The 115,343-nt window shown below is 71.6% G+C and carries 90 protein-coding genes and 4 pseudogenes (2 of these 94 cut by a window edge); 33 read left to right on the forward strand and 61 right to left on the reverse strand.

All coding sequences use genetic code 11. The annotated features are described in order from the left end of the window. Together CITRI_RS0103880 and CITRI_RS19895 are read left to right on the forward strand one after the other, a co-directional pair. Window positions 1-49: the end of a 3-hydroxyacyl-CoA dehydrogenase NAD-binding domain-containing protein gene (locus tag CITRI_RS0103880; protein WP_010143308.1), read on the forward strand. It extends 2,171 nt beyond the left edge of the window; only the last 49 of its 2,220 coding nucleotides appear in the window; the start codon falls outside the window, past its left edge; the stop codon is at window positions 47-49. Between the two features lie 158 nt (window positions 50-207). Beyond that, a complete protein-coding gene (locus CITRI_RS19895; protein WP_010143309.1) occupies window positions 208-612 on the forward strand; it encodes a ubiquinol-cytochrome c reductase iron-sulfur subunit in 405 nt (134 codons plus the stop codon). A 20-nt stretch (window positions 613-632) separates the two neighbouring features. Here the strand turns inward: CITRI_RS19895 and CITRI_RS16220 are convergent, their stop codons facing one another. The 7 genes from CITRI_RS16220 to CITRI_RS0103920 all read right to left on the reverse strand — a co-directional run bounded on the left by CITRI_RS16220 (window position 633) and on the right by CITRI_RS0103920 (window position 11,533). Then, window positions 633-908, reverse strand: coding sequence for a PLD nuclease N-terminal domain-containing protein (locus CITRI_RS16220; protein ID WP_237708978.1), 276 nt, complete (start codon window positions 906-908; stop codon window positions 633-635). A gap of 14 nt (window positions 909-922) precedes the next feature. Further along, the gene (locus CITRI_RS0103895; RefSeq protein ID WP_010143311.1) at window positions 923-1,897 is read right to left on the reverse strand and encodes an aldo/keto reductase; all 975 of its coding nucleotides are present in this window, start codon (window positions 1,895-1,897) and stop codon (window positions 923-925) included. A gap of 68 nt (window positions 1,898-1,965) precedes the next feature. Continuing rightward, window positions 1,966-2,463, reverse strand: coding sequence for a hypothetical protein (locus tag CITRI_RS0103900; RefSeq protein WP_010143312.1), 498 nt, complete (start codon window positions 2,461-2,463; stop codon window positions 1,966-1,968). After that, the gene (dxs, locus tag CITRI_RS0103905; RefSeq protein ID WP_010143313.1) at window positions 2,460-4,451 is read right to left on the reverse strand and encodes a 1-deoxy-D-xylulose-5-phosphate synthase; all 1,992 of its coding nucleotides are present in this window, start codon (window positions 4,449-4,451) and stop codon (window positions 2,460-2,462) included. Before dxs ends, CITRI_RS0103900 begins: the two co-directional genes overlap by 4 nt. A gap of 540 nt (window positions 4,452-4,991) precedes the next feature. Next, window positions 4,992-7,691, reverse strand: a complete 2,700-nt coding sequence (gene acnA / locus CITRI_RS0103910; RefSeq protein ID WP_010143314.1) for an aconitate hydratase AcnA — start codon at window positions 7,689-7,691, stop codon at window positions 4,992-4,994. A 280-nt stretch (window positions 7,692-7,971) separates the two neighbouring features. Further along, window positions 7,972-9,429: a class I SAM-dependent RNA methyltransferase gene (locus CITRI_RS0103915; RefSeq protein ID WP_010143315.1), complete on the reverse strand. Its 1,458-nt coding sequence runs from the start codon at window positions 9,427-9,429 to the stop codon at window positions 7,972-7,974. 13 nt (window positions 9,430-9,442) lie between these two features. Further along, the gene (locus CITRI_RS0103920; RefSeq protein ID WP_010143316.1) at window positions 9,443-11,533 is read right to left on the reverse strand and encodes an APC family permease; all 2,091 of its coding nucleotides are present in this window, start codon (window positions 11,531-11,533) and stop codon (window positions 9,443-9,445) included. Window positions 11,534-11,629: 96 nt separating this feature from the next. Between CITRI_RS0103920 and CITRI_RS0103925 the strand changes: the two genes are divergently transcribed. Both CITRI_RS0103925 and CITRI_RS0103930 read left to right on the forward strand, forming a co-directional pair. Beyond that, complete coding sequence (locus CITRI_RS0103925) at window positions 11,630-12,340, forward strand: TrkA family potassium uptake protein (protein ID WP_010143317.1); 711 nt, start codon at window positions 11,630-11,632, stop codon at window positions 12,338-12,340. Beyond that, entirely contained in the window at window positions 12,337-13,071 is a 735-nt protein-coding gene (locus CITRI_RS0103930) for a TrkA family potassium uptake protein (protein WP_010143318.1), read from the forward strand. The genes CITRI_RS0103925 and CITRI_RS0103930 overlap by 4 nt, the downstream gene beginning before the upstream one ends. On the opposite strand, the gene CITRI_RS0103935 is transcribed toward CITRI_RS0103930, so the two are convergent. The 4 genes from CITRI_RS0103935 to dut all read right to left on the reverse strand — a co-directional run bounded on the left by CITRI_RS0103935 (window position 13,047) and on the right by dut (window position 15,366). Then, complete coding sequence (locus CITRI_RS0103935) at window positions 13,047-13,796, reverse strand: DUF3159 domain-containing protein (RefSeq protein ID WP_010143319.1); 750 nt, start codon at window positions 13,794-13,796, stop codon at window positions 13,047-13,049. The genes CITRI_RS0103930 and CITRI_RS0103935 overlap by 25 nt on opposite strands. Then, on the reverse strand, window positions 13,789-14,103 hold the full coding sequence (locus tag CITRI_RS16225) for a hypothetical protein (RefSeq protein WP_010143320.1): 315 nt from the start codon (window positions 14,101-14,103) through the stop codon (window positions 13,789-13,791). The genes CITRI_RS0103935 and CITRI_RS16225 overlap by 8 nt, the downstream gene beginning before the upstream one ends. Next, complete coding sequence (locus tag CITRI_RS0103945; protein WP_010143321.1) at window positions 14,100-14,822, reverse strand: DUF3710 domain-containing protein; 723 nt, start codon at window positions 14,820-14,822, stop codon at window positions 14,100-14,102. Before CITRI_RS0103945 ends, CITRI_RS16225 begins: the two co-directional genes overlap by 4 nt. A 127-nt stretch (window positions 14,823-14,949) precedes the next feature. Next, window positions 14,950-15,366, reverse strand: a complete 417-nt coding sequence (gene dut / locus CITRI_RS16230; RefSeq protein WP_050813588.1) for a dUTP diphosphatase — start codon at window positions 15,364-15,366, stop codon at window positions 14,950-14,952. A gap of 128 nt (window positions 15,367-15,494) precedes the next feature. Between dut and CITRI_RS0103955 the strand changes: the two genes are divergently transcribed. Next, a complete protein-coding gene (locus CITRI_RS0103955) occupies window positions 15,495-16,016 on the forward strand; it encodes a DUF3093 domain-containing protein (protein ID WP_010143323.1) in 522 nt (173 codons plus the stop codon). A 104-nt stretch (window positions 16,017-16,120) separates the two neighbouring features. Here the strand turns inward: CITRI_RS0103955 and CITRI_RS0103960 are convergent, their stop codons facing one another. After that, entirely contained in the window at window positions 16,121-16,420 is a 300-nt protein-coding gene (locus CITRI_RS0103960) for a DUF4193 domain-containing protein (protein ID WP_010143324.1), read from the reverse strand. A gap of 377 nt (window positions 16,421-16,797) precedes the next feature. Here CITRI_RS0103960 and sepH point away from each other — a divergent pair, with 377 nt between their 5' ends. After that, the gene (gene sepH / locus CITRI_RS0103965) at window positions 16,798-18,048 is read left to right on the forward strand and encodes a septation protein SepH (protein ID WP_010143326.1); all 1,251 of its coding nucleotides are present in this window, start codon (window positions 16,798-16,800) and stop codon (window positions 18,046-18,048) included. 42 nt (window positions 18,049-18,090) lie between these two features. Here the strand turns inward: sepH and CITRI_RS0103970 are convergent, their stop codons facing one another. The 3 genes from CITRI_RS0103970 to CITRI_RS0103980 form a co-directional block, all read right to left on the reverse strand. Continuing rightward, window positions 18,091-19,257, reverse strand: a complete 1,167-nt coding sequence (locus tag CITRI_RS0103970; protein WP_010143327.1) for an alkaline phosphatase family protein — start codon at window positions 19,255-19,257, stop codon at window positions 18,091-18,093. Further along, window positions 19,254-19,994, reverse strand: a complete 741-nt coding sequence (locus CITRI_RS0103975) for a DUF5998 family protein (RefSeq protein ID WP_010143328.1) — start codon at window positions 19,992-19,994, stop codon at window positions 19,254-19,256. Before CITRI_RS0103975 ends, CITRI_RS0103970 begins: the two co-directional genes overlap by 4 nt. Window positions 19,995-20,112: 118 nt before the next feature. Continuing rightward, a complete protein-coding gene (locus CITRI_RS0103980) occupies window positions 20,113-22,836 on the reverse strand; it encodes a GNAT family N-acetyltransferase (RefSeq protein WP_010143329.1) in 2,724 nt (907 codons plus the stop codon). Window positions 22,837-22,912: 76 nt separating this feature from the next. On the opposite strand from CITRI_RS0103980, the gene CITRI_RS0103985 reads away from it, so the two are divergent. After that, complete coding sequence (locus CITRI_RS0103985; RefSeq protein ID WP_010143330.1) at window positions 22,913-25,588, forward strand: DNA topoisomerase (ATP-hydrolyzing) subunit A; 2,676 nt, start codon at window positions 22,913-22,915, stop codon at window positions 25,586-25,588. A 59-nt stretch (window positions 25,589-25,647) separates the two neighbouring features. Here the strand turns inward: CITRI_RS0103985 and cydC are convergent, their stop codons facing one another. From cydC to CITRI_RS0104000, 3 genes are all read right to left on the reverse strand, one after another. Beyond that, window positions 25,648-29,184 (reverse strand): thiol reductant ABC exporter subunit CydC, encoded by a 3,537-nt coding sequence (cydC, locus tag CITRI_RS16235; RefSeq protein WP_010143331.1) that lies wholly within the window; start codon window positions 29,182-29,184, stop codon window positions 25,648-25,650. A 65-nt stretch (window positions 29,185-29,249) separates the two neighbouring features. Continuing rightward, window positions 29,250-30,269 (reverse strand): cytochrome d ubiquinol oxidase subunit II, encoded by a 1,020-nt coding sequence (cydB, locus tag CITRI_RS0103995; RefSeq protein ID WP_010143332.1) that lies wholly within the window; start codon window positions 30,267-30,269, stop codon window positions 29,250-29,252. Window positions 30,270-30,283: 14 nt separating this feature from the next. After that, complete coding sequence (locus tag CITRI_RS0104000; RefSeq protein WP_010143333.1) at window positions 30,284-31,897, reverse strand: cytochrome ubiquinol oxidase subunit I; 1,614 nt, start codon at window positions 31,895-31,897, stop codon at window positions 30,284-30,286. Between the two features lie 223 nt (window positions 31,898-32,120). On the opposite strand from CITRI_RS0104000, the gene CITRI_RS0104005 reads away from it, so the two are divergent. The 5 genes from CITRI_RS0104005 to CITRI_RS0104025 all read left to right on the forward strand — a co-directional run bounded on the left by CITRI_RS0104005 (window position 32,121) and on the right by CITRI_RS0104025 (window position 38,378). Next, on the forward strand, window positions 32,121-32,459 hold the full coding sequence (locus CITRI_RS0104005) for a BlaI/MecI/CopY family transcriptional regulator (protein WP_010143334.1): 339 nt from the start codon (window positions 32,121-32,123) through the stop codon (window positions 32,457-32,459). A gap of 56 nt (window positions 32,460-32,515) precedes the next feature. Next, window positions 32,516-33,481 carry a M56 family metallopeptidase gene (locus CITRI_RS0104010; RefSeq protein ID WP_010143335.1) on the forward strand — a complete coding sequence of 322 codons (966 nt, stop codon included), beginning with the start codon at window positions 32,516-32,518 and terminating at the stop codon, window positions 33,479-33,481. Between the two features lie 117 nt (window positions 33,482-33,598). Next, window positions 33,599-34,621: a 3-oxoacyl-ACP synthase III gene (locus tag CITRI_RS0104015; protein WP_010143336.1), complete on the forward strand. Its 1,023-nt coding sequence runs from the start codon at window positions 33,599-33,601 to the stop codon at window positions 34,619-34,621. Beyond that, on the forward strand, window positions 34,618-37,395 hold the full coding sequence (locus CITRI_RS0104020; protein ID WP_010143337.1) for an alpha/beta fold hydrolase: 2,778 nt from the start codon (window positions 34,618-34,620) through the stop codon (window positions 37,393-37,395). The genes CITRI_RS0104015 and CITRI_RS0104020 overlap by 4 nt, the downstream gene beginning before the upstream one ends. After that, window positions 37,392-38,378, forward strand: a complete 987-nt coding sequence (locus CITRI_RS0104025) for an NAD-dependent epimerase/dehydratase family protein (protein ID WP_010143339.1) — start codon at window positions 37,392-37,394, stop codon at window positions 38,376-38,378. The genes CITRI_RS0104020 and CITRI_RS0104025 overlap by 4 nt, the downstream gene beginning before the upstream one ends. Window positions 38,379-38,466: 88 nt before the next feature. Here CITRI_RS0104025 and CITRI_RS0104030 read toward each other — a convergent pair whose 3' ends face one another. Next, a complete protein-coding gene (locus CITRI_RS0104030) occupies window positions 38,467-39,240 on the reverse strand; it encodes a class I SAM-dependent methyltransferase (RefSeq protein ID WP_141565939.1) in 774 nt (257 codons plus the stop codon). A gap of 10 nt (window positions 39,241-39,250) precedes the next feature. Further along, on the reverse strand, window positions 39,251-41,371 hold the full coding sequence (locus tag CITRI_RS0104035) for a type IIA DNA topoisomerase subunit B (RefSeq protein WP_010143341.1): 2,121 nt from the start codon (window positions 41,369-41,371) through the stop codon (window positions 39,251-39,253). Window positions 41,372-41,608: 237 nt separating this feature from the next. Between CITRI_RS0104035 and CITRI_RS0104040 the strand changes: the two genes are divergently transcribed. After that, window positions 41,609-41,836 (forward strand): hypothetical protein, encoded by a 228-nt coding sequence (locus CITRI_RS0104040; RefSeq protein ID WP_010143342.1) that lies wholly within the window; start codon window positions 41,609-41,611, stop codon window positions 41,834-41,836. 103 nt (window positions 41,837-41,939) lie between these two features. Here the strand turns inward: CITRI_RS0104040 and CITRI_RS0104045 are convergent, their stop codons facing one another. The 3 genes from CITRI_RS0104045 to CITRI_RS0104055 form a co-directional block, all read right to left on the reverse strand. Further along, the gene (locus CITRI_RS0104045; RefSeq protein ID WP_010143343.1) at window positions 41,940-43,220 is read right to left on the reverse strand and encodes an RNA polymerase sigma factor; all 1,281 of its coding nucleotides are present in this window, start codon (window positions 43,218-43,220) and stop codon (window positions 41,940-41,942) included. A 326-nt stretch (window positions 43,221-43,546) separates the two neighbouring features. Beyond that, window positions 43,547-44,752 (reverse strand): DUF4192 family protein, encoded by a 1,206-nt coding sequence (locus CITRI_RS0104050; protein ID WP_010143344.1) that lies wholly within the window; start codon window positions 44,750-44,752, stop codon window positions 43,547-43,549. A 103-nt stretch (window positions 44,753-44,855) separates the two neighbouring features. Then, window positions 44,856-45,878, reverse strand: coding sequence for a PAC2 family protein (locus CITRI_RS0104055; protein ID WP_010143345.1), 1,023 nt, complete (start codon window positions 45,876-45,878; stop codon window positions 44,856-44,858). 160 nt (window positions 45,879-46,038) lie between these two features. Here CITRI_RS0104055 and CITRI_RS16240 point away from each other — a divergent pair. The 4 genes and pseudogenes from CITRI_RS16240 to CITRI_RS0104075 all read left to right on the forward strand — a co-directional run bounded on the left by CITRI_RS16240 (window position 46,039) and on the right by CITRI_RS0104075 (window position 51,389). Continuing rightward, window positions 46,039-47,579, forward strand: a pseudogene (locus CITRI_RS16240) (leucyl aminopeptidase). Window positions 47,580-47,729: 150 nt separating this feature from the next. Continuing rightward, a complete protein-coding gene (lpdA, locus tag CITRI_RS0104065; protein ID WP_010143350.1) occupies window positions 47,730-49,109 on the forward strand; it encodes a dihydrolipoyl dehydrogenase in 1,380 nt (459 codons plus the stop codon). 100 nt (window positions 49,110-49,209) lie between these two features. Then, a pseudogene (sucB, locus tag CITRI_RS16245) lies at window positions 49,210-51,023 on the forward strand (2-oxoglutarate dehydrogenase, E2 component, dihydrolipoamide succinyltransferase). A 3-nt stretch (window positions 51,024-51,026) separates the two neighbouring features. Further along, on the forward strand, window positions 51,027-51,389 hold the full coding sequence (locus CITRI_RS0104075) for a hypothetical protein (RefSeq protein ID WP_010143353.1): 363 nt from the start codon (window positions 51,027-51,029) through the stop codon (window positions 51,387-51,389). 97 nt (window positions 51,390-51,486) lie between these two features. Here the strand turns inward: CITRI_RS0104075 and CITRI_RS18315 are convergent, their stop codons facing one another. Continuing rightward, entirely contained in the window at window positions 51,487-53,007 is a 1,521-nt protein-coding gene (locus CITRI_RS18315) for a serine/threonine-protein kinase (RefSeq protein WP_010143354.1), read from the reverse strand. A 147-nt stretch (window positions 53,008-53,154) separates the two neighbouring features. Between CITRI_RS18315 and lipB the strand changes: the two genes are divergently transcribed. The 3 genes from lipB to CITRI_RS0104095 are packed head-to-tail and all read left to right on the forward strand — an operon-like array spanning window position 53,155 to window position 55,734. Beyond that, window positions 53,155-53,898, forward strand: a complete 744-nt coding sequence (gene lipB, locus CITRI_RS0104085; RefSeq protein ID WP_010143355.1) for a lipoyl(octanoyl) transferase LipB — start codon at window positions 53,155-53,157, stop codon at window positions 53,896-53,898. Next, window positions 53,895-54,899, forward strand: a complete 1,005-nt coding sequence (gene lipA / locus CITRI_RS0104090; protein ID WP_010143357.1) for a lipoyl synthase — start codon at window positions 53,895-53,897, stop codon at window positions 54,897-54,899. Before lipB ends, lipA begins: the two co-directional genes overlap by 4 nt. Before the next feature lie 13 nt (window positions 54,900-54,912). Next, window positions 54,913-55,734, forward strand: a complete 822-nt coding sequence (locus tag CITRI_RS0104095) for a DUF4191 domain-containing protein (protein WP_010143358.1) — start codon at window positions 54,913-54,915, stop codon at window positions 55,732-55,734. Window positions 55,735-55,859: 125 nt separating this feature from the next. On the opposite strand, the gene CITRI_RS0104100 is transcribed toward CITRI_RS0104095, so the two are convergent. Next, window positions 55,860-56,417, reverse strand: a complete 558-nt coding sequence (locus tag CITRI_RS0104100) for an RDD family protein (RefSeq protein ID WP_010143359.1) — start codon at window positions 56,415-56,417, stop codon at window positions 55,860-55,862. A 174-nt stretch (window positions 56,418-56,591) separates the two neighbouring features. Between CITRI_RS0104100 and glnA the strand changes: the two genes are divergently transcribed. Together glnA and CITRI_RS0104110 are read left to right on the forward strand one after the other, a co-directional pair. Then, on the forward strand, window positions 56,592-58,016 hold the full coding sequence (gene glnA / locus CITRI_RS0104105; protein ID WP_010143360.1) for a type I glutamate--ammonia ligase: 1,425 nt from the start codon (window positions 56,592-56,594) through the stop codon (window positions 58,014-58,016). Window positions 58,017-58,106: 90 nt separating this feature from the next. Continuing rightward, window positions 58,107-59,093 (forward strand): LLM class flavin-dependent oxidoreductase, encoded by a 987-nt coding sequence (locus CITRI_RS0104110; RefSeq protein ID WP_010143361.1) that lies wholly within the window; start codon window positions 58,107-58,109, stop codon window positions 59,091-59,093. Window positions 59,094-59,119: 26 nt separating this feature from the next. On the opposite strand, the gene CITRI_RS0104115 is transcribed toward CITRI_RS0104110, so the two are convergent. Both CITRI_RS0104115 and CITRI_RS0104120 read right to left on the reverse strand, forming a co-directional pair. After that, entirely contained in the window at window positions 59,120-62,269 is a 3,150-nt protein-coding gene (locus CITRI_RS0104115; RefSeq protein WP_010143362.1) for a bifunctional [glutamine synthetase] adenylyltransferase/[glutamine synthetase]-adenylyl-L-tyrosine phosphorylase, read from the reverse strand. Window positions 62,270-62,275: 6 nt separating this feature from the next. After that, complete coding sequence (locus CITRI_RS0104120; protein ID WP_010143363.1) at window positions 62,276-63,616, reverse strand: glutamine synthetase family protein; 1,341 nt, start codon at window positions 63,614-63,616, stop codon at window positions 62,276-62,278. Window positions 63,617-63,737: 121 nt separating this feature from the next. On the opposite strand from CITRI_RS0104120, the gene panB reads away from it, so the two are divergent. Next, on the forward strand, window positions 63,738-64,580 hold the full coding sequence (panB, locus tag CITRI_RS0104125) for a 3-methyl-2-oxobutanoate hydroxymethyltransferase (RefSeq protein WP_010143364.1): 843 nt from the start codon (window positions 63,738-63,740) through the stop codon (window positions 64,578-64,580). Between the two features lie 87 nt (window positions 64,581-64,667). On the opposite strand, the gene CITRI_RS0104130 is transcribed toward panB, so the two are convergent. Continuing rightward, window positions 64,668-64,871 carry a hypothetical protein gene (locus CITRI_RS0104130; protein ID WP_010143366.1) on the reverse strand — a complete coding sequence of 68 codons (204 nt, stop codon included), beginning with the start codon at window positions 64,869-64,871 and terminating at the stop codon, window positions 64,668-64,670. A gap of 77 nt (window positions 64,872-64,948) precedes the next feature. Here CITRI_RS0104130 and map point away from each other — a divergent pair, with 77 nt between their 5' ends. Together map and ppgK are read left to right on the forward strand one after the other, a co-directional pair. Continuing rightward, entirely contained in the window at window positions 64,949-65,905 is a 957-nt protein-coding gene (gene map, locus CITRI_RS0104135) for a type I methionyl aminopeptidase (RefSeq protein ID WP_029139031.1), read from the forward strand. A gap of 46 nt (window positions 65,906-65,951) precedes the next feature. Then, window positions 65,952-66,737 (forward strand): annotated as a pseudogene (ppgK, locus tag CITRI_RS16255) (polyphosphate--glucose phosphotransferase); the annotation flags it as partial. 544 nt (window positions 66,738-67,281) lie between these two features. Here ppgK and nrdR read toward each other — a convergent pair. From nrdR to dinB, 24 genes and pseudogenes are all read right to left on the reverse strand, one after another. Continuing rightward, window positions 67,282-67,776: a transcriptional regulator NrdR gene (gene nrdR / locus CITRI_RS0104145; RefSeq protein WP_029139032.1), complete on the reverse strand. Its 495-nt coding sequence runs from the start codon at window positions 67,774-67,776 to the stop codon at window positions 67,282-67,284. A gap of 177 nt (window positions 67,777-67,953) precedes the next feature. Then, the gene (gene dnaE, locus CITRI_RS0104150) at window positions 67,954-71,547 is read right to left on the reverse strand and encodes a DNA polymerase III subunit alpha (protein WP_010143370.1); all 3,594 of its coding nucleotides are present in this window, start codon (window positions 71,545-71,547) and stop codon (window positions 67,954-67,956) included. 63 nt (window positions 71,548-71,610) lie between these two features. Continuing rightward, a pseudogene (locus CITRI_RS0104155) lies at window positions 71,611-72,559 on the reverse strand (RluA family pseudouridine synthase). A gap of 16 nt (window positions 72,560-72,575) precedes the next feature. Then, entirely contained in the window at window positions 72,576-73,154 is a 579-nt protein-coding gene (gene lspA, locus CITRI_RS0104160; protein ID WP_010143373.1) for a signal peptidase II, read from the reverse strand. Between the two features lie 152 nt (window positions 73,155-73,306). After that, window positions 73,307-74,107 carry a DivIVA domain-containing protein gene (locus CITRI_RS0104165; protein WP_040385571.1) on the reverse strand — a complete coding sequence of 267 codons (801 nt, stop codon included), beginning with the start codon at window positions 74,105-74,107 and terminating at the stop codon, window positions 73,307-73,309. Between the two features lie 168 nt (window positions 74,108-74,275). Continuing rightward, window positions 74,276-74,578, reverse strand: a complete 303-nt coding sequence (locus CITRI_RS0104170) for a YggT family protein (RefSeq protein WP_010143375.1) — start codon at window positions 74,576-74,578, stop codon at window positions 74,276-74,278. 54 nt (window positions 74,579-74,632) lie between these two features. Then, window positions 74,633-75,214, reverse strand: a complete 582-nt coding sequence (locus tag CITRI_RS0104175; protein ID WP_010143376.1) for a cell division protein SepF — start codon at window positions 75,212-75,214, stop codon at window positions 74,633-74,635. Window positions 75,215-75,294: 80 nt separating this feature from the next. Continuing rightward, window positions 75,295-76,119 carry a YggS family pyridoxal phosphate-dependent enzyme gene (locus CITRI_RS0104180; protein WP_237708979.1) on the reverse strand — a complete coding sequence of 275 codons (825 nt, stop codon included), beginning with the start codon at window positions 76,117-76,119 and terminating at the stop codon, window positions 75,295-75,297. Continuing rightward, the gene (locus CITRI_RS0104185; protein WP_010143378.1) at window positions 76,116-76,895 is read right to left on the reverse strand and encodes a polyphenol oxidase family protein; all 780 of its coding nucleotides are present in this window, start codon (window positions 76,893-76,895) and stop codon (window positions 76,116-76,118) included. The genes CITRI_RS0104180 and CITRI_RS0104185 overlap by 4 nt, the downstream gene beginning before the upstream one ends. Continuing rightward, window positions 76,892-78,091, reverse strand: a complete 1,200-nt coding sequence (gene ftsZ / locus CITRI_RS0104190; RefSeq protein ID WP_010143379.1) for a cell division protein FtsZ — start codon at window positions 78,089-78,091, stop codon at window positions 76,892-76,894. Before ftsZ ends, CITRI_RS0104185 begins: the two co-directional genes overlap by 4 nt. A 227-nt stretch (window positions 78,092-78,318) precedes the next feature. Then, window positions 78,319-79,125 carry a cell division protein FtsQ/DivIB gene (locus CITRI_RS16260; RefSeq protein ID WP_010143380.1) on the reverse strand — a complete coding sequence of 269 codons (807 nt, stop codon included), beginning with the start codon at window positions 79,123-79,125 and terminating at the stop codon, window positions 78,319-78,321. Next, window positions 79,112-80,635, reverse strand: a complete 1,524-nt coding sequence (murC, locus tag CITRI_RS0104200) for a UDP-N-acetylmuramate--L-alanine ligase (RefSeq protein WP_010143381.1) — start codon at window positions 80,633-80,635, stop codon at window positions 79,112-79,114. The genes CITRI_RS16260 and murC overlap by 14 nt, the downstream gene beginning before the upstream one ends. Beyond that, window positions 80,632-81,753 (reverse strand): undecaprenyldiphospho-muramoylpentapeptide beta-N-acetylglucosaminyltransferase, encoded by a 1,122-nt coding sequence (gene murG, locus CITRI_RS0104205; RefSeq protein ID WP_010143382.1) that lies wholly within the window; start codon window positions 81,751-81,753, stop codon window positions 80,632-80,634. The genes murC and murG overlap by 4 nt, the downstream gene beginning before the upstream one ends. Further along, the gene (ftsW, locus tag CITRI_RS0104210) at window positions 81,753-83,147 is read right to left on the reverse strand and encodes a putative lipid II flippase FtsW (RefSeq protein ID WP_237708980.1); all 1,395 of its coding nucleotides are present in this window, start codon (window positions 83,145-83,147) and stop codon (window positions 81,753-81,755) included. The genes murG and ftsW overlap by 1 nt, the downstream gene beginning before the upstream one ends. 11 nt (window positions 83,148-83,158) lie before the next feature. Continuing rightward, complete coding sequence (gene murD, locus CITRI_RS0104215; protein ID WP_010143385.1) at window positions 83,159-84,691, reverse strand: UDP-N-acetylmuramoyl-L-alanine--D-glutamate ligase; 1,533 nt, start codon at window positions 84,689-84,691, stop codon at window positions 83,159-83,161. Further along, window positions 84,688-85,791: a phospho-N-acetylmuramoyl-pentapeptide-transferase gene (mraY, locus tag CITRI_RS0104220; protein WP_010143387.1), complete on the reverse strand. Its 1,104-nt coding sequence runs from the start codon at window positions 85,789-85,791 to the stop codon at window positions 84,688-84,690. The genes murD and mraY overlap by 4 nt, the downstream gene beginning before the upstream one ends. Beyond that, the gene (gene murF, locus CITRI_RS0104225) at window positions 85,788-87,302 is read right to left on the reverse strand and encodes a UDP-N-acetylmuramoyl-tripeptide--D-alanyl-D-alanine ligase (RefSeq protein WP_010143388.1); all 1,515 of its coding nucleotides are present in this window, start codon (window positions 87,300-87,302) and stop codon (window positions 85,788-85,790) included. The genes mraY and murF overlap by 4 nt, the downstream gene beginning before the upstream one ends. Continuing rightward, complete coding sequence (locus tag CITRI_RS0104230) at window positions 87,299-89,032, reverse strand: Mur ligase family protein (protein WP_010143389.1); 1,734 nt, start codon at window positions 89,030-89,032, stop codon at window positions 87,299-87,301. Before CITRI_RS0104230 ends, murF begins: the two co-directional genes overlap by 4 nt. A gap of 7 nt (window positions 89,033-89,039) precedes the next feature. Next, window positions 89,040-90,833 (reverse strand): penicillin-binding protein 2, encoded by a 1,794-nt coding sequence (locus CITRI_RS0104235; protein WP_010143390.1) that lies wholly within the window; start codon window positions 90,831-90,833, stop codon window positions 89,040-89,042. Window positions 90,834-90,935: 102 nt separating this feature from the next. Further along, entirely contained in the window at window positions 90,936-91,766 is an 831-nt protein-coding gene (locus tag CITRI_RS16265; protein ID WP_010143391.1) for a hypothetical protein, read from the reverse strand. After that, entirely contained in the window at window positions 91,763-92,713 is a 951-nt protein-coding gene (rsmH, locus tag CITRI_RS0104245; RefSeq protein WP_010143392.1) for a 16S rRNA (cytosine(1402)-N(4))-methyltransferase RsmH, read from the reverse strand. Before rsmH ends, CITRI_RS16265 begins: the two co-directional genes overlap by 4 nt. A 344-nt stretch (window positions 92,714-93,057) precedes the next feature. Continuing rightward, window positions 93,058-93,489, reverse strand: coding sequence for a division/cell wall cluster transcriptional repressor MraZ (mraZ, locus tag CITRI_RS0104250; RefSeq protein WP_010143394.1), 432 nt, complete (start codon window positions 93,487-93,489; stop codon window positions 93,058-93,060). Between the two features lie 400 nt (window positions 93,490-93,889). Beyond that, window positions 93,890-94,258, reverse strand: a complete 369-nt coding sequence (locus CITRI_RS0104255) for a DUF3040 domain-containing protein (RefSeq protein WP_010143395.1) — start codon at window positions 94,256-94,258, stop codon at window positions 93,890-93,892. 112 nt (window positions 94,259-94,370) lie between these two features. After that, entirely contained in the window at window positions 94,371-95,627 is a 1,257-nt protein-coding gene (gene dinB / locus CITRI_RS0104260; RefSeq protein ID WP_010143396.1) for a DNA polymerase IV, read from the reverse strand. A gap of 42 nt (window positions 95,628-95,669) precedes the next feature. On the opposite strand from dinB, the gene CITRI_RS0104265 reads away from it, so the two are divergent. After that, complete coding sequence (locus tag CITRI_RS0104265) at window positions 95,670-96,779, forward strand: polyprenyl synthetase family protein (RefSeq protein WP_237708981.1); 1,110 nt, start codon at window positions 95,670-95,672, stop codon at window positions 96,777-96,779. Between the two features lie 9 nt (window positions 96,780-96,788). Here CITRI_RS0104265 and CITRI_RS0104270 read toward each other — a convergent pair whose 3' ends face one another. Next, the gene (locus CITRI_RS0104270) at window positions 96,789-97,178 is read right to left on the reverse strand and encodes an Rv2175c family DNA-binding protein (RefSeq protein WP_010143398.1); all 390 of its coding nucleotides are present in this window, start codon (window positions 97,176-97,178) and stop codon (window positions 96,789-96,791) included. Window positions 97,179-97,427: 249 nt separating this feature from the next. On the opposite strand from CITRI_RS0104270, the gene CITRI_RS0104275 reads away from it, so the two are divergent. Genes CITRI_RS0104275 through CITRI_RS16275 form a run of 3 tightly spaced genes read left to right on the forward strand, consistent with a single transcriptional unit; the run spans window position 97,428 to window position 100,712 of the window. Beyond that, a complete protein-coding gene (locus CITRI_RS0104275) occupies window positions 97,428-98,531 on the forward strand; it encodes a LysM peptidoglycan-binding domain-containing protein (protein ID WP_010143399.1) in 1,104 nt (367 codons plus the stop codon). A gap of 46 nt (window positions 98,532-98,577) precedes the next feature. Beyond that, entirely contained in the window at window positions 98,578-100,059 is a 1,482-nt protein-coding gene (locus CITRI_RS20575) for a protein kinase (protein ID WP_369732103.1), read from the forward strand. Then, on the forward strand, window positions 100,026-100,712 hold the full coding sequence (locus tag CITRI_RS16275; protein ID WP_010143401.1) for a PASTA domain-containing protein: 687 nt from the start codon (window positions 100,026-100,028) through the stop codon (window positions 100,710-100,712). The genes CITRI_RS20575 and CITRI_RS16275 overlap by 34 nt, the downstream gene beginning before the upstream one ends. A gap of 76 nt (window positions 100,713-100,788) precedes the next feature. Here CITRI_RS16275 and CITRI_RS0104285 read toward each other — a convergent pair whose 3' ends face one another. Together CITRI_RS0104285 and CITRI_RS0104290 are read right to left on the reverse strand one after the other, a co-directional pair. After that, the gene (locus tag CITRI_RS0104285; protein WP_010143402.1) at window positions 100,789-102,192 is read right to left on the reverse strand and encodes a class II 3-deoxy-7-phosphoheptulonate synthase; all 1,404 of its coding nucleotides are present in this window, start codon (window positions 102,190-102,192) and stop codon (window positions 100,789-100,791) included. Between the two features lie 99 nt (window positions 102,193-102,291). After that, the gene (locus tag CITRI_RS0104290) at window positions 102,292-102,990 is read right to left on the reverse strand and encodes a 1-acyl-sn-glycerol-3-phosphate acyltransferase (RefSeq protein ID WP_010143403.1); all 699 of its coding nucleotides are present in this window, start codon (window positions 102,988-102,990) and stop codon (window positions 102,292-102,294) included. Window positions 102,991-103,073: 83 nt separating this feature from the next. Here CITRI_RS0104290 and CITRI_RS0104295 point away from each other — a divergent pair, with 83 nt between their 5' ends. Together CITRI_RS0104295 and CITRI_RS16280 are read left to right on the forward strand one after the other, a co-directional pair. Continuing rightward, on the forward strand, window positions 103,074-103,865 hold the full coding sequence (locus CITRI_RS0104295; protein ID WP_010143404.1) for a carboxylesterase: 792 nt from the start codon (window positions 103,074-103,076) through the stop codon (window positions 103,863-103,865). Between the two features lie 228 nt (window positions 103,866-104,093). Further along, window positions 104,094-104,354 (forward strand): hypothetical protein, encoded by a 261-nt coding sequence (locus tag CITRI_RS16280; RefSeq protein ID WP_141565942.1) that lies wholly within the window; start codon window positions 104,094-104,096, stop codon window positions 104,352-104,354. A gap of 13 nt (window positions 104,355-104,367) precedes the next feature. On the opposite strand, the gene CITRI_RS16285 is transcribed toward CITRI_RS16280, so the two are convergent. Further along, window positions 104,368-105,444: an ROK family protein gene (locus tag CITRI_RS16285; RefSeq protein ID WP_083843293.1), complete on the reverse strand. Its 1,077-nt coding sequence runs from the start codon at window positions 105,442-105,444 to the stop codon at window positions 104,368-104,370. 212 nt (window positions 105,445-105,656) lie between these two features. Between CITRI_RS16285 and CITRI_RS0104310 the strand changes: the two genes are divergently transcribed. Next, complete coding sequence (locus CITRI_RS0104310; protein WP_010143407.1) at window positions 105,657-107,480, forward strand: long-chain fatty acid--CoA ligase; 1,824 nt, start codon at window positions 105,657-105,659, stop codon at window positions 107,478-107,480. On the opposite strand, the gene CITRI_RS0104315 is transcribed toward CITRI_RS0104310, so the two are convergent. Then, a complete protein-coding gene (locus CITRI_RS0104315) occupies window positions 107,477-108,898 on the reverse strand; it encodes a mycothione reductase (RefSeq protein WP_010143408.1) in 1,422 nt (473 codons plus the stop codon). The genes CITRI_RS0104310 and CITRI_RS0104315 overlap by 4 nt on opposite strands. 35 nt (window positions 108,899-108,933) lie before the next feature. Continuing rightward, window positions 108,934-112,380 carry a pyruvate carboxylase gene (locus CITRI_RS0104320; protein WP_029139036.1) on the reverse strand — a complete coding sequence of 1,149 codons (3,447 nt, stop codon included), beginning with the start codon at window positions 112,378-112,380 and terminating at the stop codon, window positions 108,934-108,936. A 237-nt stretch (window positions 112,381-112,617) separates the two neighbouring features. Here CITRI_RS0104320 and CITRI_RS16290 point away from each other — a divergent pair, with 237 nt between their 5' ends. Beyond that, window positions 112,618-113,472, forward strand: coding sequence for a ParA family protein (locus CITRI_RS16290; RefSeq protein WP_010143411.1), 855 nt, complete (start codon window positions 112,618-112,620; stop codon window positions 113,470-113,472). A 103-nt stretch (window positions 113,473-113,575) separates the two neighbouring features. On the opposite strand, the gene CITRI_RS0104330 is transcribed toward CITRI_RS16290, so the two are convergent. The 3 genes from CITRI_RS0104330 to CITRI_RS0104340 all read right to left on the reverse strand — a co-directional run. Next, a complete protein-coding gene (locus CITRI_RS0104330) occupies window positions 113,576-114,175 on the reverse strand; it encodes a MerR family transcriptional regulator (RefSeq protein ID WP_010143412.1) in 600 nt (199 codons plus the stop codon). Window positions 114,176-114,426: 251 nt separating this feature from the next. Then, window positions 114,427-114,984, reverse strand: coding sequence for a bifunctional nuclease family protein (locus CITRI_RS0104335; RefSeq protein ID WP_010143413.1), 558 nt, complete (start codon window positions 114,982-114,984; stop codon window positions 114,427-114,429). Between the two features lie 7 nt (window positions 114,985-114,991). After that, window positions 114,992-115,343, reverse strand: partial view of a MerR family transcriptional regulator gene (locus tag CITRI_RS0104340; RefSeq protein WP_010143414.1) — the 3' portion only. It continues 335 nt past the right edge of the window; 352 of the gene's 687 nt are visible here — the last part of the coding sequence; its start codon lies off the right edge, out of view — the gene reads right to left on this strand; its stop codon occupies window positions 114,992-114,994.

Consider the following 115,343-nt stretch of genomic DNA (forward strand, 5'->3'; position numbering starts at 1 on the left):
CCACGTGGGCGCCTCACAGCGCGTGAACGGCGCCAGGTTCCACGGCTGAGCCGGCGCGGGCGGATAATGGGGGGATGACGACTGCCGCCCAGCCAGGCCCCGGTTCCCCTCCCCCGTTCCTCCGGAACGGCGCCCGCCCCCGACGCCGGTCCGGGCCCCGGGTGCGGGTGCGGCACCTCCCGCAGGGCCTTCCTGGAACGCGGCGCGGTGCTCGGGGCGGCGGGCCTGGCCACGGCGGGGCTGGCCGGGTGCACGGACCAGATCCGCAACCGGGCCGATGCCCCCTCCCACCACGTGGGCGGCACCCCGACCCAGACGCTGCCCGCGGACCGGCTGCCCGTGGGGACGTCCGCCTCGGTCGAGGTGGAGGGACGCACCCTGTTGCTGCGGCGTGAGGCGGAGGACGTCGTCCACGCCTTCTCGGCGGTCTGCACACACCAGGGCTGCACGGTCGCCCCGGCCACGGAGTCAGGTCAGGACGTCTTCGCCTGCCCGTGCCACGGCTCCCACTTCGCCGTGGACACCGGCGTGCCCTCCGGCGGGCCGGCGCAGAAGCCGCTGACCGAGTTCACCGCCGCCGTGGACGGCGACTGGGTGATGGTGACGCTCTAGATCATGCCCGTCCCGCGCGGCTACCGCCCGGCTCCGGGCCGGCGCGGGGGGTTGACGATCACCTCGCGGCGGTTCGGGTCCCAGTGCGGCTGCTCCGCCTTGCGCTGGGGGTAGTAGGAGAACCGCCACCAGAGCCAGACCGCCGGGCCGATGACCGGCAGCAGGAACATCGCGAAGGCCCACGGGATCCGCCGGGCCGGGTCCAGGGGCGATCGCGACAAGGACACCAGGGCGGTGACGAGCACCGCCACCACGGCGATGGCCACGATCCACATCAGGACCTCGAGCGCGCTCACGGAGAGAGAGTCCACTAGAACAGCGCGACCTTCGGCACCGCCGGGAAGATCTCGTCCAGTTCGGCCCGTTCCCTTTGCGTCGGCACCCAGCGCACCGCCTCGGCGTTCTGCCGCACCTGTTCCGGACGGGTAGCGCCGGCGATCACCGAGGCGACCGGCTCCTGTGCGGCCAGCCAGGAGAAGGCCAGGTCCACCTCGTGCAGCCCGCGCTCCCGCGCGAAGTCCCCGAAACGCCGCAATTGCTCCAGGTCCGCGTCCCGGACCATGTGCGTGCGGGTGTGGGACAGCCGCGAGCCCTCCGGGGCCGACCCGGCCGAGTACTTGCCGGTCAGCATCCCGTTGGCCAGCGGGAAGTACGGCAGCACGCCCAGGCCGTAGGCGCGGGCCGCCGGCATCACCTCGAGCTCCGCCCGGCGGTCCAGCAGGTTGTAGTGGTTCTGGGCGGAGATGAACCGCTCGGTGCCCAGCTGCCGGGCCACGAACTCCGCCTCGGCGATCTGCCAGCCGGCCCGGTTCGAGTGCCCGATGTACCGCACCTTCCCAGAACGGACCAGGTCGTCCAGGGCGGACAGCGTCTCCTCGATGGGCGTGGCATCATCCGGGGTGTGGAACTGGTACAGGTCGATCCAGTCCGTGCCGAGGCGTCGCAGGGACGCCTCCACCGCCTGCACGATGTAGCGCCGGGAGCCCCGCGCCCCGAGGTCCGGGCCGTTGGCCCCGCCGGCGTCCATGCCGAACTTCGTGGCCAGCACCACGTCCTCGCGGCGGGCACCCAGGGCGGCGCCGAGCCGTTCCTCGCTCAGGCCGGCGGTGGCACCGTAGGTGTCCGCCACGTCGAACAGGGTCACCCCGGCGTCCAGGGCGGCGTGCACGACGGCGTCGGTGCCCTCCTGCTTCAGCGTGGCGGTGCCGGGACGGCCGAGGTTGTTGCAGCCGAGGCCGACCACGGAGACGGTCAGCCCGGAACGTCCGAGGCGGCGGTACTGCATGGGTGGGCGGGTCCTTCCGGAGAGGGCGACATGGGGCGGCGCGGACCGGGCGGTCCAGGCCGGGAGGTTCAGGCGGAGGTCGTCACGCGCGAGGCCTGCACGCCCGCCAGCTTCGCCGCGGCCGGGATCTCGGCTGCGGCCTTGCGCCGGTGCGGGGTGGTCACCTCGAAGACGACCTGCCCCGACTCGAGCCGCTCGCCGACGACCTCGCCCAGTCCGCGCCAGGCCAGCTGGTTCGTGATCTCGCCGCGGAGCCGCACCACGAGGCCGCGCTCGACCTGCGTCGGCTCGAACCCCTTGAGCCGGTAGGCGACCTGCAACCGGTCCATCTCCTCGGCGGGCACCTCGGCGAAGCCGTCCTCGGCGCACTGCGCCGCGAAACTGGCGAGCAGCTCCTCACCGGCCACGTCGTCCGCGACCTTCTCGGCCGACGTCGTGCCGGTGGTGCCCACCCGGCCGTGGTGGACCACCACCTCACCGCTGCCGGGCGCGAACCAGGCCTCGCGGTAGTCCAGCCGGGGCTGGCCGTCGGACTCGCTGCGCCGGTAGGTGCGGACGATGCTCAAGACTGCTCCTTCGTCGTCGGGATCGGGCCGGTGTCCTGGCCGGTGAGCGGCCGGGCGAACGGCACCTTGGTGCCGAGGACCTGGGCCACGGTGTCCTGGGCGACCTGGCGGGCCGTCAGGCCCGTGCGCTCGAGCACCTGCTCCCGGCTGCCGTGCGCCAGGAACTCCACGGGCAGGCCGACCTCGTTCAGGGCGGTGTCCACGCCGTGGGCGCGCATCTCCTGCCGGATGCGGGAGCCGACGCCGCCGGCCCGCACCCCGTCCTCGAGGCAGACGACGATCCGGTGTTCCGCGGCCATCTCGATGACCGAGCGGCGCACGGGCAGGACCCACCGCGGGTCGATGACGGTGGCGGAGATGCCCTGGTCGGCCAGCCGCGCGGCCACGTCCAGGCCCAGTTCGGCCAAGGCGCCGACGGCGATGATCAGCACGTCGCGCTCGGCGCCGGGCTCCTCGGAGGCCGCGCCGAGGCGCAGCAGCACGTCCACGCCGTCGTCCAGGCGTTCCAGGGCGGCGATCTCCGGGCCGACCGAGCCCTTCGAGAACCGCACCACGGTCGGGGCGTCCCCCACGGCCACGGCCTCGCGCAGTTCCTCGCGGAGCCGTTCGGCGTCCCGGGGCGCGGCGATCCGCAGCGAGGGCACGGACTGCAGCAGCGCCAGGTCCCACATGCCGTGGTGGCTGGGGCCGTCCGGGCCGGTGACCCCGGCGCGGTCCAGGACGAACGTCACGCCGGCGCGGTGCAGGCCGACGTCCATCAGGACCTGGTCGTAGGCGCGGTTGAGGAACGTGGCGTAGACGGCCACCACCGGGTGCAGCCCGCCGAACGCCATGCCGGCCGCCGAGGTGACCGCGTGCTGCTCGGCGATGCCGACGTCGTAGACGCGCTCGGGGTGCTTCTCGGCCATCCGGCCCAGGCCGACGGGGATCTTCATGGCAGCGGTGATGGCCACGATGTCCGGGCGCTCGTCGGCGATCGCCACGATCTCGTCGCCGAAGACCGAGGTCCAGGACGGTCCGGAGCTCGAGGCCACCGGCTCGCCGGTCTCCGGGTCGATCCTGCCGATCGCGTGGAACTGGTCGTCCACGTGCGCGACCGCGGGGGCGTAACCGTGGCCCTTCTCCGTCATGGCGTGGACGATGACCGGGCCCGCGTAGTTCCGGGCGTCGGTCAGGGCCTCCTCGAGCTGCTCCTGGTCATGCCCGTTGATGGGGCCGATGTACTTCATCCCGAGGTCCTCGAACAGTCCCTGCGGGGCCCACCAGTCCTTGATGCCCTTCTTCGTGGCGTGCAGGGAGCGGTAGACGAAGCGCCCGGCGGCACCGGAGGTCTGCAACCGGCCCTTCCAGAAGTCCAGGGTGTCCTCGTAGGTGCGGTGGGTGCGCAGCTTGTCCAGGAACGCCCGGCGCAGGGCCGAGAGCTGGTTCGCCAGGCCGCCGACGGTCGGTGCATAGGACCGGCCGTTGTCATTGACGACGATCACGACGCGGCGGTCGCGGTCCGCGGCGATGTTGTTGATGGCCTCCCAGGCCATGCCCCCGGTCAGCGCGCCGTCGCCGATCACGGCGACCACGTAGCGGTCACCCTCGCCGCGCAGTGCCCAGGCGCGGGAGATGCCGTCCGCCCAGGACAGCGAGGACGATGCGTGGGAGGACTCCACGACGTCGTGCACCGACTCGCCCCGGTCGCCGTAACCGGACAGCCCGCCCTGCTGGCGCAGCGTGGAGAAGTCCTGCCGCCCGGTGACGAGCTTGTGCACGTAGGACTGGTGCCCGGTGTCGAAGATCACCGCGTCCCGCGGGGAGTCGAACATCCGGTGGATCGCGAGGGTCAGCTCGACCACGCCCAGATTGGGGCCGAGGTGACCGCCGGTGCGGGAGACGTTGGCGATCAGGAACGTCCGGACCTCCTCCGCCAGCCTCCGGACCTGGCTGGGCGTGAGCCGGCTGAGGTCCTGGGGTGAACGGATCGTTTCGAGAAGGCCCACGGGCTGGCGGTCCTTTCGGCCGGGGACGGGATGACGCGGAGGAACCCCTCCCACGAGGCCGGGGAGCCGGGGAAGGCCCGGGACCCAGCGCCCCGGGGGAAGTACGCCTCAGCTGCTTCCCTCATCGTACTATGCGCACGCGGGCCCGATCAGGCCGTCGGCGCGGACGGTGTCGGACCCCGACGGGGACGGGTTTCGCGACGGGCCGTTCCGGCACGTCGCGCCTCGTCCCGCCTCGTCGTGCGGGTCGTCCTCGCCGCGGCCTCCGCGGACCTGAGGGTCTCCCGCGTCTCGGCCGTGGGGCCGATGACCGGGCGCAGCCAGTGCGCCTCCGGGTGGGCGTCCACCAGCAGAGCCTTGACCAGCAGGGTGGGCGGGATCGCGAGGATCGCGTCGACCGGACCGGTCAGCGCGGCCCATGGACATCCGGTCCGTCGCCCGGGATGTGCCCGGACGACGAAGGACCGGGACCCGCTGGGGGTCCCGGTCCTCTCGCTCTCGGCGGGCCGGCGTCGGGGCCGGCCTCACCTCAGGGCGATGTCACTTGCCGGCGATCTGGCGCAACACGTACTGCAGGATGCCGCCGTTGCGGAAGTAGTCCGCCTCACCGGGGGTGTCGATGCGCACGGTGGCGTCGAACTCGGTGACCTTGCCGTCCTCGGCCGTCGCGGTGACCTTGACGGTCTTCGGGGTGGTGCCCTCGTTCAGGGCCGTGATCCCGGTGATCGAGAAGGTCTCGGTGCCGACGAGCCCGAGGGTGTCCGCGTTCTGGCCCTCGGGGAACTGCAGCGGCAGCACGCCCATGCCGATGAGGTTCGAGCGGTGGATGCGCTCGAAGGACTCGGTGATGACGGCCTTGACGCCCAGCAGCGCGGTACCCTTGGCGGCCCAGTCACGCGAGGAGCCGGAGCCGTACTCCTTGCCGGCCAGAACCACCAGCGGGGTGCCGGCGGCCTGGTAGTTCTGGGCGGCGTCGTAGACGTAGGCCTGCGGGGCGCCGTCCTGGGTGAAGTCGCGGGTGAAGCCGCCCTCCACGCCGTCCAGGAGCTGGTTCTTGATGCGGATGTTCGCGAAGGTGCCGCGGATCATCACCTCGTGGTTGCCACGGCGGGAACCGTAGGAGTTGAAGTCCTTGCGCTCCACGCCGTTGGCCAGCAGGTACTGGCCCGCCGGGGTGTCCGACTTGAAGGAACCGGCCGGGGAGATGTGGTCGGTGGTCACCGAGTCGCCCAGCTTGAGCAGCACGCGGGCGCCCTCGATGTCCGAGACCGGCTCCGGGCTGGCCTTCATGCCCTCGAAGTACGGGGGCTTGCGGACGTAGGTGGAGTTCGGGTCCCAGGCGAAGGTGTCGCCCTCGGGGGTCTCCAGGGCCTGCCAGCGCTCGTCACCGTCGAAGATGGTCCCGTACTGGTGGGTGAACATCTCGGTGTCGATCGAGGCGTCGATGATCTGCTGGACCTCGGTCGGGTCCGGCCAGATGTCCTTGAGGTAGACGTCGTTGCCCTCGGAGTCCTGGCCCAGCGGGTCGTTCTCGAAGTCGAAGTCCATGGTGCCCGCCAGGGCGTACGCGACCACCAGCGGCGGGGAGGCCAGGTAGTTCATCTTCACGTCCGGGTTGATGCGGCCCTCGAAGTTGCGGTTGCCCGAGAGCACCGAGGTCACGGACAGGTCCTGGTCCTGGATGGCCTGAGAGATCTCCGGCTCCAGCGGGCCGGAGTTGCCGATGCAGGTGGTGCAGCCGTAGCCGACGATGTGGAAGCCCAGGGCCTCCAGCGACGGGATCAGGCCGGACTTCTCGTAGTAGTCGGTGACGACGCGCGACCCCGGGGCCACGGAGGTCTTGACCCACGGCTTGGAGGTCAGGCCCTTCTCGACGGCGTTGCGCGCCAGCACGGCGGCGGCCATCATCACCGAGGGGTTCGAGGTGTTGGTGCAGGAGGTGATCGAGGCGATCGACACCGCGCCGTGGTCCAGCTCGAACTGACGGCCGTCCTGCATGGAGACCGGCACGGTCTTGGACGGACGGCCCGCACCGGCCTCGTCCTCGGAGGCGTAGTTGTGGATGTCCTTGCGGAACTGGTCCTTGGCGTCGGTCAGCTCGATGCGGTCCTGCGGACGCTTCGGGCCGGAGATCGACGGCACCACGGTGCCCAGGTCCAGTTCGAGGTACTCGGAGTACTGGACCTCCTTCGACGGATCGTGCCAGAGGCCCTGTTCCTTGGTGTAGGCCTCGACCAGGGCGATGTTCTCCTCGGAGCGGCCGGTCAGGCGCAGGTAGTCCAGGGTGACCTGGTCGATCGGGAACATGGCGGCGGTGGAGCCGAACTCCGGGGACATGTTGCCGATGGTGGCGCGGTTGGCCAGCGGCACGGAGCCGACGCCCTCGCCGTAGAACTCGACGAACTTGCCCACCACGCCGTGCTGGCGCAGCATCTCGGTGATGGTGAGGACCACGTCGGTGGCGGTGGCGCCGGCGGGGATGGAGCCGGTCAGCTTGAAGCCCACGACGCGCGGGATCAGCATGGACACCGGCTGGCCGAGCATGGCGGCCTCGGCCTCGATGCCGCCCACGCCCCAGCCCAGCACGCCCAGGCCGTTGACCATGGTGGTGTGGGAGTCGGTGCCGACGCAGGAGTCCGGGTAGGCACGCAGCACGCCGTCGACCTCGCGGGTCATCACGGTGCGGGAGAGGTTCTCGATGTTGACCTGGTGGACGATGCCCATGCCCGGGGGGACGACCTTGAAGTCGTCGAACGCGGTCTGGCCCCAGCGCAGGAACTGGTAGCGCTCACCGTTGCGCTGGTACTCGATCTCCATGTTCCGCTCGACGGCGTGGTCGTTGCCGAAGGAGTCGATCTGCACGGAGTGGTCGATGACGAGCTCGGCCGGGGCGAGCGGGTTCACGCGCGTCGGGTCGCCGCCGAGGTCCTTGATGGCCTCGCGCATGGTCGCCAGGTCCACCACGCAGGGGACGCCGGTGAAGTCCTGCATGATGACGCGGGCCGGGGTGAACTGGATCTCGGTGTCCGGCTGGGCGTTCGGATCCCACGAGGCCAGGGCCTTGACCGACTCGGCGGTGACGTTGGCACCGTCCTCGGTGCGGAGCAGGTTCTCCAGCAGGACCTTCAGGGAGTAGGGCAGCTTCTCGGCACCCTCCACCTTGTTGAGCCGGAAAATCTCGTACTCGGCTCCATTGACGTCCAGGACGCCCTTGGAGCCGAAGCTGTCAACAGTAGTCACGGAGGACTCCTCTTCCCGCCCTGCGTCAGGGCGATTGGCCGGTCTTGAGTGCCATTGCCGCGCCTACCGGGTCTCCCGGCACCGCGTACGGGCGATGCCGGGCCGGTGGCGACGGCCAGGTGCCCGTCCTGGGCCGGCGGTCTGTCGACGCCGTCACAGGGGGCTCGCCGACCATCCTATCCCCAAGGGCGGCCCGTCATCCGTCCATTCACCGGCGGTGACACGGCTTTCTTGACGGTCCGTCAGGGATTCCTGACACGGTGGACGGACGGTCCGCGCCTCAGTGGCGGACCAGCAGCGCGACCGACTCCATGTGGTGCGTGTCCGGGTAGAGGTCGTAGACGTCCGCCGCCTCCACGGACCAGCCGGCCTGGTTCAGCAGGCCCAGGTCCCGGGCGAACGAGGCCGGGTCGCACGAGACGTACACGATGCGCTTCGGGTCCAGTCGGTGGATGCGCTCCACGGCCGTCTTGCCGGCCCCGGCGCGGGGCGGGTCGAGCACCACGGTGTCCACGTGCCGCGAGCCCAGGCCGCACTCGCTCACCGGCGCCGCCGGATTCCTCAGCCAGCCGCCCAGGATCCGGTCGGTCAGTCCGTTGAGCACGGCGGCCTGTTCGACCCCGTGCAGGTTCCGCCGGGCGTCGCGGCTGGCTCCCGGGGAGGCCTCCACGGACAGCACCAGGCCCTGCGTCCCGACGGCGTCGGCCAGGTACGCGGTGAACAGGCCGGCCCCGGCGTACAGGTCGGCGATGACCTGTCCGGGCTGCGGGTCGGCCGCCTCCAGGACGGCGTCCACCAGCATCTGGGGAGCCGCCCGGTGGACCTGCCAGAAGCCGTCCCCGGTGATCCGGTAGGTCTTCCTCCCGCCGATCCGGGACTCCACCACCTCCTGCGTCCAGGTGCGTCCCCGCAACCGGTGCAGCGTGGGCCGGTCCCCGGGCCGTTCCGGCGGGCCCATCAGGACCACGGAGGTCCCCTCGGGCAGCCGTGCCGTCTGGCGGTGCATCCGGCCGCCGAGCTGGGCGATGTCCGCCCCCTCGACCGGCGTCAGCACCACGAGCGAGGGCTGGCCGTCCGCGGGGGTGGCGACCTCCACGCGCTCGATGCCCGTGAGGTCCAGTTCCCACAGCTTCAGGGCGTCCAGTCCCGGCACGCCCAGCGGCATGTTCCGCACCGGGACCAGGACGGTGGAGCGGTGGGCGTGCATGGCGAGCCGGCCGGTGGGGGTCACGGCGAAGGAATTGCGGGTGCGCCAGTGCAGTCCCGAGGGGTCGTCCCCCGGGGCACCGGTGACGTGGACGTCGAGCTGGATGCCCGCGATCCTGGCCACCGTGTCCCGGAAGACCTGTGCCTTGAGCCGGCGCTGGTGCGGCAGCACGATGTGCCCGAATTCGGCCCCGCCCACCGGCAGCCGCCCGGCGGCATGGGCCCGCAGCGAGTCCGCGAGCTTCCACTGGTGGGTGCGCCGGAATTCCGAGCCCTGCAGGACCTCGACGGCGTCTGCGCGCCAGAACCGGGCGCCCTCCCCCGCCTCGGTGACGAGGGCCCGGACCACCTCTCCGGGAATCGCGTGGCGGACGAAGACCACCCGGCCGTCGTACCGGGCCACGCAGTGGCCGCCGTGCGCCATGGGGCCGGCCTCGAGTTCGAGCAGCTGGGGCACGTCATAGGCTCCGGAATCGTCGTCCACGGGCCGTAGGGCTCCGTCGAACCTGCTGGTGTCCCGGGTACTGGTCATCCTCGACGTCCTCTCAGCGGTCGTGGGCACCCGCGTCGAGGGGGCCGGTCTCGCCGACCCTCGACGCACTGTCCTTCACCGAAGACTCTACTGGGCCGGGTCCAGTCCCCGGCGGGATCGCCCCGGATTCAGGTAGCGGTCGCGTATCCTCACCCGGCCCCTGCCTGCGGGACAGCTGCCAGGGGACGGAGGCGACCATCACCCCGGGCTCCCGGTGCAGCCGCTCCTTGATGCGCTGTGTGGTGCGGTTGTGCAGCAGGGACTGCCAGCCGCGGGCCACGACGTACTCGGGGATGTAGACCACCACCAGGTCCCTCGGGGAACTGCGGCGCAGCGTGCGGAGGTGGCGGATCAGCGGCTCGGCCATCTCCCGGTACGGGGAGGCCAGCACGGTGACCGGGACGGGCAGCTGCAGCCGGTCCCACTCGGCCAGCAGCCTACGGGTGGCGGCCTTGTCCAGGTCCACCACCACGGCCTCGAGGCTGGACGGCCGCGACGCGCGGGCGTAGGCGAGGGCGCGCAGCGTGGGGCGCTGCACGCTCATCACCAGCACCAGGGCGTGCACGCGGGAGGGCAGGGCGCGGGCGTCCTCCGCGGGCGTGAGGTCCAGTTCGGCGGCGACGGCGTCGTAGTGGGCCCGGATGCGGGCCATCACCGAGACCATGACGGCGATGGCCAGCAGGGCCACCCAGGCACCGTAGGTGAACCGGGTGACCAGGACCACCACGGCGACCAGTGCCGTCACGGCGAGACCGACCAGGTTCACCGCCCGCCGGAGCCGGACCGTCTGGCGGGGCCGGCCGCCCGGGGTGTGGGCGAGCTGGCGGGTCCAGTGCCGCACCATTCCCAGCTGGCTGACGGTGAAGGACAGGAAGACGCCGATCACGTACAGCTGTACCAGCAGGGCCGTCTGGGCCCGGAAGGCCACCACCAGGACCAGCGCGGCCAGGGTGAGCAGGACGATCCCGTTGGTGTAGCCGAGCCGGTCCCCTCGGGTGAGCAGCTGGCGGGGCAGGTAGGCGTCCCGGGCGAGCCGGGAGGTCAGCTCCGGGAAGGACTTGAACGCCGAGTGCCCGGCGAGCAGCAGCAGCACGGCGACCAGCAGCACCAGGGCCCCGGACAGGAGTCCGCCCTGCCCGAACACCGCGTTGGCGAGCTGGGCGAGCACCGGGTTCTGGACGTAGTCGGCCGGGACCTCTCCCCCGCCGGCGGTGCGCAGGGTGGCGGGATCCAGGACGAAGACCACGTCCGTGCGGTCGGCCAGGTACATCACCCCGAGGGTGGAGGCACCGGCGAGCAGGCCCATGGCCAGCATGACGAACCGCGCGGTCCGGATCCGCGGTTGTGCCATGGCGTCCACGTTGGCGGCGGGGACCTCCACGCCGGTGGCGAGCGCGGAGCCGGACGAGAAGGCGCGCACCGCCAGCACCGCCACGGCCAGTCCGCCCAGCCCCTGGGCGAACGCCGGGTCCGGGACGGGTTCCACGTCCGCGGAACGGGCCGCGCCGAGGGTGCCGGTGAGGTCCTGGACGAGTCCGCTCACCAGCATCCCGAACAGCAGGGCCAGGAACAGGTAGACCAGCACGGCGGGGAGCAGCCGGCCCCGGCCGGCACCTCGGATGTTGGCCAGGGCCAGGAGCACGACGCCGGCCACGGCCACCCACAGCTCGGCGCCGGTCAGCACCGGGAACACGGCCGCCAGATAGTGCGCCATGGCCGCGACCGAGACGGCCACCGTGAACACCAGGTCCATCATCATGGCCGCCCCGACCGTGACCCCGGCCCAGGGGCCGAGGTTGGCGCGGGTGATGGCGTAGTCCCCGCCCCGTGGATACGCGCTGATGGACACGCGGTAGGACAGCACGATCAGCAGCATCACGGCCACCACCACCAGGCCGATGTCCGGGCCCATGGCCAGGGCCGCCGTGCCGCCCAGGGCGAGGGTCAGCAGGATCTCGTCCGGGGCGTAGGCCACGGAGGACAGGGCGTTGGCGGAGAACACCGGCAGGGCCACGGCACGCCCCAGGGGCCGGCTGCGCTGCCGCGCGGTGTCGTAGGGCCGGCCGACCAGCAGTCGGCGGACCGGCTCGAGGATCCTGGGCACGGCTCAACGGTACCTCCGGTCACCCCGGGGTGAGGCCGCGTGGCACACTGGACTCGCCGTCGCTCGGGCGGCGTCCTGACGCGAGAGGGAGGCCGGATGGCCCACTACGTGATCATGGGGTGTGGCCGCGTGGGGTCCTCCCTGGCCCTGACCCTGGAGCGGGCGGGCCACTCGGTGGCCGTCGTGGACCAGGACGAGCACGCCTTCCGTCGTCTCGGGCGTCACTTCGGCGGACAGCGGGTGACCGGCGTGGGCTTCGACCGGGACGCCCTGACCCGGGCCCGGGTGCAGGACGCCTACGCCTTCGCGGCCGTGTCCTCGGGGGACAACTCGAACATCATCGCCGCCCGGGTGGCCCGGGAGACCTTCGGCGTGGAGCACGTGGTCGCCCGGATCTATGATCCCGGCCGGGCCGAGATCTACCAGCGGCTGGGCATCCCCACCGTTGCCGCCGTGCGCTGGTCCACCGACCAGGTGCTGCGGCGCATCCTGCCGGACACCGACCTGGCCGGTGACTTCCGTGATTCCTCCGGGCGCATCGTCATGGCCGAGGTCCATGTCTCCCCGGACTGGATCGGCCGGCCCCTGACGGAGCTGGAGTCGAGGGCGCGGGTCCGGATCGCGTTCGTCACGCGCTTCGGGGAGGGCATCGTCCCGGGGCCCGAGACCCTCTACCAGCAGGGTGACATCCTGCACGCCGTGATGGACGTCGCGGGACAGGACGAGGCCGAACGGGTCCTGGCCGCGGGGCCGGGCCTCGAGGCAGGTCCGGACGTCCAGGACGACCCGGACGGGGACCGGTCATGAAGGTGGTGATCGCCGGTGCCGGCGCCGTCGGGTCGTCCATCGGCCGCGAGCTGCTGGCGAACGGGCACGAGGTGCTCCTGGTGGACCAGAAGCCGGAGGTGGTGACCCGCTCGGGCCTGCGCGGGGTGAAGTGGCTGATGGGTGACGCCTGCGAACTGGCCGTACTGAAGGAGGCCCACCTGGAGACGGCGGACGTCCTGGTGGCCGCCACCGGTGACGACAAGTCGAACCTCGTGGTGTCCCTGCTGGCCAAGTCGGAGTTCGGCGTCGGCCGGACCGTGGCACGGGTGAACAATCCCAAGAACGACTGGCTCTTCGACGAGTCCTGGGGCGTCGACGTCGCGGTGTCCACGCCCCGCATCATGACCGCGCTGGTCGAGGAGGCCGTGGAGACCGGGGACCTGGTGCGGTTGCTGACCCTGCGCTCAGGCCGTACCACGCTGGTGGAGTTCACCGTCCCGGCCGGTCACTGGATGCAGGGACGCCGACTGGGTTCGGTCTCCTGGCCCGCGGACGTCTCCGTGGTGACGATCATCCGGGACACCCGGCCCATCACCCCGAGCGACGACGACGTGATGGAGGTGGCCGACGAGCTGTTCTTCCTCGCCACCGAGGAGTCGGAGTCCCGGCTGCGGGACCTGCTGGTCCCCGAACAGGAGCGCCAGGCCCGGGCCGCCCGGCGTCCCCGCCGCGGGGCCGCCCGCGATCAGGCCGGTGCCGAGGGTCCCTGACCCGGGTGCTCCAGCCGGTCCTCGTCGGCCGGTGAGCGGCCGGCCGGGGCGGAGACCAGCCAGCCCAGCCACAGGGCCAGCGCATACAGGGGCAGGCCCATCACCAGCCGGGCAGTGCCGAGCGCCGTCAGCAGCTCGGCCGCGTACAGGGGCACCTGCACGATCAGTCGCAGGGCCAGGGCGGTGGCCAGGAACCAGGTCGCCAGGGCGTAGCGCCGACGGCGTCGTGGGTCCTTCTGCCAGGCCACGCCCTCGCCGCGGATGATGCCGAAGACCAACCCGAGCAGCGGCCAGCGCACGAGCACGGACACCGTCAGCACCAGGATGTAGACGGCGTTGGTGAGGAAGCCCCAGAGGTAGTAGTCCCGGGCCTCGCCCGTGTTCAGGGCCACCACCACGCACAGGGCGACGGCCGCGAGGCCGGCCAGTGCCTGCATCGGGCTCTGGCGCTGTGCGAGCCTGGCGACGCTGAAGACCGCGGCGACGGCCACGGCAGCGATGCCGGCACCCCAGAGGTGCTGGGTGGTGATGAAGGCCACCAGGAACACCGCCGAGGGAACCACGGACTCCAACAGCCCCCGCCATCCGCCGATGGTCGCCAGGACGTCCAGGGAGCCGTCCTCGGTGGTGGAGGCCATCGAGCCGACCCGGCGCAGCGCGGCGTCCGTCGGGTCCGCCGGCCGGCCGTCCTCCTCAGGGGTGTCCGGATGTCGGGGGTCAGTCATGGTGCGCACCTGCCAGCAATTCGTAGCGCGGGTTGAAGACGGTGGGCACGCCGTCATGGTCTGCCCGGAAGCCCTCGACATGCAGCCACCGGCCGGGCTCTATCCCGGGGACGGACCGCTGCCCGATCCAGACGAGCCGGATCCGTTCACCGGACCCGGACACCTGTCCGGGTCCGGCGGGCTCGGTCACGAGGTCGGCGGCGAAACGGGCCGGGGCGCCGCGGCCGGGACGCCGGACGTTGTCGACCATGCCGTCGCGGCGCACCAGGGCGCCATGGGACGGCCCGGTTCCGGTGCCACCGATCAACGGACCTCCGTGATCTCCGGGCCGCGTTCCGGCGGCCGCTGGGCCGGGGCCGGCTGACCCCCGGCGTCCGGCTGCGCGCGCCGGACCGGCCGGAGGTTCTCCGGCGGCGTCAGGGGCAGCAGTTCCCGCGGCGGGTGCGGATCGTCCCCCCGCTGCACCACGAGCCGGGAGAACACCTCGTCGATGGGGCCGGCCGCGTCCTCCTTGAAGGCGGCCTCTCCACCGATCACGCCGCGCAGGAACCAGCGGGGACCATCGACGCCGACGAACCGGGCGACGCGCCATCCCGGACTGCCGTCGGGCATCGCCGCCGGGATCCGGGCCAGCACCTCGGTACCGAACGGCCCCTGCCGCTCACCCACCTGGGCGTTCTCCGTGGCCGTGACCGAGTGGACGATCTCGGCGCGGATCTCGTCCCAGATCCCGCCGGAGCGGGGCGCCGCGAAGGCCTGGGCCTGCAGGGAGGACTGGCCGAGGGTGAGGGTGGCGCCGATGATCCGCTTCGTGGACTCCTCGACGTCCAGGCGGACCTTCAGGTCCTTCACGACGGGCACGCGCAGCGACCCGAGATCGATGTACCCGTCCAGCGCGGGCCGCTCGGAGACGTCGAAGGGGCCGCTCGGGGAGGAATCGCCCGGCTCCCGGTCCCGGTCGTCCTGGATCCCCTCCGGGAGGGTCACCGTCTCGATCTTGACGTTCCGGTTCCGGCCGAAGATCATCGCCCTGCCTGCCTCTCTTCCGTCACGCGTCTCTCATGGCCCGGCGCCCAGCGGGCAAGCCCGTGGACGCGGCCTGTCCAGCTTAGGTCAGTCGCAGTGGACCGGCGAACGGTCCTGCCCGGCGGTCTCAGAAGCCGCCGGTGGAGCCGAACCCGGCCGCGCCCCGGTGGGAGGCGGGAAGTTCATCGACCGCCACGAACTGGGCCTGGGCTACGCGCTGGATGACGAGCTGCGCGATCCGGTCTCCGCGGCGCAGCCGGATCGTCTCCGCACGGTCCGTGTTGAGCAGGGGCACCTTGATCTCTCCGCGGTAGCCCGCGTCGATGGTCCCCGGGGAGTTGACCAGGCTGAGGCCGTGGCGGGCCGCGAGCCCGGACCGCGGATGGACCAGGCCCACGAAGCCCTCCGGCAGCGCCAGCGCGACCCCGGTCGGCACGAGGGCGCGGGCGCCCGGGGCCAGCTCCACGTCCTGCGTGGTGCGCAGGTCCGCCCCGGCGTCCCCGGGCATCGCGTAGGAGGGGGGCTCGATGCCGTCGTCGAGCATCGTCAGGGCCACCACCGGACGGTCGAGGGCAGGCGGGTGCGTGGTCTCGGCTGGCTGATTCACGGGCGCCACTGTACCGGACCGGGAAGTTTACGGGTCCGCACCCCAAACGTGGGATTCTTGGAGGCATGCACGAATCCTCTTCCGCATCCCCTGCCGACTCCGGCGCGCGCGCCGCCGACTCCTCCGTCCTCTACGAGGAGCGACTGCGCCCGTCCGTGTGGATCTGGCTCATTGCGGCGATGATCTCCGCGCTGTCGATCCTGGTGTTCGTCCCGATCGGGCTGGAGATCGGCCTGGCGGCCGCCGTCGCCGTCTTCATCGTCATCGCCATCCTGCTGCGGGCGTCGACCCCGCGGATCGTGGTGACCGGCACGACCCTGCAGGTCGGCCGGGCGGGGATCGAGCGAGCCTACGTCGGTGAGGTCACCGGTTACCGCGGGGACGACGCGACCCACCAGCGGGGTCCGGCCCTGCACGGGCTGGCGTTCATGTGCATCCGCGGCTGGATCGACCCCGTCGTGCGCATCCAGATCACGGACGAGAGGGACCGGACCCCCTACTGGCTGACGAGCACCCGGAATCCGGAGCGCCTCGTGGCCGTCCTGGGCGGGACCATGGCGCGGGACGCGGACGACGCATCACGCTGACGGCCGGTGGCCGCGGACAACTCAGGCCGGCCAGGAGGACCTGGCCGGCCTGTCGCGTGCCTCGAGGGTGCCGCGGCGCGCCGCGGCGGGGTGGACGGGGCCGCTCAGCCCTCGCAGTCGGTGCAGTAGAGCATGCCGTTCTTCTCCTTGGCGACCTGGGACCGGTGGCGGACCAGGAAGCAGGAGGCACAGGTGAACTCATCGGCCTGGGCGGGCAGCACCCGGACCATCAGCTCCTCGCCGGACAGGTCGGCACCGGGCAGCTCGAAGCCCTCGGCGGCCTCGGCCTCGTCCTCGTCGACCACCGCGGACTGGGTGTCCGTGCGGCGGTTCTTCAGTTCCTCGATCGAGCTCTCGGACAGCTCGTCCTCGTTCTTGCGTGGCGCGTCGTAATCGGTGGCCATGATGGGGTGTGTTCACGCTCCGCTGATGTGGCCGGCGGGGCCGACCGTGGATGGGATGTTGCGATGGTGACGCCGGGACCACTGGGAACCGGCCGGAAGACCGGTCTGACCGGCCACGTGACACCGGCCCGCGGGGCCCTGGTCGACCCCTTGACGGTCTGCACGTCGGTGAGATTGTTCCCTACGGCGGGGCCAAATCAAAATCGCCGTGGGCGTACAGTGGTGATCTGGACGGATGGATCCACGCCACACCGGTGGCACCGTCGTGCGCGGCCACCGGAATCGTGGCAAAGTCGGGGAGGGACCGTCCCATCCGCCCGTCGCGTCGGTTGCCGGGGGCGTCCCGGACCGACCCAAGCCGATCGTGGAGGACGAACATGCAGGAGCTCCGTCTCGTTGGTGTCCAGGAGGACGGCGGGCACCTGTTGCTGAGCAACGAGGACGGCGAGGAGTTCTCCCTCCCGGTGACCGACGCCCTGCGTGCCGCGGTCACCCGTCCGATCCACCGTCCCTCCGCCCAGGCCGCCGACGCCGCCGAGGGTGTGGTGACGCCCCGGGACATCCAGGCCCGTATCCGCGCCGGGGCCACCGCCGAGCAGGTGGCCTCCGAGTCCGGGGTGGACCTGGAGCGGGTGCGCAAGTACGAGGGGCCGGTCCTGGCCGAGCGCGACTGGATCGCCCAGCAGGCCCGTCAGGTGGAGGTCGCCGCACCGCAGCCCGGACACGACCTCTACCGGGGCACCTTCGGCGAGGAACCCGCCCTGCTCGGCGACATGGTGCGCCACCGGCTGGCCGTGCTGGGCATGGACGCCGGCACGGCCCACTGGGACGCCTGGCGGAGGGGTGACGGCACCTGGACCGTCAGCCTGGATTTCTCCACCGAGGGCGCCGACTCCGCGATCGGCGACCAGCCTCCGGCCCTGTGGACCTTCCGTCCCAGCAGCCGGCACCTCGACAACCGCAACCGCTGGGCCCAGGTGCTCTCGGAACTGGACCCGCTGGACGGTGCCTTCGGCGCCCGCCGGCTCTCCGCCGTCGGGGACCGCCCCTTCAACGTGGAGGAGGACGAGGCCGGCCCCGTGCCCGCCCCGGCCCCCGCGCCCCACGGACCGCGTCCCGCCGTCGACCAGGACTCGCAGGACGAGCTGCTGGACGTGTTGCGGGCACGCCGCGGCCAGCGCCTGGGCGTGGACGAGGAGGGTGACGACGAGCTCGCCCTGATGCTGACCCGGGACGAGCAGCCCCACCAGGGGACGCAGCGGCCCCGCCTCACCGTGGCCACCGCCCCCGGTGACGCCGGTCGGGACCCGGGTTCCGACGAGGCCGCCGTGGACGGCTGGGTCGAGGTCTGGGACGACGACGAGGAGGATCCGCGCTTCGGCTCCCGGGGCGGGGACGCGACCGGGCGGGACGAGGACGCGGACGGCGGCCAGGACGACGGGCCGGCCGAGGAGCATCCCGACCAGACGGCCATCGAGCTCGGCGACGAGGAGCCGGAGAAGCCCGCAGCCCCGGTGGCCACGCCGGCCCCCGAGGCCAAGCCCGGGAAGTCGGCCAGGCCCGTCAAGGCGCGCCGGCCGTCGGTGCCCAGCTGGGACGAGATCGTCTTCGGACGCAAGAACGACTGACGGCTCGGCCGGCGCAGGGGCCGGCCTGGGCAACCGGCCGGTCTAGCGCAGGGGCCGGTGCAGCATCAACAGCGGCACCTCACGCTCGGCGCGGGTGGGCGAGCCGTGGTGCCCCACCATCTCGAAGGCCGCCGGGGCCGCGCGGCGTCCGTCGTACAGGGCCACCGGTCCGTGCGCGGCGACGAGCAACTCCCCGATGCGCGGCGTGACCCGGTCCTCGGTGACGCCGAACCAGCCGGCCTGCAGGGCCTGGTCGCGGGTCAGGATCCAGGCGTGCTCGCCGAAGGCGGCCTGCCAGGCGGACGTGGTCCGTTCCCGCACGGCCGGGCCGGCGTCGGGAGCGAAGTGCAGCTGGACGAAACGGGGCTCACCGGCGGTGTGCTCGACGCCGTCGACCAGGGCGGGCATCGCGGAGTAGTCGATCCGCCCGGGCTCCGGGACGTCCACCATGCCGTGGTCCCCCGTCAGCACGAGGACGGTGTCCTTCGGCACGGCCTGGCTGAGCCGGCGGGCCGCGGCGTCGATCTCCTCGAGCGCGTAGAGCCACTTCTCGGACCCGGTCCCGTGCTGGTGCCCGGCCTTGTCGAGCTCGTTCAGGTACAGGTACAGCAGCACCGGCCCCTTCGCCCCGTGCAGCTGCTCGCGGGCGTGCTGGAACCGGGCGTGCAGCGTGGTCCCGCCGACGAAGCGGGACCCCCGCAGCGACGCCCTGGTCAGGGCGGAGCCCTCGAAGGCCGGCAGGGACACGGTGACCGGTTCCACCCCGGTGCCGGCGAGCCGTTCGAAGACCGTGGCCTGAGGCTGCCAGCGCAGCGGATCGGTCTGCGGGTCCCAGCCGCCGAGCTGGTTGATGACGGTGTTCCGGTCGGGGTCGAGCACGTCGTAGCCGACCAGGCCGTGCCGTCCCGGTTCCAGCCCCGTGCCCAGGCTGGACAGGGAGGCCGCGGTGGTGGTGGGGAACGCCGACTGCAGGGTGGTGGAGTCCCGTTCCAGGACGGACCGCAGGTACGGCGCATGGCCGCCGTAGCGCTTCAGCAGGGCCTTCCCGAGCCCGTCGACCATGACGACGGCGACCCGGCGGGTCCGCGGCAACTGCAGCGCGTTGGTGAACCCGGGGGCGCCCAGGGCCGCGGCAGCCGAGGTCAGGACGCCGGCCAGCGACCGGCCGGCGTAGGGGGGTCCGGACGGGATCGGTGGAGTGGACGTCACCGCCCGGTCCGCTCCCGGTCCGGGTCGACGGTGGCGCGCCGCAGCTCGCGGTAGAAGGCCAGGGCGGCGTCGACGGCGCGCTGGCCCTCGGCCTCGGCGGCCACCCGCAGCACCAGGTCCTCGCGCGCAGAGGTGCCGGTGTACCCGTGGTCGGCGTCGCAGTTGGGGTCCGCACAGGCCGCCGGGGCGAGGTCGATCCGCTGTCCCCCGGCCCAGGTCACGGAGAGGGTGACCTCGGCCACCGGGTCCCCGCGGCGGAAGTCCTGGGGCTGGGGGTGGACCGTGGTGGCCACCACCGAGTCGATGCGCCGCAGCGGGACCACCTCGGTGGACACCTGGGCCATGACCTGCTCGCCGGCGTCGTCCAGGGCGTGGTCGTCCAGGTGCAGGGCCGCCATGATGTCCCCGGCCAGGGCGAGCACTGTGATGTGCCGGTGGATCTCGTCGTAGTCGAAGTGCGTGTCCACGTGCACCAGGTGGCTGGTGACGGCGCGCCCGTCCAGCACGGAGTCCAGGACGTCCGCCACCAGCTCCGGGTAGAAGCCGGCGCGCTCGAGATCGGCCCCGAGGCTGGAGGGCCCGCCGCCCGCACCCGCCGCCGGCGCGACCGGGCGGTGGACCGGGCCCGGCGCGTCCTGCGGCTCCGGGGGATTCGCACCGGAGTTGTCCGCGGCGCCCGAGGAATGGTGCCCGGACGGGTGCTGGCCGGAGCCGGGGTTCCTGCGCAGTGGAGTCATGCCGTCCATGCTATCGGCCCCGCCCGGTGCCGGCGGTGTCCCACAACCGGCGCCCGGTGCCCGGTCTCCGGTGCCGCCTGTCCGGTGGCGGCCTCCGGCGCCGGACACCGCGTCCGGTTCAGCCGCGCATGGCCCGGCGCGCGGAGTCCGTGCGCTGGGCCGCGTTGGCCACGTCCACCTCGGCGGAGAGCACCGTGATCCCGCGGTCCGAGGCCAGCACCGGGTTGAACCGGACCCGGGCGACCTGCGGGTGGTCGTCCTTCAGGGCCGCGATGCGCGCCAGCAGGTCCTGCAGGGCGGTCGCGTCGACCTCGGGCAGGCCCCCGTAGCCGAAGAGCTTGGCCGCGGCCCGTGGTGCGCGGATCATCCGCTCCAGGTCCTGGTCGGTCAGCGGGGGCACGAGATGGACCCAGTCGTCCAGCAGGTCCACGGCGTCCCCGGCGATGCCGAAGGACACCACCGGGCCCAGCAGCGGGTCCTCCAGGGCGGTGATGATGCAGGCCTGCCCCGAGGGCGCCATGGACTGCACCTCCAGGCTGGGGCTGCCGTAGGGCTCGAGGATGCCGCGCATCTGGGCCACGTTGCGCCGCAGGGAGGCGGCATCCACGATGTTGAGCCGGACCCCGCTCAGGTCCAGCCGGTGGCGCAGGTAGGAGTCGACGGCCTTGACCGCCACCGGCCAGCCCAAACGGTCGGCGGCCGCCACGGCCTCGTCCTCGGTGGTGAACCGCTCCGAGGCGAGGACCTCGATGCCGTAACAGCCCAGCAGTTCCCGCGACTCCTCCGGGGAGAGCCGGACGAGGTCCGTCCCGGTGGCCCGCGCAGTCCAGCCGTCGAGCAGGGTCTCGGCCCGGTTCCGGTCCACGCCCTGTGGCTCCACCGCCACCCCCTCCTCGGCCTGGCGCCAGTCGCGGTAGTGCACCAGTCGGGACAGCACCCGGGCGGCCTGCTCCGGGGAGGAGAACACCGGCAGCCCGCGCTGCAGTCCGCCGTCCTCGGTCGCGGGGGCGGACCGGCGCAGGGTGGCCGACTGGTAGTCGGGGTCCAGCACCCCGGTGAAGGAGGCCAGGACGGGGACGCCGGATCCCCGGGCCGCCTCCTCGACCACGGACGCCAACCGGTCCGCGTCGCCGGACTGCTGGTGCATCCCCGCCTGGGTGACCACGAGCAGGGCGTCCACGGTGTCGCCGTCCACGGCCGCGCGGACAGCCGCGCCCAGGGCCTGTTCGGCATCCTCCACCAGGTGCTCGGCGTCCATTCCGGGCACGTCCATGGTCGCGGCCACGGTCAGCCCGTGGCGCTCGGCGGCGTCGGTCACCACGCGGTTCAGGGCGAGCGAGTTGCCGAGCACCCCGACCCGGTTGCCGGCCGGCAGGGGCTGGCAGGCCACGGTCTGCATGAGGTCCATGAGGTCGTCGTGGTTGTCCACCTGGATGACGCCGGTCTGTTCCAGCATCGAGTCCACGGCCCCGGCCGGGGCCTGGGTGGTCCGGGTCTCGTGGCCGGGGGGCAGCCGCCGCCCCATCACGTCCGAGCGCGCCACCACCACCGGCTTGCTCCGGGACAGGCGCCGGGTGATCCGGGAGAACTTGCGCGGATTGCCGAAGGACTCCAGATAGACCCCGACGGCGGCCGTGGCCGGATCGTCCTCGAAGTACTGCATCGCGTCGTTGCCGGAGACGTCGGCCCGGTTGCCGGCGGAGACCATGGAGGACAGGCCGATGCCGCGACGGTGGGCCGCGGCGAACAGGGTGGCCCCGATCGCGGCCGACTGGGAGAACAGCCCCACGGAACCCCGCGCCGGCAGGAACGGCGAGACCGAGGCGTTGAGCGAGACGGCCGGGGAGGTGTTCACGATCCCGGCGGAGGCGGGCCCGATCACCCGCATGCCGTTGGCCCGGGCATGTCGCACCAGCTCGCGCTGCCGGACCAGGCCGTCGCGGCCGGCGTCGGCGTACCCGGCGGTGACCACCAGCAGCCCCTTGACGCCGTGCCGGGCACAGTCCCGGACCACCCCGGGGATCTCGTCCACGGGCACCGCCAGCACCGCCAGGTCGACAGGGCCGGGCACCTCGGCCAGGGTGGACCGTGAGATCATCCCGGCCAGTTCCAGGGCCTCACGGTTGATGCCGTAGACGGGGCCGGGATATCCGCCCTCGATGATGTTCTGCAGCAGGGAGAAGCCCACCGATCCCTGCTGCCTGCTCGCGCCGATCACGGCCACGGACTCCGGGGCCAGCAGCTCGGCCAGTGATCGCGCCTCGGCGCGGTGCTCGCGCGACTCCATGACCGCCCGGACCTTGGCCGTGGGGTCGATCGAGAACTCGACCGCCACCACGCCGTCGTCGAACCGGCGGGAGACCTCGAACCCCGAGTCCTGGAACACGGAGAGCATCTTCCGGTTCTCCGGCAGGACCTCGGCGGTGAACCGGCGGATGCCGTTCTCCCTCGCCGCGACGGCGAGGTGCTCCATGAGGATCGACCCGATGCCCTTGCCCTGGGACGCGTCCGAGATGTTGAACGCGACCTCGGCCTCGAGCGGGTCGTCCAGCCGGTCGTAGCGGCCGATGCCCAGGATCTCCTCGCCCCGCAGCACCACCAGGCCGACCCGGTCCCGGTAGTCCACGTGGGTGAACCGCTCCAGTTCCTTCTTGGACAGGGTGGACTTGAAGGTGAAGAAGCGCAGGTAGATCGAACTCTGCGACTGGCCCTCGTGCATGCGCAGCAGGCCGGAGGCGTCATCCGGGGTGACCGGCCTCAGATGGGCCGTGGTGCCGTCCCGCAGGACGACATCCGCTTCCCAGTGGGACGGATATTCGGGAGTTCTCGACGTCTCGCCCATAGGATCACAGTAGACAATTCCCGTCCCGCACGCTGTGCCGCGACGACCATCCCCCACAAGGACACCCGCAGACCCCATGGCCCGAACCCCCAAGAAGACCTCTGCCCCGGCCTCCGAGGCCATCCCCCTCGAGCAGGAGAACATCGTCGACATCGACGTCTCCGCGGAGATGGAGACCTCGTTCCTGGAGTACGCGTACTCGGTGATCTACTCCCGGGCGCTGCCGGACGCCCGGGACGGGATGAAGCCGGTGCAGCGCCGCATCCTGTACATGATGAGCCAGATGGGCCTGCGCCCGGACCGCGGCCACGTGAAGTCGGCCCGCGTGGTGGGCGAGGTGATGGGCAAGCTGCACCCGCACGGCGACTCGGCCATCTACGACGCCATGGTGCGCCTGGCCCAGCCGTTCTCGCTGCGCCTGCCGCTGGTGGACGGCCACGGGAACTTCGGCTCGCTCGACGACGGCCCGGCCGCCCCGCGCTACACCGAGGCCCGGATGGCCCCGGCCGCCCTGGCGATGACCGCCTCGCTCGACGAGGACGTCGTGGACTTCGTCCCGAACTACGACAACCAGTTCCTCCAGCCGGCGGTGTTGCCGGCCGCCTTCCCCAACCTGCTGGTCAACGGCGCCTCCGGGATCGCGGTGGGGATGGCCACCAACATGGCCCCGCACAACCTCCGGGAGGTGGTGGCCGCCGCCCAGCACCTGATCGCCCACCCGGAGGCCACCCTCGAAGAGCTGATGCGGCACGTGCCCGGCCCCGACCTGCCCTCGGGCGGCCGGATCGTGGGGCTCGACGGCATCCGGGACGCGTACGCCTCCGGCCGCGGCTCGTTCAAGATGCGGGCGAAGGTCTCCGTCGAGCAGGTGACGCCGCGCAAGACCGGACTGGTCGTCACCGAGCTGCCCTACGGGGTCGGCCCGGAGAAGGTGATCGAGAAGATCAAGGACGCGGTCAACGCCAAGAAGCTCACCGGCATCTCGGACGTCCTGGACCTCACCGACCGCCGGAACGGCCTCAAGCTCGTCATCGAGCTGAAGTCCGGGTTCAATCCCCAGGGCGTGCTGGCCCAGCTGTACAAGGCCACGCCGCTGGAGGAGTCCTTCGGCATCAACAACGTGGCCCTGGTCGAGGGCCAGCCTCGCACCCTGGGCCTGCGGGAGCTGCTGCAGGTCTACGTGGAGCACCGCCTGGACGTGGTGCGCCGGAGGACGACCCACCGCCTGGGCAAGAAGAAGGACCGCCTGCACCTGGTCGAGGGCCTGCTGCTGGCCCTCGTGGACATCGACGAGGTCATCCAGATCATCCGCTCCTCGGATGACACCGCGGCCGCGCGCACCCGGCTCATGGGTGTCTTCGACCTCACCGAGATCCAGGCCAACCACATCCTGGAACTGCGGCTGCGGCAACTGACGAAGTACTCCAGGATCGAGCTGGAGGCCGAGCAGGACGAGCTGCGCGCGGCGATCGAGGAACTCGAGGCCATCCTCGCCTCGGACGAGCGGTTGCGCGCGCTGGTCTCCGCAGAGCTGCAGGACGTCGCCGACGAGTTCGGTGACGACCGCCGGACCGTCCTGCTGGAGTCCGAGAACATCGCCGCCCCCTCCCCCACCGCCGGGGCCCTGCGCGCGGGCACCGCCCAGACGGCGCTGCCCGGCAGTCCCGGTTCCGACCCGCTGATGGTGGCCGACACCCCCTGCCTCGTGGTGCTCACCACCGCCGGCCAGCTGGCCCGCACGGTGGACGACACGCCGCTGGTCCCGGGGGGCCGCCGTCAGCGCCACGATGCCTACCGCTCGGTCGTGGCGACGTCGGCCCGCGGTGAGATCGGAGCCCTCACCTCCAGCGGCCGGATCCAGCGCGTGCAGGTGGTGGACATCCCGTCGCTGCCGGATGCCTCTCCCACCCCGAACCTGACCGCAGGGGTCAAGGTCAAGGACTTCCTGACCCTGCAGCGCGGGGAGTCGCTCGTGGCCCTGGTGCCCCTGGACACCGTGCTGGCCCTGGGCACGAGCCAGGGCGTGGTGAAGCGGGTGAACCCCGACTGGCCGCTGAACCGGGACGACTTCGAGGCGATCACGCTCAAGGACGGTGACGAGGTGGTCGGGGCCGGGCCGGCACCCGGCGACGACGACCAGTTGGTCTTCATCACCCGCACCGGCCAGCTGCTGCGCTACGCGGCCTCGCTGGTCCGCCCGCAGGGGCGCACCGCCGGGGGGATGGCCGGCATCAAGGTCGCCGCGGGCGACGCCGTGATCGCGTTCTCCGCCGTCCCGGCCGCCGCGGCGGCCGACGATGCCGCGGAGCCCGGGCGGGCCCTCGTCGTGACCGTCACGAAGGGTGAGCAGACCCTGCCCGGCACCGTCGCCGGGTCGGTCAAGCGCACCCCGCTGGCCGAGTATCCGGCCAAGGGCAGGGCCACGGGCGGCGTGCGCGCACACCGGTTGCTCAAGGGCGAGACGGAACTGGCGCTGGCCTGGGCCGGGGCCGGACCCGCCGTGGCGGCCACCGCCACGGGCGTCGCGCGCGCCCTGCCGGCCGAGTACGGTTCCCGCGACGGCTCCGGACTGGCCATGGACCAGGTGATCGAGGCGGTCGGTGCCGGGGCCTCCCCGGAGCCTGCAGGGACGGCGGCGGGGACGGCGACCGGGGCGGAGCCCAGTGCCACGGGCGCCGTCCGCCCGGTCGTCCAGCCCCGCGAGGACGCCCTGCCCTTCGCCGATGACTCAGGGGTCACCACCGGGGACTGAGGGTCGAGGGCCCCGGCCAGGGCCGTCGGGGTCCCGGCCCCGGGTGGCGCGGCACCGGGTCACCCGAGGCGCACCGCCGCCGTCCCCGCCGCCGCGAAGCGGGCGTCGTGGGTGACCATCACGGTGGTCTTCCCCCGCAGGGCGTGGCGCAGGTCCCCCACCAGCTCCGCGGCCTCGTCGGCGCCCAGGTGTGCGGTCGGCTCGTCCAGCAGCACGACGTCGGCCCGGGCCAGCAGCGCGCGGGCCACGGCGACCCGCTGGCGCTGGCCTCCCGAGAGGTGGTGCCCGGACGGGCCCAGCCTGGTCCGCAGGCCGGCCGGGGCGGAACGGAGCCAGTCACCCAGTCCGACGAGGTCCAGGACCCGCTCGAGCTCGGCGTCGTCGGGCCGGTCGGCGGGGTCCCGCGCCAGGGCGAGGTTGGCGGCCAGGGTGGAGTCGAAGAGGTAGGCCTCCTGCGGGCACCAGGCCACGGCTCCCAGGGCCTGCTCGGTGCCCCGCTGCGTGGCCCGCGGCGCGGTGGCCACGTCCAGCACGTAGCGGCCCTCCCGGGGCGGGAGGAACCCGAGCAGCACGGCCAGCAGGGTCGACTTCCCGGACCCGGACGGGCCGGTCACCACCACGAAGTCACCGCGGCGGGCGCGCAGGTCCAGTCCACGGAACACGTCCGTGCCGCTGCCGGGGTACCGCACGGTGAGGCCGGACAGCTGGATGCCCTCGACGCCGTCCCCGTCCCGCGCACCGGCCGCCTCGCGGAACTCCACGCCCGCACCGGGGCCCGTCATCGCCTCCTCCTCGAGCAGCGACGCGGTCTTGGCGAGCTGACGGCGCAGGATGGCGCTCTCCTGGCACGCGGTGCTGTACAGGCCCAACGGCTCCGCCAGGGCCAGCATCAGGAACACCACCATGGCGGTCACCGGGGCCGTCACCCCCTGGGTGAAGCACAGGACCATCGCCTGGACGGCGGCCCAGCCGGAGAGCAGGACGACGAGCCCCTGCCCCAGGCCGGCCGCCACCGCGTTGCGCCTCAGGGGCCGGTCGGCGGAGAGGTCGGCGGCGGCGAACCGGTCCGCTGCCAGTCCGGCGGCCCCGTTGCCGGCCAGGTCGGCCGCCGCCGTGAACAGGGCGGAGGTGCGACGCAGCAGACCCGTCCGGTGATCGGCCAGGACCCGGGTGGTGTGCCGGTCCGCCAGGCCCACCACGACCGGGACCACGACGAAGCCCACCAGCCCGGCGACGGCGGCCGGCCACCAGGCGGCGGGGGCCATGAGCACCACGATGACGAGGGTGATGAGCCAGCTGAGGATGGCCGCGGGGATCGGCACGACGACCCTCGGGACGGCGTCGCGCAGTTCGTCGACGTCCGCCACCAGCACGGACAGGGTGCCGCCCGAACGGGTCAGCCTCCCCCACTGGCCCGCATGGGAGCCGAGGGCGTCCCAGAGCCGCAGCCGCAGGCGGTTGGCCCAGCCCAGGACCGCGTCGTGGGTGTCGAGCCGCTCGAGGTAGCGGAACAGCGCTCGGCCGATCCCGAAGAACCGGACCATGACGATCACCGAGAGCAGGTAGAGCACGGGAGGCTGGTAGGCGGCCTGCACGATCAGCCAGCCGGACAGTCCCGACAGCAGGGCGGCGGCCAGCGTGGCGGCGGCTGCCCACAGCACCCCGCCGATGAACCTCCGCTCGGTCAGCGGCAGGATCGCCAGCCAGCGACGCCACCGCTGCCACCGGTCGCGCAACCGCTCCCGGATCCCGGCGGCCGGCGTGCGGACGGGACCGTGGGCACCCCGGCCGCGACCGCCGGTCACCGGGTCCCCGTCCGCGGCGAGGAGACGGCCGGCGGCGATCGCGGTGGCGGCGGTGGGAGTCGCGTCGGCAGGAGAGACGGTGGAAGTGGGGCGGGCGGCAGTGGCGGGCACGGACCGGGCCCGGTCCGCGCCGAGGACGGTGTCCGCCCGGGCATGCAGTTCCCGGTCGTGGGAGGCGATGAGCACCAGCGGCCGGGCCCCGTGGACGCTGTGCCCGCCGGGCAGCCGGCCTGCGGCCAGATCGGTGATCGCCTCGCGGATCCGGGCGGCATGCACGGGGTCCAGGTGGGCGGTCGGCTCGTCCAGCACCACGAGCCAGGCCCGGTCCGCGCGGGAGGCCATGAGGCGGACCAGGACCCGCGCCATCCCCAGCCGCCGCCGCTCCCCCGGGCTCAATTCGTCCGGGTGTCGCCGCACGTGGCCGGGCAGTCCACAGGCGGCCAGCGCGTCGAGGATGCCGGTCTCCCCCAGCTCCCCCGCGGCCTGCGCATAGAGGGCCAGTTCCTCGCCGACGGTGGGCTCACTGAACTGCGGGTGCTGGCCGAGCCAGGCCACCGGCCGCCCCCGCAGTCCCTCGGTCACGCCGGTGGCGCGGGCCTCCCCGGAACGCAGCACGCCGGCCAGGGCGGTGAGCACCGTGGTCTTGCCGGTGCCGCTCGGGCCACCCAGCACGGTGGTGGTCCCGGGGGCGAGGTCGAGGTCGAGGCCGTCGACGACGGCCGGGAACGTCCCGCCGTCGGGATCCCGGTAGGCCAGGGCGAGCCCACGGACCCGCACGCGGTCCCCGTCGTCGGCCGCACCGCCGGCCTCCCGGTCCGCCAGGGAGGCCGGCACCGGCCGGTCCCCCTCGGCCCGGGCGCGACGCAACGCCTCCACCCCGTCCTCCGAGGCGTGGTGGGCGGAGCCGATGTCCCGGAACGGCAGGTACACCTCCGGGGCGAGGATCAGCACCAGCAGGCCCGTGTAGAGGTCCAGCTGCCCGTAGACGAGCCGCACCCCGATGAACACCGCGATCAGCGCCACGGACAGGGTGCTGATCAGCTCGAGGGCGAAGCCGGACATGAACGCGGTCCTCAGGGTGGTCATCGTGGTGGACCGGTACCGCTCGGCCACCCCGGCCAGCGCCCGGCGCTGGGTGCCGGCGCGGCGCAGGCCCACCAGGACGGGCAACCCACGGGCCAGCTCGAGCAGGTGGTGGGAGAGCCGGTCGAGCCCCTCGGCGGCCTGCTGGACCCGGTCCTCGGTATACCGGCCGATCAGGACCATGAACAGCGGGATCAGCGGGATGGTGAGGACGAGTACCAGGGCGGACACCCAGTCGTGGGCGAGGATCCACACGCCGAGCACGAGGGGCGTCACCGCGGCCGTGAGCAGCGCCGGCAGGTACTGCGTGAAGTACTTGTCCAGGCCGTCCAGGCCGGTGGCGGCCAGCACGGAGTCCTCCCCGGCCCGCTCGGCTTCCGCCCCGGCGGCCGCCAGGCGGTGCCGGACGAGTCCGTGGCGCAGCTCCTCCTTGGCGCCCAGTGCGGCACGGCGGGAGAAGACCTGCTGGCCCCAGGTCGCCAGGGCCCGCGCGAGCACGCCCGCCAGGCCCAGGGCCACCGTGACCGCGAAGGAGCCGGTCCCGGCGGCCACGGTGAGCCCGTGGGCGGCCGGGTCGAAGGACGCCGGGTCCGGGCGGAACAGCAGTCCTGCGAGGTTGCCGCTCTGCGGGGCGGGCAGCAGCTCGGCCAGGTGGGCGATCCCGCGGGCCAGCCCGACGGCCAGCAGGATCCAGCCGGCGGCCTTCACGCCGGCGAGCAGCGCCAGGACGGCGAGCGCGCGCCGCCCGGACCTCGAGATGGGCAGTTCTGGTGTCAGACCGGCGTCACCACGTGCGACTCGGGGATGTGCGTCTCGTGCAGCCGGCGCCGGAACACCCAGTAGACGAAGGCCGAGTAGGCCAGCACGATCGGCACCATCACGACGGCGACCCAGGACATGACGGTGAGCGTGTAGTCCGAGGAGGAGGCGTTGAAGGCCGTGAGGTGGTGGGCCGGGTCGATCGTGGAGGGCAGCACCACCGGGAACACCGCCAGGAAGACCGATGCGGCGCCGGCCGCCATCGAGCCCGCCAGGCCGGTGAAGGCCCAGCCCTCACGCCGGACGCGGGCCGCGAGCCAGGCGACCGTCCCGGCGAACAGGGCGGCGGCGAGCAGGACCCAGGGCAGGGCGTCCGGCTGGCGCAGGGCCACCAGCACGCCCCAGGCCGCCGAGGGCAGCAGGTACAGGGGCAGGTACCGGCTCAGGTGGTGGTGCGCGGCGGCGCGCGGGCCGCCCTCGGTCTTCAGGCCGAGGTAGGCCCAGCCCATGGCGAGGGCGAACCCGACGGCGGCCAGTCCACCGGTGACGCCCTCCCAGGACAGCCAGGCGAAGGGTCCGCCGACCCGGTCGCCGTTGGCGTCCAGGGGCATCCCGGTGGTCGTCACGGCCAGCATGAGCCCGATGCTGAAGGCGGCGACGGCCGACCCGCCGGCCATGCACCAGTCCCAGGCGGTGCGGGCCCTGGCGGTACGGGACTTGCCCCGGTACTCGATGGACACCGCCCGCAGGATCAGCGCCAGCAGGGTGAGCGTCAGGGGCAGGTAGAGCCCGGCGAACAGCGAGGCGTACCAGTGGGGGAAGGCGGCGAACATGGCACCGGCCGCGGTGATCAGCCACACCTCGTTGCCGTCCCAGACGGGGCCGATGGTGTTGAGCATGACGCGTCGCTGGCTCTCGTTGCGCGCCCACCCCTTCATGAGCATGCCGACGCCGAGGTCGAAGCCGTCCAGGACCAGGTACCCGGTCCACAGCACGGCGATCAGGACGAACCAGAAGGCGGGGAGGAAATCCATGGGCTGTCTACCTCTCAGTACGCGAAGGCCAGGACGTCGTCGGCATGGCGGGTGCCGTCACCGGACGGGCCGCCCGGGCCTGCCGGGCCGTCGTGGTCGTCGTGCTCGTCCGCGGTCAGCTCGGGCATCCCGGCCGGCACCCCGCCCCGGACGTAGCGGGTGAGCAGGATGACCTCGACCACCATGAGCACGGCGTAGACGAGGCTCAGCACGATGAGCGAGAACAGCACCTCCCCGGCGGAGACCCCCGGCGAGACCGCGGCCGCGGTGTACATCCAGACCTGGTCGATGCCCGTGGGGTCGGGGTTGGGCACCACGACGAAGGGTTGGCGGCCCATCTCGGTGAAGATCCATCCGGCGGCGTTGGCGCCGAAGGGGGCCAGGATCCCGACCACGGCCAGGCGCATCAGCGGCCTGCTCAGCGGCACGGTGCCCTTGCGCGTGACCCACAGGGCGAGGGCCGCGGCCAGGGCGGCCAGTCCGCCGAAGGTGATCATGATCCGGAAGCCCCAGTAGGTGACCTCCATGACCGGCAGGTAGTCGATCTCCATCCCGGCGCGCTCGCCGTAGATCGGGTCGTCCGGCAGGTGGGTGCCGTACTGCTCCTGGTACTGCGGGATCAGCGTGTTGACGCCCGGCACGTCGGTGGTGAAGTCGTTGTGGGCCAGGAAGGACAGCAGGCCGGGGATCTCGAAGACGCCGACGATGTCGTCGCAACTGGTCGCGCCCTCGCTGCGCAGGTCGGCGACGGAGAGCACGGAGAAGCCGGTGCCGTCGTGGCAGGCGGCCTCGGCGGCGGCCATCTTCATCGGTTGCTGCTGGATCATCAGCTGGGCCTGGGCGTGACCGGTGAACGCGGTGCCCAGGAAGCCGACGATCGCGATCCAGGCCCCCCAGCGCAGCGAGCCCCACCAGACCCGGTAGTCGGTCTCGTCCCGGGCGCGGGAGCCGGTGCTGCCCACGACGACCGTGCCGTCGGGCTGCACGGTGTCGATGCCCTGCTCGCGGCGCTTCCACAGGTGGAACCAGGCGATGCCCAGCAGGAAGGCGCCCGCCACGGAGACGGCGCCGAAGATCGTGTGCGGGAAGTGCACCAGCAGGGTGTTGTTGGTCAGCACCGCCCAGATGTCGTTCATCACGGGGCGGCCGTCCACCATCTCGACACCGACCGGGTGCTGCATCCAGGAGTTCGCCGCGAGGATGAAGTAGGCGGAGAACACGGACCCGATGACGGCGGCCCAGATGGCCGAGAGGTGGATCCTCGCCGGCAGGCGCTTCCACCCGAAGATCCACAGGCCCAGGAACACGGACTCCAGGAAGAAGGCCACGAGGGCCTCCATGGCCAGCGGCGCGCCGAAGACGTCGCCCACGAACCGGGAGTACTCGGACCAGGCCATGCCGAACTGGAACTCCTGGACGATGCCGGTGGCCACGCCCATGATGAAGTTGATCAGGAAGAGCTTGCCCCAGAACTTCGTCATCCGCAGGTACTGCTCCCGGCCCGTGCGGTGCCACACGGTCTGCAGGGTGGCCACCACCAGCCCGAGGCCGATCGTGAGCGGGACCATCATGAAGTGGTAGACGGTTGTGATGCCGAATTGCCAGCGGGCGATGTCCAGGGGATCCACGTGGGCGCCTTTCCCGGCCGCCTCGGCGGGGACGCCGTGGCACAGCCGGATACCGAAGTCTTCTACAGCCTGTAGAAATCGAGGATAGCCTTCTTTTCTACGTGCTGTAGAATATGTCCTGTCCGGACGTGACCAGGCGGTGTGGACCGCCCTCCCGTTCCGGCACCGCGCGCCGCCGAGGCCCGCGGGAGCGAGGAACCGATGACGAGACGAGGAGACCGCAGTGGCCCTGGGTGACCTGGAACGGTCCGTGATGGACCTGCTGTGGGACCACCCCGGCCCCCATACGGCCAACGAGGTCCGCGACACGCTGGCCGGGGACCTGGCCGTGACCACGGTGCTCACCGTGCTGTCCCGCCTGGAGAAGAAGGGGCTGGTCCAACGCGACGGCGGGCGCCGCCCCCACCGGTACGGCGCCGTGTCCTCCCGCGAGGACCACACCGTCGGCCTGCTCAACGAGGTCCTCGGCTCCGTGCCCGACCGCCAGGCCGTGCTGGCCCGCTTCCTGGGCGGCATCGGCCCGGACGAGGCCGCTGCCGTCCGCCGACTCCTCGGGGACTGACCGGTCCACGGCACGCGCCCACCCCGACGGGGCACGGTGCGCCCTAGACTTCCCTCGTGTCCGTCCTGCTGCTCGCTGCGCTGGCCGTGGCCCTGGCCTGGCCGGTCCCGGTCCTGCTCGACCGCGCCCGCTGGGTCCGGCGCGCGCCGGGGACCGCCATGGTGTTGTGGCAGGCCGTGGCCCTGGCCGGCGGACTGTCCCTGATCGGCACGCCCCTGGCCTGGGGGCTGGGTCCCTTCGGTGACCACCTCGGTGAGTCCCTGCCTGCCTTCGTGGCCGCCCTGTCCGACGGGACCTGGGTCGACCGGCTCGCGGAGGACGTCTGGATGCCGGCCCGCATCGCGGCCGTGACCGGTGCCGTGCTGCTGGCGGGCCACCTCGTGCTGACCCTGGCGGTCACGACCTGGCGGACCGTCACGCAGCGGCGCCGCCACCGCCAGATGGTCGAACTGCTCGCCACGCCTCCCGCCGAACGCGCGGTGGAGCAGGCCCACACCCGAGTGCTCCCCCACGACGTCCCCCTGGCGTACTGCCTGCCCGGACTGAACGGATCGCTGACCGTGCTCTCCCAGGGGCTGATCGACCAGCTCTCCGAGCGCGAGGTGAACGCAGTCGTCGCCCATGAGCGGGCCCACCTGCGCCAACGCCACGACCTGTTGCGGCTCGCCTTCGAGTCCTGGCACCGCGCCGTGGCGTGGCTGCCGACCACGGCGACGGCCCGGCGCGCGGTGGCGCAGCTGACCGAGATGCTCGCCGACGACGCGGCACTGAGGTCCCATGACCGCACCGACCTGGTGCGCGCCATCGTCCTGACCGGGGAGGCGGAGGGCATCGCCCGCGGGACGGCCGGCACCGATGCCGGCCGGACGGTGCCGAACGTGCAGGAGGACGGCTCGGTGCCGCTGACCCTGCGGTTCTACCGCCTGCTCGCCCCCGTGCCGCCCCTGTCCGTGACGGTCCGGCTGGCCGTCATCGTCGCGGCCCTGGGACTGATGGCCCTTCCCGTGGTGCTGCTGGCGTAGAAACGGACGGCCTCTCCCGCCGCACCCCATCCCGTGGTTCGATAAGCTGGGACGTCGGCGGCCCTCGCCGCCGATGACCCAGCAGCCCACCGACCCCCCGAACGGACCAGGCCCATAGTGCAAGGCAACGCGATCTTCCGTCACTCCAACGCTTCCCTCCTGTCCGTGACGGAAGTGCTGGCACCTGTCACGGTGACGAGCGATCAGATCGATGACGAGCTGGCCGGCGTGCTCAAGCGCCTGCGCCTGCCGCGCGGACTGCTGCAGCGGGTGGCCGGGGTGGAGGCCCGCCGCAACTGGGAACACCCGGGCCACTTCCAGGACGGCGCCGCCGAGGCCGGCAGGCGCGCCCTGGCCGCGGCCGGAGTGCGTCCGGACCAGGTGGGGCTGATGGTGAACACCTCGGTGACCCGGGAGACGCTCGAGCCCTCCGTGGCGGTGCGCATCCACCACGAGATGGGCCTGCCGACCTCGGCCACCAACTTCGACATCACCAACGCGTGCCTGGGCTTCGTGAACGGCCTGGTGCTGGCCGCCTCCCTGATCGACGCCGGTCAGATCGACTACGCCGTCGTCGTCGCCGGTGAGGACTCCGGCAAGGTCCAGCAGGCCACCCTGGAGAACCTCAAGGACGCTGCGGTGGACCGGGGCAGCTTCATGGAGCAATTCGCCTCGCTGACCCTGGGCTCCGGCGCCTCCGCCGCCGTCGTGGGCCGGACCGACCTGCACCCCGAGGGCCATCGCATCCTGCGCGGCATCACCCGCGCCGGCACCGATCACCACGACCTCTGCGTGGGGGACCACAAGGGGATGTTCACCGACTCGACCGCCCTGCTGCGGGACGGCCTCGAACTGGTCATGGACGCCTGGAACGAGGTCCCGGCCGACTGGGGCTGGTCGGACATGGACCGCTACGTCACCCACCAGGTCTCGCGCCTGCACACCGACTCCATCACCGAGGCCGCCGGCCTGGACCCGGACCGGTTCCCGGTGACGTTCCCCGAGCTGGGCAACGTGGGCCCGGCCTCCCTGCCGATCACCCTCGCCCGCGAGGCCGGCTCCCTCTCCCCGGGGGACCGGGTGCTGTGCATGGGAGTGGGGTCCGGGCTCAACACGGCCATGCTGGAGATCAGCTGGTGAGGGTCCCCGCCTCCCCCGCCGCCCTGCCCGACACCCACGCCCCCGCGGTCCCCACCGGTCTTCCCGGATGGGACCCGGCCTGGAGCCGCTTGGTCACCGTGCGGACCTTCGACGGCGACCGGACCCTGCACGTCCTGGATACCGGTGACGTCCTCGCCGAGGCCGGGCTGGTGCCGGACGGGATCATCCTGGCGGTCCACGGCAATCCCACCTGGTCCTACCTGTGGCGTTCCCTGGCCGCGGCGACCCTCGACGCCGCCCGGTCCGGGGACGGACCGGTATGGCGCGTCGTGGCCCCGGACCAGCTGGACATGGGCTTCTCCGAGCGCCTCGCCCACGGCCGGCTCCCGCGGCCCTCCGCGGCCGGGACGGCGCCGCTCGGCGACGACGCCGGCTACCGGACCCTGGGCGGGCGGATCGCCGACCTCGACGCCCTCGTCACCACCCTCGGACTGGACGCCGCGGCCCGGTCCGGACAGTCGCTGCTCACCCTCGGCCACGACTGGGGCGGTGTGGTCTCCCTGGGCTGGGCGGGCCGCAACCAGGACCTGGTGGACGGTGCCATGACGCTGAACACCGCCGTGCACCGGGACCCCGCCGAACCCATCCCCGCTCCCCTGCGGGCGGCACTGGCCGGGCCCCTGCTGCCCGGGTCCACCGTGACCACCGACGCGTTCCTGAAGGTCACCACCTCCCTCGGGAACCCGCCCCTGGACTCCGGCGTCCGGGCCGCCTACCACCTGCCCTACCGTTCCGCCGACCGACGCGGCGGCATCGGCGGGTTCGTCGCGGACATCCCCGTGGGCCCCGCGCACGGTTCGCACGAGGAACTGCAGCGCGTCTCCCGCGACCTGGCCGCCTTCCAGAAACCGGCCCTCATCCTCTGGGGCCCGAAGGACCCGGTCTTCCTCGACCGTTACCTCGCCGACCTGCTCGAGCGGCTCCCGCAGGCCGACCTGCACCGCTTCGAGGCCGCCGGCCACCTGCTCGCCGAGGACGTCGACATCGCCGGTCCCATCCTGCGCTGGGCCCGGGGCGTGCTGGATCCCTCCGCCGCAGCGGCCCCGGTGGAGCAGGACCGGGACTACCGCCCATTGTGGTCCTTCCTCGACGCCTGGCGCGAGGAACCGGCCACGGCGCTGGTGGACATGGCCGGTGCCGCCCGGCCCCCCGTGAGCTGGAGCCGGCTGGCCGCCGTCGTCGACGCCATGGCCGTGGGCCTCGTGCGCCTGGGCGTGAGGCCGGGAGACCGGGTCTCGATGATGGTCACCCCCGGTCTCGACCTCACCGCGGCGCTCTACGCGTGCCTGCGCATCGGTGCCGTCGTGGTCGTGGCCGACGCCGGCCTGGGCGTCCCGGGCATGACCCGCGCCGTCCGGGCGGCCCGGCCGGACTGGATCATCGGGATGACGCCCGGGCTCACCGTGGCCCGGGCGCAGGGCTGGCCGGGTCGACGGATCTCGGTGTCGACCCTGCCCGCCCTGGTGGCCGCGGCGCTGGGCGTCGAGGACAGCCTGTACCGGCTGGCCGCCGCGCACGCTGGACGGCGCTACGCCGACGGTGACGCCGGGCCGGTCCACGAGCCTGCCGCGGACGACCCGGCCGCGGTCCTCTACACCTCCGGGTCCACGGGACCGGCCAAGGGCGTGGTGTACACCCACGGGCGGCTGTCCGCCCTGTCCGGACTGTTGCGCGACGTGTTCGACGTCCGCCCGGGCTCCAGCCTGCTGGCCGGGTTCGCGCCCTTCGCCCTGCTGGGACCGGCCATCGGGGCCACCTCCATCACCCCGGACATGTCGGTGACCCGGCCGGCCACGCTCACCGCCACGGCAGTGGCCGAGGCCGCGGCAGCCGGCCAGGCGACGATCCTGTTCGCCTCGCCGGCGGCCCTGCGCAACGTGGTCGCCACGGCGGACCGGCTCAGCCCGGACCAGCGGTCGGTGCTGGGCCGTATCGACCTGGTGCTGTCCGCCGGCGCCCCGGTGCACCCGCGCCTGGTCGCGCAGGTCGCCCGGATCTTCCCGGCGGCCGAGATCCACTCGCCGTATGGCATGACCGAGGCCCTGCTGCTCACCGACATCGACCGGCCCACCATCGAGCAGCTGGCCGCTACGACCGGGGACGGAACGCAGGACGGCGTGTGCGTGGGCCGCCCGGTGGGTCCGGTGCGCATCGCCATCGCCCCGTTGAGGGACGACGGTTCCGCCGCGGACGACCTGGTCGAGGGGCCGGCCGCGGCCGGACGGATCGGTGAGGTCGTCGTCTCGGCACCGCACCAGAAGGCCGGCTATGACCGGTTGTGGCTCACCGATGCCCTCAGCCGGCGGGACACCCGTGACGGCCTGCAGTGGCACCGCACCCAGGACGTGGGGCACCTCGACACCGAGGGGCGGCTCTGGATCGAGGGACGGCTCCAGCACGTGGTCACCACGCCGGCCGGACCGGTGGCCCCCGGCGGGCCCGAGGCCCGGATCGACGCCCTCGATACCGTGCTCCGCTCCGCCGTCGTCGGCGTCGGCCCGCGCGGGACCCAGGCCGTGGTGGCCGTCGTGGAGGTCGCCGGGATCCCGGACAGGGGCCGGGTCCGGCCGGGACTGGCTCCCACGGCCCTGGCAGCGGCGGTGCGCGGGGCTGCCCTGCCCGTACCCGTGGCAGCCGTCCTGGTCACCGACCGCGTCCCCGTGGACATCCGTCACAACTCCAAGATCGACCGCAGCCGCCTGGCCCGCTGGGCGGAGGGCGTGCTGGCCGGCGGACGGGTCGGCACCCCGTGAACCGCCGCGTGCTGGTGACCGGGGCCTCCGGCCTGCTCGGCGCCGGGGTGGCCCGGCGGCTGGTGGCGGACGGGGACGACGTCGTGACCCTGCAGCGCCGCCCCTCCGGGGTGGCGGGCGCGCGTGACGTCGCCGGGTCGATCACCGACCCCGGGGCCGTCGCCGACGCCGTGGCCGGCCGGGACACCGTCGTCCACGTCGCCGCCAAGGTGTCGGTCTCCGGCCCCGCCGCCCAGTACGAGGCCGTCAACGTCGCCGGGACACGCACGGTGCTCGAGGCCGCCCGCGCCTGCGGCGTGGAGCGCGTCGTGCACATCTCCTCGCCCTCGGTCGCCCACGCGGGCACGTCCATCGTCGGGGAGGGTGCCGGCCCCGCCGACCCGGAGCACGCCCGGGGACACTACGCCCGGACCAAGGCCGCGGGCGAACTGCTGGCCCTGGCGGCCGACGCGCCGGACTTCCGCGTGCTCGTGCTGCGCCCGCACCTGATGTGGGGACCGGGCGACACCCAGCTGACCGAGCGGATCGTGCAACGGTCCCGCGCCGGACGGATGCCGTTGCTGGGCCCCTCGGCCGCCCTGGTCGACACGCTGTACACGGACAACGCCGTAGACGCCGTGGTGGCCGCCGTGGACGCGGTGGACCACGTCCACGGCGAACCGCTCGTGGTCACGAACGGCGAGCCGCGTCCCGTCGGCGAGCTGATCCGCGGAATGGCCGTCGCCGGGGGCGCCCCCGAGCCGCGGCTGCGCCTGCCCGCCGGCCTGGCGCGGGCGGCTGGATCCGTCATCGAACTGCTCTGGGACGCCGGTGGACTCGGCGCCGACGGCGACGAACCCCCACTGACCGCGTTCCTCGCCGAGCAGCTCTCCACCGCCCACTGGTTCGACCAGCGGCGCACCCGCCAGGCACTGGGCTGGGCGCCCGCCGTCTCCGTCGACGAGGGACTGCGCCGGCTGGCCGCACACTACCGGGCGGACTGAACCGGGCACGACGTGAGGATCCGCACCGGGTCAGAGGTGGCTGGTCGGAGCCGGCGGTGGGGAGCCGAGTGTCACGACCCCCTCCCGGTCAGCGCCGGACGGCGCTCAGGTGGCATTCCGGGTAGGGGTGGCCCTCGTCGGGGCAGACGATGACCCGCCAGGTCTCGGCGAATCCGACCGCGTCGAGGGCCCTGGCCAGCGCCGAGGGGTTCCACCGCCAGGCCGGAGCCACCACGTGGTCGAACTCCTGGGCGTCCAGGTCCGGTTCGAGCAGGCACTGGAAGACCACCAGGACCCGGCACCCGGGCTCGGTGTTCGCGGACCAGGACGCCAGCACCGCGGGGATCTGCTCGGGCGGGACGTGGATCAGGCTGAAGCGCGCCACGATCCCGGCGATGGGCCCGGCCGCTCGCACCTGCGAGGACTCGGCCGGGAAGTGGGCGTCCCCCGGGATCCAGGTCCGGCTCGGATAGCGCTTGCGGGCGATCTCCAGCATCCGCTCGGACGGGTCCACGCCGATCGTCCGGAAGCCCCGGAAAGCCAGTTCCACCGTGACGTGTCCGGTGCCGCAGCCGAGGTCGAGGATGGTCCCGCCACGGGGCAGCGCATCGGCGAACGCATCCAGCGAGTGCCGGTCCAGGGGCCGCTCCCACGGTCCCGGGAACCTCCGGTCGTAGAGTTCGGCCAGGGCGTCATAACCCGGCTGGCCCGTCGGGAGGTCACCGGCGTCCAGGCCCGATCCCGGAACGGCGCCGCCTCCCGCCGTCACACCGGCCGGCCGCTCCGGTTCCGGACCGGTGACCGGGCCCCAGTGGGTCACGTCCCCCGGCTCCATCCGCTGATCATCCCCCTCCTCGCTCATCAGACCATGATCACGCGTCGATGCGTTCGCGGTCGAGGTCGTCCGCGCCGGAGATGATGAAGTCCTTGCGGGGGGCCACGTTGGATCCCATGAGCAGGTCGAACACGTGCTCGGCCTGCTGCAGGGCCTCCTCGGCCTCCGGGATGGTCACTCGCCGGAGCATGCGCTGGCGCGGGTCCATGGTGGTGTCCGCCAGCTGGTCCGCGTCCATCTCGCCGAGCCCCTTGTACCGCTGGATGGGTTCCTTGTAGTTCTTCCCGGCCTTCTGCAGGTCCGCCAGCAGCCGGTGCAGCTCGTTCTCCGAGTACGTGTAGACCACCTCGTTGGCCTTCGACCCGGAGTGGATCACCTCGACGCGGTGCAGCGGCGGCACCGCGGCGTAGACCCGGCCCTCCTCCACCATCGGGCGCATGTACCGGAAGAACAGGGTCAGCAATAGGGTGCGAATGTGGGCGCCGTCCACGTCGGCGTCGGTCATGAGGATGACCTTGCCGTACCGGGCCGCCGAGAGGTCGAAGCTGCGTCCCGCGCCGCCGCCGACCACCTGGATCAGGGCCGCGCACTCGGCGTTGGAGAGCATGTCCCCCACGGAGGCCTTCTGCACGTTGAGGATCTTCCCCCGGATGGGGAACAACGCCTGGAAGTCCGAGGAGCGGGCCAGCTTGGCCGTGCCGAGGGCCGAGTCGCCCTCCACGATGAACAGCTCCGAGGACCGCACGTCCGTGGTGCGGCAGTCCGCCAGCTTGGCGGGCATGGAGGAGGTCTCCAGCGCGTTCTTGCGCCGCTGGTTCTCCTTGTGGGTGCGGGCCGAGACGCGGGACTTCATCTCCGCCACGACCTTCTCCAGGAGCACGGCGACCTGGTTCTTCTCGTGCTTCTTCGACGAGCGCAGGATCGCGCCGAGCTGTTGCTCGACCACCTTGGCCACGATCGGGCGCACCGCGGGCGTGCCCAGGACCTCCTTGGTCTGGCCCTCGAACTGCGGCTCGGCCAACCGGACCGTCAGCACGGCGGTGAGCCCGGCCAGCACGTCGTCCTTCTCCAGCTTGTCGTTGCCCGCCTTCAGCTTGCGCGCGTTGGCCTCCACGACCTTCCGGAAGGTCTTCAGCAGGGCCTGGTCGAACCCGGACTGATGGGTGCCGCCCTTCGGGGTGGCGATGATGTTGACGAACGAGCGGAAGGTCGTGTCGTAGCCCACGTCCCAGCGCAGGGCGATGTCCACCTCGCACTCGCGTTCCACGTCCTGCATGGTCGACCGGCCGTCCGCGCCCAGGACCGGGACCCGCTCGGAGAAGGTCCCGGATCCCTGCAGCCTCCAGACGTCGGTGACCGGGCTGGCCGAGGAGAGGTGCTCGACGAATTCGGAGATGCCGCCGTCGTAGTGGAAGACCTCCTCGACCGGACCGGACTCACCCGCGGTCCCGGCCAGGCGCCGCTCGTCGCGCAGGGTGATCTTCAGTCCCGGGACCAGGTAGGCGGTCTGGCGGGCGCGCTGCTGCAGGTCCTCGTAGGAGAAGGTGGCATCCGGCGTGAAGATCTGCTCATCCGCCCAGTAGCGGACGCGGGTCCCCGTCTGACCGCGCTTGGCCTTGCCGACGACCTCCATGGGCGACTGGTCTGCCGAGGGCGTGAACGGAGCGTCCGGACGGTGCACCGAACCGGGGTCCTGGAACTGTCCCGGCTCACCGCGGCGGAAGGACAGCTGGTGGACCTTGCCGCCGCGGAACACCTGGACGTCCAGCCGTGAGGACAGGGCGTTGACCACGGAGGCGCCCACGCCGTGCAGGCCGCCGGACGCCGAATAGGAGCCGCCGCCGAACTTGCCGCCCGCGTGCAGCTTGGTGAAGACCACCTCGACCCCAGACAGCCCGGTCCTCGGTTCGATGTCCACCGGGATGCCGCGCCCGTTGTCCTCGACCTCGACGGCGCCCCCGGCGTGGAGGGTGATGGAGATCGACTGGCCGAACCCGGCCAGGGCCTCGTCCACGGAGTTGTCGATGATCTCCCACAGGCAGTGCATCAGGCCGCGCGAGTCGGTGGAGCCGATGTACATGCCGGGCCGCTTGCGCACCGCCTCGAGGCCTTCCAGCACGGACAGGTGCCGGGCGTTGTACTCACTGCTGCGGGACATGGGTTTCCTTCACGGTCGATGATCGTCTTTCAGGGTATCGGCATGGCGCCCCGCAGCGTCGGAACCGGGCCGCGCAGGAACGGCGCTCGGTACGCAATCAGCGAAACCGGGCCCGAATAGGGCCCGTCGACGAACAAAAACAGGGCAGAGGTGGTTCCATAGGTGTACTCGATACCGAATCCCCTCGGTCCGCAGGACCGCACCAGGGGTGCAGGGGCAGCAGATGAGGAGGCCATCATGACCACCACGACCGCTACGACGATGGACCCGCCAGTGCTCACCGGCGCAGACCGTTGCGACCGTTGCGGAGCCCAGGCCTACGTCCGCGCAGTCCTGCAGAGCGGCGAACTGCTGTTCTGCGGCCACCACGCCCGTGCCGTGGAGGACACCCTCCGTCCCCAGACCACCCTCTGGCAGGACGAGACCAGCAAGCTCTTCGAGAAGGAGCCGGTGAGCGTGGACTGATCCCGCGCCCCTCCCCCTCTCCCGGACCTGACAGCATGAGGGCCCGCCACCGGACGGTGGCGGGCCCTCATGCTGTCCCCACCCTTCCGGACGGGGCCGCTGATCAGTCCAGGTAGTCGCGCAGGACCTGGGACCGGGACGGGTGACGCAGCTTGGACATGGTCTTCGACTCGATCTGCCGGATCCGCTCGCGGGTCACCCCGTAGACCTTGCCGATCTCGTCCAGGGTCTTCGGCTGGCCGTCGGTGAGGCCGTACCGCATGGCCACCACGCCGGCCTCACGCTCCGCGAGGGTGTCGAGTACCGAGTGCAGCTGTTCCTGCAGCAGCGTGAAGCTCACGGCGTCGGCGGGCACGACCGCCTCGGAGTCCTCGATGAGGTCGCCGAACTCCGAGTCGCCGTCCTCACCGAGCGGGGTGTGCAGGGAGATGGGCTCGCGGCCGTACTTCTGGACCTCGACCACCTTCTCCGGGGTCATGTCCAGTTCCTTGGCCAGCTCCTCCGGAGTGGGCTCGCGGCCGAGGTCCTGGAGCATCTGGCGCTGGACGCGGGCCAGCTTGTTGATGACCTCCACCATGTGCACCGGGATGCGGATGGTCCGGGCCTGGTCGGCCATGGCGCGGGTGATGGCCTGGCGGATCCACCAGGTGGCGTACGTGGAGAACTTGAAGCCCTTGGTGTAGTCGAACTTCTCCACCGCGCGGATCAGGCCGAGGTTGCCCTCCTGGATGAGGTCCAGGAAGAGCATGCCGCGTCCGGTGTAGCGCTTGGCGAGGGAGACGACGAGCCGCAGGTTCGCCTCCAGCAGGTGGTTCTTGGCACGACGGCCGTCGGCGATGACGAGTTCCATGTCACGGCGCAGGCGAGCGTCCTTGACCGGGTTCTCCTTCATCTTGTGCTCGGCGTAGAGCCCGGCCTCGATCCGCAGGGCGAGGTCGACCTCCTGCTCGGCGTTGAGCAGCGCCACCTTGCCGATCTGCTTGAGGTAGTCCTTGACCGGGTCAGCGGTGGCACCGGCCGAGACGACCTGCTGCACCGGGGAGTCGTCGTCCGAGTCGGACACCACGAAACCACCGGCGGTGGCCTCCTCCGCCTCCTCCTCGACAGCCTCCGGGGCGTCCTTCGGCTCCTCCTCCGGCTCGGCCTCGGGGGCGGGCGTGGCGGCCGAGGCCTTGGCGTTCGTCTTGGCGGCCGCCGACTTCGCGGCGCCCCGGGCTGCGCCCTTGGCCGCCGTGGACTTGGTGACGGTCGACTTGGTGGCCCGCGACGTGGCGGTGGACTTCCGAGTGGGCGTGCCGGCCAGCACCGCGCCCTGGTCCTCGGCGCCGGCGTCACCGACGGACGCGTTGGCCTGGGTCTCGGTCTTCTTGGAAGAAGTAGTCACTCATTACCTTTCGTACGGGCGTCCCTGGGGGCCCCTGACGGTCAACACCACTATGACCCTGTCAAGTCCGCGTCGATGGAATCCGGACAGACCGGGACCTCGCGTCCCGGAGCCGGACCCGCGCGCAGAAGCAGGGTCGTGATGTGGTCAACGCCCTGCGGTCCGGTTTTGTTCCCGCCGCTCCCGGTTTTCCCGAACGGCTGCTGGGGCCGTGACGGTCTCCGGACAGGGAGGGGATGAAGCGCGCCGCAGGAGGCCCGACGATTATGCCATGCGCCGGCTCCCACCACGGATCCGCCGGCGGCGGCCCCGGTACGGGCCTTCGTTCAGGACCGGCCCCGTCGCGTGGCCGACCAGGCGGTGGACCTCCGTCTCGCCCAGCCTGAGAGGATCCCGCGGTCGATGACCTCACCGAGGACCTGCGCCAACCGATAGTCCGGGTCCGAGCGCCGGCACTCCTCGATGATGCGCCCGGCCACGGAGCCGCGACCCCGGGCCCATTCCACCCAGGCGACCAGGCAGCGCGCCGCTGCCGCCGGTTCCCCGGCGGCCTCGGACAGCAGCTGTTCGCACGCCGCGCGGAGCCGGGCGATCCGGTCCCAGTCCGGAGCCCGGCGGGAGGCGGCCATCAGCACCGAGGAGTACAGCACCCCGTCGACCTCGCGCGGACTGGCCCCCAGGATCTCGGCCACCTCGTGCGGCACGGCGTGCAGCCACACCGCGCCCGAGACCGCCCGCGGCAGCGTGAAGCTCGCCGCTGCCACCAGCGTGTCCCGCAGGTTCACGTCCGCGAGCCCCCCGAGCAGTCCGGCCCGGGCGACCGGGTCGTCCGGGAGTCCTGCCCCGGACAGGACCTGCTCCCAGTCCCGCAGCCACCCGGCGTGGCCCCCGGAGGGGTCCGTCGCCCCGCAGATCCGCCGGACGGCCTCCTCGAGTGCGGGGCTCATGCTGTCCGCGGGAACCGGCAGTCCACCGTTCGGTGGCTCGTCCTCGACGACGGAGCCCTCCATGATGAACGCGGCGTTCAGGGCGCTGGTCTCGGTGCGGGCCACCGCGGACCCGTGGGCCGTGCACGCGGCCCGGTCGGGACAGTCCAGGTGCCACAGCCTGCCGTGCGCCACCAACCACGCCTCCTGCACGGGCAGCCCGACCGCGGCCAGTTCGATCTCCAGCGCCGCGGCGAGGACCCCCGCGGAGTCATCGTCGGGTCCCGGTCGTCCCGTGGGGTCGCGGAACAGGAACACCAGGCTGCCGTCGGCCCGTTCGTCGGCCGTGAGATGGCCGGCCACCTGGCGTGCGTACCCGGCGAGGGCATTCCCGTCGTCGGTGAGCCGCGGCTCCCAGTCACAGCGCAGGACGGCTCCGAGGTCACGGCCCGCCAGGGCGATGGCCGTGATGCTGTTGCGGGGGACGAACCCCAGGGTGTGCTGGATGTAACTGACCAGGTCGACCGGTTCGACGGCCTTGAGCCTCAGGGGCGTGGACGGTGGCGGATCGGAGGGGAGCCGGTCTGCGGGGAGGTCTGTCTGCATGCCTCCACGCTTCCGTGGCCGCCCGGGACGCGGAAGCGCCCGGCATCCCATCCGTGGAGGGCCGGGCGCGTCCGGTCGGCTGTGCAGTGCCCGCCGGGATGGTTCAGCTCGCGTCGGCCGGACCGGCGCCGTCGTCCTCGCCGGGGAGGTCACCGGGCTGACCCGCCGGCCCGGATTCCGTGTCCTCGTCCCGCGCGTGCCGGGGCTGGCTCTGGAGGTACTCCTCGACGGCGGCACCGAGCTCCTCCGCATCCGGGACCTGTTCGTCCGGTCCCACCAGCAGGGATCGTCCCGTCCCGGAGGAGTGCTGGTCGAAGTTGCGTTCCAGCCCCTGGACCATGGCCGTGATCTCGCCGGAGGACCCGGTCTGGCGGTCGAGCTCCCGGTCCACCTCGCGACCGCGCTCGCGCAGTTCGTCGGTGGGCAGCATCAGCCCGAGGGCGGCGCCCACGTACTCGAGGGCCGCGACGGCGGCCTGAGGGTAGGCGGCATCGGCGAGGTAGTGCGGGACGTGCAGGGTGTACCCGGTGGTACCCCGGCGCTTCTCGTCCAGCCGCACCTCGAGCAGCTGGGCCACGCCGGAGAGCATCCGCGCCTGCGGGCTCCAGGTGGACAGGCCGGCCACGAGCTCGTCCTGGTTGCCGTGGGTGGTCACGCCCAGCGGGCGGGTGTGGGGCACCGGCATGGGCACGGCGTCCACGAGCGCCACCAGCTTCACGTCGAGCTTGTCCACCAGGAACAGCACGGAGGCCACGAAGCGTTCCCACTGGTAGTCGGGCTCGGGTCCGGAGAGCAACAGGAAGGGCCGGCCCAGGGCGTCGGAGACCAGGTGCAGTTCGAGCCGGGGCGAGCGGTAGTCCAGGAACCGGTCCCCGTCGAAGCTGATCTGCGGCCTGCGGGCCCGGTAGTCGATCAGCTGGTCTGCGTCGAAGCTGGCCAGCAGCTTGTGGTCGAGGGAGTCCAGCAGGGTGTGGCGGACCTGCTCGGAGAGGTGCCCGGCATCCAGGTGGCCGCCGAAGACCGCCAGCATGCCCAGTCCTCGCAGAGCCGAGGCACCGTCGAATCCCCCGGCCAGCAGGTCGCGGCCCGCGGCCTCCAGGGTGAACAGCTGGGTGGGGTCCTGCATGGTCAGTCCTTTCGGCAACAGGGTCGCGTGCGACCGGGTACACGTGCAATGTCCAACGCGCGGCGGGCGCCGGGTATTCCGTGGCTAGGATCGACACGGTGGGACGCGGCCTCCCGGTCCCGTCCCCTCGCCCCTTCACCCAACGACGGAGAACGCGCACGTGATCAACGACTTCAGTCCAGTATTGACCGCCATCGGGCCGGACCTCGACAAGTGCACGGCCTCGGCTCTGGTCGTGGGCATCGCCTCCGGCGACGATGGGCCGGTCCTGCTGCCCAGCCCGCTGCCCGACGCCGGCGCCCGCGCCCTGGCCGACTCGCTCGAGGCCCTGGGCGTGACCGGCGCAGCCGACGAGGTGCTGCGCATCCCCGGACTGGATCCGCTGCCGTTCCCCTCCTGGTGCTGACAGGCGTCGGGAAGATCACCGGCGAGCCGGGAGCCGGCGTGTCCGACGAGGCCCTGCGGCGCGCCGCCGGTGCCGCCGTGCGCCAGCTGGCGGGCACCTCCTCGGTGGCGCTGGGACTGCCCGCGGACACCGAGGAGCACCTGGCCGCGGTGGCCGAGGGGGCGGCACTGGCCGCGTACTCGTTCACGGCCTTCCGCTCCGCCGCCGGCCGGGAGAAGGCCAAGGAACCGGTGGCCGAGGCCGCCGTCGTGACCTCCCTGAAGCCGCGGCAGTGCGGACCCGTGCTCGAGCGCGCCGCCGTCGTCGCACGTGCGGTCCGCGCCACGCGGGACCTGGTCAACACCCCGCCGTCCCACCTGTTCCCCGCCTCGTTCGCCGAGGAGGTCACGGACGCGGTGCGCAAGCTGCCCGTGAAGGTCACCGTCTGGGACGAGAAGAAGCTGGCCAAGGACGGCTTCGGCGGACTCCTGAACGTCGGCATGGGTTCCTCCCGGCCCCCGCGGCTGGTGAAGCTCGACTACTCCCCCGCCCGGGCGTCCGCCCACGTCGCGCTGGTCGGCAAGGGCATCACCTTCGACTCCGGCGGGCTCTCCCTCAAGCCCCCGACGTCGATGACCACCATGAAGTCGGACATGGCCGGTGCCGCGACCGTCGCCGCGGTGGTGCGGGCGGCCGCCGAGCTGCAGCTTCCCGTGCGGGTCACCGGCTGGCTGTGCATGGCCGAGAACCTCCCCTCGGCCACGGCCCAGCGCCCCTCGGACGTCATCACCATCTACGGGGGCAAGACGGTCGAGGTCATGAACACGGACGCCGAGGGGCGCCTCGTGCTGGCCGACGGACTGGTCGCCGCCACCGACGAGACCCCGGACGCCGTCATCGACGTGGCCACGCTCACGGGCGCCCAGATGATCGCCCTGGGCACGCGGACGACCGGCGTGATGGGCACCGAGGACCTGCGGGACGAACTGGTGCGGTCGGCCGGTGCCGCCGGCGAGTCCGCCTGGGCGATGCCGATCCCGGACAACCAGCGCGCGTCCCTGGACTCGGCGGTCGCCGACATCTCCAACGTGGGAGACCGCTTCGGCGGCATGCTCACCGCGGCCGCGTTCCTGCGTGACTTCGTCGACGCCGGCCGCGAACCGGACGCCGTCAAGGCCGCTCCCACCCCGTGGGCGCACCTGGACATCGCCGGCCCGTCGTTCAACGAGTCGGGCGCCTTCGGGTACACCCCGAAGGAGGCGACCGGCGTGATGGTCCGCACTCTCGTCCGGTTCCTGCAGGACCGCATGTCCTGATGCGTGTCGGACGCGACCGGTTGAGTAGATCGACCGGTCACGTCCGGCTAAGGTGAAACCCGAGGCACCCCCGTGACGATCCGGTCACGGACCGTCCACCAACCCCAGGGCAACCGGAGACCCCGCTGCCCGATCGTGAGGAGCTCCATCGTGGCCGACAAGGCAACCGCCAAGGAATTCGACGTTCTCATCCTCGGCGGTGGCTCCGCCGGGTACGCCGCCGCACTGCGGTCCGTGCAGTACGGGCTGACGGTCGGACTCATCGAGAAGGCCAAGCTGGGCGGCACCTGCCTCCACTGGGGCTGCATTCCCACCAAGGCGTACCTGCACGCCGCCGAGCTCGCCGACGAGGCCCGGACCAGCTCCAAGTACGGCATCAACACCACCCTGGACTCCATCGACATGGCGGGGGTGCGCAAGTACAAGGACGGCATCGTCGCCGGCAAGTTCAAGGGCCTGACCGGGCTGCTCAAGATGAAGAAGGTCAACGTCATCGAGGGCGAGGGCAAGCTCGTCTCCCAGAACGAGATCGAGGTCGACGGCACCCGCTACTCGGGCAAGAACATCGTCCTGGCCTCGGGCTCCGAGGCCAAGACCTTCGGCCTGCCGATCGGCGGGAAGATCATGACCTCCACCGAGGCCCTGGAACTGGACTACACCCCGAAGTCGGCCATCATCCTGGGCGGCGGCGTCATCGGCTCCGAGTTCGCCTCCGCCTGGAACTCCTTCGGCGTGGACGTCACGATCATCGAGGGCCTGGAGAGCCTGGTCCCCAACGAGGACCCGGCCATCATCAAGGTGCTGACGCGTGAGTTCAAGAAGAAGGGCATCAAGACCAGCCTGGGCACCTTCTTCGAGAAGGTCGAGGAGACCGGCGACGGCGTCAAGGTCACCTTGGCGGACGGCAAGGAATTCACCGCAGAGGTCTGCCTGGTGGCCGTGGGCCGCGGTCCCGTCACCGCGGGACTGGGCTACGAGGAGCAGGGCATCACCCTGGACCGCGGCTTCGTCATCACCAACGAGCGTCTGCACACCGGTGTCGGCAACGTCTACGCCATCGGGGACATCGTGCCGGGCCTGCAGCTGGCGCACCGCGGTTACCAGCAGGGCCATTTCGTCGCCGAGGAGATCGCCGGGAACAACCCGCTGATCGTCGAGGACATCAACATTCCCAAGGTCACCTTCACCGATCCCGAGATCATGTCCGTGGGTTACACCGAACCCAAGGCCAAGGAGAAGTTCGGCGAGGGCAACGTGGAGGCCGTGGAGTACAACCTGGCCGGCAACGGCAAGTCCTCCATCCTCGGCACCGGCGGCGTCATCAAGATGGTCCGCCAGAAGAACGGCCCGATCGTGGGCGTCCACGGCATCGGCAAGCGCATCGGCGAGCAGATCGGTGAGTCCCAGCTCATCGTGAACTGGGAGGCCTACCCGGAGGACGTGGCCGCGTTCGTCCACGCCCACCCGACACAGAACGAGGCCCTGGGCGAGGCCGCGATGGCCCTGAACGGCCACCCGTTGCACGGCTGAGACCACCAGAACGTACACCGGCCCGCACCGTGGAGTCGGGCCGTCAACAACCGTCAGGCCGGCAGGCAGCCGGCACGCACTTGAGGAGAAACGGGACGACATGTCTGAAACCGTGAACCTGCCGGCCCTGGGTGAATCCGTCACCGAGGGCACCGTCACCCGCTGGCTGAAGGAGGTCGGCGACGAGGTCGCCGTCGACGAGCCCTTGGTGGAGGTGTCCACCGACAAGGTGGACACCGAGATCCCCTCCCCCGTGGCCGGGATCCTGGAGGAGATCCTCGTCCAGGAGGACGAGACCGTCGAGGTCAACGCCCCGCTGGCCCGGATCGGTGACGGCTCCGGCGGCGGTTCCTCCGATGCCGGCTCCGACGCCGGTGCCGAGGAGCAGCCGCAGGCCGAGGAGACGACCGAGGAGGCCGCGGGACCGGACACCGACGAGGCCGGGGACACCGACACCTCCGGCCAGGAGCTGTCCTCCGAGCAGGTCGCCGCCGAGGACGCCGAGGAGCGCGGCAGCGGTGAGGCCACCGAGGTCACCCTGCCCGCACTGGGTGAGTCCGTGACCGAGGGCACCGTCACCCGCTGGCTCAAGGAGGTCGGCGACGACGTCGAGGTCGACGAGCCGCTGCTCGAGGTCTCCACGGACAAGGTCGACACCGAGATCCCCTCGCCCGTGGCCGGCAAGCTGCTGGAGATCAAGGTCCAGGAGGACGAGACCGTCGAGGTCGGTGCCCTGCTGGCGCTCGTGGGTTCCGGTTCCGCGGGCGGTTCCGCTCCGGCTGCCGCCCCCGCCCAGGAGGATCAGGCACCGCAGGCCGAGGAGGAGCCCGCCCAGGAGGAGCCCGCCCAGGAGGCGGACGCCCAGCAGGCCCCCCATGCTGAGGAGAAGCCTGCGGAGCAGCCCGCACCGAAGGCCGAGGAGAAGGCCGAGGACAAGCCGGCCCAGGACAAGCCCGCCGCCCAGGCCTCCGCGCCCGGGGAAGGGTACGTCACCCCGCTGGTGCGCCGCCTGGCCCAGCAGAACGACGTGGACCTGTCCGCGGTCGTCGGTACCGGCGTCGGTGGCCGGATCCGCAAGCAGGACGTGCTCGTGGCCGCCGAGGCCGCCAAGGCCTCCCAGGCAGGTGGCCGCCCGCAGGCGCCGTCCGCCGCCCCGGCGGCGAAGGCCGCCGCCAGCACCGTGGACCCGTCCAAGCGCGGTTCCACGGAGAAGGCCCCCCGCATCCGGCAGACCATCGCCCGGCGCATGCGCGAGTCCCTGGACGTGTCCGCCCAGCTCACGCAGGTGCATGAGATCGACATGACCCGGATCGTGGCGCTGCGCAACCGGGCCAAGGGCAGCTTCCAGCAGAAGAACGGCGTGAAGCTGACCTTCCTGCCGTTCATCACCCAGGCGGTGGCGGAGGCGCTGAAGCAGCACCCGAAGCTCAACGCCGAGTACAACGCGGAGACCTCGGAGATCACCTACCACGACTCCGAGGACATCGCGATCGCCGTGGACACCGACAAGGGCCTGTTCGTCCCGGTGATCTCGGATGCCGGTGCACTGAACCTCTCCGGCCTGGCCGGCAAGATCGCCGACCTGGCCGATCGCACCCGGAGCAACAAGATCTCACCCGACGAGTTGTCCGGCGGCACGTTCTCCATCACCAACTTCGGTTCCGTGGGGCGCTGTTCGACACCCCGATCATCAACCAGCCGAACGTGGCCATCCTGGGCGTGGGCACCATCGTGAAGCGTCCCATGGTCATCACCGACCAGGACGGCAACGATGTCATCGCCATCCGCCACATGATGTACCTGTCCCTGACCTACGACCACCGCCTGGTGGACGGCGCGGACGCCGGACGGTTCCTGCAGACGGTCAAGGCACGCCTTGAGGAGGGCGAGTTCGCCCACGAGCTGGGGCTGTAGGGGGTGGAGGTCCTCACCGCGATCTTCGTCGCCATCCACATCGTCTCCGCGGCGGCCATCGTCGGCGGCTGGCTGGCCCACTTCAAGAACCCGACCATCACGACGTCGCAGTGGTGGGGTTCACTGGGCATGATCGTCTCCGGCCTGGTGTTGTTCGGGTTCGCCGAGATGGGTGACGGTCCCGTCAACCGGATCAAGCTCACCGTGAAGCTGGTCATCGGCCTGGCCGTGTTCGTCACCGCCCTGCTGGGCCGCCGTAAGGAGAACAGGGGCGAGCCGGTGCCCACCGGTCTGGCCCATGCCGTGGGTGGCCTCGGCCTGATCAACATCCTCGTGGCCGTGCTGTGGCAGGACTACTCCGCCTGACCACCCGTCGTGCATTCGCTGCGTGCCTCGCAGCGGACACACCACCTCGACCAGGGCGCCTGTCCGGGATCTCCCGGGCGGGCGCCCTCGTCGTTGGTCACCGCTTCGGGTCCCGTCCCTCGACGATCCGTTCGACGCGCCAGCCGGGGCCCGTCCGGACCAGTTCGGCCGTGAACCGTTCCTCGGTGGAGCGCGTCACCTCGTCGACCGTCCGCCCCGCGGTCGTCACCGTCCGGTAGGGACTGATCGTCAGCGTCAGGGGTACCCGGGCCTCGTCGGGGCCTGCGCGCTCGACCCGCCCGGAGACGGTCGTTCGCAGCGCCAGGTCCTCATACCGCAGGCCGCGGCTGTCCAATTCGTCGAGCAGCCTCAAGTCCGCCTCGTAGGCCGGCGAGTCCGGCAGGCTGTAGGCGCGGACGTCCTCCCGGTCCAGCGAGGCCAGGGCCCGCGCCCGGGCCGGTCCCAGGGCGCGCGCCGCCTCCGCCACGTCGCTCGTGCCCCGGCCGCCCGGAGGGCCCGTCGTGCCGGAGGGTCCGGGGGTCGAGGGGCCGGGGGTCGAAGGGCCGGGGCTCGAGGGGGACGGCGTCCCCTGTCGGCCGGTCGTCGCGGGATCGCTGGCCGCTGCCACGGCTGGGTCAGGCGTCGGGGCGGACACCGGGGGGTCTGTCCCGGTCCCGGCCACGCCGGTGGCCAGGACACCGCCGGCCACCGCCAGCGCCGCACCGGCGCCCGCGGCCCACAGGACCGGCCCGCGCCGCCTCCGGCGGGCGGGCTCGGTGCGACGGCGGGTGGGCAGCTCCATGGCCACGTCCGGGCTGGCCGACGGGTACAGGTCCACCGGTTCGGGGGTGGCCCAGCGATAGCAGGCCAGGGCGAAACGTTCGGCGCTTGGCCTGGCACCCGGGTCCTCGGCCAGCCCCGCTTCCAGGAGCGAGACGACCTCGTCCGGGATGTCCGGGACCACCAGCGGCAGCGGGGCGCGGGACGAGGTACGGGCCGGGGCCCGTCCGGTCAGGGCGTACCATCCGACGGCCGCCAGCGAGTAGACGTCCGCGGCCGGATCGAGCCCGCCGTGCCCGTCGTCGGGACCGTCCGCGATCTCCGGGGCGCAGAAACCCGGCGTGCCGGTCCGGACGGAAGCCCCGCCCAGCAACCGGGACGACCCGAGGTCCGAGACCGCCGGACGCCCCTGGACGCTGAAGAGGATGTTCCCCGGCGAGAGGTCACCGTGGACCACGCCGAGTCCGTGCAGGGCCTGCAGTGCCTGCGCCACGGGCACCAGGACGGTCACCACCTGGCCCACCGGCAACGGGCCCGCGGCCCGGACCAGGGAACCCAGGGAACCGCCGGCGTGGTACTCGCTCAGCAGTCCCCGTCCCCGGTCGGTGGACACGACTCCCAGCGGTCGCACCACGTGCTCGTGCCTCAGCTCACCCAGCGCCCGCATCTCGACGTCGAGCGAGGCCGCGGGCAACCCGGCCGATCGGTCCGGGAGCTTCAGGGCGGCCTGCCCGCCCCGACCGTCCTCCACCAGCCAGACCGTCGAGCTGCCTCCCCGGCCCAGTTCACGCCGCACCTGCCATCCCGGCACCGTGGGGGTGTCCCCTGGTGTGCCCATGCTGTCCGGTCCCCTTCCCGTTCCGTCCGCCCCGCCGTCCGGTGCGCTCCCGTGCACTCCCGTGTGCCGTCCTTCCATCGTGCCTCGTTACTCCGCATGGCGTGGCGGGTTATCCACAGGTCCGGGGGGCGAGGCTAGAGTGGACGCATGTCCGCGTCGACCTACCCGCCGTTCCGCGTCCTGGGCCTGTCCCCGGACACCGTTGACTACCAACGGGCGTGGGACCTGCAACAGTCGTTGCACGCCGACGTCGTGGACGGTTCCTCGGCCGGCGCCGTGCTGCTGCTGGAACACACCGCGGTCTACACCGCCGGCAAGCGCACCGAGCCCGCGGACCTGCCCGATGACGGCTCGGCCGTGGTCCACGTGGACCGCGGCGGCAAGCTGACCTGGCACGGCCCCGGCCAACTGGTCTGCTACCCCGTGGTCCGGCTCGCCGACCGCGCCGCCGTCCGGGAGTACGTCTGGTTCCTGGAGGAGGTCATCGTCCGGACGCTGGCCGGTTACGGCCTGACCGGTGAACGGGTCGACGGACGGTCCGGGGTCTGGATCCGGGGCGGGACCGACGCCGAGGGCAGGCCCCTGCCCGATCGCAAGATCGCGGCCATCGGTCTGCGGGTCAACCACGGGGTCTCCATGCACGGGTTCGCCCTGAACTGCGACAACGACCTGGCCCCCTACGACCACATCATCGCCTGCGGCATCACCGACGCGGGCTCCACCACCATCGCGGCCGAGACCGGACAGGACGTGTCCCCCGCCGACGTCTTGACCGCCGTGATGGAGCACTTCACCGCCTTGGCCCCGGAGCACCTCGCCCCCGTGTCCTCGGCCCTCCTCGCCGAGGGCGAGGGAATCGACTCCCCCCTGCTGGAAGGAACATCCAAGTGAGCGCATCCCCCGACGGCCGCCGACTGCTGCGCGTCGAGGCCCGGAACTCCGAGGTCCCCGTGGAACGCAAGCCCGACTGGATCAAGGCGAAGGTCGAGATCGGGCCGGAGTTCATCCAGCTGAAGAACAAGGTCAAGTCCTCCGGCCTGCACACCGTGTGTGAGGAGGCCGGCTGCCCGAACATCTTCGAGTGCTGGGAGGACCGGGAGGCCACCTTCCTGATCGGTGGTGACGTCTGCACCCGCCGCTGTGACTTCTGCGACATCGCCACCGGCCGCCCCAACCCGCTGGACCTGGACGAGCCCCGCCGGGTGGCGGAGAACATCCGCGAGATGAACCTGCGCTACACCACGGTCACCGGCGTGGCCCGGGACGACCAGAAGGACGGTGCGGCCTGGCTCTACGCCGAGACGATCCGGAAGATCCACGAACTGAACCCGAACACGGGCGTGGAGATCCTGCCCCCGGACTTCGGGGCCGACCCGGACCTCGTCCAGGTCGTCTTCGACGCCCGACCCGAGGTCTTCGCCCACAACCTGGAGACGGTGCCGCGGATCTTCAAGCGCATCCGACCGGCGTTCACCTATGAGAAGTCCCTGCGCGTGCTGACCATGGCCAAGGCCGACGGGCTCCTCACCAAGTCCAACCTCATCCTGGGCATGGGTGAGGAGGACCACGAGATCGACCAGGCGCTGCTGGACCTGCACGAGGCCGGTTGCGACATCATCACGATCACCCAGTACGTGCGTCCCTCGAAGCTGCACCACCCGATCGACCGCTGGGTCAAGCCGCAGGAATTCGTGCACTGGTCCGACCGGGCCGAGGAGATCGGCTTCGCGGGCGTCATGGCCGGTCCCCTGGTCCGGTCCTCCTACCGGGCCGGCCGGCTGTACGCCTCCGCCATGCGCAAGCTCGGACGGCCCATGCCCGAGCACCTCGCCCACATCGAGGACAACGGCAGCACGCGGCAGGAGGCCGCAACGCTCCTCGCCGGCCGGTAGACTTAGCGCCACTATGGCCAAGAGCACAGATTCCGCAGCATCCTCGACCTCGACCCGTGACGCCCTGAAGGCGGTCAAGGCCGCCCAGCGTGAGCGCCGCCTCCAGGAGCGCGCCAGCGCCAAGGCGAACAAGGCCGAGAACAGGGCCCGGAAGAAGGCCACCAAGAAGCCCGGCGTCTTCAAGCAGATGGGCGAGGTCTTCTCCATGACCCGCGCCCACGACCCCAAGGTCGTGCTGTGGATGTCGCTGGCCTTCGTCGGTGCCCTCGTCATCGGCCTCATCGTCGGCCTGCTCCTGAACAACTGGATCACGTGGCTGCTCATCGCCATCCCGTTCGGACTGCTGGCCGCCGTCATCATCATGAACCGGATGGCCGAGCGCGCCGCCTTCGCCCGCATCGACGGCCGCCCCGGTGCCGCCGGCGCGGCCCTGTCCACCCTGCGCCGCGGCTGGATCATCCCCGAACAGCCCGTCGCGGTGAGCCCCAAGACCCAGGACGCGGTCTTCCGCGCGGTGGGCCGTCCCGGTGTCGTGCTCATCACCGAGGGTCCGACCAATCGCGTCCGTCCCCTGGTGGAGAAGGAACGGCGCAACATGCAGCGCTTCCTGCCCAACGTGCCCATCCAGGTCCTCGTGACCGGACACGGTGAGGGTCAGGTCGAACTCCAGGACCTGGCCAAGACCCTCAAGCGCATGAAGAAGACCCTGACCAAGCAGGAGGTCCAGGCCGTGGACAAGCGCCTGGCGGCGCTGGGGTCCGCGAAGATGCCGATCCCGAAGGGCATCGATCCCTACCGCGCCCGGCCGGACCGCAAGTCGATGCGCGGCCGATAGGCCTCCTGCACCGGAAGAACGGACCCCGGGCCGCGAGCCTCCTGGGACCCGCACGTCCGGGTCCCAGGGAGCCTCGTCCCCCGGTCACCTCACCCCGGACCCTCATCCCCGGGTCCTGGGGAACCTCACATCCGGATTTGGACCGTTCCGGCGGCCCGGTCGTGCAGTCCGCGGCCGTCACCGTCGATCACCAGCGGCGGGACGATCAGGCAGAGCAGCACCGTGCGCAGCAGGGCCTTGGGCAGGCCGGTCATGGCCCCGCCGACGCGGACGACCTGGATCCGGACCAGTCGCTTGCCGATCGTGGTGCCCAGGAGGCCGAGGCCCAGCACCTGCAGGACGACGAACAGGCCCAGCGTCACGAGGCTGTGCCCCTGGAACCACACGGCGGACACCACGGCGGGGATGAACCAGTCGATGACCAGGGCCAGCACCCGCCGGCCCCATCTGGCCATCGCCGTCGGTCCCTCCTCGGCCAGTCCGAGGCGTTCCCCGGGCCACGTGCCCAGCTGTCCGGGCCGTTCGGTCCCCCCGACCCACCCGGCCATGTCCCGCCGGGTGATGAGGCGCTCGTCGGCGGGCTCCGCAGCGGGTCGCGGACGGTCGTCGCGGGGCTTCCCGGACGGCCCCGTCGAGGAGGCGCCTGCACCGGCGGAGGACCTGTTCTTCTTGGATCGAGCCACCGTCCCACTCTACCGAGTCGGCCCGTCCGCGTCCGCCTGCCACCGCGGGGACGGCCACCGCGGACCCAGGCCGCGGCGTGCCGTGTTACACGCCCGAAACACGACCGTCACCGATGATTCACGGCATGCCGATAGGGTGAACCCATTCGCAACGATCCACCGAGGAGCGCCCGCATGTTCACTTCCGTCCAGGAAGCCCTGCAGTTCATCCAGGAAGAGGACATCGTCTTCGTCGATGTCCGCTTCACCGACCTGCCCGGGGTCCAGCAGCACTTCAACCTGCCGGCCAAGGCCGTGGACGAGGACTTCTTCACCGATGGCCAGCTCTTCGACGGCTCGTCCATCCGTGGCTTCCAGGGCATCGCCGAGTCCGACATGCAGCTGATCCCGGACGTGGCCACCGCCTACGTCGACCCCTTCCGGGTCGAGAAGACCCTGGTGATGAACTTCTCCATCGTCAACCCGCGGACGGGTGAGCCGTACCACCGCGACCCGCGCGGTGTCGCCCAGCGCGCCGAGGAGTACCTGGCCTCCACCGGCATCGCCGACACGGCGAACTTCGCCTCCGAGGCCGAGTTCTTCATCTTCGAGGACGTCCGGTACCAGTCCACGCCCAACCACAGCTTCTACTCGGTCGATTCCGACGAGGCCTGGTGGAACTCCGGTCGCGCCGAGGAGGGCGGCAACCTCTCGCACAAGACCGGTGTCAAGGGCGGTTACTTCCCCGTCTCGCCGGTCGACAAGCAGGCCGACCTGCGCGATGCGATCTGCGTGGCCCTGGACGAGGTGGGCCTGGAGGTCGAGCGGTCCCACCACGAGGTCGGTGCGGCCGGCCAGGCGGAGATCAACTACCGGTTCAACACGCTGACCCACGCGGCCGATGACCTGCAGAAGTTCAAGTACGTCGTGAAGAACACCGCGGACGCCTTCGGCAAGACCGCGACCTTCATGCCGAAGCCCGTGTTCGGTGACAACGGTTCGGGCATGCACTGCCACCAGTCGCTGTGGAACGCCGGCGAGCCGCTGTTCTACGACGAGAAGGGCTATGCCAACCTCTCCGACACCGCCCGCTGGTACATCGGCGGCCTGTTGAAGCACGCCTCTGCCATCCTGGCGTTCACCAACCCGACGGTGAACTCCTACCGGCGCCTGGTGAAGGGCTTCGAGGCCCCGATCAACATGGTCTACTCCCAGGGCAACCGCTCGGCGGCCATCCGCATCCCGATCACGGGCTCCAACCCGAAGGCCAAGCGCCTCGAGTTCCGCGCCCCGGATCCGTCCAGCAACCCGTACCTGGCCTTCGCCGCCCAGCTGATGGCCGGCCTGGACGGCATCCGCAACCGGATCGAGCCGGCCGAGCCGATCGACAAGGACCTCTACGAGCTGCCCGCCGAGGAGGCCGCGACCATCCAGAAGGCACCTGCCTCGCTGGAGGAGGCCCTGCGCGCGCTCGAGGAGGACCACGAGTTCCTCCTGGCCGGTGACGTCTTCACCGAGGACCTCATCGAGGCCTGGATCTCCTACAAGCGTGAGCACGAGATCCTGCCGCTGTCGATCCGCCCGAACCCCTACGAGTTCGAGCTGTACTACGGCGTCTGATCCTCGACCGCATCCAGCCGACGCCGGGGGGAATAGATTCCCCCCGGCGTCGGCTGTGCCTGAGCGACGTCCCCTCGTGAAAGGCCCCTCGTGAGCTACCCCTTGTCGATCCTCGACCTGTCCACCGTCCTGCCGGACCAGTCCGTCGCCGAGGCGGTGGCGGCCACCGTGGACCTGGCGCGGGCGGCCGAGGAGCAGGGGTTCGCCCGGATCTGGTTCGCCGAGCACCACAACTTCCCGTCCATCGCCTCCTCGGCCACCTCGGTGCTGATCGCCCACGTCGCCGCGAACACCTCGAGCATCCGCCTGGGCGCCGGCGGCATCATGCTCCCCAACCACTCGCCGCTGGTGATCGCCGAGCAGTTCGGCACCCTGGCCGAGATCCACCCGGGCCGGATCGATCTGGGACTCGGGCGGGCCCCGGGCACGGACCAGCGGACCATGATGGCCCTGCGGCGCGAGCCCTCGGCGGCCGACACGTTCCCCCGGGACATCAAGGAACTCCAGGGATACCTCAAGGGCGAGTCCATGATCCCCGGAGTGGACGCCTATCCGGGCAAGGGGACCGACGTCCCGCTGTTCGTGCTCGGCTCCTCCCAGTACGGGGCACAGCTCGCGGCCGCCCTGGGGCTCGGGTACGCTTTCGCCTCGCACTTCGCCCCGCAGATGCTCGAGCACGCCGCCCGCATCTACCGGGAGTCGTTCGAGCCGTCCGAGGACTACCCGGAACCGCACTTCATCGCCGCGCTGAACGTCATCGCCGCCGACACCGCCGAGGAGGCGCAGCGGCAGTTCGAGCTCTCCCAGCGGTTCCGCATCCGGCAGATGCTCGGCCGGGGGCGGGACCTCACCGAGCAGGAGGTCACCCAGCTGATGCACTCCCCCGCCGCGGAACAGGTGCTGTCGATGACCAAGTACACGGCCGTCGGCACCGTCGAGACCGTCCGGGACTACCTGGACCGGTTCAGGGAGCGCGTCCAGGCGGACGAGCTGATCATCACCAACGCGGCATCGGACCTCGAGGCCCGGCACCGGACCCTCCAGCTGCTCGGGGAGGGCGTCATGGTCCGCGGCTGACCCGCCGGGCGGGACGCCGCCCCGGTTCAGGCCCCGTAGAAGTGCTTCTCGAACACCTGGCGGGCGTGCCGGGTGCACCGGAGGTAGTCCTCCTCCAGTCCGGCGGCATTGCCGGGCTCGTAACCGCACCACCGCGCGATGGCCTCCAGGTCCTGGCGCTTGGCCGGCAGCACGTCCGAGTTCTTGCCGGACCACACCACGATGCCGGAGCGGATCCTCGAGGCCAGCTGCCACGCACGGTGCAGCACCTGACCGTCCTCCGCCGGCAACAGGCCCTCCGTCACCAGCGCCTCCAGCGCGGACATCGTCTCGGTCGTCCGCAATGACGCGCGGGTGTCCGCGTGCTGCAGCTGGAGGGTCTGGACGAGCCACTCGACGTCGGACAGCCCGCCCCGGCCCAGCTTGAGGTGCCGGGCGGGGTCCGCGCCCCGTGGCAGCCGCTCGGACTCCACCCGGGCCTTGATCCGGCGGATCTCCCGGATGGCCGAGGGGCCGGGATCCCCGGCATAGCGCACGGAGTCCGCCCAGGCGGTGAAGTCCCGGGCGAGCTCGGGATCGCCGGCGACCGCCCGCGCCCGCAGCAGGGCCTGGACCTCCCAGGTGTCCGCCCAGCGCCGGTAGTACTCCTGGTAGGACTCCAGGGACCGCGCCAGCGGCCCCTTCTTGCCCTCGGGGCGCAGGTCGGCGTCCACGATCAGTGGCCGCTCCGCCAGGACCGGCGGCCGGCACGGCTTGGTCAGCAGCGAGCTCACCTGCTTCGCCAGCTCCACGGCCTGCCGCTGCGCCGCGTCGGGGTCGGCACCGGGCCGGGGGCGATGGACGAACATCACGTCCAGGTCCGAGCCGTAACCGATCTCCCGGCCGCCCTGGCGGCCCATGGCCACCAGGAGCAGGTCGGTGAGTTCCCCGGCCTCGTCCTGGCGGGCCTCGGGGTGGCCGAACATCGTGTTCTCGGCCACGTGCAGGGCGCCGAGGACGGCGGCCCGGTCCGCGTCGGAGAGGGCATGCCCGACGGCGTCTTGGTCCAGCAGTCCCGATGCGTCGGCGATCGCGGTGCGCAGGATCTCGCGCTGCCTGATCAACCGGATCTGCCGCATCGCCTCGTCACCGTCCGGATGGCGGGCCATCTTGGCCCGGATCTCCTGCCACTGCGCCTCGAACGGCATCGGCTGCAGTTCACGGTCCCGGCCCAGCCAGGCCGCGGCCTCCGGCAGGTGCTCGAGCATGTCGCTGATGTACGAGGAGGAGGACAGCACATGGCACAACCGCTCCGCCGCCGCGGAGGAGTCCCGGAGCATCCCCAGGAACCAGGGTGAGGAGCCGAGGGACTCGGACAGCCTCCGGAAGGCGAGCAGGCCGCCGTCGGGGTCCGGTCCGTTCGCCAGCCAGCCGAGCATGACCGGCAACAGCTGCCGCTGCAGGGACGCGCGTCGGGAGACGCCCGTGGTGAGGGCCTCGATATGGCGCAGGGCACCCGCCGGGTCTAGGTACCCCAGGGCCGAGAGCCGCTCGCCCACCGCCACCGGGGTGAGGCGGACCTCCTCGGCGGACAGTGCCGCCGTGGTGGACAGCAGCGGACGGTAGAAGATCTTCTCGTGCAGGGCCCGCACGTCCTTGCGGGTCCGTTTCCACACCGCCGTGAGGGCATCGGCGTCGGACGGGCCCGGTTCCCCCGGGCCCCGGGAGGAGCGGGCCAGCACCCACCGGGCACGGGGGCGGTCCGGCATCAGGTGGGTGCGGCGCAGGTGCACCAACTGGATCCGGTGCTCCAGCAGGCGCAGGAACCGGTAGGCCGCCGCGAAGGACTGGGCGTCCTTGCGGCCGATGTAGGAGCGCCGTTCCAGGGCGCGGATGGCGCTCTGGGTGTTGCGGACCCGCACTGACTCCTCGGTCTTGCCATGGACCAGCTGCAGCAGCTGGACCGTGAACTCGACGTCCCGGAGCCCGCCGGAGCCCAGCTTGATCTCACGGTCCCGGTCCTGGTGCGCGATGTTGTCCAGCACGCGGCGGCGCATGCCCTGGACGGAGGACACGAAGCCCTCCCGCTCAGAGCTCGTCCACACCAGGGGCCAGATCGCGTCGATGTACTCCTGGCCCAGCTCGGGCAGTCCGGCGATCGGCCGGGCCTTGAGCAGGGCCTGGAACTCCCAGGTGTGCGCCCAGCGGCGGTAGTACTCTGCGTGGGAGTCGACCGTGCGGGACAGGGCCCCGTCCTTGCCCTCCGGACGCAGGTTGGCGTCCACCTCCCACAGTCCCGGCTCGGGCGCCGCTGCGGTCACGTACCGGGAGATCCCGGCGGCCAGGGCGGTGGCGATGGTCGCCGACCGGTGCCCGTCGGCCAGGGTCGAGGAGTGGACGAAGATCACGTCCACGTCCGAGATGTAGTTCAGCTCCCGGGCCCCGCACTTGCCCATGCCGATGACCGCCAGGCTGACGCCGCGCGCGTCATCGCCATACTGCTCGACGGCGTCCGCGCGGGACACCGCCAGCCCCGCCTCGATCGCGGCGCCGGCCAGGTCGGACAGCCACGCCGAGACCTTCGGCTGGATGCCCTGGGGATCCGGGTCGGTCAGGTCCTGCAGCGCGAGGGCCGTCAGCTGCCGGCGGTACGCGATGCGCAGCGCGGCGGCGGCCTCCTTGCCCCGCAGCCCGGCCACCGGCTCGGGGACCGAGGGATCCGCCTCCACGGACGCCAGCAGCAGGTCCCGGAGCGGGGAGGACTCGGCGTCCAGCCCCTCCGGGCCGAGCACGGGGGCCGTGGCCGCGGCCTGCGTGGGATCGGTGAGCAGGTCCACGTGGTCCGGCCGCCGGATCAGGAACTCCCCCAGCGCTTCCGAGGAGCCCAGCAGTCGCGCCAGGGCGAGGGACCGGTCGGGGTCGTCCAGCACGCCTGCCGCCCCCGGGGCCCGGTCCAGGAGACGGACCAGGAGGATCAGGGCCTGGTCGGGGTCCGGGGCGTCGGCCAGGATCCCGAGCAGCGTCTCGTGGTCGACCCGGTCGAGCTCGCTCGAGGCCAGCAGCGTGCGAGCGCGGTCGAGGTCGGTGAACCCGGTCCCGATGAGCACGCCCCGGCTGAATCCGCCGGCCTCGGCCGGGGAACCGGCCGGGACCGGTATGCCGCTGCGGTTCGCGCCGCGGGCGGCAGGGGCGCTGCTTCCGGGGGTGGAGGGTCGCATCGGGCTCTACAGGATGCCGAGGTACCGCTGCAGTTCGTAGGGGGTGACCTTGATCCGGTACTCGTCCCATTCCTGGCGCTTGTTGCGCAGGTAGTTCTCGAACACCTGCTCCCCCAGCACCCCGGCGACGAACTCGGACTCCTCCATGATCCGCAGGGCATCGTGCAGGGTGCCCGGCAGCGGGTCGTGGCCCAGGGCACGGCGTTCCATGGCGGTCAGGGCGTTGACGTCCTCCGCCGCCGCCTCCGGGAGCTCGTACTCCTCCTCGATCCCCTTCAGCCCGGCCGCCAGCAGGACGGCATAGGTGAGGTACGGGTTGGCGGAGGCGTCGATGCCGCGGTACTCCACGCGGGCGGACCCGGCCTTGTCCGGCTTGTACAGGGGCACCCGGACCAGGGCGGAGCGGTTGTTGTGGCCCCAGGAGACGTAGGCGGGCGCCTCGCCGCCGCCCCAGAGTCGCTTGTAGGAGTTGACGAACTGGTGGGTGATCGCCGTGATCTCCACGCTGTGGTGCAGCAGTCCGGCGATGAACCGGCGTGCGGTGGTGGACAGGTGGAACTCCGCGCCGGGCTCGAAGAAGGCGTTGGAGTCACCCTCGAAGAGGGAGAAGTGGGTGTGCATCCCGGAGCCGGCGTGGTCGCCGAAGGGCTTGGGCATGAACGTGGCGTAGTTGCCCTGCAGCTGGGCGACCTCCTTGATGACCGTGCGGAACGTCATGATGTTGTCCGCCGTCTGCAGCGCGTCCGCGTACCTCAGGTCGATCTCGTTCTGGCCCGGGCCGGACTCGTGGTGGCTGAACTCCACGGAGATCCCGATGGCCTCCAGCATGTTCACCGCGTGGCGGCGGAAGTCCGTGGCCACCCCGCCGGGCTCGTGGTCGAAGTACCCGGCCTGGTCCACCGGGACCGGCTGGCCGTCCGGCCCCGGTTCCTTCGAGGCCAACAGGTAGAACTCGATCTCCGGGTGCGTGTAGAAGGTGAAGCCCATGTCCGCGGCCCGGGACAGCTGGCGGCGCAGCACGTTCCGGGGATCCGCCGCGGACGGCTCGCCGTCCGGGGTGAGCACGTCGCAGAACATCCGCGACGTCGGCTCCTCCTCACCCCGCCAGGGCAGGATCTGGAAGGTCGAGGGATCCGGCTGCAGCAGCATGTCGGACTCGAAGATCCGGGTGTAGCCGTCGATGGAGGACCCGTCGAAGCCCAGCCCCTCGGCGAAGGCCCCCTCCACCTCGGCGGGTGCCAGGGCCACGGACTTCAGCGTCCCGGTCACGTCGGTGAACCACAGGCGCACGAACCGCACGTCCCGGTCCTCGATGGTCCTGAGTACAAACTCCTGTTGGCGATCCATCGTTCGTGGCTGCCTCCTGTCGGATCGGGACGTTGGCTCCACTGTAGCGGTGGGAGCACTCCCGTGCGTGGTCACGCCGGACATGCCCCGAGGTCAGCACCGGCGACACTAGACTGCGGTCATGGCTGAGAACGAGACCGCACCGTACGCCGCCAAGACCCCGGCCCGGTACCGTACCGCGCACCTGCAGCAGGCCAAGGACGAGGGCCGCCGGTTCGCCATGCTCACCGCCTACGACTTCCAGATGGCCCAGGTGTTCGACGAGGCCGGCCTCGAGACGATCCTGGTGGGCGATTCGGCGGCCAACAACGTGATGGGCCACGCCACGACGCTGCCGATCACCCTGGAGGAGATGATCGTCTTCGCCGGTTCCGTGGTGCGCGGCACCACTCATGCGATGGTCATCTGCGACCTGCCGTTCGGCTCGTACGAGGTCTCCCCCGAACAGGCCACCGCCAGTGCCATCCGGCTCGTCAAGGAGGCCGGGGTGCACGCCGTGAAGATGGAGGGCGGGATCCGGTACGCGGACCACGTGGCCATGATGACCGATGCCGGCGTGCCGGTCATGGCCCACATCGGCTTCACGCCGCAGTCGGAGAACGTCCTGGGCGGGTACCGCGTCCAGGGCCGCGGCGAGGGCGCCGCCGAGTCCATGATCCGCGAGGCCACGGTGCTCCAGGACGCCGGGGCCTTCGCGGTCCTGATGGAGATGGTGCCCTCCGACGTGGCCCGCCAGGTGGACGAGGCCCTGCGCGTGCCCACCATCGGGATCGGTGCGGGTGCCGGGACCACGGGACAGGTGCTGGTCTGGCAGGACATGCTGGGCCTGCGGGCCGGGAGGATGCCCCGGTTCGTCAAGCAGTACGCGGACCTTCGCTCGGTCGTCGGCGAGGCCGCGGCCGCCTACCGCCGGGACGTGCTGGAGGGCACCTTCCCGGCCGCGGAGCACGGCTTCGAGTCCTGAGGTTCCGGTGCCTCCCGGGCGCCGTCCTGCGCGCCCCGGCAGGGGCGGGCCACCGGCCCACGGGGCGCGGGCCGGTGGACCGCGGACTCAGTCCCGGTCGTTGGAGGGATTGTTGTCCCAGTTGGAGTCCTCGGCCTCGCGTTCGTCCCAGCGCTCGTTGTTGGCCTGCACCTGCGCGATCGCGCCCTCGGCCTCCTCGCGGGTGGTGTAGGGGCCCAGCAGCTTCGACCAGTCCGACTGGGGGCCCTCCTCGACGGTCTTGGTGACGACGTTGTACCAGTATTCGCTCATGGCACCAGCCTAGGGTCGGTCCCGGCGATCCGGCCCCGGCGGGACGGCGATAGGATCGAAACATGTCCGAAGGCTCCATGACGTCCACCCGAACCGCCACCGTCCCCGCCGGGACCGCAGCCAGCCACAACGGCCCGGCCCCCGCCGGGCCGCCTGCCGGCCAGCCCGGCTCCCTGGCGCCCGTGGGAACCCTGGCCCCGGGCGTCGTCGCCCCGTCGCTGCCCGTGCCCGCCTCCATCGACCGCCCGGAGTACGTGGGGAAGGCCACCGCGGACGAGGGCAAGGGGTCGGACGTCTACGACGCCGAGGGCATCGAGAGGATCCGAGCCGCGGGACGACTGGCCGCCCGGGCCATGCAGGAGACGGCGAAGCACATCGCCCCGGGGGTGACCACGGCCGAACTGGACAGGGTGGCCCACGAGTACCTCATCGGCCACGGAGCCTACCCGTCCTGCCTGGGCTACAAGGGATTCCCCAAGTCCATCTGCACCTCGCTCAACGAGGTCATCTGCCACGGCATCCCGGACGACACGGTCCTGGAGGACGGGGACATCGTCAACCTCGACATCACCGCCTACCTGGACGGCCACCACGGCGACCACAACATGACCTTCACCGTCGGCACCGTGGACGAGGAGTCCGCCCTGCTGGTCGAGCGCACGCACGAGGCGATGATGCGGGGCATCAAGGCCGTGAAGCCGGGCCGGGAGATCAACGTCATCGGCCGCGCCATCGAGTCCTACGCCAGGCGCTTCGGCTACGGCGTGGTGCGGGACTTCATCGGCCACGGCGTCGGCCGGGAGTTCCACTCCGGCCTGGTCATCCCCCACTACGACGCCGCCCCGGCGCACAACCGGCTCATGGTCCCCGGCATGGTGTTCACCATCGAGCCGATGATCACCCTCGGCTCCATCGCGTGGGACCAGTGGGACGACGGCTGGACCGTGGTCACCCGGGACCGCAGGCGCACCGCCCAGTTCGAGCACACGCTGGTCGTCACCGACGACGGCGCGGACATCCTGACCCTGCCCTGACCACGTCCCCCGTCGACACCCGGCCGAGACCCCTAGGAGCACTTCCATGGCGCAGCAGAGAACTGATCCTGCCACCGGGGCACACACCGCCCTCGGGATCGATGTCGGCGGTACCGGCATGAAGGGCGGGATCGTCCAGCTCGGCGATGGCCCGGACACCGGCCGGCTGGTCGGCAAGCGGTACCGGATCCCCACGCCGAAACCGGCCGTCCCGGAAACGGTCGCCGGGGTCCTGGCCGAGATCGCGGCCGAGCTGGACTCCCGGCCCGAGGCCCCGCCGTCGACCCTGATGGCCGGCGTGTGCTTCCCCGCCGCCATCCAGAACGGGATCTGCCGCACGGCGACGAACATCGACCGGTCCTGGATCGGCACCGACGTGGACGCGCTGTTCTCCGAGCACCTCAAGCGCCCGGTGGCCACCCTGAACGACGCCGACGCCGCCGGCCTGGCCGAGGTCCGGTTCGGTGCGGGCCGGGGGGTGCCGGGGACGGTCCTCGTCCTCACCCTCGGCACCGGCATCGGGGGCGGACTGTTCAGGGACGGCGAACTGGTGCCGAACCTGGAACCGGGCACCATCGAGCTCGACGGGGCGATCGCCGAGCAGCGGGCCTCGGCGGCCGCCCGCGAGCGGGACGGACTGGACTGGCCGGAGTACGCCGAGCGGCTCCAGCGCTACTTCTCCTACGTGGAGGGCATCTTCTACCCGGACCTGATCATCGTCGGCGGCGGCATCTCCAAGCGCCCCCAGGACTACCTCCCGCTGTTGCGCCTGCGCACCCCGATCGTGCCGGCCGCACTGCAGAACAATGCCGGGATCGTGGGAGCCGCGCTGTGGGCCACCGACGTGATGGCCCAGTCCCCCGCCCGGGCGTCCGTGCTGCAGACCGCCCGGAGGGCGGCCGACCAGGAGATCGCACGCCGGGTGGAGGCCGACCAGGCCGGCACCGGACGGACCGCGGCGACGGGCACGGGCATGACCGGAGAGGCCCGCCAGGCGGCGGAGCGCGCGGCCGCGGCCAAGACGGTCACGAGCGGGACGGCGGGCAAGGCCGGGAAGACCGCCCAGGGAGTCACGGCGGACAAGCCGGGCAAGCAGGGGAAGGCGTCCACGGCCGCCCAGGACAAGGCGGCCCGGTTGCGGAAGAAGGCCGACAAGGCGGCGAAGCGGGCCGCCAAGGCCGAGCGCAAGGCGGCCAAGGAGGCCCAGGCCGTCCACAAGGCCATGGAGAAGGCGATCCGCCGCTCCAGCCGGTAGCCTGCGGACTCGCTGCCTGCGTCACGACCGCCCCGCGGGGCCGTGGTGGCCGATGGTGGCTCCGGCTTCCCCTCCGGAACCACCATCGGCAGTCTGATGGGCCCGTCACGGGCTCCCGCGCTCAGCGGGTGAACAGCCGCGGCTGCAGGGCCCTGACCGTCTCGGGCCTGTTCCCCGCCTCGCGCAGCTCCTCCACGGCGCGGGCGAAGTCGTCGAGCGAGTCGAAGTCCTGGTAGACCGATGCGAAGCGCAGGTACGCCACCTGGTCCAGCCGGCGCAAGGGGTCGAGGATCGCGAGCCCCACCTCGTGGGCGTCCACCTCGGCGTTGCCGGTGGCGCGGATGGTCTCCTCCACCTCCTGGGCGAGCATGGCCAGGTCGTCGTTGGTCACCGGCCGCCCCTGACAGGCCTTGCGGACGCCGTTGATGACCTTGGAGCGGTCGAACGGCTCCGCCACCCCGGAACGCTTGACCACGGTCAGCGCCGTGGTCTCCATGGTGGTGAACCGCTTGCCGCAGGACTGGCACTGCCGTCGCCGGCGGATGGCGGATCCGTCGTCGAGGGACCGGGAGTCCACCACCCGGGAATCCTCATGACGACAGAAGGGACAGTGCATGGACTCCCCTTCTGCAGTCGGCGGGCCCGCCGTGGGCCGTTCGGGTGAACGCCCTCATCATAACCCCACATATGGCGTCACCACAATCAGCACATCACCACATGTAGTGTTCCGGGCGGCGGGTCGGGTGGAGACCGGACCGGGGCCGGCAGGCCGGCCCCTCCAGCCGGTCCGGGCTCACTCCAGACAGGCGGGGCCGAGCAGCACCTTGAGGTCACCGAACAGGGCAGGGTTGGGACTGACCCGGAAGTCCGGTCCGAGCTGCATGATCTCCATGGTCCGGTTCCCCGCCAGCCTGAGCCGCACCTCCGTGGTCCCGGGGTGGGTCCTCAGCACGTCCCCCAGCGCGGAGACCACGGTCTCGTTGGCCTTGAAGGCCGGCATGGTGATGGACACCGGTCCCGAATGACCACCGGACAGGTCCGGGATGGTCAGTTCCTGGGCGCTGAGGGTGATCGACCCGTCATCGCGCCGCTGGACCCGGCCCTTGATCGCGACCACCAGGTCCTCGGCCAGCATGGTGGCGATCGGGGCGTAGGCCTGGCCGAAGAACATGACCTCCATCGAGGCACCCAGGTCCTCCACCTCGCATCGGGCGTAGGCGTTGCCGGAGCTCTTGGCGATCCGCCGCTGCAGCGAGGTGATGAGCCCGGCGATGGTGACCTGCGCGCCGTCCGATGGGCCGTCGTCGGAGATGATGTGCGAGATGGACGTGTCCGCGTGCTGGGCCAGGACACCGTCCAGCCCCTGCAGGGGATGGTCCGAGACGTAGAGGCCGAGCATCTCCCGCTCGAAGGTGAGCTTGTCCTTCTTGTCCCACTCGGGCATGTCGGGGACCTCCAGCCCCAGCCCGGCGTCGGCCGCCTCTCCACCCTCGGCCTCGAGGATGGAGAAGAAGTCGAACTGGTTGTTCGCCTCCTGGCGCTTCTGGGCCACGGTGGCGTCTACGGCCTCCTCGTGGATGGCCAGCAGCGCCCGGCGCGAGTGCCCGAGGGAGTCGAAGGCGCCGGCCTTGATCATCGACTCGATGGTGCGCTTGTTGCAGACCACCGCGGGCACCTTCTTGAAGAAGTCCGGGAACGAGCCGAAGTCCCCCTTCTCCTCGCGGGCGCCCACCATGGCGGTGACCACGTTCGAGCCCACGTTGCGCACGGCGCCCATGCCGAAGCGGATGTCCTTGCCGACCGGGGTGAAGTAGAGGGAGGACTCGTTGACGTCCGGGGGCAAAACCGTGATGCCCATGCGGCGGCACTCGTTGAGGTACATGGCCATCTTGTCCTTGTCGTCGCCGACGGAGGTCAGTAGCGCGGCCATGTACTCGGCCGGGTAGTGCGCCTTGAGGTAGGCCGTCCAGTAGGACACCAGTCCGTACGCCGCGGAGTGCGCCTTGTTGAAGGCGTAGTCCGAGAACGGCAGCAGGATGTCCCACAGCGCCTTGATGGCCGCCTCGGAGTACCCGTGGTCGACCATGCCCTGGTGGAAGCCGACGTACTGCTTGTCCAGCTCGGACTTCTTCTTCTTGCCCATGGCGCGGCGGAGGATGTCCGCCTGTCCGAGGCTGAAGCCGGCGACCTTCTGCGCGATGGCCATGACCTGCTCCTGATACACGATCAGGCCATAGGTGGTGTCGAGGATCTCCTTGAGGGGCTCCTCGAGCTCGGGATGGATCGGGGTGATCTCCTGCTGGCCGTTCTTGCGCAACGCGTAGTTCGTGTGCGAGTTGGCGCCCATGGGCCCCGGCCGGTACAGGGCGATGGTCGCCGAGATGTCCTCGAAGTTGTCCGGCTTCATCATCTTCAGCAGCGAGCGCATCGGCCCGCCGTCGAGCTGGAACACGCCCAGGGTGTCCCCCCGGGCGAGCAGCTCGTAGGACGCCCGGTCGTCGAACGCGAGGGACTCCAGGTCCAGGTCGAATCCCTGATTGGCCGTGATGTTCTCGAGGGCGTCGGAGATGATCGTCAGGTTCCGCAGGCCCAGGAAGTCCATCTTGATCAGTCCGAGCCCCTCGGCGGTGGGGTAGTCGAACTGCGTGATGACCTGGCCGTCCTGCATGCGGCGCATGATCGGGATGACGTCGATGATCGGCTCCGAAGACATGATCACGCCCGCGGCGTGCACACCCCACTGGCGCTTCAGCCCCTCGACGCCCTTGGCGGTCTCGAACACCTTCGCGGCGTCCGGGTCCGTGGCGACCAGCTCCCGGAACTCCCCCGCCTCCGAGTACCTCTTGGCGTCCTTGTCCTCGATGTCCTTGAGCGGGATGTCCTTGGCCATCACCGCCGGCGGCAGCGCCTTCGTCAGCGTCTCGCCCATGGAGAACGGGAAGCCCATCACGCGCGCGGAGTCCTTGAGCGCCTGCTTGGTCTTGATGGTGCCGTAGGTGACGATCATGGCCACGCGCTCGTCACCGTACTTCTCCGTGACGTAGTCGATCACCTCGGAGCGGCGGCGATCATCGAAGTCGACGTCGAAGTCCGGCATGGACACGCGGTCCGGGTTGAGGAAGCGCTCGAAGATCAGGCCGTGCTCGAGCGGGTCGAGCTCGGTGATCTTCAGGGCGTAGGCGACCATGGAGCCGGCCCCGGACCCACGGCCGGGCCCGACGCGGATGCCGTGGTCCTTGGCCCAGTTGATGAAGTCGGCGACCACGAGGAAGTACCCCGGGAAGCCCATGGAGATGATGACGTCGAGCTCGTAGTCCGCCTGCTTGCGCACGTGGTCCGGTACCCCGTTGGGGTAGCGGTACTTCAGCCCCGTGGCGACCTCCTTGGTCAGCCAGCTGGTCTCGTCCTCCCCCGGAGGGCAGGGGAACTTGGGCATGTAGTTGGCGGAGGTGTCGAAGGAGACCTCGCACTGCTCGGCGATGAGCAGGGTGTTGTCACAGGCCTCGGGGAACTCCGAGAACAGGTCCCGCATCTGCCGCGGGGACTTCAGGTAGAACTCCGTGCCGGTGAAGGCGAACCGGGAGCCGCCCTGGTCGTAGGTGGGTTCCAGCAGCGTGGACCCCGACTGGATGGCCAGCAGCGCCTCGTGCGGCTTGGCGTCGTGCTCATGCGTGTAGTGCAGGTCGTTGGTGGCGACCAGGGGCAGGTCCAGGTCCTTGGCCAGCCGGAGCAGGTCCGGGACCACCCGCTTCTCCAGGTCGAGACCGTGCTGCATCAGCTCGCAGTAGAAGTTGCCCTTGCCGAAGATGTCACGGAACTCCGCCGCGGCCTCCACCGCCTCCTTGTACTGGCCCAGCCGCAACCGGGTCTGGACCTCACCGGACGGGCATCCCGTGGTCCCGATCAACCCGGAGGAGTACGTGGAGAGCAGCTCCCGGTCGATCCGGGGCCACTTGGCGTACACGGAGTCCAGGGAGGCGATCGAGCCCGCCCGGAACAGGTTGTGCATGCCGGTGTTGTCCTTGGCCAGCAGGGTCATGTGCGTGATCGCACCACCGCCGGAGACGTCGTCCCCGCGCTGGTGCTGCTCGCCCCAGCGGACCTTCGTCTTGTCCGTGCGGTGCTGCTGGCCCGGCGTCAGGTAGGCCTCGAGGCCGATGATCGGCCTGATGCCCGCGTCCGTCGCCTTCTTCCAGAAGTCGAAGGCACCGAACAGGTACCCGTGGTCGGTGATGGCGATCGAGTCCATGCCGAGGCGCTCGGTCTCGACGAAGAGCTCGCTGAGCTTGGCTGCCCCGTCGAGCATCGAGTACTCGGTGTGGGTGTGCAGGTGCGCGAATCCGCCGTCCCGCGAGGCCTGTCCCGTTGCCGATGTGGTCGCCGTCATTGTCCGCACTTCCCTACTGCCCTGCTGCGCTGCCGTACAACTGATTCGTGGTGCCGTACCACCCTAGTGGCCCCGGAGGACATCCAGGGCGTAGGCCAGGTCATGCGGGTACGGGCTCTCGTACTCGACCCATTCCCCCGTCACCGGGTGGGAGAAGCCCAGCCGGCGGGCGTGCAGCCACTGCCGGGTCAGCCCGAGCTCGGCGGCGAGCTTCGGGTCCGCCCCGTAGGTCAGGTCCCCGGCACAGGGATGGCGCAGCGCGGCGAAGTGGACGCGGATCTGGTGGGTCCGGCCCGTCTCGAGCTGCACCTCGACCAGGGTCGCCCGGCCGAAGGCCTCCAGGGTCCGGTAGTGCGTCACCGAGTCCCGTCCTCCGTCGAGGACCGCGAACTTCCAGTCGTGACCGGGGTGACGGCCGATCGGCGCGTCGATGGTGCCGTTCAGGGGGTCCGGCAGTCCCTGCACCACGGCGTGGTAGGTCTTCTTCGGAGTCCGGTCACGGAACGCGTCCTTCAGGGCGGTGTAGGCCCGCTCGGACTTGGCCACCACCATGACACCGGAGGTGCCCACGTCCAGCCGGTGCACGATGCCCTGCCGCTCCGGTGCCCCCGACGTCGAGATCCGGTACCCGGCACCCGCCAGGCCGCCGACGACGGTCGGCCCGACCCAGCCCGGCGACGGGTGGGCGGCCACGCCCACGGGCTTGTCCACGACGACATAGTCCGGGTCGTCAGCCAGGATGGTCAGGTCCTCCACGATCTCCACCTTCACCTCGAGCGGGTCGGTCTCCTCGGGCACGTCCACCACGAGTTCGGTTCCCGCGACGGCCTTCGCCGACTTCTGCACGGTCTGCGCGCCGGACGCCGCGCCGGTGCGGCGCTGCGTCACCCGTCCGTCGGCACACCAGGCGCCGGCCTTGGTGCGGGACACCCCCGAGCGCGCCGGCCAGGACCGCGTCCACCCGCCGGCCGACGTCGGCCGGGCCGGGGACGACGACGGCCGGGCCGGGCAGGGGCCCGGGTGCGGTGTCAGTCACGGTCCTCCCCCGGGGCCGCGGGGCGAGGGGCCTGGGCGGGCTCCCGCGTCCCGTCGAGCCGGCGGCCGGTGAACATCAGCAGCACGATGCCGATCATCGAGCAGACGATCAGCGAGTCGGCGATGTTGAAGATGGCGAAGTTGGGCAGGGCGATGAAGTCCACCACGTGGCCGACCCCGAAGGCCGGGGGCCGCAGCAGGCGGTCGGTGAGGTTGCCGAGCACTCCGCCGAGCAGGCCGCCCAGGGCCAGGGCCCAGGCGGTCGAGCGGACCCGGAACAGCAGCACCACCACGAAAACCGCTACCGCGGCCTGGATGATCGTGAAGACCCAGGTGTGGTCCTCACCGATCGAGAAGGCCGCCCCGGGGTTCCGGATGAAGTGCCAGCGCAGCAGCGGGGGCAGGACGTCGATGACCTGCCCCTCGGCCATGGTCGTCTCCACCCAGCGCTTGGTCAGCTGGTCCAGGACGTAGCCCACGGCCAGGACCAGCACGGCGATCCAGCCGCGGCGACGCCTCGGGGTTCGTTCCGCGTCCGGATGCGCCGGGACGGTCGGTTCGGTGTCGGTCACGCGGTGGGGTCTCTCGGATCGGCGGGAACGGGGGAACAACGGGGGGCGCGACGGACAGAGACACGGGGCCGGCCACGGTCCTCCCGTGGCCGGCCCCGGATCCGGTCTGGATCTGCCGGCGTGACCGGTGGGCCGTCAGGACGGCCCACCGGTCAGCTGGTGGCGGTGACCTCGTCCTGGATCGGGCCCTGGCTCTGCAGGTCGCGCAGCTGACCCTCGATGTAGGCCTTCAGCCGCGCACGGTAGTCGCGCTCGAAGCCCTTGAGCTGCTCGACCTTGCGCTCGAGCACGGACTTCTTCTCCTCCAGCTCGGCCAGCGTCTTCCGGGACTTCTCCTGGGCGTCGTTGACCAGGCCGTCGGCCTCGGACTGGGCGTCGGCGATGATCTGCTCGCGCTTGGCCTCACCCTCGGCGACGAAGTCATCGTGCAGCTTCTGGGCCATGGCGAGCACGCCGGCGGCCGAGGTGGCGACGGCCTCGCGGCCGGTGACCGCGGCGGGCGCGGCCGGCACGGCGGTGGCCGGCGTGTCCGCGGTCGCCGCCGGAGTGACGGCGGGCGCCGCCTCGATGACCTCGTCCGAGTCCTTGGCCGCGGGCACGGAGGCGGCCGGCTTCTGGCTGGCGCCGCTGTCCTCGGTGGAGGCAGCCTCGGCGACAGGCGTGGACGAACCGCCTGCGGAGGTCTTCTGGACGGAGGTGTCCTGGACGGAGGTGCCCGTGGCGACGGTCCCCTCGTCCTCGGCGGAGACCGGGGCGGGAACGGTGGACCCGGAGGCACCACCGGACTGGAGCTCGGCGACCTTGCGACGCAGTTCGTCGTTCTCCTGGTTCAGACGGCGCAGCTCGACGACGATCTCGTCCAGGAAGTCATCGACCTCGTCCTGGTCGTATCCCTCGCGGAACTTGGTCGGCTGGAACCGCTTGTTCACAACGTCTTCCGGCGTCAGTGCCATGTGGTCACCCCAATACTTGTCAGGTCTGCCCGCGGAGGGGCAATGGTCGTCCCGTGGCGCCACGCCACGGCTTCTCCGCGCACGAGGGCCACACTGCAGTTCAGGCTACCACCGGTGTCCCGGCCCCGACTTCGGCGCCCGCCGGCCACGGCGCAGGTCCGGCGGGGGTCAGGCGAACGATCCCACGGCCAGGGCCCCGACCACGGACTTGAGCAGCACGACGACCACGAACAGCACGAGGAAGGCGATGTCCAGCCCGATCCCGCCCAGGTTCAGCGGGGGGATCTTGGACCGCAGCCACCGCAGCGTCGGATCCGTCACGGTGTAGACGGCCGAGGCGATCACGAGGATGAAGCCCTGCGGGCGCCAGGCCCGGGCGAAGGACTGGACCACGTCGAAGACGATCCGGACCAGCAGCAGGAACTGGAAGATCGCCAGGACGAGGTAGAGGAAGGAGAAGATGAGGGTCACGGCAGCCTATTCCACACCATGTCGGGTCCGGGAGGGGTCACTCCCCGACGGGTGTCAGCTCTGGTTGAAGAAGTGGGCCTGGTCCTCGGTGCCGGACGAATCCTCCCCGAGGACCTGGACGTGGGCCGGCGTCAGCAGGAACACCTTGTTGGTGACGCGCTCGATGGAGCCGTGCAGCCCGAACACGAGGCCGGCGGAGAAGTCCACCAGCCGCTTGGCGTCGGCCTCGCCCATGTCCGTCACGTTCATGATGACCGGGATGCCGCCACGGAACGACTCCCCGATGACCTTGGCGTCGTTGTAGGAGCGGGGGTGCACGGTGGTGATCTGACGCACGGCAGGGGCATCCTCGCGGGAGTGGGCGGCACGCTTGATCGGGGTCACCGGCGCGCGGTACTCCCGCTCCGCCACCGGGGCCGCGGCCACCCTGCTCGGCTGGGGGCGCTCCGGGCGGCTGTCCTCCTCCCAGTCCTCGGCGGCGTCGGCACGATCGTCATGATCCGAGCGGTCGGAGACCTCGCTCCGGTCGGCACGCTCGTGCCGACGGGACTCCGTGGCCCGCTGCTCTTCCTCGTACTGCTCGTCGCCATCGGCGAGCCCGAGGTAGATCATGGTCTTCTTCAGTGCACCAGCCATCGAAAATCCTCACCGTGTGGAAGCCGCCCGGCCTGCTGCCGGCCCTGCGGAGATCTGCCGTCCTGCGGACACTATCGAGGTTAACCCACGGGCGCACGGGGCCCGAGGACATCGGTTCCCACCCGAAGGTGTGTCGCTCCCGCGGAGACGGCCTGCTCCAGGTCCTGGCTCATTCCCGCGGAGATCCACGTGGCATCGGGGTGCGTGCCGGTCAGTGCGGCGGAGAGTTCCGCGAGCCGGGCAAAGGCCGGGGTGGGGTCCAGGCCCAGGGGGGCCACCGCCATCACCCCGCGCAGCCTCAGGCCGTCGGCCGCCGCGATCCGGTCGGCCAGGGCCCCCACCGCGGCCGGGTCGACACCGCCACGGGCGCCGATGCCGGCCGGACGGTCCTGTTCGGGCCGCGGGTCCAGGTCGACCTGGACCAGGCAGTCCAGCGGATCCCGTTCCTGTAGTCCGGAGTCCGCGCGCCTGGCCTGTTCACGCCCCATCGCCGCCGAGAGGGCGTCCACGAGTGACTCCCTGTCGACCGAGTGCACCGCGGAGGCATAGCGCACCACGTACTTGGCCTTGTTGGACTGCAGCTGGCCGATGAAGTGCCACCGCACCGGGGCCTGCACCCCGGTCAGCCGCTCCGTCTCGGCCGCCTTGGCGCGGGCCTCCTGGTCCCGGTTCTCGCCAACGTCCCGCACGCCGAGTGCGGCCAGCCGGGCCACGTCCTCGGCCGGATGGAACTTGGTCACGACGATCAGCGTGGGGGCGTCGGAGCGTCCCGCGGAGCGCGTGGCCTCCTCGACCCGCTGGCGCACGGCGGCGAGACGGTCCGCAAGCTCCCGTCCGCGGGCGTCATCGGCCGGGCCGGGACCCGGCCCCAGCTCCGCCCCGCTCATGTGCTCCGCGCCGCTCATGCCACACCCTCCCCGGTGCGCCAGACGACCCCGGCGAACCGGCCCTCACCGGGTGCGCGGCGGTGGGAGAACAGCCGCCCGTCCTCGAAGGTGCACCGGTCATCGCGGTGCACCGTCACGCCGAGCCGCTCCAGGACGGCAACCGCACCCGCCGGCAGGTCCAGCGCGGGCGTTCCCCAGGAGGTGGTCGAGTCCGTGGCCGGGATCCTCGAGGCGCCGTCACGGCGCATGTCCTCGGGGACCTCATAGCACCGGCCGCAGATGCCCGGCCCCACCCAGGCCTCTATCTCACCGGGCGCACCCCCGGCGCCGGAACCCCGCAACCGGTCCACGGTGGCCTCCAGCACGCCGTCGAGCAGTCCGCGGCGTCCGGCGTGGGCGACCGCGGTCGGCCCCGTCAGGTCCACGCCGCCCGGGGGGCGGGAGGCGAAGACGACGGGCAGGCAGTCTGCCACCATGACGGCCAGCGGGTCCCGCCCCGTCGGACTGACCAGGGCGTCGGCCTCCTCGGCGGGGCCGCTGCGTGCACCCCATCCGTTCCCGGTTGCCTCGACGACGCGCGCGGAGTGCACCTGGGTGAGGTACTCGGTGCGCCCCGGCGCCACGCCCATCTCCCGCTCCAGCCGGGTCCTGGCCTCGGACACGGGACGGCCGGGGTCCTGCGCCGTCGTCCCACCGGAGACATGGAACGCGAGGTTGCCGGTGTCGACCCCGGTGAAGCCGATGTGCAGACCGGGAGACGGCGAGACGCGGAACACGAACGGCCCCCCGGTCACTTCAGGAAGTCGGGAACGTCCAGGTCGTCACGGCTGCCGCCGGACAGGTCGGGCTCCACGACGGTGGGCAGGTCTTGCTGGGCTGCCGGTTCGGCGCGGTAGCCGGACGGCTCCGCGGCAGGCTGGGCCGGCACGGGGACCGCCACCGGGGCGGCCGGGAGTGACTGGCTGGGCACCGGTTGCGGGGCGGCCTGCTGGCCCTGCGGACGGGTCCCGGTGCCGTAGGCCCCCGCCGGCGCGGAGGTGGCGTCGACCCGGTCGAAGCCCGCGGCGATGACGGTGATGCGCGCCTCGTCGCCGAGGGCGTCGTCGATGACGGCACCGAAGATGATGTTGGCCTCCGGGTGCGCCACCTCCTGGACGAGGCGGGCCGCCTCGTTGATCTCGAACAGGCCGAGGTCGGAACCGCCCTGGATGGACAGCAGCACACCGTGGGCGCCGTCGATGGAGGCCTCCAGCAGCGGCGACGCGATGGCCAGCTCGGCGGCCTTGACGGCCCGGTCCTCGCCCTGGGCGGAACCGATGCCCATGAGTGCCGATCCTGCCCCCTGCATGACGGACTTGACGTCGGCGAAGTCGAGGTTGATCAGGCCCGGGGTGGTGATCAGGTCGGTGATGCCCTGGACGCCGGAGAGCAGCACCTGGTCGGCGGACTTGAAGGCGTCCAGGACCGAGACGTTGCGGTCGGAGATGGACAGCAGCCGGTCGTTCGGGATCACGATCAGGGTGTCGACCTCGTCGCGCAGGGCATCGATGCCGGACTCGGCGCTGGTGGCCCGGCGTCGGCCCTCGAAGGTGAACGGGCGGGTCACGACGCCGATGGTCAGGGCGCCCAGCGAGCGGGCGATGCGGGCGACGACCGGGGCGCCACCGGTACCGGTGCCGCCGCCCTCGCCGGCGGTGACGAAGACCATGTCGGCCCCGCGCAGGACCTCCTCGATCTCCTCGGCGTGGTCCTCGGCGGCCTGGCGGCCCACCTCCGGGTTCGCCCCGGCACCCAGTCCGCGGGTCAGCTCCCGCCCGACGTCCAGCTTGACGTCGGCGTCACTCATCAGCAGCGCCTGGGCATCGGTGTTGATGGCGATGAACTCCACGCCGCGGAGTCCCACGTCGATCATGCGGTTCACGGCATTGACGCCGGCGCCGCCGATGCCGACGACCTTGATGACGGCCAGGTAGTTCTGGGGTGCTGCCACGGTGTTTGTCCCTTGTTCGGTGTCTGTCTGTCTGCTGTCCGGCCTGCGCCCCGGACGCCCATCGGACGCCGCAACGCCCTCCGGGTGGCTTAACGTTCAGGTTGAAGGTTATTGTTATGTCAACCTGTGTTCTAGGTGAAACGTTATGGTGCCGACGCGGATCGCGCAAAGACCCGCTCCCGCGTGTCGCCCTCGCGCGCCCCGAGGAGCCCTCCGGCACGGTCCGCTCATCGCGTCACCGGGTATTCCGGGATCGAGACGTCGAACTCCTCGACCGGGTCCGCCTCGTCCTGCGGGACCTTCAGCAGGGCCCCCAGGACCTGCGCCTTCCGGTCCCCCTGCTCGGCATTGCCCCAGAGCACGGTGCGCCCGTCCTCGAGCGTCAGGGTCACGGAGTCCACCGTCTGCGCCGAGGCGGAGTCCATCCGGTTGCGGATGGGATCCGGCAACGAGCCCAGGACGGTCGTGATCGCGTCGAAGACCTCGGGATCGGACAGGTCGGCGGCATCGGAGACACTGGGCAACCGATACCGTTCGGCCTCCTCCGCTCCCAGGGTGGCGACGGCCTGGCCCTGGGCCGAGTACAGCACCCGTTGATCCCCCTGGGGCACCTGGGCGACCGGCTGGTGCTCCACGACCTCCACGACAAGGGACGCGGGCGGTTCCGCCCGGACCCTGACCTCCTCGACGGCGGGCTCTCCCGCCAGCCGCTCGGCGACGGTCCGCTGGCCCACCTGCGGCAGGGGCACTCCGTGCAGGGGCTGCACCAGCGCCTCGGCCCGTTCGCGCGGCAGCAGGTCGGCGCCCGTGACCGTGATGGTGCGGATGGCCAGCAGGGGGGAGAAGTACAGGACTGCCCCGAGCACGACCAGCAGCACCAGGCCCGCCGCGCCGACCGCGCGCCACAGCCGGACCCGCCGGCGCCGGGCCTGCTCGGGCGTCTCCGGGAAGGCCAGGACGTTGTCGTCGTCCGCGGTCATCACGTCGGTCGCCGTGGAGGCCTCCGGGCCGGCGTCCGTCCTATCGCCCGCCATCGAGGGTTTCCTCGTCGCGATCCGCCAGCGCCGCCAGGATCGCCCCGCCCTGGGCCGTGACGTCCCCGGCACCCATGGTCAGGATGACGTCGCCTGGACGGGCCGCGGCGACCAGGCCGGCCACGCCGGCACCGGTGTCCTCCGGGACCTCACCGGAACCGGGCAGGAGGGTGGACAGATGCCGGGTGATCAGGGTCGAGTCGACCCCGGCGATCGGTTCCTCCCGGGCCGGGTAGACAGGCAGGACCCGCACGCCGTCGGCGGCCGAGAGCGCCTGCGCGAAGCCGTCCGCGAAGTCCCGGGTGCGCGAGAACAGGTGGGGCTGGAAGAGCACGTGGACCCGGTGCCCGCCGGCCACCGAGCGCCCGGCGGCGATGGCCGCCGCCACCTCGGTGGGGTGGTGCGCGTAGTCGTCGAAGACGCGGACGCCGGCACGCTCGCCGCGGAACTCGAACCGACGCGCGGTGCCGCGGAAGGCCTCCAGCCCGCGGGCCGCGTCCTCGGCCTCCAGGCCGGCGTGGTGGGCGGCGAGCAGGACCGCAGCGGCGTTCAGCGCGTTGTGACGACCCGGAACGGCCAGTTCCACCTGCGTGGAGCGCCCGCCGGCCCAGCGGAAGGTGACGCGCTGCCCGGTGCCCCCGGCCGTGCCGGCCAGCTCGCTGTCCGCCAGGACGAGGTCGTCGCCCCGTCCGGGCTCCGAACCGTAGGTGACGACCCGGGGCGCCGGCCGGCCGGCCGCCGCCTCGGCGCGGATCCACTGGGCCAGGGCCAGGGCCCCGGGGTCGTCGGCACAGGCCACCAGCACACCGTCCGGGGGCAGCAGCAGCGCGAAGTCGCGGAAGACCTGCACCACGGCGTCGGCGGAGCCGTAGAAGTCGAGGTGGTCGGCCTCCACGTTCGTCACGATCGCGATCTGCGGCCGGTAGTTCAGCAGCGTGCCGTCGGACTCGTCGGCCTCGGCGATGAACCACTCCCCCGCGCCGGCCCGTGCGTTGGTCCCCAGGCCGGCGACGGCGGCGCCGACGGCGAAGGTCGGATCGGCGCCGGCGCGGGTGAACGTCATCGCCGCCATCGAGGACGTGGTGGTCTTGCCGTGCGTGCCGGCGACCGCGAGCACCCGGTGGCCGGCCATCGCAGCGGCCAGCCCCTGGGAGCGATGCAGGACGGGCACGCCCCGGGCGATCGCGGCGTCGTACTCGGGATTGCCCGGGCCGGCGATCGACGAGGCCACGACCGTGTCCACGCCGGCGCCACCCGCCCGCTGGGCCACCCGGTCGAGGTTCCGCGCGTCGTAGCCGACGAACACCGCGGCGCCGGCGGCCTCGAGCTCGTGCATCACCGGCAGGTCCTTGGCGTCGGTCCCGGAGATCGGCACCCCCTGTTGTTGCATGATCCGGGCGATCCCGGACACGCCGACACCGCCCAGGCCCAGGAAGTGCACCCGGCCCAGGGCGGCCAGCGACGGCGCCATGGGCCGCACCGGGGTGGTCTCGTCGGTCGGTCGGTTCATCGGGATCCTCCTGCGGCGTTCAGGACCAGGCGCGCCATGGCCTGGTCGGCATCCCGGATCCCCAGCGAGGCGGAGGCGGCGGACATCCGCTCCAGCCGCCCGGCGTCCAGGGCCAGGGGAATGAGTTCTCGGCGGACCCAGTCCGCGGTGAAGGACTCGTCCTTCACCAGGACGGCTCCCTCCGCCGTCACCAGCCCACGGGCGTTGAGGGCCTGCTCACCGTTGCCGATCGGCAGCGGGACGAACACGGCGGGCAACCCCACGGCCGCCAGCTCGCAGACGGTGCCGGCACCCGAGCGGGCGACGATGAGGTCGGCCGCGGCGTAGGCCTGCTCCATGCCCTCCAGGTACTCGACCTGGTGGTACCCGGGCGAGGCGACCGGGTCGCCGTCGGGCCCCAGGACCTGTTTGCCCCGGCCGGTCAGGTGCAGGACCTGCAGTCCCGCGCCGGCGAGGTCCGGGAGGGCCGCCGCGATCGTCCGGTTGACGTTGAGGGCGCCCGAGGACCCGCCGGTGACCACCACCGTGGTGGCGGAGGGGTCCAGCCCCAGGGCCCGCCGGGCCGGCTCACGGGCCGTGTCCCGGTCGAGGGTGGAGATCTCCCGGCGCATCGGCATACCCACGTGCAGGGCGCGCGGCAGCACCGTCTCGGGGAAGGCGGTGGCCACGGCCGCGGCCCGGCGGGCACCGACGCGGTTGGCCAGCCCGGCGCGGACGTTGGCCTCGTGGATGACCACGGGCACCCGGCGCCGGGCGGCGGCCAGGTACACGGGGGTGGAGACATAACCGCCCACCCCGACCACGACGTCGGCCCGGCGCCGGTCGAGGATGTCACCCGCCTGCGCCACGGCCCGCCGGAAGCGGGAGGGCAGCCGGACCAGGTCCATGGTGGGGCGGCGGGGCATCGGGACCCGGTCGATGGTGTCCAGCGCGTACCCGGCGGCCGGGACGAGACGGGTCTCCATGCCGGAGGCGGTGCCCACCATGGTGCAGTGCACCGCGGCCGGGTGGGCGCCCTCGGTCGCGGTCTCCTCGAGGGCCCGGGCGATGGCCAGCATGGGGCTGATGTGGCCGGCCGTACCGCCGCCGGCCAGGACCACGTTCAGGGTGTCGGGCATCAGTGCGCCTCCTTCGTGTCGGGGCGGGTGTCCACGGCGGGGCCGGTGCCGGCTACGACGGCCCGGCCCTCCCGGTGCTGTTCGCGGGCGAAGGCCAGGACCACGCCGACGGCCGCCAGGACGAACGTCAGGGAGGATCCGCCGTAGGAGATGAACGGCAGGGGCACGCCGATGACGGGCAGCAGGCCGGTGACCATGGAGATGTTGATGAAGGCCTGGCCCACGATCCAGGCCAGGATGCCGCCGGTGCAGATCCGGATGAACACGGAGTCGGTGCGCCGCGCGACCCGGAACATGCCGACGGCCAGTCCGGCGAAGAGCGTGAGCACCAGCAGGGCGCCGACGAGTCCGAGCTCCTCGCCGAGGATGGTGAAGATGAAGTCGTTCTCCGCCTCGGGGATGTAGCTCCACTTCTGCCGGGACTGGCCCAGCCCGAGTCCCCACCAGCCACCGGAGGCCAGGGCGTACAGGCCGTGCTGGGGCTGGTAGCACGGGTCGGTGGCGAAGTCGCAGTTGCCCAGCCAGGCCTGGATGCGCACCGTGCGGTTGGACGAGACGAGCGCCATGATGATCGCGCCCACCGCGGCCACGGCTCCGGCCACCGCGAAGTAGAGCAGCCTCGTGCCGGCCAGGAACAGCACGGCTGCCACGACCAGCATGATGACCATGGCGGTACCCAGGTCCCGGCCGATCATGACCAGGCCGAGGAGGACGGCGCCCACCGGGAAGAGCACCGGCACGACGGAGTGCTTGAGCTGGCCGATGAGCCGGCCCTTGCGTTCGAGCACGGCGGCCGCCCAGAGGGCCAGGGCCAGTTTCGCCGCCTCCGAGGGCTGTCCCGTGGCCGGGCCGACCTTGATCCAGTTGCGGTTGCCGTTGACCTCGTGGCCCAGGGGCGTCAGGACGAGCATCAGCAGCACGATGGCGATGACCAGCGCCGGCCAGGCCAGCCGGCGCAGTCTGTCCGTGCTCAGCCGGGAGAGGAAGACCATCACTCCCAGCCCGACGGCGGCGAAGACGGCCTGGCGGATGAACAGGTCATAGGATCCGGTCGTCTCGCCGATGTTCTCCACGGAGGAGGAGGACAGCACCATGATCAGTCCGATCACGGTCAGCGCGAGCGTGCAGCCGAGGATGAGGAAGTAGGACGACGCCGAGCCCTCGCCCTCCAGGAAGGACCACATCCGCCGCCACCAGTACGCCGGGCCGCGGCCGCCACGACGCGTGCTCCCGGGCCCGGAGGCCGGTCCGGCGCCGCGGGCCGCGCGGCCACCGGCCGTCCGGGCGGAGGGGGTACCGGAGGCGGACGGGGCCGCACCGGTCCCCGGACGGGGACGCCGGCCCCTGGCGGGACCCCGGGTACGGCGCAGGGGCCGTTGGGGGGTGGTCACCATGGGTGGGCTCCTTAGCTGCTCAGCCCCTTGTGTTCCATGAGGCGGGCGACGGCGTCGATGAAGGCGTTTCCTCGGTCTGCGTAGGACGTGAACTGGTCCATGGACGCCGCCGCGGGCGCCATGAGCACGACGTCCCCGGGCCGGGCCACGGCATCGGCCTCCCGGACCGCTGCGTCCATGGCCCGGTGGCCGTCCGAGGGATCCCCTCCAGTGTCGCGTACCGCCGTCGACAGGACCGGGACGTCGGGTGCGTGTCTCTGTATGGCACCTGCCAGTTCGCTGGGATCCGCCCCGATGAGCACCACGGCGCGCAGGCGGTGGGCGTGGCGGGAGACCAGTTCGTCGTAGGTCACGCCCTTGGGCAGTCCGCCGGCGATCCACACCACGTCGGTGAAGGCCGCAAGAGAGGCGTCCGCGGCGTGGGGGTTGGTCGCCTTGGAGTCGTTGATCCACAGCACGTCGTCCGCCTTGGCCACGAGCTGGATGCGGTGCTCCCCCGGTCGGTAGGCACGCAACCCGTCCCGGACGGCCTCCGGCGGCACGCCGATGGCCCGCACCAGGGCGGCGGCCGCCAGGGCGTTGGCCACCTGGTGCCGGGGCGCGATGGGCCCGAGGTCCTCGACATGGCCGAGTTCCAGGGCCTGATGGGCCCGTTCGTCCAGGAAGGCCCGGTCCACGAGGATGCCGTCGACCACACCGACCATGGACAGTCCCGGCGTGTCCGTGGTGAAGGACACCGCTCGGCACCCCTCCTGGACGTCGGCCTGCTCGACCATCCGCATGGTCTCGGGCTGGTCCTCGTTGAAGATGCACGCCTCGCGGGTGTGCTCGTAGATCCTGGCCTTGTCCGCGCAGTACGCCGCGAAGGACCCGTGCCAGTCCACGTGGTCCTCGGCCACGTTGAGCACGGCCGAGGCGGCCGGCTCGATGTGGTGGGTCCAGTGCAACTGGAAGCTGGAGAGCTCCACGGCGATCACGTCCCAGCCCTCCGGGTCCCGGATCGCGTCCAGGATGGGGGTGCCCACGTTCCCGCAGGCCACCGCCCGAAGGCCGGCGGCGAGCAGCATGGACTCGACCATGCCCACCGTGGTGGTCTTGCCGTTGGTGCCGGTGACCACGAGCCAGTCGGCCGTCTTGCGTCCCGCACGTTCACGGACCCGCCAGGCCAGTTCGACGTCTCCCCAGACCGGGATGCCGGCATCCGCGGCCGCGGCCAGCAGCGGCTGGTCCGGGCGCCACCCCGGGGAGGTGACCACGAGCTCGGCGGGAGACCCGCCGACGTCGGGAAGGGACCGTGCGTGGTCCTCGCCCAGCAGGACCTCGCGGACCCCGACGATCCTCAGGGTGTCCGCCCGGGCACGGTTCTCCGGGCTGTCCCGCCCGTCCACGACCACGACGTCGGCCCCGAGCTCGGCCAGGGTGTCGGCCGCGGAGAACCCGGACAGGCCGAGGCCGGCCACGACCACCCGCAGTCCGGACCAGTCCGCGTCCCACGTGGTCAGGTCGTCGAGCCGGGGATGGCCGGCGGTGCTCCCGGCCGTCACCGGACCAGCACCCACTCGCCGTAGAAGAGGGACACGCCGAGGACCACGCAGAGCAGGCCGATCAGCCAGAACCGCACGACCACCGTGACCTCCGCCCAGCCCTTGAGCTCGAAGTGGTGCTGCAGCGGCGCCATGAGGAACACGCGCTTGCCACCGGAGAGCTTGAAGTAGCCGACCTGGATGATCACGGACAGGGTGATGAGGACCATCAGCCCGGCCAGGATGATGACGAGCAGTTCGGTGCGGGACAGGATGGCGAACCCGGCCAGGGCCCCGCCGAGGGCCAGCGAACCCGTGTCCCCCATGAAGATCTTCGCGGGCGAGGTGTTCCACCACAGGAAACCCATGAGCGAACCGGTGAGGATCGCCGCGAGCATGGCGAGGTCCAGCGGATCACGGACCTCGTAGCAGCCCGGTGTCGCCCCGGACGTGGAGCACGCCTGGTTGGACTGGAAGATGGTGATCAGCATGTAGGCGGCGGTGATCATGGCGGTGGCGCCGGTGGCCAGGCCGTCCAGCCCGTCGGTCAGGTTCACCGCGTTGGTGGTGGCCGTGGTGATCAGGTTGGACCAGACCACGAACAGGATCAGGCCCATGACCGGGCCGGCGAAGGCCAGGTCGATCGGCAGGTCACGCACGAAGGAGATGGACGTCGAGGCGGGGGTCAGCCCGCGCCCGTCCGGGAAGTTCAGGGCGAGGACCGCGAAGGCGGTGCCCACCACTCCCTGCAGGACGATCTTCGCCCAGGGCGTCAGTCCGAGGGAGCGCTGGTTGGAGATCTTGCTGAAGTCGTCCAGGAACCCAACCAGTCCCATGCCGGCCATGAGGAACAGCAGGATCATCGCCGAGGCGGTGGGTCCGGCGTTCTCCAGTCCGAGGCCGCCCAGGATCCAGTGCGTCAGGAAGTAGGCCACCACGGTGACCACCACGAACACGGCCCCGCCCATGGTCGGGGTGCCGCGCTTGGTCTTGTGGGTCGTCGGTCCGTCATCGCGGATGAACTGTCCGTATCCCTTCCTGACCAGGAAGCGGATGAACAGGGGGGTCCCCACGAGCGTCAGGACCAGCCCGAGCAGACCACCGATCAACAGGCCTATCACTGGCGCTGCTCCTTCCGGCTTCCGGCCCCCGGATCCGGGCTGGCCGGGGCCAATGCTAGTCGATCCCCGAGGTCCCCCAGGCCGGCGCCGTTGGAGGACTTGAACAGCACCACGTCCCCGGGCGCCAGCCGACGCCGGAGCAGTTCCTCGGCCTCGTCCACGTCCTCGGCGAAGTCGACCTCGTCCCCCCAGGACCCCTCGTTGACGGCGGAGGTGTAGAGCGGTCGGGCACCGCGGCCGACCACCACGAGCTGGTCGATGTTCAACCGGACCACGGCCGTGCCGATCGCGGTGTGCTCGGCGATCCGGGCGTCACCCAGTTCGAGCATCTCCCCCAGCACGGCCCACGTCCGGCGCCCCGTGGAACGGCCGATCATCGCCAGCGTCTTCAGGGCGGCCCGCATGGACTCCGGGTTGGCGTTGTACGCGTCATTGATGATCGTCACCCCGTCCGGCCGGTCGGTGCGCTCCATCCGCCGTCGGCTCGTGGCTCCCGCCCCGTCGAGGGCGGCGGCGATCCTGTCGGCCGGCAGCCCCGCGGCATGGGCGGCCGCCGCTGCGGCGGCGATGTTCGTGGCGTGGTGCCTCCCGATCAGTCCGGAGACCACGTGATGGGCCTCGGCCGCGGTGCCCGCACCCAGTCGCAGGTCGAACTCGGGGTGCTGTCCCTCGGTGGTGGTCAGATTCGCGGCCAGGGCGGAGAAGTCGGCGGTGCCGTCGGCCACGTCCGCGTCGACCAGCGGGAAGCTGCCGTCCTCGGTGGAGAACCAGGCCAGTCGGGCGGAGGTCCGGTCCACCATCGCGGCGACCCGGGCGTCGTCACGGTTCAGGACGGCCACGCCGTCCGCCGGCAGCGCCTCCACCAGTTCGCCCTTGGTCCGGGCGATGTTCTCCACGCCGCCGAACTTGCCGGCGTGGGCGCTGCCCACTATGAGCACCACACCGATGTCCGGGCGGACCATGTCCGCGAGGTACTCGATGTTGCCGATCCCGTCGGCACCCATCTCGACCACCAGGTAGCGGGTGTCCAGGTCGGCCCGGAACACGGTCAGCGGGACGCCCACCTCCCCGTTGTAGGACCCCTGCGGGGCCACGGTGGGACCGTCGGTGGCCAGGATGCCCGCCAGCAGGTCCTTCGTGGTGGTCTTGCCCGCTGACCCGGTGATGCCGATGACGGTGGTCGGAGAGTGCTCGCGGATCCGGGTGACGATGAAGGCCGCCAGCCGTCCCATGGCCAGGACCACGTCGTCGACGATGACGGCCGGGTCGGCCTGTCCCCCGGAGTCGGCGGTCTCGCGCTCGGCGAGCACGAGGGTGGCGCCGGCGGACCGGGCCGCCGGGATGAAGTCGTGCCCGTCGGCCTGCTCGCCCGGCTTGGCGATGAACAGGGTCCCCGGAGTGACCTCGCGGGAGTCGGTGGTGGCTGCGCTGACCAGCAGGTCAGGGGACGCCGAGGCGGTGAGGACGCCCCCGGTGGCCCCGGCGATGGCGGAGGCGGTGAGTTCGATCATGACCCGTCAACTTTACGTGCAGCCTCGGGGGAAACCGGGGAGGGACCGTGGCCGTGCCGGGCCAGGGCGTCCCGTAGCTCGACGCGATCGTCGAGCGGGATGTCCACTCCGTCCATGTCCTGCACGGTCTCATGGCCGCGGCCGGCGAGCAGGACGGTGTCGGCCGGTGTGGCCAAGGACACGGCCAGCTCGATCGCGTCCTGGCGTGGCGCCGTCTCGTACACCTGGACGGTGCGGCCGGCCGCGGCCGCCGTCCGCACGCCCTCGTGGACGCCCAGCAGGACCTCGGTCCTGATCTCGTCCGGGGGCTCGGTGTGCGGGTCGTCGTCCGTGACGATCACGACGTCGGCCCATTCCGCGGCGATCCGGCCCATGCCCGGGCGCTTGGCCCGGTCCCGGTCACCGGTCGCCCCGAAGACCAGGATCGTCCGCCCGGCGTCGTTGCCGGTGGCGCGCCGTGCCTCGCGGACCGATTCGAGGGCGCGGACCAGCCCGTCGGGGTTGTGCGCGAAGTCGACGATCGCGTCCGGGGCGCGGCCGACGACCTCCATGCGCCCGGGCACGGCCGTGGCGAACGGACCCTGCCCCACGGGCGCGTCGAGCACTGCGGCGATCCGGTCCCAGTCCGCCGGTGGCCGGGACTCCAACACCATCACGGCGGCCAGGGCCGCGTTGGCCACGTTGAACCGCCCGGGCAGGCCGGTGGAGCCGGTGACGTCCCGCCCGGAGCTGGCGTGCCGCAGCGTGAACCGGTGGCCCATGCCCTCCGCGACGAGGTCCGTGAGGGTCCAGTCGCCGCTGAGCCGGCGGCCCCCGTGGTCGGCCGCGGGGCCCAGGGCCAGGGTCACGACCGGACAGCCGGCGTGGGCGGCCATCCTGGTCCCCCACGTCTGTCCGTCGGCGTCGGGCGCGTCCGGCCCGCCGTCCAGGGTGATCACGGCACGGTCCGTGCGTCCGGCGTCGAACAGTCCGGCCTTGGCCCGGAAGTAGTCGTCCATGGAACCGTGCAGGTCCAGGTGGTCCTGGGTGAGGTTGGTGAACCCGGCCACCGCGTAGTGCAGTCCCGAGATGCGCCGGTAGCTGACCGAGTGCGAGGACACCTCCATCGCCGCCGAGGAGACCCCCTCCTGGCGCATCAGGGCCATCAGGGCGTGCAACTGGGTGGACTCCGGGGTGGTCAGGGTGCTGGGAACCACGCGGTGACCGGCCCGGATCTCGATCGTCCCGATCATGCCGGTGGTCTCCCCGAGGGCGCCCAGCAGGGCCGTCAGGAAGTAGTTCGTCGTGGTCTTGCCGTTCGTCCCGGTGATCCCGTACAACCGGGGCCCGGCCCCGATGTTGCGGTACACGGCCGCGGCGGCCGGCCCGACGGCGTCGCGCACGTCCTCCACGATGAGCACGGGGATGCCGGCGGCGGAGGCTGCGGCGCAGAACCGGGCGCCCGCCAGGTCCGTCAGGATGCCCCGGGCCCCGGCGGCGATGACCGTCCCGGCGAACTCCGCGCCGTGCCGGGAGGCCCCGGGGACACCGGCGTAGAGGTCGCCCGGTCGGACCATCCTCGAGTCCATGGTGACACCGGTGGGACCGGGACGGTCTGCGGTGCTGCCGACGACGTGGGCGGGCTGACCCGCGCGGTCCAGTCCGGCGAGCAGCTCGTCCCAGCGCATCGGCTCGATCTCGGCGGGACGGAAGGCCGCGTCCTGCGCGGCGGGAGAAAGTGGTGTGGTCATCCGGGGTCTACCAGGGTCGTTTCTGGGGCTCGTCGGTGAAGACATCGTAGTGTTGCGGTGCCGCGTCCGAGGGCGGGACGCTGTACTGGTTCAGCAGGTAGGACAGGACCTCGGCGGCCGTGTCCTCGACCTCCCAGTTCCGCCAGTTCCCCTGCGGGCGGTGGACGGAGACGGCCACCACGAACCGGGGGTCGTCCAGCGGAGCCACCCCGGTGAAGGAGGTCGTGTAGCCGTTGTAGCCGCCGACACCGGCGGCCTCGCCCGTACCGGTCTTGCCGCCCACGCGGTACCCGGGGATCTTGGCCGGCCCGGCGGTCCCCACCTGGACGACGCCCTCCATCATCCGCAGCATCTCCTCCGCGGTCTCCTCAGAGTAGATCCGGGTGCCCTCGGGATCCGGCTGCACGTGTTCCGAGCCGTCGGGGTCGATGTAGGCGTCGATCAGCTGGGGGCGACGCTGGACCCCGCCGTTGGCGATGGTCTGGAAGATTTGCGCCATGTGCAGCGTGGTCTGGGTGTATCCCTGGCCGAACATCGTGGTGAGCCGCTGACGGCCGTCCCACTGCTCGGGCGGCACCAGGATGCCCTTGTTGCTGCCGGGCAGGCCGATGTCCACGTGCTCGCCGATCCCGAGCTTCTTCATGTACTCGTAGCGGGTCTGGTCGTCGACGCTCTGGGCCACCTGGACCGTGCCGGTGTTGTAGGACCGGGTGAAGATGCCGGCCGTGGTCATCTCGTAGGTGTCGTGGGGCATCGAGTCGTTGATGATCTGCCCGTCGAACTCCTGCTTGTTGGGCACCTCGTAGGCGTCGGTGGGCTCCACGCCGCCGACCTCGAGCGCGGTGGCGAAGGTGGGGACCTTGCCGGTGGAGCCGGGCTCGTAGGACTGGGTGAGGGCCGTGGGCCGCCAGAAGAGGCCGTCCGTGGCCGTCGGGTCGGAGGGGTCCACCGTGGTCGAGTCGGCCATGGCCAGAAGCTCACCCGTCCTGGCGTCCATCACCACGATGTTGCCCCACAGGGCGTCGTAGGACTCCGTCTTCGCGGCGATCGCCTCCTGCGCGAACCACTGGACGTCCTGGTCGATGGTCAACCGGACGTCCTGGCCGTCGACCGCGGGTTCCTCGGAGAACTCGGCGTTCGGGATGCGCACACCGTCGGCGGAGATCTCGTAGGTGCGCTTGCCGGGTTCACCGGAGAGCTGGTTGTCCTGGCTCAGCTCCAGGCCTTCGAGCGGTGTGCCGTCCCCGCCGACGAAGCCCAGGATCGAACCGGCCACCGACCCGTTGGGGTAGGTGCGCTCGGTGACGGGTTCGGCCAGCAGGCCCGGGATGCCGAGTTCCAGGGCCTGGTCCTTGACCTCCGGCGTGACCCCCTTGGACACGATCTTGTACGGCCGGTCGCCGACCATGCGGGCCTCGAGCTCGGCCCGGTCGATGCCCAGGATCCCGGAGAGCCGGCCGAGGGAGTCGGACAGGGACACGTCGATCATCGAGGCGCTCTCGGCGTCCCATCGCCGGAAGTCCTTCACCAGCCGCTGGTCGGCCACCAGGTCGTAGCGGGCCACCGAGGCCGCCATCACCCGTCCCTGGGAGTCCAGGATCGATCCGCGGTCGGGCGCCACCGTCACGGAGCGCAACCGCTCCTTCATGGCGTCCTGCGCGTGGCCGGAGGCGTCCACCCCCTGGATGAAGACCAGCCGCAGGCCCAGCACCGCCAGAAGGACCAGGGCGATGACCATGCCCAGGCGCAGGCGCCTGGCGGTCACGTCCGTGGCGCTTCGGGCGTCTGATGCCTGGGCCATCTGCTGCAGTCCTTCCTGCCGGTCACCACGGCATGGCCGTCGTCCGGTGGTTCGTCAGTTGCTCGGGAGTGGTTCAGGCCGGAGGCTCTCCGGCTGCGCGTCTCAGTCGGCGCTGCCGGCGGCGAACTGCGGGGCGGGGATCGTCCCCCCGTTGAGCTCCCGGGCGGCACCCTCGGACCGGTCCTGTCCGGCCGTGGCCTCCTGGTCGGCCGCGGCGTCCTGGTCGGCCGCGGTGTCCTGACCAGCCGCGGTGTCCTGGTCGGCCGCGGTCTCCTGACCAGCCGCGGTGTCCTGTCCGGACTGCACGGGGGCCGGCACCTCGGGTGCCGTCGTCCCGGCCGCTTCGTTCCCCGGTTCAACGCCGGTCTGGCGGGCCTCGGCCTCCGCGGCAGCCCGCTCGCCCGGTCCGAGGGGCGCGGCGATCAGGCCGGTGGGTCCGTTTTCCCCCTCGGCGGAGGTGGCGGCGCCGATGACCCGGCCGGTGGCGAGGTCCACCGCAGCGATGTCCCCCGGCTTCACCATGCCGAGCCGGTCGGCCTCGGCGGCGAGGTTCTGCGGGGCCTCGAGGTGCTCGACCTGCTGGCGCAGCAGCTCGTTCGACTGCGTCAGGTCCAGCTGCTCGCTCTTGAGCCCGACCATGTCGTACTGCCGGTTCGAGACCGTGATGTTGACCACCAGCACGGCCAGCAGCGCAATGGCCAGGATGCCGACGCACAGGGCGACGAAGCCCTGGCCGGTCTTCCTGACCGGTGCCGGGACGACGGCCAGCGGGGTTCGGGCCCGGTTCTCCTCGCCCGGGGTACCCGCCGGCGCGGCACGGTACTCGGGGCTGATGGTGGGTTGCCAAGGAGCAGCCTGGTCCAGCTGCGGAGCGGTGCTCTCACGGGCGTGGACGGGCTGCTGCATGGCAGTGCGCTGCTGCGTTGCGGTCATGCTGTGCTCCTTGATGGTCTGATCTTCTCAATAGCGCGCACTTTTGCTGAGGAGGCGCGAGGGTTTTCTTCGATTTCTTTTTCCGTGGGTTTGTCCACGCCCCTAGTCAGGACGCGGACCACCGGTTCGTGCTCCTCCAGTTCGACCGGGAATCCGGGAGGAGCCGTGGAGGTGGACTGAGCCGTGATGGCCTTCTTCGTGATCCGGTCCTCGAGCGAGTGATAGCTCATGACCACGAGCCGCCCGCCCACCGACAGCGCACGCATCGCCGCGGGCAGCATCGCCTCGAGCACGTCGAGCTCCTCGTTGACCTCGATCCGGAGGGCCTGGAACGTGCGCTTGGCGGGATGCCCACCGCTGCGGCCGGCAGCGGCGGGGACGGCCGAACGGATGACCTCCACTAGCCGGCCGGTGGTCTCGAAGGGCGCCTCCTGGCGGGCACGGACGATGGCCGAGGCGATCCTGCCGGCGAACTTCTCCTCGCCCCAGGACCGGATGATCCGGCGCAGGCGGTCCTCGTCGTACTCGTTCACGACGTCGGCGGCGGTGATCCCCCCGGTCGTGTCCATGCGCATGTCCAGCGGCGCGTCGTAGGAGTAGGCGAAACCGCGCTCGCGCTCGTCCAGCTGGTACGAGGAGACGCCCAGGTCGAAGAGCATGGCATCGGCCTCGGCGACGCCTGCCGAGGCCAGTGCCTCGGCCACACCGTCATAGGTCCCGTGCCAGGTCCGCAACCGGTCACCGGCCCAGGCCAGGCGCTCGGTCGCCAGGCGCAGCGCCTCGGTGTCCCGGTCGATCCCCACGACGACGGCGTCCGGGTGCCGCCGGAGGATCGCCTCGGCGTGTCCCCCCATGCCCAGGGTGCCGTCCAGTGCGACGGGGCGGCGCCCGGCGTCACGGGCAGCGTCGAGTCCCGGGGAGAGCAGGTCCAGGACGCGGTCGCGCATGACGGGAATGTGCCGGTCCTGTGCCGGTCTCTGCTCTTCACCCAAGCCGTGAGTCCCTTTCCACGCTCGACCTCGTCCGGTTCCGCTGGTCCCCGTCCGGCTCGCGACGGCAGAGGACCCCATTAAGTGACAGGCGGACCCTTGGATCAGATCCCCATCCGCACGTCTTCCGTGCCTGGCCCGGGGGAAGTCGGGTCAGGGCCGGAATCGCTCACCGGTTCCGTGCCCGGCCCGGGGGAAGTCGGGTCAGGTCCGGCCTGGGGCGGCTGGAGGTCTCATGCAAGAATCCGCGCTGTTCGGTTGTGTCCGACCGCCTGCCGCCGGAGAGCGGAGGGGCCGGCCGGTTAGAAGATCCCCGGGAGGACTTCCTCATCGGTCTCCGAGAAGGCGTTCTCCTGGTCCTCCAAGTAGGAGTTCCAGGCCTCGGCATCCCAGATCTCGGCTCGCGTACCGGCTCCGATGACCGCCACGTCCCGGTCCAGTCCCGCATAACTGCGCAGCGGTCCTGGGATGGTGATCCGCCCCTGCTTGTCCGGAACCTCGTCGGAGGCCCCTGACAGGAAGACGCGGATGTAGTCCCTGGCCTGGCGTGAGGACAGCGGAGCCGACCTCATCTGCTCGTGAACCCTCTCGAACTCGCGAGCACTGAAGACGTAGATGCACCGTTCCTGTCCCCTGGTGAGGACAAGACCGTCGGCTAGCTCCTCGCGGAACTTCGCCGGGAGGATCAGTCGGGCCTTCTCGTCCAGCCGAGGCGTGTAGGTCCCCAAGAACATGGAGCACCGCCTTTGCCGTCCGAAAGGGCCGCTTGAGCCTCCCTCAATACCACCATCCTCTGATGCCCTCCACTTTACCCCACTACCCTCCACCGTCAAGCCACCTGCCGCCCCCGAGAACGCGCGAAATGGCCTCTGACATGGGCGGATGCGGCGTGGGGTTCACCCAGAGTCGTCGCGGGGCGACCGTCGGCCATCCCTGCTCCGGGGCCCCAGGGGCCGGGGACCCTGCCGGAATGACCGGGATGGAGGGATGTGGGGCGGCCCGGTGGAGGGATGTGGGGCGGCCCGGTGGAGGGATGTGGGGCGGCCCGGTTAAGAGCGGGAGGGCAACGAGAGGACCCCGCCGCAATGCGGCGGGGTCCTGGGGTGAATCATTCGTGACGGGCTGCTGCCACCGTCACGGGTCCTGATGGCGGCGCTGCTCCCAGCGCTGCTCCAGTCCATCCATGAAGGCGGAGTTCTTCCTGGCCGATGCCGTCCCGGACGCACGGCCCGTTGAACCGGCCTTGGTGCGCGCCGTGCCGACGTAGACGCCCACGGCCATCAGGACGAAGCCGATGATGCCCAGCCAGATCGCCTGCTGGGAGATTCCCCAGAGCATGACTCCGAGGCCGACCGCCGCAGCCACCGCTCCGGCGACCAGTCGCGAGGTCGAGAACCGAGAGGTCCCCGTCTCACTCATGCTCGTGGCAAAGTGCGGGTCCTCGGCGTTCAGCTGTTGCTCCAGCTGCTCCAGGAGCTTCTGCTCCCGCTCAGACAACGGCATCGCTGCCTCCTCCTCCAGCCACGAATTTCGTAGTACTAGCATAGGGCCCGGGCCGCACGCCACGCCATATCGGCAACGCCGGTCGACCCGCTCAGACCGGACTTTTCCGCGATCAGCGTAGGCGCGGGCGCCGGGGTGCGGGCCCGCCGTCCACGAGGGTCGCCGGCCGCAGTGCCGCGGAGGGGAATTTACGCCGGATGTCGTCCGCGACCCGGTCCGCCTCGGACCAGTCCGCCTCTGCCCCCTCGTCCTCCCAGGGAAGAGCGTCCTGCACGGCAACGCCGGCGCCGCTGAGGCGCTCGGCACGAAGACCCACCAACCGGGCCGGGTGCCGCCGTGCAGCCAGCAGTTCCGCCAGCAGCTCCTCGGCCGCCTCGGCCAGCGGCCCCGCCGAGTCGACCGGCACCGCCAGGGAGCGGGACCTGTTCCGCACGGTCAGGTCAGGAGCCTTGAGCTTGACTGAGATCGCGCCGGCACGGACCCCGGACCGGCGGAGCCGGAAGGCGCATTCGTGGGACAGCGCCACGAGGATCCTGTGCAACTCGTCCCGGTCCGTCACGTCCACGTCGAACGTCCGCTCCACCCCCAGGGACTTGGCCTCCCGCTCGGGCACCACCGCCCTGTGGTCGATACCGCGGGCCAGATCGACCAGGACCGGCCCGTTGGACCCGAGCCAGCGTTGCATGCGCCGGGGCGACTGGGCGGCGATGTCACCGACGGTCTCCAGGCCGGCCTCCACGAGCCTGCGCTGCAGCACGGGACCGACACCCCAGAGCGCCGAGACCGGCAGCGGGTCCAGGAATGCCCGGGTCTGCGCACCGGGAACCACGCCGAGCCCGTCCGGCTTGGCACGAGTCGAGGCGATCTTGGCCACGGACTTGGTGGTGGCCGCACCCACGGTGCACGGCAACCCCGTCCGTTCCCGGACGCGCTCACGGATCAGGGCGCCGATCCGGGCTGGCGGGCCGAGCCGGCGTCGGGCCCCGGAGACATCGAGGAAGGCCTCGTCGATACTGAGCTGCTCCATCACCGGGGTGAACGAGCCCAGGATGTCCATCACCTGACGGGACGCGGCAGTGTACCCCTCGTGCCGTGGTTCCACCACCGCGACGCCTGGGCAGAGCGCGAGGGCGTGGGCCAGCGGCATCGCCGAGCGCACGCCACTGCGCCGTGCCTCGTATGAGGCGGAGAGCACCACGGAACGTCCGCCCCGGTGGGCCACGAGGGCGGGCCGGCCCCTGAGGTCCGGGCGTTCGAGCAACTCGACGGAGAGGAAGAAGGCATCCATGTCCACGTGGAGGATGACGGCATCCCAGGAGGGATCCTGGGCCGCCGGCGGGGGCCCCCCGGCGGAATTGCGTTCTTCCATGGCTCCAGCCTAGGCCGATGTCCCGACGGTAGGCTGGAGGACGTGCCATCCTCAGCCCCCGCATCCCCCTGTCAGGACCACCTCCCGGAGGAGGCCTTCGTCGAGGCGGTGGACCGCCGGATGGCGGCACTGCTCGCCGACTACCGGCGCAGCGCCGAGGAGATCTCGACGTCGGCCGCGCCCCTGGTCGAGGCCATCGCCGGCCTGGTGCGCGGCGGCAAGCGCGTGCGGGCCATCCTCGCCTGGTGGGGATGGCGCGGCGCCGGTGGCGCCGTGGACGACCAGCGGATCATCGACGCCGCGGTGGGCCTGGAACTGTTCCAGGCCGCGGCTCTGATCCACGACGACATCCTCGATCGGTCCGATACGCGCCGCGGGGAACCCAGCATCCACCGGGCCTTCGCGGCCCGTCACCAGCAGGCGGGATGGCGTCAGGACCCCGAGCACTTCGGGACCTCCGCCGCGATCCTGACCGGGGACCTGTGCCTGGCCCTGAGCGAGGAGGTGTTCGCCCGCGCGGCGGATGCCACGGGATCGCCGGCCGCCGGCAGGACCATGTTCAATCGGATGCGCTTCGAGGTCATGGCCGGCCAGTACCTCGATGTCCTCGACGAGGTCGAGGTGCCCGGACAGGATCCCGCTGAGGCACTGGCCCGTGCGCGCACCGTCCTGCGGTACAAGTCCGCCCGGTACTCGGTGGTGCACCCACTCAACCTCGGCGGGGTGCTGGCGGACACGGACGGCGCACCCCTCTCCCACTACGAGGCGTTCTCCCTCCCCCTGGGTGAGGCCTTCCAGTTGCAGGACGACCTGCTGGGCGTCTTCGGCGATCCCGAGGTGACCGGCAAACCGGCCGGGGACGACCTGAGGGAGGGCAAGCGCACCGAGCTGGTCGCCCACGCCCTCTCCCTGCTGTCCCCGGGCCAGGCGAGGATCCTGGAGGACGCGTTGGGCGATCCGGATCTCACGCCCGAGTCAGTGGCCCGGCTCCAGTCGCTGCTGACGGAGTGCGGGGCCAGGGCCCGGGTCGAGGACGAGGTCGCCATGCTGGGCGACCAGGCGCTGGGCGCCCTGGACGAGATGACGGTGGACGATGCGGTGCGGGACGGGCTCGCCCGCCTGGCGCACCGCATCCTGCGGCAGGACCGCTAGGACGGTGCCCTACCAGGCCAGCGCCTGCGCGCGACGCCGGATCTCGGTCTTGCGCCCCTCGCGCAGCGCGTCCACCGGACGGCCGGGAAGCGAGTCGTCGGCGGTGAACAACCAGCGGATGGCCTGGTCCTCGCTGAAGCCCGCGTCCTTCAGCACGGAGACGGTCCCCCGCAGCGCCTCCAGGGGGCCGTCCTCCTGGACGAACAGGGCGGGCACGGCCCGATAGGCGTTCTCCCCGATGCGGGAGGCCAACAGGCGGCCATCATTGACCATGTTGTGCACCCGGGTCACGGGCATGTCCCAGCGCTCGGCCAGGTCAGGGAAGGCAACCCACTCTCCGACCAGGTCTTCCAGGGGCTGTTCCGATGACGGGTTGTCAGTGTGGTCCGTTGTAGTCACCGCTCCAGAGTAGCGATCGGCGGGAACTCCCGGAACGCCCTTGACAGGCACGGCGAGGCAGTCGGACCCCCCTCGAAGACGACACGCCAGGGTTACCTTATCGTTACGTTTACGATTACCTTTCGATAAACATCGTCCGGTACGTTGTCGTACGTCACATTCTGATCACAGGCACCATCCACCAAGGATTGTCACGCCAGTCACACTGACCGTGAGACCTCCTTCGGTGCCCCACCGCAGAGGAAATCCATGTCTGAACGCTCGACCGGTACATCGCGCCTGCTGAGGTCCGCCGTGGCCACGTCCACCCTGCCCCTCCTGGTGCTGGGATCAGCGGCCCTGGCGGCCCCCGCGGCTGCCGACGCGCCCCGGCAGGCGCTGGCCCCCCGGTCGGTCACGTCCGTCAACATCGAGATGGCCCAGGTGCGCCTCTCCTCCGCGACGCTGGCCTCCAGCCTGCCGGCAGCCTTCGTCGCTCCGACCGGGACCACCCAGGCGTCCAGGACGGCGGCCACCCACACCGTGAAGGCCGGGGACACCCTGTCCGGCATCGCCACCCGCAACGGGATCGGCCTCTCGACCCTGCTCAAGGCCAACGGGCTGTCCTCCGCCGCCATCATCCATCCCGGCCAGACCCTCAAGCTCTCCGGCACGGCCGGCCAGCAGTCCTCCGGCTCCACCTCCCGGGCCTCTGCCGGGACCTACACGGTCAAGGCCGGGGACACCCTGTCCGGCATCGCCACCCGCAACGGGATCGGCCTCTCGACCCTGCTCAAGGCCAACGGGCTGTCCTCCGCCGCCATCATCCATCCCGGCCAGACCCTCAAGCTCTCCGGCACGGCCGGCCAGGGGGCGGCAGCCGGCAACGACCTCGTACCGAGCACCTTCCTCCACTACACCTACCCGGACCATGTGGTGTCCTCGGCCAACGCGAACAAGCGCGCCCTGCTGGGCGCCGGTGTTCCCTCACGGTCCCAGATGCAGGCGATCATCGCCGACACGGCGCGGCGGATGGGCGTGGACCCGAGCCTGGCACTGGCGCACTCCTTCGCGGAATCCGGCTTCAGCCACGCCGCCGTCTCCCCCGCCAACGCCATCGGCGCCATGCAGGTCATCCCGTCCTCGGGGACCTGGGCCTCCGCCCTGGTGGGGCGCAAGCTCAACCTGCTGGACCCCTACGACAACGCCACCGCGGGTGTCGCCATCATCCGCAAGCTGCAGCGCACCGCCCCGTCGGTGGACATCGGGATCGCGGCGTACTACCAGGGGCTGGGCGGGGTGACGCGCAACGGCATGTACCCGGACACCAAGCGGTACGTGTCCAAGGTCAAGGGGTACATGCAGCGGTTCTGACCCCCGCGTCCCCGGAGCGTCCGGGGTCCCGGTCTACCCTGTAATGGTGAAGGAACGCCGCACCGACCCCTTGAACGGGACCGTCATCGAGGGACGGTACGAGATACGGTCCCGCCTGGCCCGGGGCGGGATGTCCACGGTGTACCTGGCGGTCGACCGGCGCCTGGACCGCGAGGTCGCCCTGAAGGTGCTGTATCCCCACCTGGCCGAGAACCCTGCGCTGGTGGAACGGTTCGAGCTCGAGGCCAAGACGGCGGCCAGGCTGTCCCACCCGCACGTCGTCAACGTCCTGGACCAGGGCGTGGACGAACGCCCCGACGGGGACCTCGCCTACCTCGTGATGGAGTACGTCCCCGGCTACACGCTCCGGACCGTGCTGCAGCGCCGCCGGGCGATGACCCCCCGGGTGGCCCTGGCGTACCTCGAGGCCATCGTGGACGGGCTCGCGGCAGCCCACCGGGCCGGACTGGTCCACCGGGACATGAAGCCGGAGAACGTCCTGGTGTCCCGTGACGGGCAGATCAAGGTGGCTGACTTCGGCCTCGCCCGGGCGACCACCGACTTCACGGGCATCGGTGCGGCCCTCGTGGGCACCGTGGCGTACATCTCCCCGGAGCTGGTGAGCGGCTCCCCCGCCGACGAACGCAGCGACATCTACGCGGTCGGCATCATGGCCTACGAGATGCTCACCGGGCGGCAGCCGTTCGTCGGTGCCTCCCCCATCCAGGTCGCCTATCAGCACGTCAACAACGAGGTCCCGCCGCCCTCCGGCCGTATCCCCGGACTCGCCGACGCCCTCGACCGGCTCGTGCTGTGGTGTACCGCCCAGAACGCGCGGGACCGGCCGGCAGACGCCGGCGTCCTGCTCACCGAGATCCGGCACCTGCGCTCCACGATGGCGGACGCGGACCTCGATGCCGAGCCACCGGTCATCGCGGCCGGGATGGCCGGGGAACGGTCCACGGAGGCGCTCGGGCGGGTAGGCACGGATCCTGACGACGAGGCCCGGGCGGAGGATCAGGCCACCGAGGCCTTCGGTGCCGTGACCCCCGCGGTCGGCGCGGGGGCTCCCGCCATGGACGACGTGTACCGGGACGCGGGATACGGGGTGGACGCTGACCACGACGAGGACGCGGACGTGGCCCCGGGGGATGCCACGGACGTGATCGGTGATGCCGGCGCCACGGAGGCCCTGGACCCCGGCGTCACCACGGCCCTTCCCCACCGGGCACGCAACGCACCTCGGTCCTGCCCAGCCTTCCGCCGGACCCGGGGCGCCGCCCCGGCGGTTCAGGGCAGTCGGGCGCCGGCGCATCGGCGGTCCCGCCCCAGGACCGTGGCACCGTCCCCGGCCCACTGCTCCCCCGATCCTCGGGCAGGTCGCCCAGGTCGCCCAGGTCGCCCAGGCCGCCCTCGACGCGGCAGCAGCGACGCCAGGCGATCCGACGTGCCCGCACCCCCACTGAGGACCTGGGGCGCCGGAGCGGGACGCGGATGTGGATCTGGGCGGCGGTGGTGCTCATCCTGACCGCGGTCCTGGTCCTGGCCGGCTGGTTCTTCGGTTCAGGGCCGGGCGCCCTGGTGGTCGTCCCTGACGTGGAGGGGCACAGCAAGGCCGCGGCGGTGGAGGAGCTGCAGCAGACCGGGGTCGGCTACTCGCTGGCCAGCGTCCACCATGATGTGGTGGCCGAGGACAGCGTGATCTCCACGGATCCGGGGCCCGGCACCGAGCTGCGCAGGTTCAACACCGTCCTGGTCACCGTGTCCCTGGGGCCTGAACTGTTCGACGTGCCGGACGTCACCGGCCTGGCACGCGAGGAGGCCGCACGGGCACTCGCCGGGGCGGGATTGAGCCTGGGCCGGGTCTCCACGGAGCACTCGGACACCGTGGACGAGGGGCTGGTGATCCGCCAGGAGCCGGTCGCCGGGGCGAACCTGCGCGGCGGCCGTCCGGTCGCCGTCGTGGTGTCGGACGGGCCGGCTTCCGTGACGGTGCCCGACGTCACCGGCCAGTCCACGGGACGAGCCCGCGGGGTCCTCGAGGGCGCCGGCTTCACCGTGGAGGAGACGCGGATCCTCGGGGAACTCTTCGGAGACCGGGAGGGCACGGTCCGGAGTCAGTCCCCCGAGCCCGGCAGCCAGGCCCCACCGGGCTCGACCGTGCGCATCGTCATCCTCTGACGCGGCTGCGCCGGGGCGGGCGTCACGCGCGGACGCCCCGGCGGGGAGGCAGCCGTCCGCCGGGGCGTCCGCCCGCTCAGGCCCCGCGGCCGGCCCGGGATAGTGCCTCGGTGACCAGGAAGGCCATCTCCAGGGACTGCTGGTGGTTCAGCCGGGGGTCCACGAGGGACTCGTAGCGATCGGCGAACGCGGACTCGTCGATCGGATCGGAGCCACCGAGGCACTCGGCCACGTCGTCACCCGTCATCTCCACGTGCAGTCCGCCCGGGTAGGTCCCGGCGTCGCGGTGGACCTCGAAGAAACCGCGCACCTCGTTCATGACGTCGTCGAAGCGGCGGGTCTTGTAGCCGTTCGCCGCGGTCACGGTGTTGCCGTGCATCGGGTCGGTGACCCACAGCGGGGTGGCGTCCGAGTCCCTGACCGCCTCGACCAGCGGAGGCAGGTTCTCCCGGATCCTCTCCGCGCCCATGCGCGTGATGAACGTCAGCCGTCCCGGCTCACGCTCCGGATCCAGCTTGTCGATGAGTGCGAGGGCGTCCGCGGGCTTCGTGGTGGGACCGAGCTTGACCCCGATCGGGTTGCGCACCTTGGAGAGGAACTCGACGTGGGCACCGTCCAGGTCACGGGTCCGCTCGCCGATCCACAGGAAGTGCCCCGAGGTGGCGTACGGCAGTCCCGAGCGCGAGTCGATGCGGGTCAGCGGACGTTCGTAGTCCAGCAGCAGGGCCTCGTGGGCGGTGAAGAAGTCAGTGCGGCGCAGGGCCTCGAAATCGGCGCCGGCGGCGTCCATGAACCGGACGGCACGGTCGATCTCCTGGGCGAGTTCCTCGTAGCGGGAGTACGCCGGGTTCCGCATGAACCCCTGGTTCCACGCGTGCACGGACCGGAGGTCCGCGAAGCCACCCTGCGTGAAGGCGCGGACCAGGTTCAGGGTCGAGGCGGAGGTGTTGTAGGCCTGCACCATCCGTCGGGGATCGTGCCGGCGCGACTCGGGCGTGAAGTCGAAGCCGTTGACGATCTCACCGCGGAAGGACGGCAGGGTCACCCCGTCCCGGGTCTCGGTGTCCGAGGAACGCGGCTTGGCGAATTGGCCGGCCATCCGACCCATCTTCACCACCGGCAGGGAGGCGCCGTAGGTCAGCACCACGGCCATCTGCAGGATGGTCTTCACGCGGGCGCTGATCTTGTTGGCCGTGGCGCCGGCGAAGGTCTCGGCGCAGTCACCACCCTGGAGCAGGAACGCCTCGCCCCGTGCCGCCGCGGCCAACTGGGTCCGCAGCACGTCGACCTCACCGGCGAACACCAGCGGAGGGGCGGAGGACAGTTCCGTCATCACCTCGGCGAAGGCCTCCCGGTCCTCCCAGGTGGGCTGCTGGGTGATCGGCTTCTCCCGCCACGTGTCCAGGCCGGGATAGTCGGCGGCCCCGTTGGACTGGGCTGAGCCGAAGGCCGGGGTATCGGTGCGGGGATCAGAAATCATGCTCCAAGGGTACGGAACGGTTGCCGTTCCCACGTCCACGTGACGATCTCCTACCCCTCCGCCGGCGTGCGGCTCCCGGATGCCGGCCCGACGGCGCGCTCAACCGGCGTCGCGGCCGTCCGCCGGGGGCGCGTTCTTCACCGTGGCGGCGTACACGTCCACGTACTCCTGTCCCGACAGGCGCCGGATGGCCTCCATGATCTGGTCGGTGACCTGACGCTCCACGAAGCGGTCGCCGGCGCGGTCGTAGTACTCCGAGAAGTCGAGCGGGGGGCCGAAGATCATGCCCACGCGGCGGATGTTCGGAATGGTCCTGCCGATCGGCTGGACCTTGTCCGTGCCGATCATCGCGATGGGCACGACGGGGACCCGCGCGTTCAGGGCCAGCTTCGCCACACCGAGCTTGCCCCGGTACAATCGGCCGTCCGGGCTGCGGGTGCCCTCCGGGTAGATCCCGAGCAGCTTCCCGTCCTGCAGCACCTCGAGCCCGGAGCGCAGGGAGTCCAGTGAGGCCTGGCCGCCGGCACGGTCCATCGGCAGCTGATGGGTGGCCTCGAAGAACTTCCGGGTCAGCCACCCCCTGACGCCCTTGCCCGTGAAGTACTCCATCTTCGCCAGGAAGTGGACCTGGCGGCCGAGTTGGGACGGCATGAAGATCGAGTCGGAGACCGAGAGGTGGTTGCTGGCCAGGATCGCCCCACCCTCCTCGGGGACATTGCCCAGGCCCTTCACCCAGGGCCGGAACACGAGGTTCGTCACGGGTGCCACCACGAAGGTCTTGGCGAACCAGTAGAACACGATGGTCTTCCTCTCAGGTGGTGGCGTGGACCGTCCCCAGTCTAGGGAGCGATCGCGGGGGGCCGGGACGCTACGCTGGGGACATGATCGCCCACCAGCGGGCGCTGTCCCTCCACGGCGCCGACGACGGCCCCCTGGCCGCGTCCGCCGGGTCGGGATCGACGGGGGTCGCCCTGTTCCACGGGTTCACCTCCGGCCCCGTGTCCGTGACCGGCTGGGCCCGCGCCCTGGCATTGGCGGGTGCCTCCGTGGAGGTCCCGCTGCTGCCCGGCCACGGGACCCGGTGGCAGGACCTCCAGGTCGTCACGGCCGACGCGTGGCGGGCCACCGCGCGGGACACGGTCGACCGCCTGTTCGCCCGGAACGACCGCGTGGTCGTCGCCGGGCTGTCCATGGGCGGCGCGCTCGCCCTCGATGCTGCCGCCCACCGGCCCGTGTCCGGCGTCGTCGTGGTGAATCCCGGACTGCGTTTCGCCTCCCCGGCCGCCCCCCTGGCGAGGGTGCTCAAGTACGCCGTCCGCAGTGTGGCACCGATCGCCAACGACGCCGCGCGCCCCGGGGTGGACGAACAGGCCTACCCGCGCACCCCGGTGGCCGCCGTCCAGCAGGTCGGCGCCCTCCAGGCCGCCGCCCGGGCCGGACTGCCGGCGATCACGGCACCGGTCCTGGCGTTCCGGTCCACGACCGACCGCGTGGTGCCCCACTCCTCCATGACCGCCCTCGCTCGCGGCCTGGCCCCTGGGCTGCTGACCGTCAGGCCGCTGTACAACAGCTTCCACGTGGCCACCCTGGACTGGGACGCGGGGGTCATCGAGGACGAGTCGATCAGGTTCATCGCCCGGTTGGCACGTGGACGGGCCGACGTCCGTGGCTGATCCCCTGGACCGCGACCACGAGGGCGGCGACCCCGAGCACCGGGACCCGGACGAGGTCGATCGCCGGTGGCAGGAGATCATCGCCGGGCTGGGCCCCCTGGACGCCGGCGCCCGGGATCCCTCGTGGCCGGAGCCCACCGCGGCGGGACCGGCAGGACCGGATCCGGACGCACCGGACCGCGAGGCCTCCCCGGCCCCGGCCGGGAGTGGGGCCCACGCGACTATCCGGTGGACGAGGACGACGGGGACTTCATCCCGCCCGAGCCCCCCGCGCTCGGCTCCGGCAACCCGCTCGTCGTGCTGAGCATGATCGGGGTGGCCGGTGCGCCGGCGGCCCTGCTGCTCGCGGCGATCCTCTGGCCCTCGCTGCCCGGACTCGTGCTCGCGGTGCTGATCGCCGCGTTCGTGGCGGGCGCCGTCGGACTATTCTTCGCCCTCCCCCGGGACGCGGACCGGGACGGCCCCGGCGATGACGGCGCGCAGGTCTGATCGGCGCGACCGGTCACCGGCCGGCGATGGCCGAGTCCCTCACGCACCAGCCGGCGCGCTCCAGCGCCACGCCCGCCGCACCGAGCCAGCCGGCACGGTTGCCCAGGCTCGCGACGCTGACGGACGGGATCGGACGCCGTCGCCCGCCGGGGACGTGGCGGGCCAGTTCCGCCCGGGCGGGCTCGAGCAGCAGGTCACCGGCGACCGCCACGCCGCCGCCGATGACGAACCGGGAGGGGTCCAGCACGGCGGCCAGCGTGGCCAGACCACGGCCCAGCCACCGGCCCGTCTCCTGCACGGCCCGCACGGCGCCCGGATCCCCGGACAGGGCGTCGTCGAGGACCGGCCGGGCGTGGGGGCGTCCGGCGCGGGCGGCCAGGGCCTCGGCGGAGACGAGCAGTTCCCAGCATCCGGTGTTCCCGCAGGGGCACGGCAGTCCCGAGAGGTCCACGGTCATGTGCCCGAACTCCCCGGCCATGCCGTGCGCGCCGACGTCCACCACCCCGTCCTGGACCAGCGCGCCCCCGATGCCGGTCCCGATGGCGACCATGACCATCCGGTCCGGCCCGCGGACCGGGTCCGGACCCGCCGGCGGGACCACCGGGTCCCCCAGCCGCGCCTCCGCCCAAGCCGCCGCGTCCGCGTCATTGACGACCGCGGGCCAGGGGACGGTACCGAGGGACGGGCGGGCGGCCCCCTGCGCATCGGAGGGCAGTCCCCTCGCCTCCGAGAGGGCGGCGCCCAGGTCCTGGGGCAGGGGCCGCTGGCGCCACCCCATCAGGTGCGGGCTGAAGACGGCGGTACCGCTGCGCGGGTCGATCCAGGCGGCGGCGGAGACCCCCCACGGCACGGGCAGGCCCGGCCAGCGGGCGTCCAGGGCCTCGAACAGCTCGAGCGCCGTGCGGGCGCACAGGGCGCTCAGGCCGGCCCCGTCCGCCTCGAGATGGTGAGTGACCCGGATCTCCGTGAGCGCGGGCACCAGTCGGCCCCGGCCGTCCAGCAGCACCGCCCCGGCCTTGACCGCCCCGCCTCCGACATCGAGCCCGATGGCCGCGGCCACGGGTGCCCCCGGGTGTGCAGATCCGCCCATCGCGCCGGCCACCGCCTTCCGGACCGTCGGTCCCGCCGTCCTGCTGACAACCGAAGTTACCCATGAGTAGAATATTGCCTGTGGTGCAGGACACACCAGCCGGACCCCTCCGGTAGGGTCAGAGATCACGGGGACCCCCGCCCCGGAGGGCCTGCACCCGGGACCACCACTCTGCCACGCAGGCGGCTACCGTCGATCACCAGGAGCGAACGTTGAAGGAATACATCTCCCCTCCCGTCGTGGACGTCCCCCGGGACATGAACATCACGGACCTGGTGGAGCAGCAGGTCCTGGCCGATCCGCGGCGCCCCCTGTTCGCCCGGCAGACCGCCCCGGCGCAGTGGACCGACGTCAGCGCGGAGGAGTTCCGCGAGGATGTCCGCACCCTCGCACGCGGCCTGGCCGCCGCCGGGCTGGAGCCGGGCGACCGGGTGGGGATCATGGCCCCCACCCGCTACGAGTGGACCCTGATGGACGTGGCCATCTGGTACGCCGGCGCCGTCACCGTCCCGATCTACGAGACGTCCTCCCCCAGCCAGGTCGCCTGGATCATCTCCGACGCCGACGTGCGGGCGGTCGTCTGTGACACGTCGCGGCACCAGGGCGTGGTGGACACCGCCATCCGCCAGGAGCAGCTGGATCCGCTGGTCGCCAGCTGGCTGATCGAGGACGACGGTCTCGACGAACTGCGCGCGCTGGCCGAGCGCGGACCGGACGAGCCGACCATGGAGTCCCGCCGTTCCGCCGCCACCCTGGCCGACCTGGCGACCATCATCTACACCTCGGGCACGACCGGCAAGCCGAAGGGCTGCGAACTGACCCACGGCAACTTCGCCGAGCTGAGCCTGCAGACCCTCGGCACGAACCTGGGTGAGGTCGTCAATCCGCAGGCCAGCACCGTGATGTTCATCCCGTTGGCCCACGTGTTCGCCCGTTTCATCTCCGTGCTGGCGCTCGCGGCGGGCACCAAGGTGGGCCACACCTCCGACCTCAAGCAACTGGTCCCCGACCTGCAGTCCTTCCGGCCCACCTTCCTGCTGGCCGTGCCCCGGGTCTTCGAGAAGGTCTACAACTCCGCGCAGCTCAAGGCGGAGACCGGGGGCAAGGGCAAGGTCTTCGCGGCCGGTGCCCAGACCGCCATCGACTACTCCACGGCGAGGAGTGCCGGCAGGGTACCCCTGGTGCTGCGCGTCAAGCACGCGCTGTTCGAGAAGCTGCTCTACGGCAAGATCCGCGAGGCCATGGGCGGGCGGGTCACCCACGCGGTGTCCGGCGGCGGCCCACTGGGTGCACGCCTGGGCCACTTCTTCCACGGCATCGGCGTCAACATCATGGAGGGCTACGGCCTGACCGAGACCACGGCACCGGTCACGGTCAACGTCCCGCACGGGGTGAGGATCGGCACCGTCGGCCCTCCGATCCCGGGCAACGGGGTGCGCATCGCCGAGGACGGCGAGATCCTGGCCAGGGGTGTCTGCGTGATGCGCGGCTATCACAACCGTCCGGACCTGACCGAGAAGGATCTGGTGGACGGCTGGCTGCACACCGGGGACATCGGGGACCTGGACGACGAGGGGTACCTCACCATCACCGGGCGGAAGAAGGACATCATCGTCACGGCGTCCGGGAAGAACGTGGTGCCGGCACTGCTGGAGGACCAGATCCGGGCGGACGCGGTGGTCTCCCAGTGCGTCGTGGTGGGTGACCAGCGGCCGTTCGTCTCCGCCCTCGTCACCCTGGACGCGGACATCCTGCCGCGCTGGCTGGGCCAGCACGGTGTCCCGGCGGACACGCCGATGGACCAGCTCGCCACGCACCGGGTCGTCCTCGACCACGTCCAGTCGGTGATCGACAGGGCCAACGAGACGGTGTCCAAGGCGGAGTCGATTCGGGCGTTCCGGATCGTCCCCGTGGACTTCTCCATCGAGTCCGGCCAGATGACGCCGTCCCTGAAGATCAAGCGCAACGTGGTCCTGGAGGACTTCGAGCCCCTCGTCGAGGAGATCTACGGCGCGCCGAAACCGGTCTCGTCCTAGAGGCGGCCGCTGTCCGGGACGTCGAGCCCGAGCAGCGCGTTCTCCACGACCTCCGTGAGTGCCGGGTGGATCCAGTACTGGCCGCGGGCCATCGCGTGGGCGTCCAGGCCCATGCTCATGGCCTGCACCAGGGGCTGGATCAGGTTCGGCGCGTCCCGCCCGATCAGGTGGGCCCCGAGGAGCAGGCCCGTCTGGCGGTCGGCGATGACCTTGCACAGGGAGGTGCCGTCCTCCATGGCCCAGCCGTACGCCACGTCGCCGTAGTTCTGCTCCTTGACGGTGATCCTCTCCGCGCCGTACTGCTCGACGGCCTCCGCCTCGGTGAGACCGACCGCGGCCACCTGCGGCCGGGAGAACACCGCCGAGGGCACCGGACCCAGCGTGTTCGGCCGCAGGTCGTCCGGGTGCTCCAGGTTGTGGCTGACCACGCGCTGGTCGTGGTTCGCCACGTGCTTGAGCTGGTGCGGACTGGAGACGTCACCCAGCGCCCACAGCCCGGGCACCGGCTCGCCGCCGGACAGCAGCCGCTGGTATTCGTCGACGGCGAGCCGCCCGTCGGCATGCAGGTCCAGCCCGGCGGCGGCCGGGTCGAGCCGGTCGCTGTTGGGGACCCGGCCGTAGGCGATGAGCACGGCGTCGGCGTCCACCTCCCAGGTGGTGTTGGTGGGCCCGTCGAGATGCACGGTCACCCACCCGTCGAGCCCCTCCTCGATCCGGGACAGGGTCCAGCCGGTCTCGACCCGCCACTGGGTCGAGGCCATCTCGGTGAACCGCTCGGAGATGGTCGCGTCGTGATGGCGCAGCAGTCGCGGTGAGCGGTTCACCTGGACCACGGAGGACCCCAGGCCGGAGAAGATCGAGGCGAACTCGGCGGCGATGTACCCCCCGCCCAGCACCACGATCCGCTGGGGCAGCCGGGGCAGGCGCATCACGGTGTCCGAGGTGTGGACCTGGGGCAGGTCGCTGCCGGGGACGGAGGGGACGACTGCCCTCGAGCCCGCGGCGACCACGATGTCCTGGGCCTCCAGGACCCGCCCGCTGGCCGTGGTCAGCTGGCGGGTCCCGGTGAACCGCGTCTCCTCCGGGATGACCGTGGTGTTCTGCAACTCGACGTCCCGGTAGTGCAGGCCCCCCGCGGAGATGGCGTCGATGCGCGAGAAGATCCGGTCCCGGATGCCGGGCCAGTCGGTCCCGCCGATCCCCAGGTCCACGCCGAGCCTGCTGGCCTCCTCCGGCACCACGGCCAGCGACGCCGGGTAGGCGAACATCTTGGTGGGGATGCAGCCGACGTTGAGGCAGGTGCCCCCGAACGTGCCGGAGTCGATGAGGGCCACGCGCTTGTCGTCCCAGTACGGGGTGACCAGCGAGTTGCCGGAGCCGGAGCCGATGATGGCGAGGTCGTAGGTTTCGGTGCCCATGGCTCTCAGCCTAAGGCTCCACGGGCACCGTCCCGTCACTCGCCCAGTGTCAGCAGCAGGTCACCACCCTCGACCGCCGTGGTGCCGCCCAGCACCACGCGGGTGACGGTGCCGGAGGCATGGGCCGTGATGGCGGCCTCCATCTTCATGGCCTCGATGGTGGCCACCGTGTCCCCGGCCTCCACGGTGTCACCCTCGTCCACGGTCACGGAGACGACCCCGGCGAAGGGCGCGGCCACGTGCCCCTTGTTGGCGGGGTCGGCCTTCTCGGCAGCCCGGGCGGTCGACTCGACGGAGCGGTCGCGCACCGTGATCTGCCGCGCCTGGCCGTTGAGGGTCACCATCACGGGCCGCATGCCCTTGGCATCGGGCTCGCCGATCGCCTGCAGCGTGGTCAGCAGGCGCACGCCCTTGCCCAGGGAGATGACGTGCTCACGTCCCCGCACCAGCCCGTACAACCAGTCCCGGGTGTGCAGGACGGAGGTGTCCCCGTAGGTCGCGCAGTTGGCCTCGTACTCCTGCGTCGGCCCCGGGAACAGGAGCCGGTTCAACGTCGCCTGGCGCGTGGCGCCGGGTTCGGCCAACGCCGAGCGGTCCTCCGCCGAGAGCTCGGTCTCAGCACGGCGACGGCCGCGGTTCTGCAGGGCCCGGGTCCGGAACGGCTCGGGCCAGCCACCGGGCGGGTCCCCCAGCTCGCCGGAGAGGAAGCCGATCACGGAGTCCGGCAGGTCGAAGTCCTGGGGGCTCTCCGCGAACTGGGCCGGATCCACGTCCATGCCGACCAGCTGCAAGGCCAGGTCCCCGACCACCTTGGAGCTCGGGGTGACCTTGACGATGTTGCCGAGCATGTCGTTGGCGGCCTCGTACATCCGCTCGATCTGCTCGAAGCGGTCGCCCAGGCCCAGGGCGATGGCCTGCTGGCGGAGGTTGGACAGCTGGCCGCCCGGGATCTCGTGCCGGTACACGCGCCCCGTCGGTGCCGACAGCCCGGACTCGAACGGGCGGTAGACCTCACGGATGGTCTCCCAGTACGGTTCCAGTGCGGCAGCCTGGTCCAGTCCGAGGCCGGTGTCCCGCTCCGTGTGCTCCAGGGCCGCCACCAGGGCGGACATCGGCACCTGGCTGGTGGTCCCGGCCATGGACGCGACGGCCGTGTCCACCGCGTCCACTCCCGCCTCGGCGGCGGCGAGCAGGGTGCCCAGCTGACCACCGGCGGTGTCGTGGGTGTGCAGGTGGACGGGGAGGTCGAACTCGGCGCGCAGGGCACCGACCAGCTCCCGGGCAGCCTGCGGCCGCAGCAGTCCGGCCATGTCCTTGATGGCCAGGACGTGGGCCCCGGCGTCGACCATCTGCCGGGCCAGGCCCAGGTAGTAGTCCAGCGTGTAGAGCTCCTCCGCGGGGTCCAGCAGGTTGCCCGTGTAACACAGGGCCGCCTCGGCCACCGCAGTCCCGGTGGCCCGGACCGCGTCGATGGCGGGGGCGATCTGCCGGACGTCGTTCAGCGCGTCGAAGATCCGGAAGATGTCCACACCGGTCTGGGCGGCCTCGGCCACGAAGGCATTGGTCACCTCTACGGGGTAGGGCGTGTAGCCGACCGTGTTGCGCCCGCGCAGCAGCATCTGCAGCGGGATGTTCGGCAATTCCTGGCGCAACCGGGCGAGCCGGTCCCAGGGGTCCTCACCGAGGAAGCGCAGGGCGACGTCGTAGGTGGCCCCGCCCCAGGCCTCCACAGAGAGCAGCCCGGGCAGGGTGTGCGCGACGGCCGGAGCGGCAGCCAGCAGGTCACGCGTGCGCACCCGGGTGGCCAGCAGGGACTGGTGGGCATCACGGAAGGTCGTGTCCGTGACGGCCAGTTCCGTCCGGCCGCGCAATTCGGCCGCGAACCCCTCGGGGCCCTTCTCCAACAGCACCTGGCGCCAGCCCGCGGGCGGCTGGTGCGGCGAGGGGCCATCGAACGGGCTGCGATCCGGCTCCTGGGACTTGTCGCCCGGGAAGGCCGGCAGCTTGTCCCTGGGGTCGATCCCCTCCACCCGGGGCCCGTGGGGCTGGTTCACCGTGACGTCGGCGAGGTACTGCAGGGCCTTCGAACCACGGTCCTGGCTGCGGTTGACCTGGGCCAGCTCGGGGTGGGCGTCGATGAAGTCGGTGGCGACGTCGCCGGCCACGAACGTGGGGTCGTCCAGCACGTTCATCAGGAACGGGATGTTGGTGGCCACCCCGCGGACGCGGAACTCGGCCAGGGCGCGCCGTGCGCGCCGCACCGCCGTCGGGTAGTCCCGTCCACGGCAGGTCAGCTTCACCAGCATGGAGTCGAAGTGCGGGCTGATCTCGGCGCCGGTGTAGATCGTGCCACCGTCCAGTCGCACGCCGGAGCCGCCGGCGGACCGGTAGGCGGTGATGGCGCCGGTGTCCGGCCGGAAACCGTTGGCCGGGTCCTCCGTGGTGATCCGGCACTGCAGGGCGGCGCCACGGATGCGCAGCTCGTCCTGGCGGATCCCGAGCTGCTCGAGCGTCTGGCCGGCGGCGATGCGCAGCTGGGAGGCGACCAGGTCGACGTCGGTGATCTCCTCGGTGACGGTGTGCTCGACCTGGATCCGGGGGTTCATCTCGATGAACACGTGCTGACCGGCACGGTCCCCCGCGGTGTCGACGAGGAACTCGACGGTGCCGGCGTTGACGTACCCCATGGCCTTGGCGAACTTGACGGCATCGGCGTAGAGCGCCTGGCGGATGGACTCGTCCAGCTGCGGGGCCGGGGCGATCTCGATGACCTTCTGGTGGCGGCGCTGCATGGAGCAGTCGCGCTCGAACAGGTGCACGGTCTCCCCCGTGCCGTCCGCCAGGACCTGGACCTCGATGTGCCGGGGCCGCAGCACGGCCTGCTCCAGGAACACCGTGGCGTCGCCGAAGGCGGTCTCGGCCTCGCGCATGGCCGCGTTCAGGGCGTCCGGCAGCTGGGCGGCGGTCTCGACCCGGCGCATGCCTCGGCCACCGCCGCCGGCCACGGCCTTGACGAAGATGGGGAAGCCGATGTCCTCGGCCTGGGCGACGAGCCACTCGGCGTCCGAGCTGGGCTCGGAGGACTTCAGGGTGGGGATACCCGCCGCCTTGGCGGCCCGGAGCGCCTCCACCTTGTTCCCGGTCAGCTCCAGGACGTCCGCGGGAGGACCGACGAAGGCGATCCCGGCCTCCGCCGCGGCCCGGGCCAGCCCGGCGTTCTCCGACAGGAAGCCGTACCCCGGATAGATGGCGTCGCATCCTGACTCCTTGGCCACCCGGATGATCTCGTCCACGTCCAGGTAGGCGCGGATCGGGTGCCCCTCCTCCCCGATCCGGTAGGCCTCGTCCGCCTTCTGCCGGTGGATGGAGTTGCGGTCCTCGTACGGGAAGACCGCCACGGTCCGGGCACCCAGCTCGTAGCAGGCACGGAAGGCGCGGACCGCGATCTCCCCTCGGTTGGCGACCAGCACCTTGGAGAACATTCCGTCGGTGGCGTTGGATGACATGGAGCCTCCTGGGCTGCCCGGCAGGTCTGCCGGGACACGATCAGGCGCGGTCAGCGCACGGTGGAGCCACTTCCTTGTGGCTTGCATCACCCGTCAGTGTTGCATACGACCCCGGCACCCACTACGTGAGACCCGTCACAGTGTCTTCAGCACTAGGATGGACCACGGTCCCGGGCCACCCACCCTCTGGTCGACAGTCAGGATTCCACCGCCGTGCAGATCATCTCCATCTCCAGCCTCAAGGGCGGGGTCGGCAAGACCTCGGTCACCCTCGGACTGGCCTCGGCGGCGCAGGCGCAGGGCATCCCCACCCTCGTGGTGGACATGGACCCCCATGCCGATGCCACGACCGGACTCGGGGTCCGGCAGGACGCCGGCACCGAGGACGTGGGCACCCTGATCTCCCACCCCCGGCGGGTGTCCCTGGCCGATCACGTGGTCGCCTCGGGCTGGACCGGGTCCACCGCGGCCCCGGTGGCCGACGGCGACGGAGCGGGCGGTCCCGACGGCGCACCCCGGGTCCTCGATGTCGTCCGCGGCTCCTCGCGGACGTCGCTGTACGAGCGCCCGACGACCCGTCAGCGCGAGCTGCGCCGGCTCACCCAGCTGCTCGAGCCCGTGACGCGCTACGCACTGGTCCTCATCGACTGTCCCCCGGCCCTCAACGGCGTCACGCGGATGGCCTGGGCCGCCTCGACGGACGTGCTGCTGGTGGCCGAGCCGAGCCTGTTCTCCGTGGCCGGCACCGAACGCACCCTGCGGGCCCTGGACCTGTTCCGCAAGGAGTATGCCCAGGGCGTGACCTCCACCGGCGTGGTGGCCAACCGCGTCCGGCCCGCCAGCGTGGAGCACCAGTTCCGCCTGGGCGAGATGGAGCGGATGTACGGCGACCGGTTGCTGCCCGTGGCCATCCCGGAACAGGGCAACTGGCAGCAGATCCAGGGCGCCGCCTGGCCCGTCCACGCCTGGCCCGGCCAGACGGCCGCCCAGTCCGCGGCACTGTTCGATGAGCTGCTCTACTCCGTGCAGCGGCCGTTGAAGGACCGCCGCAGCCAGCGCCGGCACTGAGGCGCGCCCCCGCCAGACCACGATCGACGTCAAGCCGCGACGGCCCCGCGCCTGCCGGCGGCAGGGACGGGGCCGTCGTCGGGAACAGGCGGTGGGACGCCCCTCAGGAGGCGGACTTGCGCTGGGCGCGACGCTGGGAGAGTTCGTCCCCGGGGAAGTCGGCGGGGGCGTCGTGCAGGCGCTCGGAGGGCAGCTGGGCGAGGGAGCCCTCGACCTCACGCCAGACCCGGCCGACGGCGATGCCGAAGACACCCTGCCCGCCCTGCACCAGGTCGATGACCTCGTCCGCCGACATGCACTCGTAGACCGAGGCACCGTCGCTCATCAGCGTGATCTGGGCCAGGTCGTCCACGCCGCGTTCGCGCAGGTGTTCGACGGCCGAACGGATCTGCTGCAGGGAGACCCCGGTGTCCAGTAGTCGCTTGACCACCTTGAGCACGAGGATGTCCCGGAAGGAGTACAACCGCTGCGTCCCCGAGCCGCTGGCGCCGCGCACGGTGGGCACCACGAGGCCCGTCCGGGCCCAGTAGTCCAGCTGGCGATAGGTGATCCCGGCCGCCTTGCACGCGGTGGGGCCGCGGTATCCGACGCCCTCGTCGAGCACCGGCAGGTCTTCGGTGAACAGCATGCCCTGCGCCGGGGTGCGCGCAGGGGCGGGATGCGTCACGTCCGGGGACTGCCCGGCCTCGCCCTTGGGACTCACTGGAACCCTCCTGGTCTCAGGTCCACACTGGGGAAGGAAGGGGCCGCCGGTCCGGACCAACGGAGCGCGACGGGCATCGACCCGGCCCGGCACCGCTGACCGATGCGAATGAACCGGCAGGCAATGTGGAACCTCTGCTGACGACGGTAGGCCCGTGGAGGGCCACGGTCAAAGACCCAGTCGCTTTCACCGCGAGCGTGTCGCCCCCGGGCGGGGCCGGAGCAGCCGGGCCGATGGCGTGCGAGGCGCCGTCAGGACTGTCCCGCGCCGCCGTCGGCGAAGTCCTCGGGGTCCACGGAGTCGAGGAATTCGCGGAACTTGCTCAGCTCGGCATCGCGGTCCGCGGACCGGGAGACTCCGGTGGCGGACTCGTCGGTCGTCTCCTCGTCCTCGTCCTCCAGCGCCTGCTCGGGGTCCACCCCGGCATCGTGGAGGACCTCCGCCGAGCACAGCACGGGCACCCCGGCACGCAGGGCGCAGGCGATGGCATCGGATGCCCTGGCATCCACCCGGGCGCCATTGTCCAGGAGGAGTTCGGCGTGGAAGACGGCGTCGCGCACCGAGCTGATCCGGACGGACTCCAGCGCGGTGCCCGCCGCGGCGATGACGTCGACGAGCAGGTCGTGGGTCATGGGACGCGGCGGGGTGATCCCCTGTTGCCACAGCGCGATGGCGCTGGCCTCCGGAGCCCCCACCCAGATCGGCACCAGGGTCCCGGTGCCGGGGTCCTGGAGGAGCACGAGCGGCTGGTTGCCGGGCAGTTCCACCCGGACTCCCAGCACCGTCATCTCGACGTCGGGCAGGGCCATGTCCGCCTCACGAATCCAGGTCGGCGACCGCGGCGCCCACCAGGGCACTGTGCAGTCCCAGGCAGGCCTCGCTGATCTCGCGTGCGGTCTCAGCCACCCGGGCTCCGGCCGCGGAGTCGCGGCGGCTGGCCAGGGGGGCCGTCACCCGTTCGATGAGTCCGAGCTCTCGGTCGGCGGCCGCCCGGAACGGACGCAGGTGCCGGGGCTCCAGTCCGTGGGCGGCCAGTACGACGGCGGACCGGGTGGCCTTGAGGGAGTGCTCGCTGTACCGCCCGTCCTCGTCGGCGGCGATCATGCCGTACTGCTCGAGCGAGTCGAGGAGGTCGGCGCTGGCGCCGGAGATCCCCTGCAGCTCCGCC

The organism is Citricoccus sp. CH26A, assembly GCF_000224415.1.
GTDB lineage: Bacteria > Actinomycetota > Actinomycetes > Actinomycetales > Micrococcaceae > Citricoccus.

Coding starts and splice junctions, on each gene's coding strand:
- CITRI_RS0103895 (WP_010143311.1), bottom strand. CDS start 1,897: ATGCAGTACCGCCGCCTCGGACGTTCCGGGCTGACCGTCTCCGTGGTC.
- CITRI_RS0104230 (WP_010143389.1), bottom strand. CDS start 89,032: ATGACCACACCACTTTCTCCCGCCGCGCAGGACGCGGCCTTCCGTCCC.
- panB (WP_010143364.1), top strand. CDS start 63,738: ATGGCTGAGAACGAGACCGCACCGTACGCCGCCAAGACCCCGGCCCGG.
- CITRI_RS0104315 (WP_010143408.1), bottom strand. CDS start 108,898: ATGGGCACCGAAACCTACGACCTCGCCATCATCGGCTCCGGCTCCGGC.
- sepH (WP_010143326.1), top strand. CDS start 16,798: ATGCAGGAGCTCCGTCTCGTTGGTGTCCAGGAGGACGGCGGGCACCTG.
- cydB (WP_010143332.1), bottom strand. CDS start 30,269: ATGGATTTCCTCCCCGCCTTCTGGTTCGTCCTGATCGCCGTGCTGTGG.
- CITRI_RS0104295 (WP_010143404.1), top strand. CDS start 103,074: ATGATCGCCCACCAGCGGGCGCTGTCCCTCCACGGCGCCGACGACGGC.
- CITRI_RS0104335 (WP_010143413.1), bottom strand. CDS start 114,984: ATGGCCCTGCCCGACGTCGAGATGACGGTGCTGGGAGTCCGGGTGGAA.
- CITRI_RS0104320 (WP_029139036.1), bottom strand. CDS start 112,380: ATGTTCTCCAAGGTGCTGGTCGCCAACCGAGGGGAGATCGCGGTCCGC.
- CITRI_RS0104255 (WP_010143395.1), bottom strand. CDS start 94,258: ATGCCGTTGTCTGAGCGGGAGCAGAAGCTCCTGGAGCAGCTGGAGCAA.
- CITRI_RS0103985 (WP_010143330.1), top strand. CDS start 22,913: ATGGCCCGAACCCCCAAGAAGACCTCTGCCCCGGCCTCCGAGGCCATC.
- CITRI_RS0104040 (WP_010143342.1), top strand. CDS start 41,609: ATGACCACCACGACCGCTACGACGATGGACCCGCCAGTGCTCACCGGC.
- glnA (WP_010143360.1), top strand. CDS start 56,592: ATGTTCACTTCCGTCCAGGAAGCCCTGCAGTTCATCCAGGAAGAGGAC.
- CITRI_RS0104275 (WP_010143399.1), top strand. CDS start 97,428: ATGTCTGAACGCTCGACCGGTACATCGCGCCTGCTGAGGTCCGCCGTG.
- CITRI_RS0104235 (WP_010143390.1), bottom strand. CDS start 90,833: ATGGCCCAGGCATCAGACGCCCGAAGCGCCACGGACGTGACCGCCAGG.
- CITRI_RS0104115 (WP_010143362.1), bottom strand. CDS start 62,269: ATGCGACCCTCCACCCCCGGAAGCAGCGCCCCTGCCGCCCGCGGCGCG.
- rsmH (WP_010143392.1), bottom strand. CDS start 92,713: ATGCGCGACCGCGTCCTGGACCTGCTCTCCCCGGGACTCGACGCTGCC.
- lipB (WP_010143355.1), top strand. CDS start 53,155: ATGTCCGCGTCGACCTACCCGCCGTTCCGCGTCCTGGGCCTGTCCCCG.
- CITRI_RS0103925 (WP_010143317.1), top strand. CDS start 11,630: ATGGCCCACTACGTGATCATGGGGTGTGGCCGCGTGGGGTCCTCCCTG.
- CITRI_RS18315 (WP_010143354.1), bottom strand. CDS start 53,007: ATGGGCACACCAGGGGACACCCCCACGGTGCCGGGATGGCAGGTGCGG.
- CITRI_RS0104030 (WP_141565939.1), bottom strand. CDS start 39,240: ATGAGCGAGGAGGGGGATGATCAGCGGATGGAGCCGGGGGACGTGACC.
- CITRI_RS0104285 (WP_010143402.1), bottom strand. CDS start 102,192: ATGATTTCTGATCCCCGCACCGATACCCCGGCCTTCGGCTCAGCCCAG.
- CITRI_RS0103930 (WP_010143318.1), top strand. CDS start 12,337: ATGAAGGTGGTGATCGCCGGTGCCGGCGCCGTCGGGTCGTCCATCGGC.
- CITRI_RS0103915 (WP_010143315.1), bottom strand. CDS start 9,429: ATGACCAGTACCCGGGACACCAGCAGGTTCGACGGAGCCCTACGGCCC.
- murC (WP_010143381.1), bottom strand. CDS start 80,635: ATGAACCGACCGACCGACGAGACCACCCCGGTGCGGCCCATGGCGCCG.
- CITRI_RS0103955 (WP_010143323.1), top strand. CDS start 15,495: ATGCACGAATCCTCTTCCGCATCCCCTGCCGACTCCGGCGCGCGCGCC.
- CITRI_RS0104055 (WP_010143345.1), bottom strand. CDS start 45,878: ATGCAGGACCCCACCCAGCTGTTCACCCTGGAGGCCGCGGGCCGCGAC.
- dinB (WP_010143396.1), bottom strand. CDS start 95,627: ATGGAAGAACGCAATTCCGCCGGGGGGCCCCCGCCGGCGGCCCAGGAT.
- CITRI_RS16285 (WP_083843293.1), bottom strand. CDS start 105,444: ATGGGCGGATCTGCACACCCGGGGGCACCCGTGGCCGCGGCCATCGGG.
- CITRI_RS0104050 (WP_010143344.1), bottom strand. CDS start 44,752: ATGCAGACAGACCTCCCCGCAGACCGGCTCCCCTCCGATCCGCCACCG.
- dut (WP_050813588.1), bottom strand. CDS start 15,366: ATGCTCGACGACGGCATCGAGCCCCCCTCCTACGCGATGCCCGGGGAC.
- CITRI_RS0103935 (WP_010143319.1), bottom strand. CDS start 13,796: ATGACTGACCCCCGACATCCGGACACCCCTGAGGAGGACGGCCGGCCG.
- CITRI_RS0103980 (WP_010143329.1), bottom strand. CDS start 22,836: ATGGGCGAGACGTCGAGAACTCCCGAATATCCGTCCCACTGGGAAGCG.
- CITRI_RS0104035 (WP_010143341.1), bottom strand. CDS start 41,371: ATGTCCCGCAGCAGTGAGTACAACGCCCGGCACCTGTCCGTGCTGGAA.
- CITRI_RS16275 (WP_010143401.1), top strand. CDS start 100,026: ATGTGGATCTGGGCGGCGGTGGTGCTCATCCTGACCGCGGTCCTGGTC.
- CITRI_RS0104175 (WP_010143376.1), bottom strand. CDS start 75,214: ATGGCTGGTGCACTGAAGAAGACCATGATCTACCTCGGGCTCGCCGAT.
- mraZ (WP_010143394.1), bottom strand. CDS start 93,489: ATGTTCTTGGGGACCTACACGCCTCGGCTGGACGAGAAGGCCCGACTG.
- map (WP_029139031.1), top strand. CDS start 64,949: ATGACGTCCACCCGAACCGCCACCGTCCCCGCCGGGACCGCAGCCAGC.
- CITRI_RS0104120 (WP_010143363.1), bottom strand. CDS start 63,616: ATGGATCGCCAACAGGAGTTTGTACTCAGGACCATCGAGGACCGGGAC.
- CITRI_RS0103945 (WP_010143321.1), bottom strand. CDS start 14,822: ATGATCTTCGGCCGGAACCGGAACGTCAAGATCGAGACGGTGACCCTC.
- CITRI_RS0104130 (WP_010143366.1), bottom strand. CDS start 64,871: ATGAGCGAATACTGGTACAACGTCGTCACCAAGACCGTCGAGGAGGGC.
- nrdR (WP_029139032.1), bottom strand. CDS start 67,776: ATGCACTGTCCCTTCTGTCGTCATGAGGATTCCCGGGTGGTGGACTCC.
- CITRI_RS16265 (WP_010143391.1), bottom strand. CDS start 91,766: ATGACCGCAACGCAGCAGCGCACTGCCATGCAGCAGCCCGTCCACGCC.
- CITRI_RS0104165 (WP_040385571.1), bottom strand. CDS start 74,107: ATGGCACTGACGCCGGAAGACGTTGTGAACAAGCGGTTCCAGCCGACC.
- CITRI_RS0104180 (WP_237708979.1), bottom strand. CDS start 76,119: ATGAGCGGCGCGGAGCACATGAGCGGGGCGGAGCTGGGGCCGGGTCCC.
- CITRI_RS16260 (WP_010143380.1), bottom strand. CDS start 79,125: ATGGCGGGCGATAGGACGGACGCCGGCCCGGAGGCCTCCACGGCGACC.
- ftsW (WP_237708980.1), bottom strand. CDS start 83,147: ATGGTGACCACCCCCCAACGGCCCCTGCGCCGTACCCGGGGTCCCGCC.
- dnaE (WP_010143370.1), bottom strand. CDS start 71,547: ATGACGGCGACCACATCGGCAACGGGACAGGCCTCGCGGGACGGCGGA.
- murF (WP_010143388.1), bottom strand. CDS start 87,302: ATGATCGAACTCACCGCCTCCGCCATCGCCGGGGCCACCGGGGGCGTC.
- CITRI_RS0103960 (WP_010143324.1), bottom strand. CDS start 16,420: ATGGCCACCGATTACGACGCGCCACGCAAGAACGAGGACGAGCTGTCC.
- CITRI_RS0103975 (WP_010143328.1), bottom strand. CDS start 19,994: ATGACTCCACTGCGCAGGAACCCCGGCTCCGGCCAGCACCCGTCCGGG.
- murG (WP_010143382.1), bottom strand. CDS start 81,753: ATGCCCGACACCCTGAACGTGGTCCTGGCCGGCGGCGGTACGGCCGGC.
- CITRI_RS0104095 (WP_010143358.1), top strand. CDS start 54,913: ATGGCCAAGAGCACAGATTCCGCAGCATCCTCGACCTCGACCCGTGAC.